At 72.2% G+C, this 111,231-nt stretch carries 108 protein-coding genes and 1 tRNA gene (1 of these 109 only partly in view); 36 read left to right on the forward strand and 73 right to left on the reverse strand.

The genetic code is table 11. The annotated features are described in order from the left end of the window. The first annotated feature begins 37 nt into the window (after window positions 1-37). Entirely contained in the window at window positions 38-970 is a 933-nt protein-coding gene (locus ACGFIQ_RS16465; protein ID WP_393244302.1) for a superoxide dismutase, read from the forward strand. Between the two features lie 56 nt (window positions 971-1,026). Here the strand turns inward: ACGFIQ_RS16465 and ACGFIQ_RS16470 are convergent, their stop codons facing one another. The 9 genes from ACGFIQ_RS16470 to ACGFIQ_RS16510 all read right to left on the reverse strand — a co-directional run bounded on the left by ACGFIQ_RS16470 (window position 1,027) and on the right by ACGFIQ_RS16510 (window position 7,826). After that, entirely contained in the window at window positions 1,027-1,518 is a 492-nt protein-coding gene (locus ACGFIQ_RS16470; protein WP_357068131.1) for a GNAT family N-acetyltransferase, read from the reverse strand. A gap of 132 nt (window positions 1,519-1,650) precedes the next feature. Then, the gene (locus ACGFIQ_RS16475) at window positions 1,651-2,556 is read right to left on the reverse strand and encodes a hypothetical protein (RefSeq protein WP_393244304.1); all 906 of its coding nucleotides are present in this window, start codon (window positions 2,554-2,556) and stop codon (window positions 1,651-1,653) included. Beyond that, window positions 2,525-3,124 (reverse strand): DUF3618 domain-containing protein, encoded by a 600-nt coding sequence (locus ACGFIQ_RS16480; protein WP_393244306.1) that lies wholly within the window; start codon window positions 3,122-3,124, stop codon window positions 2,525-2,527. The genes ACGFIQ_RS16475 and ACGFIQ_RS16480 overlap by 32 nt, the downstream gene beginning before the upstream one ends. A 22-nt stretch (window positions 3,125-3,146) precedes the next feature. After that, complete coding sequence (locus ACGFIQ_RS16485) at window positions 3,147-3,542, reverse strand: phage holin family protein (RefSeq protein WP_393244308.1); 396 nt, start codon at window positions 3,540-3,542, stop codon at window positions 3,147-3,149. Then, window positions 3,539-4,186 (reverse strand): hypothetical protein, encoded by a 648-nt coding sequence (locus ACGFIQ_RS16490; protein WP_393244310.1) that lies wholly within the window; start codon window positions 4,184-4,186, stop codon window positions 3,539-3,541. The genes ACGFIQ_RS16485 and ACGFIQ_RS16490 overlap by 4 nt, the downstream gene beginning before the upstream one ends. Before the next feature lie 161 nt (window positions 4,187-4,347). Next, window positions 4,348-4,752 (reverse strand): DUF3263 domain-containing protein, encoded by a 405-nt coding sequence (locus ACGFIQ_RS16495; RefSeq protein WP_393244312.1) that lies wholly within the window; start codon window positions 4,750-4,752, stop codon window positions 4,348-4,350. Window positions 4,753-4,898: 146 nt separating this feature from the next. Continuing rightward, window positions 4,899-5,912 (reverse strand): ABC transporter permease subunit, encoded by a 1,014-nt coding sequence (locus tag ACGFIQ_RS16500; protein WP_393244314.1) that lies wholly within the window; start codon window positions 5,910-5,912, stop codon window positions 4,899-4,901. After that, window positions 5,909-6,919, reverse strand: coding sequence for an ABC transporter ATP-binding protein (locus ACGFIQ_RS16505; RefSeq protein ID WP_393244316.1), 1,011 nt, complete (start codon window positions 6,917-6,919; stop codon window positions 5,909-5,911). The genes ACGFIQ_RS16500 and ACGFIQ_RS16505 overlap by 4 nt, the downstream gene beginning before the upstream one ends. Window positions 6,920-7,040: 121 nt before the next feature. Beyond that, window positions 7,041-7,826: a DeoR/GlpR family DNA-binding transcription regulator gene (locus tag ACGFIQ_RS16510; protein WP_357068116.1), complete on the reverse strand. Its 786-nt coding sequence runs from the start codon at window positions 7,824-7,826 to the stop codon at window positions 7,041-7,043. 197 nt (window positions 7,827-8,023) lie between these two features. Between ACGFIQ_RS16510 and ACGFIQ_RS16515 the strand changes: the two genes are divergently transcribed. Genes ACGFIQ_RS16515 through nagA form a run of 3 tightly spaced genes read left to right on the forward strand, consistent with a single transcriptional unit; the run spans window position 8,024 to window position 11,063 of the window. After that, complete coding sequence (locus tag ACGFIQ_RS16515) at window positions 8,024-8,953, forward strand: SIS domain-containing protein (protein ID WP_393244319.1); 930 nt, start codon at window positions 8,024-8,026, stop codon at window positions 8,951-8,953. Further along, entirely contained in the window at window positions 8,950-9,957 is a 1,008-nt protein-coding gene (locus ACGFIQ_RS16520; RefSeq protein ID WP_393244321.1) for an ROK family protein, read from the forward strand. The genes ACGFIQ_RS16515 and ACGFIQ_RS16520 overlap by 4 nt, the downstream gene beginning before the upstream one ends. Next, window positions 9,954-11,063, forward strand: coding sequence for an N-acetylglucosamine-6-phosphate deacetylase (gene nagA / locus ACGFIQ_RS16525; RefSeq protein WP_393244323.1), 1,110 nt, complete (start codon window positions 9,954-9,956; stop codon window positions 11,061-11,063). The genes ACGFIQ_RS16520 and nagA overlap by 4 nt, the downstream gene beginning before the upstream one ends. A gap of 90 nt (window positions 11,064-11,153) precedes the next feature. On the opposite strand, the gene ACGFIQ_RS16530 is transcribed toward nagA, so the two are convergent. After that, on the reverse strand, window positions 11,154-12,377 hold the full coding sequence (locus tag ACGFIQ_RS16530) for a DUF4032 domain-containing protein (RefSeq protein ID WP_393244325.1): 1,224 nt from the start codon (window positions 12,375-12,377) through the stop codon (window positions 11,154-11,156). Window positions 12,378-12,467: 90 nt separating this feature from the next. On the opposite strand from ACGFIQ_RS16530, the gene ACGFIQ_RS16535 reads away from it, so the two are divergent. Together ACGFIQ_RS16535 and ACGFIQ_RS16540 are read left to right on the forward strand one after the other, a co-directional pair. Beyond that, on the forward strand, window positions 12,468-13,214 hold the full coding sequence (locus ACGFIQ_RS16535; protein ID WP_393244327.1) for a phosphatase PAP2 family protein: 747 nt from the start codon (window positions 12,468-12,470) through the stop codon (window positions 13,212-13,214). Window positions 13,215-13,225: 11 nt separating this feature from the next. Then, window positions 13,226-14,464, forward strand: coding sequence for an APC family permease (locus ACGFIQ_RS16540; protein ID WP_393244329.1), 1,239 nt, complete (start codon window positions 13,226-13,228; stop codon window positions 14,462-14,464). Between the two features lie 31 nt (window positions 14,465-14,495). On the opposite strand, the gene ACGFIQ_RS16545 is transcribed toward ACGFIQ_RS16540, so the two are convergent. From ACGFIQ_RS16545 to ACGFIQ_RS16570, 6 genes are all read right to left on the reverse strand, one after another. Next, entirely contained in the window at window positions 14,496-15,281 is a 786-nt protein-coding gene (locus ACGFIQ_RS16545) for an ABC transporter permease (RefSeq protein ID WP_393244331.1), read from the reverse strand. Then, a complete protein-coding gene (locus tag ACGFIQ_RS16550; protein WP_393244333.1) occupies window positions 15,278-16,267 on the reverse strand; it encodes an ATP-binding cassette domain-containing protein in 990 nt (329 codons plus the stop codon). Before ACGFIQ_RS16550 ends, ACGFIQ_RS16545 begins: the two co-directional genes overlap by 4 nt. A gap of 30 nt (window positions 16,268-16,297) precedes the next feature. Next, window positions 16,298-19,249, reverse strand: a complete 2,952-nt coding sequence (locus ACGFIQ_RS16555; RefSeq protein ID WP_393244335.1) for a BTAD domain-containing putative transcriptional regulator — start codon at window positions 19,247-19,249, stop codon at window positions 16,298-16,300. 61 nt (window positions 19,250-19,310) lie between these two features. Further along, window positions 19,311-19,841: a GNAT family N-acetyltransferase gene (locus ACGFIQ_RS16560; RefSeq protein ID WP_393244337.1), complete on the reverse strand. Its 531-nt coding sequence runs from the start codon at window positions 19,839-19,841 to the stop codon at window positions 19,311-19,313. Beyond that, the gene (locus ACGFIQ_RS16565; protein ID WP_393244339.1) at window positions 19,838-20,128 is read right to left on the reverse strand and encodes a DUF1778 domain-containing protein; all 291 of its coding nucleotides are present in this window, start codon (window positions 20,126-20,128) and stop codon (window positions 19,838-19,840) included. The genes ACGFIQ_RS16560 and ACGFIQ_RS16565 overlap by 4 nt, the downstream gene beginning before the upstream one ends. Before the next feature lie 38 nt (window positions 20,129-20,166). Beyond that, complete coding sequence (locus tag ACGFIQ_RS16570; RefSeq protein ID WP_393244341.1) at window positions 20,167-22,149, reverse strand: NAD-binding protein; 1,983 nt, start codon at window positions 22,147-22,149, stop codon at window positions 20,167-20,169. 95 nt (window positions 22,150-22,244) lie between these two features. On the opposite strand from ACGFIQ_RS16570, the gene ACGFIQ_RS16575 reads away from it, so the two are divergent. The 4 genes from ACGFIQ_RS16575 (at window position 22,245) to ACGFIQ_RS16590 (ending at window position 26,247) form a co-directional block, all read left to right on the forward strand. Next, window positions 22,245-22,727, forward strand: coding sequence for an MSMEG_6728 family protein (locus ACGFIQ_RS16575; protein ID WP_393244343.1), 483 nt, complete (start codon window positions 22,245-22,247; stop codon window positions 22,725-22,727). A gap of 31 nt (window positions 22,728-22,758) precedes the next feature. Beyond that, complete coding sequence (locus ACGFIQ_RS16580; RefSeq protein ID WP_393244345.1) at window positions 22,759-24,312, forward strand: FAD-dependent oxidoreductase; 1,554 nt, start codon at window positions 22,759-22,761, stop codon at window positions 24,310-24,312. A 67-nt stretch (window positions 24,313-24,379) separates the two neighbouring features. Next, a complete protein-coding gene (locus ACGFIQ_RS16585) occupies window positions 24,380-25,591 on the forward strand; it encodes a hypothetical protein (RefSeq protein ID WP_393244347.1) in 1,212 nt (403 codons plus the stop codon). A gap of 212 nt (window positions 25,592-25,803) precedes the next feature. Then, window positions 25,804-26,247 carry an HNH endonuclease gene (locus ACGFIQ_RS16590; RefSeq protein ID WP_393244349.1) on the forward strand — a complete coding sequence of 148 codons (444 nt, stop codon included), beginning with the start codon at window positions 25,804-25,806 and terminating at the stop codon, window positions 26,245-26,247. A 71-nt stretch (window positions 26,248-26,318) separates the two neighbouring features. Here the strand turns inward: ACGFIQ_RS16590 and ACGFIQ_RS16595 are convergent, their stop codons facing one another. Both ACGFIQ_RS16595 and ACGFIQ_RS16600 read right to left on the reverse strand, forming a co-directional pair. Beyond that, window positions 26,319-27,866: a serine/threonine-protein kinase gene (locus ACGFIQ_RS16595; protein WP_393244351.1), complete on the reverse strand. Its 1,548-nt coding sequence runs from the start codon at window positions 27,864-27,866 to the stop codon at window positions 26,319-26,321. Between the two features lie 88 nt (window positions 27,867-27,954). Next, window positions 27,955-28,722 carry an enoyl-CoA hydratase/isomerase family protein gene (locus ACGFIQ_RS16600; RefSeq protein WP_393244353.1) on the reverse strand — a complete coding sequence of 256 codons (768 nt, stop codon included), beginning with the start codon at window positions 28,720-28,722 and terminating at the stop codon, window positions 27,955-27,957. A gap of 162 nt (window positions 28,723-28,884) precedes the next feature. On the opposite strand from ACGFIQ_RS16600, the gene ACGFIQ_RS16605 reads away from it, so the two are divergent. Continuing rightward, entirely contained in the window at window positions 28,885-29,442 is a 558-nt protein-coding gene (locus tag ACGFIQ_RS16605; protein WP_393244356.1) for a hypothetical protein, read from the forward strand. Here ACGFIQ_RS16605 and ACGFIQ_RS16610 read toward each other — a convergent pair. The 4 genes from ACGFIQ_RS16610 to ACGFIQ_RS16625 are packed head-to-tail and all read right to left on the reverse strand — an operon-like array spanning window position 29,430 to window position 32,252. After that, window positions 29,430-30,074 (reverse strand): histidine phosphatase family protein, encoded by a 645-nt coding sequence (locus ACGFIQ_RS16610; protein ID WP_393244358.1) that lies wholly within the window; start codon window positions 30,072-30,074, stop codon window positions 29,430-29,432. The genes ACGFIQ_RS16605 and ACGFIQ_RS16610 overlap by 13 nt on opposite strands. A 52-nt stretch (window positions 30,075-30,126) precedes the next feature. Continuing rightward, the gene (locus ACGFIQ_RS16615) at window positions 30,127-30,546 is read right to left on the reverse strand and encodes a VOC family protein (RefSeq protein ID WP_357068073.1); all 420 of its coding nucleotides are present in this window, start codon (window positions 30,544-30,546) and stop codon (window positions 30,127-30,129) included. A gap of 35 nt (window positions 30,547-30,581) precedes the next feature. Continuing rightward, a complete protein-coding gene (locus ACGFIQ_RS16620; protein WP_357068071.1) occupies window positions 30,582-30,983 on the reverse strand; it encodes an AraC family transcriptional regulator in 402 nt (133 codons plus the stop codon). 39 nt (window positions 30,984-31,022) lie between these two features. Continuing rightward, complete coding sequence (locus tag ACGFIQ_RS16625) at window positions 31,023-32,252, reverse strand: MFS transporter (RefSeq protein WP_393244360.1); 1,230 nt, start codon at window positions 32,250-32,252, stop codon at window positions 31,023-31,025. 91 nt (window positions 32,253-32,343) lie between these two features. Here ACGFIQ_RS16625 and ACGFIQ_RS16630 point away from each other — a divergent pair, with 91 nt between their 5' ends. Beyond that, window positions 32,344-32,964 (forward strand): CGNR zinc finger domain-containing protein, encoded by a 621-nt coding sequence (locus ACGFIQ_RS16630; protein WP_393244362.1) that lies wholly within the window; start codon window positions 32,344-32,346, stop codon window positions 32,962-32,964. 35 nt (window positions 32,965-32,999) lie between these two features. Here ACGFIQ_RS16630 and ACGFIQ_RS16635 read toward each other — a convergent pair. After that, a tRNA-Thr gene (locus ACGFIQ_RS16635) sits at window positions 33,000-33,076 on the reverse strand. Window positions 33,077-33,416: 340 nt separating this feature from the next. Here ACGFIQ_RS16635 and ACGFIQ_RS16640 point away from each other — a divergent pair. Continuing rightward, window positions 33,417-34,508, forward strand: a complete 1,092-nt coding sequence (locus tag ACGFIQ_RS16640; RefSeq protein ID WP_357068065.1) for a sn-glycerol-3-phosphate ABC transporter ATP-binding protein UgpC — start codon at window positions 33,417-33,419, stop codon at window positions 34,506-34,508. A 130-nt stretch (window positions 34,509-34,638) separates the two neighbouring features. Here the strand turns inward: ACGFIQ_RS16640 and rlmB are convergent, their stop codons facing one another. Both rlmB and cysS read right to left on the reverse strand, forming a co-directional pair. Beyond that, complete coding sequence (rlmB, locus tag ACGFIQ_RS16645; RefSeq protein WP_393244365.1) at window positions 34,639-35,787, reverse strand: 23S rRNA (guanosine(2251)-2'-O)-methyltransferase RlmB; 1,149 nt, start codon at window positions 35,785-35,787, stop codon at window positions 34,639-34,641. Beyond that, window positions 35,787-37,202, reverse strand: coding sequence for a cysteine--tRNA ligase (gene cysS / locus ACGFIQ_RS16650; protein WP_357068059.1), 1,416 nt, complete (start codon window positions 37,200-37,202; stop codon window positions 35,787-35,789). The genes rlmB and cysS overlap by 1 nt, the downstream gene beginning before the upstream one ends. Window positions 37,203-37,265: 63 nt before the next feature. Between cysS and ACGFIQ_RS16655 the strand changes: the two genes are divergently transcribed. Then, window positions 37,266-37,997: an IclR family transcriptional regulator gene (locus tag ACGFIQ_RS16655; RefSeq protein WP_393244367.1), complete on the forward strand. Its 732-nt coding sequence runs from the start codon at window positions 37,266-37,268 to the stop codon at window positions 37,995-37,997. Between the two features lie 1,044 nt (window positions 37,998-39,041). Next, a complete protein-coding gene (locus ACGFIQ_RS16660) occupies window positions 39,042-39,647 on the forward strand; it encodes an endonuclease domain-containing protein (RefSeq protein ID WP_393244369.1) in 606 nt (201 codons plus the stop codon). A 153-nt stretch (window positions 39,648-39,800) separates the two neighbouring features. Here the strand turns inward: ACGFIQ_RS16660 and ACGFIQ_RS16665 are convergent, their stop codons facing one another. Further along, window positions 39,801-40,496: an HAD family hydrolase gene (locus tag ACGFIQ_RS16665; protein ID WP_393244371.1), complete on the reverse strand. Its 696-nt coding sequence runs from the start codon at window positions 40,494-40,496 to the stop codon at window positions 39,801-39,803. Between the two features lie 13 nt (window positions 40,497-40,509). Next, complete coding sequence (locus ACGFIQ_RS16670; RefSeq protein ID WP_393244373.1) at window positions 40,510-41,475, reverse strand: DMT family transporter; 966 nt, start codon at window positions 41,473-41,475, stop codon at window positions 40,510-40,512. Between the two features lie 86 nt (window positions 41,476-41,561). Between ACGFIQ_RS16670 and ACGFIQ_RS16675 the strand changes: the two genes are divergently transcribed. After that, window positions 41,562-42,107: a CGNR zinc finger domain-containing protein gene (locus ACGFIQ_RS16675; RefSeq protein WP_393244375.1), complete on the forward strand. Its 546-nt coding sequence runs from the start codon at window positions 41,562-41,564 to the stop codon at window positions 42,105-42,107. Here ACGFIQ_RS16675 and ACGFIQ_RS16680 read toward each other — a convergent pair. From ACGFIQ_RS16680 to ACGFIQ_RS16690, 3 genes are all read right to left on the reverse strand, one after another. Continuing rightward, window positions 42,074-42,658, reverse strand: a complete 585-nt coding sequence (locus tag ACGFIQ_RS16680) for a GNAT family N-acetyltransferase (protein ID WP_393244377.1) — start codon at window positions 42,656-42,658, stop codon at window positions 42,074-42,076. The two genes, ACGFIQ_RS16675 and ACGFIQ_RS16680, sit on opposite strands and share 34 nt — an antisense overlap. 110 nt (window positions 42,659-42,768) lie before the next feature. After that, the gene (locus ACGFIQ_RS16685) at window positions 42,769-42,951 is read right to left on the reverse strand and encodes a DUF397 domain-containing protein (protein ID WP_393244722.1); all 183 of its coding nucleotides are present in this window, start codon (window positions 42,949-42,951) and stop codon (window positions 42,769-42,771) included. Further along, window positions 42,942-43,754, reverse strand: a complete 813-nt coding sequence (locus tag ACGFIQ_RS16690; RefSeq protein WP_393244379.1) for a Scr1 family TA system antitoxin-like transcriptional regulator — start codon at window positions 43,752-43,754, stop codon at window positions 42,942-42,944. Before ACGFIQ_RS16690 ends, ACGFIQ_RS16685 begins: the two co-directional genes overlap by 10 nt. Window positions 43,755-44,437: 683 nt before the next feature. Here ACGFIQ_RS16690 and ACGFIQ_RS16695 point away from each other — a divergent pair. Beyond that, window positions 44,438-44,731 (forward strand): hypothetical protein, encoded by a 294-nt coding sequence (locus ACGFIQ_RS16695; RefSeq protein WP_393244381.1) that lies wholly within the window; start codon window positions 44,438-44,440, stop codon window positions 44,729-44,731. 14 nt (window positions 44,732-44,745) lie between these two features. Here ACGFIQ_RS16695 and ACGFIQ_RS16700 read toward each other — a convergent pair whose 3' ends face one another. The 5 genes from ACGFIQ_RS16700 to ACGFIQ_RS16720 form a co-directional block, all read right to left on the reverse strand. Then, complete coding sequence (locus ACGFIQ_RS16700) at window positions 44,746-46,155, reverse strand: class II fumarate hydratase (RefSeq protein WP_393244383.1); 1,410 nt, start codon at window positions 46,153-46,155, stop codon at window positions 44,746-44,748. A 35-nt stretch (window positions 46,156-46,190) separates the two neighbouring features. Beyond that, on the reverse strand, window positions 46,191-49,169 hold the full coding sequence (locus ACGFIQ_RS16705; RefSeq protein WP_393244385.1) for a BTAD domain-containing putative transcriptional regulator: 2,979 nt from the start codon (window positions 49,167-49,169) through the stop codon (window positions 46,191-46,193). A 317-nt stretch (window positions 49,170-49,486) separates the two neighbouring features. After that, window positions 49,487-51,154, reverse strand: a complete 1,668-nt coding sequence (locus tag ACGFIQ_RS16710; protein WP_393244387.1) for a fumarate hydratase — start codon at window positions 51,152-51,154, stop codon at window positions 49,487-49,489. Window positions 51,155-51,269: 115 nt separating this feature from the next. Continuing rightward, window positions 51,270-52,706 carry a PQQ-binding-like beta-propeller repeat protein gene (locus ACGFIQ_RS16715; RefSeq protein ID WP_393244389.1) on the reverse strand — a complete coding sequence of 479 codons (1,437 nt, stop codon included), beginning with the start codon at window positions 52,704-52,706 and terminating at the stop codon, window positions 51,270-51,272. Window positions 52,707-52,784: 78 nt separating this feature from the next. Further along, window positions 52,785-53,279, reverse strand: a complete 495-nt coding sequence (locus ACGFIQ_RS16720) for an Lrp/AsnC family transcriptional regulator (RefSeq protein WP_393244391.1) — start codon at window positions 53,277-53,279, stop codon at window positions 52,785-52,787. A gap of 130 nt (window positions 53,280-53,409) precedes the next feature. Between ACGFIQ_RS16720 and hppD the strand changes: the two genes are divergently transcribed. From hppD to ACGFIQ_RS16750, 6 genes are all read left to right on the forward strand, one after another. After that, on the forward strand, window positions 53,410-54,615 hold the full coding sequence (gene hppD, locus ACGFIQ_RS16725; RefSeq protein ID WP_393244393.1) for a 4-hydroxyphenylpyruvate dioxygenase: 1,206 nt from the start codon (window positions 53,410-53,412) through the stop codon (window positions 54,613-54,615). 10 nt (window positions 54,616-54,625) lie between these two features. Continuing rightward, window positions 54,626-55,333, forward strand: coding sequence for an RDD family protein (locus tag ACGFIQ_RS16730; RefSeq protein ID WP_393244395.1), 708 nt, complete (start codon window positions 54,626-54,628; stop codon window positions 55,331-55,333). Window positions 55,334-55,400: 67 nt separating this feature from the next. Then, window positions 55,401-56,447, forward strand: a complete 1,047-nt coding sequence (locus tag ACGFIQ_RS16735) for an RDD family protein (protein WP_393244397.1) — start codon at window positions 55,401-55,403, stop codon at window positions 56,445-56,447. Then, window positions 56,444-57,547 carry a histidinol-phosphate transaminase gene (hisC, locus tag ACGFIQ_RS16740; RefSeq protein ID WP_393244399.1) on the forward strand — a complete coding sequence of 368 codons (1,104 nt, stop codon included), beginning with the start codon at window positions 56,444-56,446 and terminating at the stop codon, window positions 57,545-57,547. The genes ACGFIQ_RS16735 and hisC overlap by 4 nt, the downstream gene beginning before the upstream one ends. A 120-nt stretch (window positions 57,548-57,667) precedes the next feature. Next, window positions 57,668-58,222, forward strand: coding sequence for a hypothetical protein (locus ACGFIQ_RS16745; RefSeq protein ID WP_393244401.1), 555 nt, complete (start codon window positions 57,668-57,670; stop codon window positions 58,220-58,222). 160 nt (window positions 58,223-58,382) lie between these two features. Beyond that, window positions 58,383-59,264, forward strand: a complete 882-nt coding sequence (locus ACGFIQ_RS16750; protein WP_393244403.1) for a hypothetical protein — start codon at window positions 58,383-58,385, stop codon at window positions 59,262-59,264. A 174-nt stretch (window positions 59,265-59,438) separates the two neighbouring features. On the opposite strand, the gene ACGFIQ_RS16755 is transcribed toward ACGFIQ_RS16750, so the two are convergent. The 8 genes from ACGFIQ_RS16755 to ACGFIQ_RS16790 all read right to left on the reverse strand — a co-directional run bounded on the left by ACGFIQ_RS16755 (window position 59,439) and on the right by ACGFIQ_RS16790 (window position 67,378). Continuing rightward, the gene (locus tag ACGFIQ_RS16755) at window positions 59,439-59,834 is read right to left on the reverse strand and encodes an LPXTG cell wall anchor domain-containing protein (RefSeq protein ID WP_393244405.1); all 396 of its coding nucleotides are present in this window, start codon (window positions 59,832-59,834) and stop codon (window positions 59,439-59,441) included. A gap of 101 nt (window positions 59,835-59,935) precedes the next feature. Beyond that, window positions 59,936-61,192, reverse strand: coding sequence for a PQQ-binding-like beta-propeller repeat protein (locus ACGFIQ_RS16760; RefSeq protein WP_393244407.1), 1,257 nt, complete (start codon window positions 61,190-61,192; stop codon window positions 59,936-59,938). Between the two features lie 102 nt (window positions 61,193-61,294). Beyond that, window positions 61,295-61,774, reverse strand: coding sequence for an SRPBCC family protein (locus ACGFIQ_RS16765; RefSeq protein ID WP_393244409.1), 480 nt, complete (start codon window positions 61,772-61,774; stop codon window positions 61,295-61,297). An 89-nt stretch (window positions 61,775-61,863) separates the two neighbouring features. Beyond that, window positions 61,864-63,693: a helix-turn-helix domain-containing protein gene (locus tag ACGFIQ_RS16770; RefSeq protein WP_393244411.1), complete on the reverse strand. Its 1,830-nt coding sequence runs from the start codon at window positions 63,691-63,693 to the stop codon at window positions 61,864-61,866. Window positions 63,694-63,913: 220 nt separating this feature from the next. Further along, window positions 63,914-64,669, reverse strand: coding sequence for a hypothetical protein (locus ACGFIQ_RS16775; protein WP_393244413.1), 756 nt, complete (start codon window positions 64,667-64,669; stop codon window positions 63,914-63,916). A gap of 150 nt (window positions 64,670-64,819) precedes the next feature. Beyond that, window positions 64,820-65,029 carry a DUF397 domain-containing protein gene (locus ACGFIQ_RS16780; RefSeq protein ID WP_393244415.1) on the reverse strand — a complete coding sequence of 70 codons (210 nt, stop codon included), beginning with the start codon at window positions 65,027-65,029 and terminating at the stop codon, window positions 64,820-64,822. A 286-nt stretch (window positions 65,030-65,315) separates the two neighbouring features. After that, window positions 65,316-66,512 (reverse strand): fumarylacetoacetase, encoded by a 1,197-nt coding sequence (fahA, locus tag ACGFIQ_RS16785; protein ID WP_393244417.1) that lies wholly within the window; start codon window positions 66,510-66,512, stop codon window positions 65,316-65,318. Then, window positions 66,509-67,378 carry a hypothetical protein gene (locus ACGFIQ_RS16790; protein ID WP_393244419.1) on the reverse strand — a complete coding sequence of 290 codons (870 nt, stop codon included), beginning with the start codon at window positions 67,376-67,378 and terminating at the stop codon, window positions 66,509-66,511. The genes fahA and ACGFIQ_RS16790 overlap by 4 nt, the downstream gene beginning before the upstream one ends. A gap of 94 nt (window positions 67,379-67,472) precedes the next feature. Between ACGFIQ_RS16790 and ACGFIQ_RS16795 the strand changes: the two genes are divergently transcribed. Beyond that, window positions 67,473-68,639, forward strand: a complete 1,167-nt coding sequence (locus ACGFIQ_RS16795) for a homogentisate 1,2-dioxygenase (protein WP_393244421.1) — start codon at window positions 67,473-67,475, stop codon at window positions 68,637-68,639. Between the two features lie 151 nt (window positions 68,640-68,790). Here the strand turns inward: ACGFIQ_RS16795 and ACGFIQ_RS16800 are convergent, their stop codons facing one another. From ACGFIQ_RS16800 to ACGFIQ_RS16815, 4 genes are read right to left on the reverse strand one after another with little or no spacing between them, the layout of a single operon-like run. Further along, on the reverse strand, window positions 68,791-69,819 hold the full coding sequence (locus tag ACGFIQ_RS16800) for a tetratricopeptide repeat protein (protein WP_393244423.1): 1,029 nt from the start codon (window positions 69,817-69,819) through the stop codon (window positions 68,791-68,793). A gap of 10 nt (window positions 69,820-69,829) precedes the next feature. Further along, a complete protein-coding gene (ispF, locus tag ACGFIQ_RS16805) occupies window positions 69,830-70,312 on the reverse strand; it encodes a 2-C-methyl-D-erythritol 2,4-cyclodiphosphate synthase (RefSeq protein ID WP_393244425.1) in 483 nt (160 codons plus the stop codon). A gap of 16 nt (window positions 70,313-70,328) precedes the next feature. Further along, complete coding sequence (gene ispD / locus ACGFIQ_RS16810) at window positions 70,329-71,024, reverse strand: 2-C-methyl-D-erythritol 4-phosphate cytidylyltransferase (RefSeq protein ID WP_393244427.1); 696 nt, start codon at window positions 71,022-71,024, stop codon at window positions 70,329-70,331. A 55-nt stretch (window positions 71,025-71,079) separates the two neighbouring features. Beyond that, window positions 71,080-71,565: a CarD family transcriptional regulator gene (locus ACGFIQ_RS16815; protein WP_007073334.1), complete on the reverse strand. Its 486-nt coding sequence runs from the start codon at window positions 71,563-71,565 to the stop codon at window positions 71,080-71,082. 327 nt (window positions 71,566-71,892) lie between these two features. Here ACGFIQ_RS16815 and ACGFIQ_RS16820 point away from each other — a divergent pair, with 327 nt between their 5' ends. Then, entirely contained in the window at window positions 71,893-72,579 is a 687-nt protein-coding gene (locus ACGFIQ_RS16820; RefSeq protein ID WP_393244429.1) for a hypothetical protein, read from the forward strand. A gap of 18 nt (window positions 72,580-72,597) precedes the next feature. Here ACGFIQ_RS16820 and ACGFIQ_RS16825 read toward each other — a convergent pair whose 3' ends face one another. From ACGFIQ_RS16825 to ACGFIQ_RS16840, 4 genes are all read right to left on the reverse strand, one after another. Continuing rightward, complete coding sequence (locus ACGFIQ_RS16825) at window positions 72,598-73,227, reverse strand: hypothetical protein (protein ID WP_393244431.1); 630 nt, start codon at window positions 73,225-73,227, stop codon at window positions 72,598-72,600. Window positions 73,228-73,259: 32 nt separating this feature from the next. Next, entirely contained in the window at window positions 73,260-74,309 is a 1,050-nt protein-coding gene (locus ACGFIQ_RS16830) for a type III polyketide synthase (protein ID WP_393244433.1), read from the reverse strand. Between the two features lie 94 nt (window positions 74,310-74,403). After that, the gene (locus ACGFIQ_RS16835; RefSeq protein ID WP_393244435.1) at window positions 74,404-75,570 is read right to left on the reverse strand and encodes an acyl-CoA dehydrogenase family protein; all 1,167 of its coding nucleotides are present in this window, start codon (window positions 75,568-75,570) and stop codon (window positions 74,404-74,406) included. Window positions 75,571-75,612: 42 nt separating this feature from the next. Beyond that, window positions 75,613-76,383 carry a methyltransferase domain-containing protein gene (locus tag ACGFIQ_RS16840; RefSeq protein ID WP_393244437.1) on the reverse strand — a complete coding sequence of 257 codons (771 nt, stop codon included), beginning with the start codon at window positions 76,381-76,383 and terminating at the stop codon, window positions 75,613-75,615. 46 nt (window positions 76,384-76,429) lie between these two features. Here ACGFIQ_RS16840 and ACGFIQ_RS16845 point away from each other — a divergent pair, with 46 nt between their 5' ends. From ACGFIQ_RS16845 to disA, 4 genes are all read left to right on the forward strand, one after another. Further along, window positions 76,430-77,269 (forward strand): UbiA family prenyltransferase, encoded by an 840-nt coding sequence (locus ACGFIQ_RS16845; RefSeq protein ID WP_393244439.1) that lies wholly within the window; start codon window positions 76,430-76,432, stop codon window positions 77,267-77,269. A gap of 140 nt (window positions 77,270-77,409) precedes the next feature. Continuing rightward, window positions 77,410-78,201 (forward strand): hypothetical protein, encoded by a 792-nt coding sequence (locus ACGFIQ_RS16850; protein ID WP_393244441.1) that lies wholly within the window; start codon window positions 77,410-77,412, stop codon window positions 78,199-78,201. Window positions 78,202-78,286: 85 nt separating this feature from the next. Next, window positions 78,287-79,744 carry a DNA repair protein RadA gene (radA, locus tag ACGFIQ_RS16855; RefSeq protein ID WP_357067983.1) on the forward strand — a complete coding sequence of 486 codons (1,458 nt, stop codon included), beginning with the start codon at window positions 78,287-78,289 and terminating at the stop codon, window positions 79,742-79,744. 132 nt (window positions 79,745-79,876) lie between these two features. Further along, on the forward strand, window positions 79,877-81,061 hold the full coding sequence (gene disA, locus ACGFIQ_RS16860; RefSeq protein ID WP_393244443.1) for a DNA integrity scanning diadenylate cyclase DisA: 1,185 nt from the start codon (window positions 79,877-79,879) through the stop codon (window positions 81,059-81,061). A 6-nt stretch (window positions 81,062-81,067) separates the two neighbouring features. Here disA and ACGFIQ_RS16865 read toward each other — a convergent pair whose 3' ends face one another. From ACGFIQ_RS16865 to ACGFIQ_RS16875, 3 genes are all read right to left on the reverse strand, one after another. Next, window positions 81,068-81,787, reverse strand: a complete 720-nt coding sequence (locus ACGFIQ_RS16865) for a hypothetical protein (protein ID WP_393244445.1) — start codon at window positions 81,785-81,787, stop codon at window positions 81,068-81,070. A gap of 118 nt (window positions 81,788-81,905) precedes the next feature. Beyond that, complete coding sequence (locus ACGFIQ_RS16870; protein ID WP_393244447.1) at window positions 81,906-82,490, reverse strand: peptide deformylase; 585 nt, start codon at window positions 82,488-82,490, stop codon at window positions 81,906-81,908. Next, entirely contained in the window at window positions 82,487-82,999 is a 513-nt protein-coding gene (locus tag ACGFIQ_RS16875; protein WP_393244449.1) for a glycine cleavage system protein R, read from the reverse strand. The genes ACGFIQ_RS16870 and ACGFIQ_RS16875 overlap by 4 nt, the downstream gene beginning before the upstream one ends. A gap of 96 nt (window positions 83,000-83,095) precedes the next feature. On the opposite strand from ACGFIQ_RS16875, the gene ACGFIQ_RS16880 reads away from it, so the two are divergent. Next, complete coding sequence (locus tag ACGFIQ_RS16880; protein WP_393244451.1) at window positions 83,096-84,007, forward strand: A/G-specific adenine glycosylase; 912 nt, start codon at window positions 83,096-83,098, stop codon at window positions 84,005-84,007. A gap of 623 nt (window positions 84,008-84,630) precedes the next feature. Here ACGFIQ_RS16880 and ACGFIQ_RS16885 read toward each other — a convergent pair. From ACGFIQ_RS16885 to lysS, 3 genes are all read right to left on the reverse strand, one after another. After that, window positions 84,631-87,174, reverse strand: coding sequence for an ATP-dependent Clp protease ATP-binding subunit (locus tag ACGFIQ_RS16885; protein ID WP_393244453.1), 2,544 nt, complete (start codon window positions 87,172-87,174; stop codon window positions 84,631-84,633). Between the two features lie 579 nt (window positions 87,175-87,753). Next, window positions 87,754-88,098, reverse strand: a complete 345-nt coding sequence (locus tag ACGFIQ_RS16890) for an Lsr2 family protein (RefSeq protein WP_110563841.1) — start codon at window positions 88,096-88,098, stop codon at window positions 87,754-87,756. Between the two features lie 111 nt (window positions 88,099-88,209). Then, complete coding sequence (lysS, locus tag ACGFIQ_RS16895; RefSeq protein ID WP_393244456.1) at window positions 88,210-89,718, reverse strand: lysine--tRNA ligase; 1,509 nt, start codon at window positions 89,716-89,718, stop codon at window positions 88,210-88,212. An 88-nt stretch (window positions 89,719-89,806) separates the two neighbouring features. On the opposite strand from lysS, the gene ACGFIQ_RS16900 reads away from it, so the two are divergent. Further along, on the forward strand, window positions 89,807-90,544 hold the full coding sequence (locus ACGFIQ_RS16900; RefSeq protein ID WP_393244458.1) for a class I SAM-dependent methyltransferase: 738 nt from the start codon (window positions 89,807-89,809) through the stop codon (window positions 90,542-90,544). A 3-nt stretch (window positions 90,545-90,547) separates the two neighbouring features. Here ACGFIQ_RS16900 and ACGFIQ_RS16905 read toward each other — a convergent pair whose 3' ends face one another. Further along, window positions 90,548-91,306: a type III pantothenate kinase gene (locus tag ACGFIQ_RS16905; RefSeq protein WP_357067967.1), complete on the reverse strand. Its 759-nt coding sequence runs from the start codon at window positions 91,304-91,306 to the stop codon at window positions 90,548-90,550. Between the two features lie 118 nt (window positions 91,307-91,424). On the opposite strand from ACGFIQ_RS16905, the gene ACGFIQ_RS16910 reads away from it, so the two are divergent. Next, window positions 91,425-92,516 carry a hypothetical protein gene (locus ACGFIQ_RS16910; protein ID WP_393244460.1) on the forward strand — a complete coding sequence of 364 codons (1,092 nt, stop codon included), beginning with the start codon at window positions 91,425-91,427 and terminating at the stop codon, window positions 92,514-92,516. An 18-nt stretch (window positions 92,517-92,534) separates the two neighbouring features. Here ACGFIQ_RS16910 and nadC read toward each other — a convergent pair whose 3' ends face one another. The 7 genes from nadC to ACGFIQ_RS16945 form a co-directional block, all read right to left on the reverse strand. Further along, window positions 92,535-93,431 (reverse strand): carboxylating nicotinate-nucleotide diphosphorylase, encoded by an 897-nt coding sequence (gene nadC / locus ACGFIQ_RS16915; protein WP_393244462.1) that lies wholly within the window; start codon window positions 93,429-93,431, stop codon window positions 92,535-92,537. Between the two features lie 53 nt (window positions 93,432-93,484). Further along, entirely contained in the window at window positions 93,485-95,182 is a 1,698-nt protein-coding gene (locus ACGFIQ_RS16920) for an L-aspartate oxidase (RefSeq protein WP_393244464.1), read from the reverse strand. Between the two features lie 108 nt (window positions 95,183-95,290). After that, the gene (locus ACGFIQ_RS16925) at window positions 95,291-96,187 is read right to left on the reverse strand and encodes a septum formation family protein (RefSeq protein ID WP_393244466.1); all 897 of its coding nucleotides are present in this window, start codon (window positions 96,185-96,187) and stop codon (window positions 95,291-95,293) included. Window positions 96,188-96,283: 96 nt separating this feature from the next. Beyond that, complete coding sequence (panD, locus tag ACGFIQ_RS16930; protein WP_393244468.1) at window positions 96,284-96,712, reverse strand: aspartate 1-decarboxylase; 429 nt, start codon at window positions 96,710-96,712, stop codon at window positions 96,284-96,286. Between the two features lie 41 nt (window positions 96,713-96,753). Continuing rightward, on the reverse strand, window positions 96,754-97,602 hold the full coding sequence (gene panC, locus ACGFIQ_RS16935; protein WP_393244470.1) for a pantoate--beta-alanine ligase: 849 nt from the start codon (window positions 97,600-97,602) through the stop codon (window positions 96,754-96,756). Further along, window positions 97,599-98,555 (reverse strand): Rossmann-like and DUF2520 domain-containing protein, encoded by a 957-nt coding sequence (locus ACGFIQ_RS16940; RefSeq protein WP_393244472.1) that lies wholly within the window; start codon window positions 98,553-98,555, stop codon window positions 97,599-97,601. Before ACGFIQ_RS16940 ends, panC begins: the two co-directional genes overlap by 4 nt. A gap of 109 nt (window positions 98,556-98,664) precedes the next feature. Then, window positions 98,665-99,237 (reverse strand): TetR family transcriptional regulator, encoded by a 573-nt coding sequence (locus ACGFIQ_RS16945; protein WP_393244474.1) that lies wholly within the window; start codon window positions 99,235-99,237, stop codon window positions 98,665-98,667. 120 nt (window positions 99,238-99,357) lie between these two features. Between ACGFIQ_RS16945 and ACGFIQ_RS16950 the strand changes: the two genes are divergently transcribed. The 3 genes from ACGFIQ_RS16950 to ACGFIQ_RS16960 all read left to right on the forward strand — a co-directional run bounded on the left by ACGFIQ_RS16950 (window position 99,358) and on the right by ACGFIQ_RS16960 (window position 102,911). Continuing rightward, window positions 99,358-100,266 carry an SDR family oxidoreductase gene (locus ACGFIQ_RS16950; RefSeq protein WP_393244476.1) on the forward strand — a complete coding sequence of 303 codons (909 nt, stop codon included), beginning with the start codon at window positions 99,358-99,360 and terminating at the stop codon, window positions 100,264-100,266. Between the two features lie 156 nt (window positions 100,267-100,422). Beyond that, a complete protein-coding gene (locus ACGFIQ_RS16955) occupies window positions 100,423-101,727 on the forward strand; it encodes an SAM-dependent methyltransferase (RefSeq protein ID WP_393244478.1) in 1,305 nt (434 codons plus the stop codon). Then, window positions 101,724-102,911, forward strand: coding sequence for an NADH-quinone oxidoreductase subunit D (locus tag ACGFIQ_RS16960; RefSeq protein WP_393244480.1), 1,188 nt, complete (start codon window positions 101,724-101,726; stop codon window positions 102,909-102,911). The genes ACGFIQ_RS16955 and ACGFIQ_RS16960 overlap by 4 nt, the downstream gene beginning before the upstream one ends. Before the next feature lie 18 nt (window positions 102,912-102,929). Here the strand turns inward: ACGFIQ_RS16960 and ACGFIQ_RS16965 are convergent, their stop codons facing one another. The 4 genes from ACGFIQ_RS16965 to ACGFIQ_RS16980 all read right to left on the reverse strand — a co-directional run bounded on the left by ACGFIQ_RS16965 (window position 102,930) and on the right by ACGFIQ_RS16980 (window position 107,527). Further along, on the reverse strand, window positions 102,930-104,789 hold the full coding sequence (locus ACGFIQ_RS16965) for a hypothetical protein (protein WP_393244482.1): 1,860 nt from the start codon (window positions 104,787-104,789) through the stop codon (window positions 102,930-102,932). A gap of 108 nt (window positions 104,790-104,897) precedes the next feature. Then, the gene (locus ACGFIQ_RS16970) at window positions 104,898-105,902 is read right to left on the reverse strand and encodes a glycine betaine ABC transporter substrate-binding protein (protein ID WP_393244484.1); all 1,005 of its coding nucleotides are present in this window, start codon (window positions 105,900-105,902) and stop codon (window positions 104,898-104,900) included. A 201-nt stretch (window positions 105,903-106,103) separates the two neighbouring features. Next, entirely contained in the window at window positions 106,104-106,844 is a 741-nt protein-coding gene (locus ACGFIQ_RS16975; RefSeq protein WP_393244486.1) for an ABC transporter permease, read from the reverse strand. Beyond that, the gene (locus tag ACGFIQ_RS16980; protein ID WP_357067938.1) at window positions 106,841-107,527 is read right to left on the reverse strand and encodes an ABC transporter permease; all 687 of its coding nucleotides are present in this window, start codon (window positions 107,525-107,527) and stop codon (window positions 106,841-106,843) included. The genes ACGFIQ_RS16975 and ACGFIQ_RS16980 overlap by 4 nt, the downstream gene beginning before the upstream one ends. A 2-nt stretch (window positions 107,528-107,529) precedes the next feature. Here ACGFIQ_RS16980 and ACGFIQ_RS16985 point away from each other — a divergent pair, with 2 nt between their 5' ends. Beyond that, window positions 107,530-108,534 carry an ABC transporter ATP-binding protein gene (locus ACGFIQ_RS16985; RefSeq protein WP_393244489.1) on the forward strand — a complete coding sequence of 335 codons (1,005 nt, stop codon included), beginning with the start codon at window positions 107,530-107,532 and terminating at the stop codon, window positions 108,532-108,534. Window positions 108,535-108,688: 154 nt separating this feature from the next. Here the strand turns inward: ACGFIQ_RS16985 and ACGFIQ_RS16990 are convergent, their stop codons facing one another. From ACGFIQ_RS16990 to ACGFIQ_RS17005, 4 genes are all read right to left on the reverse strand, one after another. Then, window positions 108,689-109,192 (reverse strand): hypothetical protein, encoded by a 504-nt coding sequence (locus ACGFIQ_RS16990; protein WP_393244491.1) that lies wholly within the window; start codon window positions 109,190-109,192, stop codon window positions 108,689-108,691. A 53-nt stretch (window positions 109,193-109,245) separates the two neighbouring features. Beyond that, entirely contained in the window at window positions 109,246-109,554 is a 309-nt protein-coding gene (locus ACGFIQ_RS16995) for a hypothetical protein (RefSeq protein ID WP_030489956.1), read from the reverse strand. 53 nt (window positions 109,555-109,607) lie between these two features. Beyond that, window positions 109,608-110,840, reverse strand: coding sequence for an ABC transporter permease (locus ACGFIQ_RS17000; protein ID WP_393244493.1), 1,233 nt, complete (start codon window positions 110,838-110,840; stop codon window positions 109,608-109,610). A 120-nt stretch (window positions 110,841-110,960) separates the two neighbouring features. After that, a protein-coding gene (locus ACGFIQ_RS17005) for a DUF3180 domain-containing protein (protein ID WP_393244495.1) crosses the window boundary here: on the reverse strand, window positions 110,961-111,231 show its 3' portion. The gene runs 269 nt beyond the window's last position; 271 of the gene's 540 nt are visible here — the last part of the coding sequence; its start codon lies off the right edge, out of view; it ends in the stop codon at window positions 110,961-110,963.

Below are 111,231 nucleotides of genomic sequence, written 5' to 3' on the forward strand. Positions count from 1 at the left end.
CTGTGGAGCAATTCACATGGACGTCAGGCGGTGTTCCTTGCGAAAGCTGCTGTCGCTCTTCTTCGTCCCCGTGCTCGCGGCGGCGACCCTGGTCACGGTCGGTGCACCGGCGACCGCCCATCCGGCGAAGCCGTTCCCGGCCCGGATCGCCCTGCCCGACGGTTTCACCCCGGAAGGGTTGACGATCGGTCGCGGCACCACGGTGTACGTCGGTTCCGTCCTGGACGGTGCGGTGTGGCGGGGTGACCTGCGGACCGGGCGCGGCTCGGTGCTGATCCCGGGCACCCCCGGCGCCGCCAAGGCAGGGCTCAAGATCGATCCGCTGGGCCGGCTCTGGACGGCCGGCTTCACCGGCGGCGGGGCCAGCGTGTACGACCCGGGCAGCGGCACCCGGCTGGCCCACTACCAGTTCACCACCGACCCCAACAGCCTGGTCAACGACATGGTGATCACCAAGCGGGCGGTCTACTTCACCGACTCCACCCGGCCGGTGCTGTACGTGGTGCCGCTGGGCCCGGGCGGCCAACTGCCGGCCCCCACCGCCTTCCGGGTGCTGTCGCTCACCGGTCCGGGCGCGACGCCGGACGCGTTCAACAACGGGATCGTGGCGCTTCCGGACGGTGACCTGCTCGTCGCGCAGATGCTGACCGGCCAACTCGTCCGCGTCGACCCGCGCACCGGAGGCAGCCGCGTCTTCGGTCTCGGCGGCTACTCGGTGGACCGGGCCGACGGGCTGGTGCTGCGCGGTCGCACCCTCTACGTGATCCGGAACCTGAGCAACGTCATCGCGGTGGTCCGGCTGAACACCGGTTACACCGCCGGGGTGGTGCAGCGGGAGATCACCGGTTCGCAGCTACGGTCACCGGCCACCGGTGACCTGCTCGGCTCGGCGCTGTACGTGGTGAACGGCCGGTTCGACGTGGAGCCGACGCCGACCACCGACTTCGACATCGTCCGGGTGCCGGCCTGAGCCAGGCGGTCGGCGGTGGCCCCCGCGGTCGCCGCCGACCGGCCCGCCGGTACGCCTCAGTCCAGGCAGATCTCGGCGCGCACCTTGCCGTCGTCCTCGTGCAGTTTGGCCCCGCACGTGCGCAGCACGGCGACCGCGCCGACGTTGTCCGGGGTCGTCTCGGCGACCACCACCCGCATGCCCGCCCGAGCGGCGGCGTTCAGCAACTCCCGCAGGGCGGCCGCGCCGATCCCCTGCCCGCGAGCCGAGCGCCCGAGCCACATTCCTGTCTCCACCGTGCCGGGCTCGTCACAGCGTGTCATCCGAACCATGCCCAGCACCTCGCCGCCGACGACGATCGCGTACATCTGTGAGCGGGTCGGGCCGTCCAGCCCGCCGAAACTCGCCCGGTGGAACTCCCGGAACGCCTCCCGACGAGCGAGCGACCACCCAGCGGGGGCCTCGACCGGAGGCATCACGTCACTGGGTTCCGCCTCGGCAGCCGCTACGGAGAGCAACGGCTCCAGGTTCTGCTCGTCCACCGGCTCCAGCCGGACCGCACCCGCCACGTGCCGCAGTCTGCCGCCCTCATCGGCCGAAGTCCACCCCATTGCCCATCCACTGGCGGTCCGGACAGCGGTACCGGCCGGTCGGGCGGGCGGGGTGTCCCACATCACGCTCTGTTGTCACCCAACCGGGTGTCAGGGTGTGGAAACCGCCGATCCGAACTCGCAGAACACCACCGACGCGTCGTCGGTCGGCTTGTGCCGACGCAACCGGTCGGGATGCTCGCGCTCGGCGGCCCGGACCCGGTCGAGCAACGCGCCCGGCCCCTCGGCCCCCAACAGGTCCAGCAGACCGGTCCAGTCGGTGAGCGCGAACTGCTCCACCGCGCTGGACGCGCCGTCGCTGAGCAGTGCCGCCCGGCGGATCGCCGCCGGACCTCGCCGGGGCATCGTCCCGGTCACCGCGTGGAAGGCCGCGTCCGGGTCGGCAGCCGCCACCCAGTAGCCGTGGGTGCGGTTCATCCGTTCCCGCTGGACGCTCACGGCGTGCCGGAACCGGGTGACCGGGTCCGCCGCGCCACCCGGCACGGCGGCCACCGTCTCCCGCAGCTCCGCCATCGCCGTGTCCAGCCGGTTGTCGGTGACCACGCTGACCTGACCGCCCGCGTCCAGGACCAGAGGGCTGTCGCAGAGCACCAGGTAGTCCACCTGGTCACCGCAGTCGCGCAGGAGGCAGACCGTGCTGGACGGGGTGCCCGGATGGTCCAGGTCGCACTGCCCGCCGTGGTCGGCGCGGACCGCGAGAATGGCGGCGGCCAGGTTGCTGGTCAGCCGTGCCGCCGGGCGGACCGCCTCGGCGACGCCGATCCGGGCGGCCAGGTGCCGGACGTACCACTCCGGCCCGTGCATGCAGCCGGTGTCGAAGCCCTGCGGCACCGTCGCGCCGTCCAGGACGCCGACCAACGGGCCGACCTGGAAGACCAGGTCCTCGTTGACCGGCCGGCCCGGTGCCGGCGCCGACGCGGAGCGCACCCGCATCACCGGCACCGGCCCCGGCACACCGGGAGGGTCAGCGCTGTCGGAGGTCGTCGACGGCCGCATGCGTCTCTCCCTGCACCTGACCGGCGGCCGAACGGCCCTGGCCGCGTACCGCGGACACGCCCTGCTGGGCGCTGGACCGCACCGACTGTGCCGCCTGTTGTGCGGGCTCGCGCAGGTTGTCCTGCATCTGGTGGCCCACCTGGCTCGCCTGCCCGCGCAACTGATCGGAGTGCTCGCTCACCATGGTCCGCGCCCGTCCGGCGAGTTGCCGCTCGCGGCCGCTCGGCGGAATCAGCGAGGCGGCCAGCAGACCGACACCGAAGGCGACCAGGCCGGCAGCCATCGGGTTGCCCTGCGCCTGCTCGCGGGACTGCTGCCCGAGTGAACGGGTCTCGTCGCGGACCGAGCCGGCCGCGTGCGACATCCGCTGGCCGGTCTCCTGCCCCAGATGGCTTGAGCTGCCCATCATCTTCTCCTTCGCTCGGGTGAACGCGTCGCGGGCCTGCCCGACACGGTCACCGGCGATCCGACGCGGGTTGACCCTGTCGGTCAGCGCGTCGACGTCACTGCTCAACTCGTTGCGGGTGGTCTCGATCTCCCGCCGGATCCGATCCGGATCACTGGACATGATCTGTTCCCTCCCGACTCGTTCACTGACCCCGCAGAGCGCCAGGCATCTCCCGGGCGGTCTGCTTCGTCCGGGGCAGCACCGCACGTGCCCGCTTCAGCTGGGTCCTGGCGTTGATGAAGAGACCGCCGGCCACGGCGGCCCAGAGGACCGCGACGATCAGCGCCGCCCACCCCTGGTCCATCGTGTTGGACAGCCCCCACCACAGGGCGAACGACACGAAGAGCACCGCCAGGAAGCCGGCCACCCCGGCACCGCCGAACATGCCGCCGGCCTTGCCGACCTGGCTGACCTCCTCGCGGAGTTCGGCCTTGGCCAGCTCGACCTCCTTGCGCACCAGGGTGGACATGTCCCGGGTCACGTCGCCCAGCAGTTCGCCGACCGAGGCCTGGGTCCGTTCCTTCTCCGGGGCGCTCACGGGGCCACCCCACCGGGCAGGTCCCGTGCTTGTTGATCGGCGGACGAGACGTTCTGCGCCCGTGCCGTCCCCACGTACGGCTGATCAGGCTCCGCGGGCGTGCCCTGCGGCTGGGACGGCCCGCCGGGTGCGCTCGCACCTCCACCGTTGCCAGACGCCGGTGCGGTCAGGCCACGGGTGAGCCGCCCAACCAGCAGCCCGGCCACCGCCGCGCCCGCGAGGAACGTCCCCGGGTGGCGCCGCGCGTACGTGCGTACCTCGTCGAGCACCTCACCAGGCTCGCGCTCGTCGAGCCACCCGGCGGCTTGCTGGGCGGCGTCGGCCGCCTTGCGTACCACCTGACCGGCCAGCCCGGAATCGCCGCCCCGCTCGGCCATCGAGCCGAGGTTCTGACCCAGGTCGCGCAGGCCCTCGGCGGCCCGCCGCTGCTGCGTCTGCGCCTGGTCCCGAAGCTGCCCGGTGGCCTCGCCGGTCAACTGCCGGGCCTGTTGCCGCACTTCTGCGGCCACCTGCCCGCCCTGCTCGGCGGCGACGTGGGCGACCTGACCACCGGCCTGGGTGGCCTGCTGGCCGACCCGGGATGCCTCCTGCCGGGCCTGCTGCGCTCTATCGCCCGGCGATCCGCTCTGGTTCGTTGCCGTCATCCCCCGCTCCCTTCCTGAGTCCGGGGTCGCCTACCCGCCTGACCAGCCAACATGCGGAGGGCGTGCCGGCAACTGACGACGCGATCTTGCACTTGTTGCCCCGGCAAATGCGTGCAAAGGCCGTGCAGCGGCGACACAAAGTGCAAGATCGCGGGTGTGTTTCAGCGGCGGCGGTTGCGGGCGCGCGACGCGCGCAACCGGCGGAGCCGGCCGATCAGTAGCGGGTCGGCGGCCAGCGCGGCCGGGTTGTCGAGTAACCCGTTGAGCAGCTGGTAATAGCGGGTCGACGAGATCCCGAAGGTGTCTCGGACGGCCTGCTCCTTGGCGCCGGCGTGTCGCCACCACTGCTGTTCGAAGGCGAGGATGGCCCGTTCCCGCTCGGTCAGCCCGGGTGTTGGCACGCTGGGCGCGACGTCGGCCCCGTCGTCCAACTCGGTGTCATCGGTGTTCTCGATGGGCGGCACCGGCCGCGGAGTCGGAACCGCCGGCGCGACGGCACCCGGGAGGTCACCCCGACGAGCGTCAGTGGACGGCTCGGGGGCGGCCGGGGTGGCGTCGGCGGACATGGCACTCAGCCTAGCCAGGGACGACCTGGGTCGCACCAGCCGGCGCGGTTGGCACGCCAGCCTCGCGGCAGGTGGTCGCACCCACGAACACACGAAGGCCCCCGGCATCTTTCGCGCACCGGGGACCTTCGTGTCGAATGTGGGAACTACGAGATGTCGCGGCGACGCATCACCCAGAGCGACGCCCCGAGGATCACCACCACAGCGACCGAGAGCAGGATCGAGGACTGCTGCCAGGTGATGTCCATCGTGGCCGGCTTGCACTCCCCGCTGAAGGTCGCGTTGCAGGAGTTCCAGTCCTCCAGCTTCACCGTCTTCGTCATCCAGGCCAGCATGTACGTGGGCAGCAGCCATGCCTCGGCGAACCGCACGCCGGCCATGGAGAGCAGGATGCCCAGGCCGAACTGGCCGACCACCATCACCGCCACCACGCCACCGAGGGCCATCGCGGTGTGCCGCCCCAGGGAGGCGAGGGCGAAGCCGATGGTGGTGACCACCAGCACCAACACCAGCCCCCGCACGCCGGTCAGGACTGACGACTGCCAGGCACCGGAGGTCATCTTCTCGGTGGTCCCCCGGAAGTTGGCGATCGCCCAGAACCCGGCGAACCACAGCACCGCGGCGGGCAGCGTCACCGCCAGCATGCCGGTGAGCAGCGCGGCCAGCTTGGTGAGCAGGACGGTGAGCCGCTTCGGCCGCCAGAGCAGCAGGTTCATCATGCCGCCGGTGCTCCACTCGGCACCGACGAATGACGCGCCGACCACGAACCCGACCAGGGCGAAGATCGCCGCGAACGGAATCAGCGTCTCGTCGAACGTCTCCCGGAAGTCGAACGTCGAGGGCAGATACCATTCCGCCGAGAACTGGTCGCGGGACGGTGGCGTGATCACCGAGCAGTCTTCCGGGTAACGGTTGTTCGTCGTGCCGGCCGTCTTGGCCTGCTCGCACGCGACTCGCTCCTGCTCGCTCCAGTGCACCTGCGCCTGGTACTGCTGGTCGGCCTCCCGCTCGGCCTGCGCGTACTGCGCCGCGCCGATCTTCTGGTTCGTGAAGAACACGCCGACCACCACCGCGGCCAGCACCAGCAGGCCGAGCAGCGTCATGTACCTGGTGAACCGCCGTTTGGTGAGCCGGCGCAACTCCGTACGAAAGAGGCTCACGCGCCCCACCCTCCTCCGGCGGGGCCGGGCTGAGCCGCCCCGCCGACATGCATGGACTCGTCGACCTGCCGGTGCTGACCGGGGACCGGTGCGGTGGCGGTCAGTTCGAGGAAGACGCTCTCCAGATCGACGGCGATCGGCGCCAACTCGCTGACGTAGAGGTGCTGCTCGGCGAGCAGCCGCGTCACCGAGGCCGGCTTGTCGACGCCGGCAAGCATCAGATGGTCGGGGTGCTCGGTGACCTGGATCCCCGCCCGGGTGAGCGCCTCGGTGGCCGCCGGCAGGTCGCTGACCGCCTCCAGCCGGATCCGGACCGCACTTGACGAGTGCTGTGCGAGCACCTCGTCGACCGGGCCGAAGGCGACCCGCCGACCCAGCGAGATGATGGTGACCGAGTCGCAGATCAGCTGGATCTCGCCGAGGATGTGGCTGGACAGCACCACTGTCATCCCGGATTCGGCGAGGGTGCGCATCAGCCCGCGCATCTCCCGGATGCCGCCCGGGTCGAGGCCGTTGGCCGGCTCGTCGAGGATGAGCAGCTTCGGGTTCTTCAGCAGGGCCGACGCGACCGCGAGCCGCTGCTTCATGCCCAACGAGTACGTCTTGACCCGCTCGCCGGCCCGGTCGCGCAGCCCGACGAGCTCCAACACCTCGTCAACGCGGACGGCCGGCACCTCGCCCGCCCCGGCCAGCAGGGACAGCGTGTCCCGGGCCGAGAAGTGCGGGAAGAACTGTGGGCTCTCCACGATCGCGCCGACCTGGCCGGCGACCGTGGGCAGCGCGTCGGGCACCTCGTGCCCGAGCAGTGACATCCGGCCGCCGTCGGGTCGGATCAGGCCGAGCAGGGTACGCAGCGTGGTGGTCTTGCCGGACCCGTTGGGGCCCAGGAAGCCGTGCACCTGCCCTGCGTCGACCCGCATGTCGAAGCCGTCGAGCGCGTTGCGGGTGCCGCGTCGACGACTCTTGTACGTCTTACGTAGACCTTCGATCTCCAGGACAGCTGGCAAGCTGCACCTCCCCCGATGGGTGGGCGTGACAGCCGACACCATACGCGGTATGCAGGCACGCGCAATACGCGGTATGCATCGACGCGCCGAAGGGGCGCATTCATCGACAGAGCGTGACCGCTCAGGCGCAGATCACCTGCACGCCGGCGACGCGGAACGCGTCCACCACCTCCGGGGCGGCACCCGAGTCGGTCACCAGCGTCTCGACCCGCTCGATCGGACAGATCCGGGCGAAGGCGTGACCCCCCAGCTTGGACGAATCCGCGATGATCACCACGCGTTTCGCCCGGGCCACCATCAGGTTGTTCATCGCGGCCTCCCCCTCATGGTGGGCGGCCGCGCCGAGGTGCGGATCGATCGCGTCCACGCCGAGCAACGCGACGTCCAGGGTGACCTCGCGCAGCAGCGCCCCGCCCAGCGGGCCGACCAGCTCGAACGACTTCGGGCGCACCACCCCGCCGGCCACCACGACCTTCATCCGCGACCGGACCAGCAGCTCGTTGGCGATGTTCAGCGCGTTGGTCACCACGGTGAGCTGGGCGCCCTCGGCACTGGTGTTGAGGTCCGGGCGCACGGCGAGTGCCCTGGCCACCTCGGTGCTGGTGGTGCCGCCGTTCAGGCCGACCACGGTGCCCGGCGTGACGAGCGCCGCCGCGGCCGCCCCGATCCGCTGCTTCTCGGCCGAGTGCTTCGCCGTCTTGTAGCGCAGCGGCAGGTCGTACGACACGCCGTTGGCGACCGCGCCGCCCCGGGTCCTGGTGATCATCTGCTGTTGGGCGAGCTGGTCGAAGTCACGCCGGATGGTGGCCTGGGAGACGTCCAGCCGCTCGGCTGCCGCCTCGACGCTGACCCGGCCGTTGTCGGTCAGCATCTCGAGCAGGGCGTTCCATCTGGCGTACCGGTCCACCGCGGGGGCCCTCCAGTGACACGGACGGTGATTGATTGCGTGCACACTAGTGCGCAAAACTAGGCTGGCGCAAAAGACTGACCTGCGCGATCGGGTGGCCGGTTGCCACGGCCACCGGCGTTCGCGCAGAATGACGCGCGAAATACGTGCCTAACGAGCCATATTGCGCACCGGTCGCCCCTGCGAGGAGTTTTCCCATGGCGTACGTGCACGCGGAGATCGCGAGCCAGCCCGACTGCTGGCGGGAGGCCGCCGAACTGGCCGAGGTCGTCCACGGTGACCTGCCGCGCCCCGGCGAGCGGGTCGCCGTCGTCGGTTGCGGCACGTCGTGGTTCATGGCGATGGCGTACGCGGGCCGCCGCGAGCAGGCCGGCCAGGGCGAGACCGACGCGTTCCAGGCATCCGAGTTCCCGGCCGGCCGCCACTACGACCGGTTGATCGCGATCACCCGCTCCGGCACCACCACGGAGGTGCTGGAACTGCTCGCCGCGCTGCGCGGGACCACCCCCACCACGGTCATCGTCGGTGACCCGGCGTCACCGGCCGTCGACCTGGCCAGCGCCGTGGTGGCCATGCCCTTCGCCGACGAGCGGTCGGTGGTGCAGACCCGCTTCGCGACCACCGCACTGGCCCTGCTCCGGGCGCACCTCGGCGACCCGGTGACCGCGCTCGCCGCGGACGCCGAAGTCGCGGTGCGATCCCCGCTGCCGATCGACCCGACCACCATCGGGCAGGTCACCTTCCTCGGTCGGGGGTGGACGGTCGGGCTGGCCCAGGAGGCAGCGCTGAAGTGCCGTGAGGCGGCGACCTTCTGGGCCGAGGCGTACCCGGCGATGGACTACCGGCACGGGCCCATCTCGGTCGCCGCACCGGGCCGGCTGGTGTGGGCGTTCGGCGAGCTACCTGACGGGCTTCCTGAGGACGTGGCCGCCACCGGCGCGGCCTTCGTGCACAGTCGCACGCACGGTTGGCGCACGGTGCTGGGCAGTTGGTCCGCCGGTCGTACACCTGTCGACCCGATGGCCGACCTGATCCTGGCGCAACGCTTCGCGGTCGCGCTGGCGACCAGCCGGGGCCTCGACCCGGACGCGCCCCGACACCTCTCCCGGTCGGTGGTGCTGGCGTGACCGGCGGCGACGCCGGGCCCGCCGACCAGGTCGTCGTCGCGCTGGATGTGGGCGGCACCGGCATGAAGTGCGCCCTGGTCAGACCGGACGGCGTCGCGGTACGCACCGAGCGGCACCCCACACACGCCGGACGCGGCCCGACAGCCGTGGTCGACACGATCCTGGACGTGGCCGACGGGCTGGCCGCCAAGGCCCGCGCCGACGGGCTCACCCCGATCGCCGTCGGCATCGCCGTACCCGGGGTGGTGGACGAGGCGCGCGGCGTGGCGGTCTGGTCGGCGAACGTGGGCTTTCGGGACGTACCCCTGCGGGACCTGGCGGTGGCGCGGCTCGGTCTGCCCACGGCGCTCGGCCACGACGTGCGCGTCGGTGGTCTCGCCGAGGCCCGCCTCGGTGCTGGACGCGGCACCGGGCAGGTGCTGTTCGTGGCGATCGGCACCGGCATCGCGGCCGCGCACGTGGTCGACGGCTCGGCCTCGACGGGCGCGCACGGCGCCGCCGGGGAGATCGGCCACATCCTGGTCCGGCCCGACGGCCCCCGCTGCGGTTGCGGTCGACCCGGCTGCCTGGAGGCGGTCTCCTCCGCCGCGGCGATCGGCCGCCGCTACGCGGAGCTGGCTGGTGCGGCGGCCACGGCCGCCGAGGTGGCCGAGCGTGCCGCGGCCGGGGAACCGTTCGCCGGCCAGGTCTGGCAGGAGGCGGTCGAGGCGCTCGCCGACGGCCTCGCCACCGGGCAGGCGTTGTTCGACGTGGCGACGATCGTGCTCGGCGGCGGCCTGGCCCAGGCCGGGGACCGGCTGCTGATCCCGCTACGCGCGGCGCTGCACGAGCGGATGACCTTCCACCGGGAGCCGCGGCTGGTCGCGGCGGCCCTCGGCGACGAGGCTGGCTGCCTCGGCGCCGCCCTACTCGCCCTGGACGCGGTAAGCGTCCGAGACCAAGACGCGGTCCGCGTCGGAGACCAAGACGCGGTCCGCGTCGGAGACCATCTGGAGGAGCGATGACCGTGCGGGTGGACGGCCGAGTGGTGACCCCGACCGGTGTCATCCGACAGGGCTGCGTCGAGTGGGACGGGGATCGGATCACCGCGGTGGCCGAATATCCGTCGGTCCGGGACGGACACTGGATCCTGCCCGGCTTCGTCGACATGCACACACACGGCGGTGGTGGGCACACCTTCACCACCGGGGACGCCGACAAGGCCCGGGCGGCGGCCGACTTCCACCTCGCGCACGGCACGACCACCCTGTTGGCCAGCCTGGTCAGCGCGCCCTTCCCGCTGATGCGCGCGGCCACCGAGGCGTACGCACCACTTGTCGACGAGGGCGTGCTTGCGGGAGTCCACTTCGAAGGGCCCTACCTCTCCGCGGCCCGTTGCGGCGCGCAGAACCCCGAGTACCTGCGCGACCCGTCGACCGACGAGCTGGCCGAGCTGATCGAGCTGGGCCGGGGAGCGGTCCGGATGGTCACCCTCGCTCCGGAACGCGACGGCGCGTTGGAGGCGATCAAGCTGCTCACCGCGCAGCGGGTGGTGGCGGCGGTCGGCCACACCGACGCGACGTACGAGCAGACCCGCGCCGCGATCGCCGCTGGTGCGAGTGTCGGCACCCACCTGTTCAACGGCATGCGTCCCGTGCACCACCGCGAGCCGGGCCCGGTGGTGGCCCTGCTCGACGCGCCCACCGTCATCTGCGAGCTGGTCGCCGACGGGGTGCACCTGCACGACGGCATGCTGACCTTCGCCACCGCGACCGCGGGCCCGGACCGCGCGGCGCTGATCACCGACGCGATGGCCGCCGCCGGAATGGCCGACGGCGACTACGAGCTGGGCGGCCAGGCGGTCACCGTGACCGACGGGGTGGCCCGACTCGCCCGCGACGGGGCGATCGCCGGCAGCACACTGACCATGGACGCCGCGCTGCGGCACGCCGTGGATGCCGGAATCCCGATCGCCGACGCGGCGCGGATGGTGGCCACCACCCCGGCACGCGCCATCGGCCTGGGCAACCGGGTGGGCTCCCTGCAGGTCGGCCTCCGCGCCGACCTGGTGGTGCTGGACGCCGACCTGAACGTGGTCCGGGTTCTTCGCGGCGGCACCTGGGTGAAGTGAGCGCGAGCCCTCCTGCGGCGCTTGCCCCCGTCGGATGCGTGACCGCGCTCGACGGCAGTCTGCGTCGCTGGCGGAGGGCCAGCCGGGGGGTCAGCTGAAGGTCGGGACGTCGACGCCGAGCACGGCCTGCTCGTCGGGGCGGTGCACCAGCACGTCGGCCAGGTACGACTGGACCGCGTGGCGCATGCCGACATCTCGGCCGGCCCGCTCGGAGAGCAGCCACTTGTGCTCGATGATCTGCGCGAACAGCTCCTGCGGCTCCAGCTTCTGCCGCAGGTGCGCGGGAACGGCCCGGACCACCGGCTCGAAGACCTCGGTGAGCCAGCGGTGCGCGGCCTGCTGTTCGTCGATCAGGTCGCTCTCCGCCCGATAGGCGTCCAGGTCGTTGAGCAGCTTGCGTGCCTGGTTCTCCTCGGCGTCCAGACCGGTCAGCCGCAGCAGCCGCCGGGTGTGGTAGCCGGCGTCGACGACCTTCGGCCGGACCAGGTAACGGCCGTCCTCGATGGACGACATGGCCACCTCGGCCACGTCGAAGCCCAACTCGTTGAGGCGGCGGATCCGGCCCTCGATGTCGTGCCGGGCCTCCCGCTCGACGGCCTGCTCGTAGGTGATCTCGTGCCAGAGCCGCTCGTAGCGCTGCACGACCTCCTCGCAGACCACCTCCGGGTCGATGGACTCGTGCAGCAGGCCGGCGGCCTGCAGGTCCAACGCCTCGCCGAAGATGTTCACCCGGGCGATCTCCAGGTCCTCACCGCGCTGACCGTTGGAGAGCGAGTTGTGCAACGCGCCCGTCTCCGCGTCCACCAGGTAGGCGGCGAACGCGCCCGCGTCCCTGCGGAACAGCGTGTTCGACAGCGAGCAGTCGCCCCAGAAGAAGCCGGTGAGGTGCATCCGCACGATCAGGGCGGCGAGCGCGTCGAGCAGCCGGCTCATCGTCTCCGGCCGCAGGGTGTGCGAGAACAGCGCCCGGTACGGCAGGGAGAACTGCAGGTGCCGCGTGATCAGCACCGATTCGAGGGGTTCCCCGTCGTCGGTCTGTCGGTCGGCGACGACCGCCACCGCCTCGACCGACGGGAAGTCGATCCGCTCCAGGGCCCGGAGCAGGTCGTACTCCCGCTCGGCGATCCGCTCGCGGGTCTCCTTGAACGCGTACACGTAGTCGCCCAACCGGACGAACCGGACGATGTGTCGGGAGATGCCCTGCGGCAGCGCCACCAGGTGTTGGGCAGGCCACTCCTCCAGCGGTGTCGACCAGGGCAGGTCGAGCAGCGCCGGGTCCACGAGGGCAGACGTGATCCGCACGGGCACAAGCATGACCTGTCACCCCCCGCATCCGCCTCTGATCGTGGTTGGGCCCACAGCGCCGCGCACCCCGACCTCGCACCGGGCCGGTAGCGTGGTCGCGTGCTCAAACCCACGGCGGTACGACGTGACCTGCGGCTACGGCCCGTCCGCCCGGCCGGCTGGTGGTTCGACGCCCTGCTGCTGGTCGGGTTCGGTGCGATGACCGTGGCCCTCGCCACAGGCGCGTTGCTCGGGCTGGATCTGGCGGTCCGGGAATGGGCGTATGCCCACCACCCGGCACCGATCTACTGGACGGCACGGGCGTTCAACCTCATCGGCCAGGGGGGTTGGCTGTTGACGCCCCTCGCCGGGGCGCTCGCCGTGACGGTGGCCTGGCGAGGCCGAACCGTCCGGCCGCTGCTGCTGGTGGCGGGGGCGTTCGTGCTCCTGTACCTGACGGTCGGGCCGCTCAAGGTCCTGACCGACCGGGCCGCGCCCAGCTCCGATCTGCCGCCGACCCAGTCGGTTCGGATCTTCAATGACCTGCCGCCCACCGAGTACGACCTGTCCTACCCGTCTGGGCACGTCGTCAACGCGATCCTCTGGTACGGGGTGATAGCCGTACTGCTGACCGCGCTGACGGCTGGGCGACTGCACCCGACCGTGCACCGGCTGATCCGTTTCGCCCCGCCGGCCATCCTGCTGGTCACCACGACATACCTGAACTTCCACTGGCTCACCGACGGCGTGGCAGCCCTGCTGATCGGGCTCTTCCTGGACCGGCTGCTGCACCGGGTGCCGTGGGACGACCTGCCGCTCCCCGGCCGGTTAACCGCCTGGGACCGGCCGTTCACCTCGTACCCCTAGGGTTCTGGTTCGTGGATCAACTGTCGCGGCGGCTCGGCGTACCCGATGCGGTTGTCATCGGTCTGGGCTCGATGCTCGGTGCGGGCATCTTCGTGGTGTTCGGCCCGGCCGCGGCGGAGGCCGGCGGTGCCGGCCTGCTGCCCGCGCTGGTGCTGGCCGGCTTCATCGCCTTCTGCAACGCGACAAGCTCGGCGCGGCTGGCGGCTCGTTATCCGGAGTCCGGCGGCACCTACGTCTACGGCCGGGAGCGCCTCGGGCCGTTCGCTGGTTTCCTGGCCGGCTGGGGTTTCGTGGTCGGCAAGACGGCCAGTTGCGCGGCGATGGCGTTGACCATCGGGGCGTACCTGTGGCCGGGGCAGGCCCGGCTGGTCGCGGTCAGTGCGGTGCTCGCGGTGACCGCGGTGAACCTGCGCGGCATCGGCAAGACGGCCACCGTGACGAAAGCTCTGGTCGCGTTGGTGCTCGCGGTGTTGGCCCTGGTCGCGGTCGTCGGCCTGGTGGGCGGGCCGGTGCACCTGGATCGGCTCGGTGAGCCCGGCGGCTCGGCCCGGGGCGTGCTCGCCGCCGCCGGGCTGCTGTTCTTCGCGTTCGCCGGGTACGCCCGGATCGCCACGCTCGGCGAGGAGGTCCGCGACCCGCAGCGGACCATTCCCCGCGCGGTGCCGCTGGCGCTCGGGGTGGTGCTCGCGATCTACCTGGTGCTGGCCGTGATCACGCTCGGCGTGCTCGGCGCCGACCGGCTGGCCGACTCCGCCGCGCCCCTGGTCGACGTGGTGACCGCCGCCGGGCTGCCCGGCCTGGCCTGGGTGGTTCGCGCCGGGGCCACCATCGCGGTCGTCGGGGTGCTGTTGTCCCTGGTCGCCGGGGTCGGCCGGACCACACTGGCGATGGCTCGCCGCCACGACCTGCCCGGTGCGCTGGCCGCCGTGCACCCCGTACGCCAGGTGCCGCAGCGCGCCGAACTGGCCGTGGCCGCCGTGGTGATCGTGGTGGTGCTGCTCGGCGACGTGCGTGACGCCATCGGCTTCTCCAGTTGCACGGTGCTGGTCTACTACGCGATCACGAACGCGGCGGCGCTGACGCTGGGCCGGGAGCCGGGCCGGCGGCTGCCGGTGCGGGTGCTCGCCGGCCTGGGGCTGCTCGGCTGTCTGCTGCTCGCGATCAACCTGCCGACCGGCAGCGTCCTCGCCGGCTTCGGTGTGCTGGCCGTCGGCGCCGCCTGGTACGCGCTGCGCCCCGCCCGCCGGTGACCTCAGCAGGCAGGCCACCGGCGGGCAGGGGTCAGCGGCTCAGCCGCCGGTATCGGCGCACCGCGAGCGGCGCGAACGTCGCGATCAGCAGCACCGGCCACACCACCGCCAACAGCATGGCGTGCTCCGCCGGCCAGGAGTCGCCACCCAGACCCGGATTGCCGAACAGTTCGCGGATCGCCGCGACGGTGGCCGACAACGGGTTCCACTGCGAGATCGTCCCGATGACCGACGGCATCAGCTCGGGCGACACGAAGACGTTGGAGATCGCGGTGAACGGAAACGCCGCCGGGAAGACGATCACACCGACCGTGTCCGGGTTGCGGACCAGCAGCGCCAGGTAGATCCCGACCCAGGTGATCGCGACCCGGAGCAACAGGAGGAGCCCGACGGCGAGCAACGCCTTACCGACACCCTGTCGCCACTGCCACCCGACGAGCAGACCACAGACCAGCAGGGTGGACATCTCCAGCAGGGCGCGGAGCAGGTCGGCGGCGCTGCGGCCGGTCATCAGGGCCGACCGGGCCATCGGCATCGACCGGAACCGGTCGACGACACCCCGGCTGAGGTCCAGTGCCACGCCGCTCGCGGTGGCGCCGAGCCCGTACAGCATCGTCATCACGAACACCCCGGGCAGCAGGAACTCCCGATAGTTGCCGCCACCGGACACCTGCATGCCGCTGCCGAACACGTACCCGAAGACCAGCACGAACATGATCGGCAGCGAGAAGTAGAGGATCAGCTCCTCGGGAGCGCGGACCACGTGGATCATGTTCCGCCTGGTCATCGTCCAGCCGTCGACCACCGCCGCCGTCATGCCACGTCCGCCTTTCCGCCGACCCCGACGGGCTCGCGGGCCTCGTCCGGCCGGTGCCCGGTCAGATACAGAAACGCCTCGTCCAGCGTGGCCCGCCGCAGGCCGATGTCCTCGACCGCGATCCCGGCGTCGTCCAACGCCCGCACCACGTCGACCAACCCGGCGACCCGGTCGACCACCGGGACGCTGAGCCGCCGCACCTCACGATCGTGCTCCGGCTCCGCGCCACAGATCGGCGCGACGATGCGGGCAGCCCGGGTCAGGTCGTCGGCGTCGCGCACCACCACCTCGATCCGGTCCCCGCCGGTCATCGACTTCAGCTCGTTCGGCGACCCCTCGGCCACCACCCGACCGGCGTCGATCACCGAGATCCGGTGGGCCAACTGGTCGGCCTCCTCCAGGTACTGCGTGGTGAGCAGAACCGTGGTCCCTTCCGCCACGAGACCGCGGACCAGGTCCCACACCTGGTTGCGGCTACGCGGGTCCAGACCGGTGGTCGGCTCGTCGAGAAAGAGCACCCGCGGTGTACGGATCAGGCTGGCCGCGAGGTCCAACCGGCGGCGCATCCCACCCGAATACTCACCGGCGGACCGTCCCGCCGCCTCGTCCAGCCCGAACCGTTCCAGCAGTTCGTCGGCGCGCTGGCGGGCCGCCCGCCGGCCCAGCCGGAACAGCCGGCCGAACAACTCCAGGTTCTGCCGGCCACTCAGGGTCTCGTCGACCGCCGCGTACTGCCCGGTCAACGCGATCCGGGCCCGCACCTCGTCCGGCTGACGTCGCACGTCGAACCCGGCCACAGTGGCCCTGCCGGCGTCGAACCGCAGCAGCGTGGTGAGGATCCGTACGGCAGTCGTCTTGCCGGCACCGTTCGGTCCCAGCAGCCCGTACACCGTGCCGGCCGGTACGGTCAGGTCGAACGCGTCCAGCGCGCGGGTCGGGCCGTACCGCTTACCCAGCCCCTCGGCCACCACGTCGTATGTCGTCATGCCGCCAGGGTGCGGTCGGGCGCTGACGGGTCACGCACCGTCCGCTGACGGCGGCGCACCGGGCCCGCTCACGGCCCCGGCCTTCTCCTCCTCGGTGATCTGCTGGAGAAGGAGGATGATCTCCGAGCGCGTCGCCTCGCCGACGTACCAGCCGGTGAGCCCGCCGGCCAACGCCGCTTCGCAGAGCCGCCTCGTCTCGGCGAGATCACCGCGCAGCCGTGCCACCTGGGCGAGGCCGAGCCGGGCGGCGGACACAAACTCGGGTGCCCCACTGCCCTGCGCGAGGAGCAGCGCACCGGCGAAGTCGTCCCGGGCCGCCGCGAGGTCACCGGCACGCAGCCTTGTCTCGCCCCGCGTACGCAGCATGTCGGCCTGGTCGACGGCCGAGCCGAGTTCCTCGGCCAACCCCATGGCCTGGTTCATGTGCTCGCCCGCGGCCTCCGGGTCACCCCGCCAGGCGGCCAGCTCGCCGAGCGCGCCAAGTGTGATCATGGAACCCCACCGGTCGCCGGTGCTCCGGAAGCCGTCGAGCGCGGCGGACAGCGCGGCCCCGGCCCGGTCCGACTGGCCACCCCACATCTGCGCCGAGCCGTGTCCCATCGCGCCGAGCGCGTTGATCCAGGTGTCCGGGCCGACCAGTCGCCGCAGCTCCCGCATCAGCTCTTCGACGTCGTCGGGCCCGCCGGGCGGGGGTCCGGTCGAGATCCCCGACAGGTACAGCAGGAACGGTTGTCGAGGGGGCCGGTCGAGGCTGCGGATCACCGACCCCTGCGTGCCGAGCGACGGCAGGTGACCGGAACCGGCGAGCGAGGCGTTGTAGACGCAGAGGGCGAACTCCTCGCCCAACCCGGGCGGCGCCTCGGCACCGAGCACGTCGAGGACGTCGGCGGCCAGCCGGGCCCCTTCCCCACGCATGCCGCGTAACCACCAGTAGAACGACAGGGCGGCGACCAAGCCGGCGGCCTCGGACGCGTCACCCGCCGCGGTGGCACGACGCAACGCCGCGTGCAGGTTGTCCCGCTCGGCGTCGAGCCGTCGCAACCAGTGCAGTTGCTCCACTCGGCGCAGGTGGTCGCTGGCGGTCCAGGCGAGTTCCAGGAAGTACGCGGTGTGCGCGCGGCGCAGCCGCTCGGCCTCGCCGGCTTCGGCGAGGCGTTCGGCGCAGAAGGCCCGCACGGTTTCGAGCATCCGGTAACGGCCTCCGGCCAACTCCACGAAGGACTTGTCGACCAGACCGGTCAGCGCGTCGACGAACTCGGCCGAGGGCATCTCGGAGACGCGCCCGGCCGCCTCCAGCGTGGCACCGCCGGCGAAGACGGTCAGCCGTCGGGCCAGTGTCCGCTCGGCATCGTCGAGCAGGTCCCAACTCCACTCGACCACCGCCCGGAGCGTCCGGTGCCGGGGTGACGCGGCCCGGCTGCTCATCGACAGCAGCCGGAACCGGTCGTCGAGGTGGGCGGCCACCTCGGCGACCGACAGCGCCCGCAGTCGCGCGGCGGCCAGCTCGATCGCCAGCGGCAGACCATCGAGGGTGCGGCAGATTCGCAGTACCAGCTCGGCGTTGGCCGGTGTGACGGTGAAGTCGGGCGCGACGTCGGCGGCCCGCTGGGCGAACAGGCTGACCGCCGCGTAGTCGTCGGCGTCCAGCGCTGTCGCGTCGGGCGGTGGCAGGGTGAGCCCGGACATCTGGCACAACGCCTCGCCGGCCAGCCCGAGCGGCTCACGACTGGTGGCCAGGACTCGCAGCGCCGGGCACGCGCCGAGCAGCCGTGCGGCCAGCCGGGCCGCGTCGGTGACCACGTGCTCGCAGTTGTCGAGCACGAGCAGCAGCGGCCGCTCGGCGAGCGCCTCGACCAGCCGGTCGGTGGGTTGCCGGCCCGGCTCGGCCGGGGCCCGCAGGCCCGCGTCGCGCGGGCCCCCTCCCCGCAGGCCCGCGTCGCGCAGGCCCCCTCCCCGCAGGCCCGCGTCGCGCAGGCCGAGGGCGCTCAGCACCGCCTGCGGTACGTCCGAACCGTGGGCCAGCCCGGCCAGCTCGACGAAGCGGACCTCGCCGTGCGAACGGCCCGCCGCCTCGATCGCCAACCGGGTCTTCCCCGCTCCGCCGGGGCCGGTGAGGGTGACAAGTCTGCGCTCGCCGAGCAGCTCCCCGACGCGTTTGAGTTCCTCCTCCCGCCCGACGAACGTGGTGAGTTGGCTCGGCAGCGCCGGTCCGGCCGCCGCGCGTTCGGCCGGGCGGTCCGCACGGTCCGCACCACGCAGCACCGCCAGGTGGACCGCGGCCAACTGCGGCGACGGGCCGACGCCGAGTTCCTCGGCCAGCGTGCGGCGGGCCGCCTCGAATTCGGCAAGCGCCTCGGCCGGCCGGCCCAGTGCGGACAGCGCACGCATGAGCTGGCCCCGCGACCGCTCCCGCAACGGGTGCGCGACGACCAACTCCCGCAACTCCGGGACCAATGCGGCGGACGCACCCAACGCCAGGTCCGCCTCGATCCGATCGTCGGTGGCTGCCAACCGCAGCTCGTCCAGCCGGGCCGCCTGCGCGGGTGCGCCGGCCACGTCGACGACGTCGGCCAGGGCGGGACCCCGCCACAGCTCCAACGCCGCCCGCAACTCGGCCGCCGCGCGGGCCCAGTCACCGTCAGCGAGCGCCCGGCGCCCCGCCTCGGCGAGCCGTTCGAACCGGTACGCGTCGACGTCTGCGGGATCCACGGCGAGCCGATAGCCGGTCGGATGGAACTCGACCGGGGTGTGCTCGGCGGGCAGGGCCTGACGCAGGCGCGACACCTGGGACTGGAGTGCGTTGGCGGCACCCCGGGGCGGGTGCTCGCCGTACAGGTTGTCGATCAGCCGCTCGGCGGAGACCACCCGGCCCGCGTCGAGCAGGAGCAGCGCCAGTAGTGCGCGCAGCCGCGGACCGCCGACGGGAATCTCGCGCCCGTCGGCCAGCACCACCTGGGTCGGCCCCAGGATGCGGAAACGCATGGCACCGATTGTCGCGCAGTGCCGGCCGGGTTCCCGCCGACCGATCCGCCGATCCTGCTGATCAGGAGGATCGGCCGCTGAGCGCGCGGCGGAGATCCTTCATCAGCAGCAGCAGGTGCATGGGGTCGGTGGGGCTGGCCTCGAACTTCGCCAGTCGCTGGTAGAAGTCCCGGGCGGCTTCGGTTTCGCAGTGGATGAGCACCGCCCGCACGCCGATGACCTCGCCGGCGGCCGCGATCCGTCGCAGGGCATCGACCACGAGCGCCCGACCCAACCCGACGCCCTGGGCACTGCGATCGACCCCGAGCCGGGTCAGGATCACCACCGGTTGGTGGTAACGGCCGGCACCCTGCCGCAGCTGGGGCGACGCGTCGGCGGGGGCGACGCTCCCGGCAGCCAGGGCGTAGTAGCCGGCCACTCGCTGGTCGGGGTGCTCGTTGTCCCGCACCACGTACACCCGCGACAGGCCCGCGCGATGGGCCTGCAGGGCATGCTCGACCAGCCACACCGACTGGGCCCGGGAGCCGCAGTCGAACCCCGTCACCGCGAACTCGGCCGACAGCGGCTCGACCGCCGAGAAGCGGGAACTCACCGGGGCGCACCCTCAGTCGGCGGGTCGAGCACCGTCGGACCGGTCAGCAGCTCCCGCAACCCGGCGACGTCCTGCGCCGGCCCCTGCAACGCCTCGTCGAAGACCCGCCAGGCGTCCTCGTCCAGCAGGAACGCCCGTCGGTCGGCGAGCACATCCGCCGCGGCTTCGGTCGCCGCCTTCAACACGAACGTCGAGACGCTGTCCCCGGCGGCTTGACTCGCCGCCTCCAACAACGCCTTCTGCTGCTCATCCACCCGTAGGTGTAGCCGTTCCGCCTTCGCACTCACACCCCGAGTGTACGCACAACGTACGCCAGCACAAACCGTTAGCTCACCTCGCCGGTCCCGTCATGCCGGCGGGTCAGCTCGAATTCGTCAGGTGGGCCGCCGTTGGTTGTCGAAGAAACGCCCTCGGCGGGGGGAACGGGATGAGCCGCGCCGGGCGCGGACGCGGCGACCCCGGAGTCCGTCGGGCCGGGCACCGGAGGAGACGCCGCCACCGGGGTTTTCAACCCCCCGGGAACCCCGCCCGGCCGAGGAATCCGGACCGGGTGAGCCGGCGGGGCGCACTGCCGCGTCAGCCAGTCCAACCCGCGCCGACGGGCGACCACCGTCAACCGGTCGCCCGCGAAGATCACCTGCCGGGGGTCGAGGTCCTTCCACCAGATCGTCCTGGCACCGCCCGCCGGGGTCCGGGCGATGAGCCGGACCTGCCCGTCCCGGTTGACCACGTCCAACGGTCGGCCGTCCAGCTCGGAGCCTGCGGCGACCGGCACCTCGGCGACCGGCAGCGCATGCCTGTCGACCGGGATCGTGGTGATCACCGCGCGTTCGGTGAGCGCCCCGGTGAAGGCCGGGGCGGCCAGGTAGGAGACCGACCGGGACACCCCGAGGGCGAAGGTCTCCTCCACCCGTTCGGCGAAGTCACCGTCGAAGAGTCGGAGCACCACCCGCAGGTCGTCGCGGAGTTCCCGGGCGGCGAGCGCCGCCTCCAGGTTCGCCACGTCGTCGGTGGACGCCACCACCAGCGCCTGACAGTCGGCCACCGACGCGGCGACGAGCGTCTCCGGCAGCGCGGCGTCACCGACGATGAGCGGCACCTCCAGCTGACGGGCCAGGGCACCGCCGCGTGGATCCGGCTCCTTGTCGATCGCCACCACCTCGACGTCGTACTCACGGAGTTGCGCCATCACGCGGGTGCCGACGTTGCCCAGGCCGATCAGCACGACGTGCCCGGCCCGCGCGGGCTGCACCCGGCCGGTGTGCAGGGCCAGTCGGGCGTTGACGATGCCGTCCACCACGACCGCGGTGATCAGCGGGATCAGCGCCAAGCCGGCCAGGTTGAGCACCACCTGCATGATCTGCGCGCCGGCCGGCTTGGTGGTGTCCGGGTCGGCGCCGCTGAGCGTGGTGACCAGGGTCAGGTACAGCGCTTCCAGCGGGGAGGCGTCCTCGGTGCGGGAGATCAGCGCCCCCAGCACCGCGATCACCGCGAGCACCAGCATCACCGCGACGCCGATCTTGCGGGTCGCGAAGCCGCGTACCGCTTTCAGCAGCACCGTGACCGGGCGACGTCGCCGGCGGGCCCGGACCAGCCGACGGGCGGCGACCTCGGTGCCCGGCGGCTGCCCGGTCGCCTCGGCGAGCACCAGGTCGGCGCCAGCCTGGTCGGCCGGCAGCAGCTCCACCCCCTGCGCCTCGGTGAGGTGGGCCAGGGCGCAGACCACGTCCTGCGGGCGGACGTCGGCCCGCCGCGCCACCCGGAGCGTCTTGTCCCGGTGTTGGAAGGAGCTGGGGTCGACCTCGCCGAGGGCTGCGGCCACGAAGGCCGGCGCGGCCATCTCGGCATCGGAGAGCACCTCGACCGGCGCCTTGATCAGTTTGCGTACGCCGTCGGCGAGGGTGCCGTTGAACATCCGCAGCACCTGGCGGACCTGCTGGTCGACGGCCTGCGCGCAGAGCGCCGCGTGCAGGTTGCCGACGTCGTCCTGGTGCAGCAGGGCCAGCCCGGTCGCCCCGGACAGGCCGGCGGCCTCGAAGGTGGACACGTCGAGCCGATCCGAGCGGATCACCCGGACCCCGCGCAGCCCCGCCACGTCCGGGCCGTTGCTGCGGTAGCGCCTCGGCACCACGACTGTCACCCGGGCCCCACCCGCCGGCAGCTCGGATTCGAGCAGCGCCCGGGCCACGTAGTAGGCGAGCGCGTCCTTGCCGCAGATCACGTAGTGCGGGCGCGGATCACCGGCGGAGCGCAGCCGCCAGTTCCACTCGACCGCTCGTCGCGCCCGGTCCCGCCACGGCTCCGCCATGCCCGGATCGTAATCAGCACGGTCACGGTGGGCGACCCCGTCCGGATCATCCCCCGACCGGGCATGCCCGCTCCGGCGACGGGTAGTGCAGCCGCATGCAGACGTTCCTCCCGTACCCGGACTTCCTGGCCAGCGCCCGGACGCTGGACCAGAAGCGGCTGGGCAAGCAGCGGGTGGAGGCCATCCAGGTGCTGCGCGGGCTCACCCGACCCGGGTACGGGTGGCGCAACCACCCGGCGGTGAAGATGTGGGCCGGGTACGAGGAGGCGTTGACCCGCTACGGGCTGGACATGTGCGCGGTGTGGACCGAGCCGGGGCGGGCCGACACCTGCGCCACCACGATGACCGTCGACCTGGCCGCCGCCTGCGGGGCCGGCGTCGTACGGACCCAGGACGAGCTGGCCCGGGTTGGCGAGCTGCCACCGTGGCTGGGCCGCGACGACCTGCACCTGAGCCACCGCTCGTCGCTGGTCCGCAAGGACCCCGAGCACTACCGGCCCCTCTTCGGCGACGACGTCCCAGCGGATCTGGAGTACGTCTGGCCCGCCTCCGACCGCGCGCGCCGCTGCCTTCCGTAGGGGAGACTGGGCCGCAGAGAGGTAGGTGTCCATGGCGCTGTCGCAGGTGGTGGGCCGGCTCGTCGGCGTACGGCAGCACCTGGTGGACCCGGGCGGCGGTGGCGCGGAGCGGGTGCCGCGACCGACCTCGGCGCTTGTGGTGGGTGGCGGCATCGCCGGCGTGTCGGCGGCGGTGGTGTTGGCCGAGCGGGGTGTCGCGGTCACCGTGCTGGAGGCCGCGCCGACGCTCGGCGGCCGACTGGGCGCCTGGCCGGAGGCGCTTGCCGACGGCACCCAGCAGATCGAGCATGGTTTCCACGCGTTCTTCCGGCAGTACTACAACTGGCGGTCGATCCTCCGCCGCATCGATCCCGACCTGGGCTTCCTCAAGCCCATTGCGGGTTATCCGATCCTCAGTGCCCAGTGGCCGACCGAGGAGTTCGGCAGGCTGCCACCCGCGCCACCGGCGAACCTGCTCGCGCTGCTGTTGCGCAGCCCCAGCCTGCGCCTGGCCGACCTGCGGGTGATGGACCGGGACGCCGCGCTGCCGCTGCTCAGCTACGACCCGGTCCGCACCTACGCCGAGTTGGACGACACCACCGCCGACGAGCTGTTGGCGTCGCTGGGGTTGCCGGACCGGGCGCGGGCGATGCTGTTCGAGGTCTTCTCGCACTCGTTCTTCAACCACGAGGCGGAGATGTCGGCCGCCGAGATGGTCGCCCAGTTCCACTTCTACCTGCTCGGCAACCCGGAGGGGCTGGCGTTCGACTGCCCGGACGAGGACTACGCCACGGCGATCTGGGAGCCGCTGACCCGGCACGTGGAGAAGCACGGCGGCCGGGTGCTCACCGGCTGCGCCGCGACCGGGGTGCACTCCGACGCCGACGGCTGGCGGGTGACGACCACCGACGGCGGCAGCCACCCGGCGGCCCACGTGGTGCTGGCCGTCGACCCGCCGGCACTCGCCGCGCTCGTCGCGGCCTCCCCCGACCTGGTCGAGCGGGCACCGGAGCTGGCGGCACGGATGCCCGCCTTCGGCCGGCCCGGCCCGCCGTACGCGGTGGCCCGGTACTGGTGTGCCGGGGACGTGGCCGCCGAGCGGGCGGTGTTCAGCGGCGTGTCCCGCCAGCCCACGCTGGACTCGGTGACGCTCTACCACCGGTTGGAGAACGAGTCTCGGCGGTGGGCGCGGCAGACCGGCGGGTCGGTCATCGAGCTGCACGCGTACGCCTGCGAGCCGGGGGTGCCGGCCGAGGAGTTGGCCGAGCGGATGCGCCGCGAGCTTGTCGCGCTCTGGCCGGAGGCCGGTGACCTGCGGGTTCGCGAGCTGCGGGCCCGGGTGGAGGCGCAGGCGCCGGCGTTCACGCCGGGCAGCCACGCCTGGCGACCGGGGGTACGCACCGACGCGTCCGGCCTCTACCTGGCCGGCGACGGTATCGCCACGGACTTCCCGAGCGCGCTGATGGAACGCTCCGCGGCGACGGGCATCATCGCCGCGAACCACATCCTGCGCGCCGAGGGCGGCGTGGCGGAGCCGGTGCGCTCGGTCCGGCCCCGGGGGCTGCTGGCCGGTCGCCGCACCCCAAAGCGACAAAACACAACATAAGCATGGGTACGCTGCCGTACGCTTGGTTGATCAACCGTCGATCGGCCGGGCGGGAGGGCAGCGGGGGATGTCACCACTGCACCGCGCCGGCGCGGAGAACCGCCCACCGATCGGCGAGATCGGCCACGACGACGCGTCCCCACTGATCCGCGACGAACGGGCCTGCATCGTCACCGCACTGCGCCTGGGCTGGTGGATGGCGGACGCCTACCACCACGGGCAGCACGCGGAACTCGGCGTACCCGCCAAGGCCCGTCCATCCGTACCGCCGGCCAAGCTCTCCAACCTCACCGAGATGTCCCCCCACCGGCGCATGCGCATGTACCTCGACGGGGTGGACGTCGCGCTGGCCCAGATCGCCGAACTCACCCGGCACACCGGGCCGGTGCCCGACACGTCGGCCGCCCGGGCCCTGCTGCCCGCCCTGGGCCCGCCCGACCCCGCCGATCCGGTGCCGCTGCTGCTCGCCCTGGACGACCTCAACGTCGAGGTGCTGCGCTGGGCGATGGCCACCAACCACCGGGTCGGGCTGGCCTACCGGTTGGGTCGATCAGTGGCCGACACCGTCCGAGCCGGCGACGCCGCCCAGTTGCTGCGGCAGTTCGGTGGGCGGCAGATCCAGATCAGCCGCTGGCTGGACGAGCTGGCCAGCGTGCTGCCGCCGTACTCGGCCGCGGTGGTGCGCCGGTCGCTGGCCGCCTGGGCGACGGCTGTGGACCGGGCCGGCCACGGGGACCCGGCCGAGCCGGCGCCCGCCGAGCTGAGCCGGGCCCTGCGAGGCCAGGGTGACCTCTGGCGGGACGTGCTCACCGGCGGCCTGCACCCCCGCGACCTGCTCGACGAGGAGGACTACGCGGTGATCGCCCGCAACCTGATCATCCGGGATCGGCGGTTGGTGGCGCAGGCGGCGCGGGGCATCTTCTGGCCCGTCCTCGTACCCCTGCTGTTGGTGCTCTTCGCGGTGGTCGGCGTGAGCGCCGCCGCGGCAGCCGGCTCACCGACCACCCGGGCCACCGTCGCCCTGGTGGGCCTCGGCGCCGGGCTGGCCGCGATCTGGCGGTCGGTCTCCGGGCCGGCACTGGCCGTCGCCAGCGAGGTCAACCGGCCCCTGCTGGACAGCGAACTCACCGCGCGAATGGCCCTGCGGCTGAACCGGCCGCTGACCACCGCCCGGCGCTCGGTGGTCGTCGCCCCCCGGACCCGCCGTCAGCGCCGTCCGGAGGAGCCGGGCGACCGATCGAAATACGTTGCCCGTCTGTCCCGCCCCGACCTACCGTGAGCGGGCAAGGTCAACCACCGCCACGGGAGCAGAGCATGACGATGTCGCACGTCACCACCGTGCCGTCGACGCTGCCCGGCGACGGTTGCCGAGCGGAAGGTCCCCGGGCGGGCCGGCCCGACTGACGCGTCCCCGTACGCGCCGAGCCGCCCCGTCCACCAGCCGGACCGGGCGGCTCTTCGCTGTCCGTCACCATCGTGAAAGGAGTCCCGGTGGACGCCGTCCTCGTCGTCAACGCCGACCTCGGCCCGCTGCACCGGGTCACCGTTCAACACGCCGTGCGGATGCTCTGCCGCCGGGTCGCCGAGATCCACGAGGCCGAGCCGGACCAGGTGATCGGGGTCTTCCCGATGCCGCGGGTGGTGCGGCTGGTCCGCTACGTGGTCACCCGGTGGAGGTTCAACTCCGGGCCGGCCTGGTCCCGCTCCGGGGTGCTGCGCCGCGACGACAGGTGCTGCGCGTACTGCGGTGGCCCGGCCTCCACCATCGACCACATCCTGCCCCGCTCGCGCGGCGGCCGGAACACCTGGCGGAACACCACCGCCGCCTGCTACGGCTGCAACCAGCGCAAGGGTGACCGGACGCCGGCGGAGGCGGGCATGCCGCTGCGCCGGGAGCCGGTGACCCCCGGCTGGGGGGCGCTGGACGGGCGGTGACCGACCGGCCGGCGGGAACGGGGGGCCGCGTTCCGGGCACGCCCCGGGGCGCGGCACCCGTCGGCCCCCGGTCAGACGGCGCGTTCCTTCACCTGCGGGGTCGGACGGCCGTTGGGGCAGTTCACCCGGATCTCGCTGCGGTGCTCGGTGGACGTCAACTCGACCCGGATCTGTTTCGCCGGGCCCGGGTCGTACGCCTCCGCCCGGAACCCGGGCGCGGGTGCCACCGCGAGCACCTCGGCCGACTTTCCTACGCAACGGACGGTGATCGTCCCTCCGCGCGCCTGCACGGGCACGTCCGCGGAAAGGGTGGGCGTCGGCGCGGCCTGGCCGGGCGTGGTCGACGTCGGGCCGGGCGCGGTGGCGGTCGGGGCCGCTGTCGGGGCGGGGGTCGCCGTCGGGTCCGGACCGGTCGGGGGGCCGGTCCGGCCACCAGGCGCGGTCTCCTGGGCCGACGGGACGGCGGACGGCCCGGTCGTGATCTCGTCGGCCGGCTCCACGGCGCCCGGCATCCCCACGGCGGTGGTGCCCGGGCCCTGGCCGGTCGACGGAGCACCCTGCCCCGGTCGACGATTGTCGAAGTCGCCGAGCGACCCGGCCATCGTGATCGCGGTGAGCACCGCGCCGCCAATCGCCAGGATGGTCAGCCGCCGACGCCGACGCCACGACGGATGTCTCGTCGGCCCGGCCGAGTCGACGGTCCCGGTGCCGGTCGGCTCGGCTGAGCCGGCCTCCGGTGCCGCGGTGACGCCCGTTTTCTCTGCGCCTGCTCCCGGTGCCGGGCTGACGCCCGTTTCCTCGGCCGTTGCTCCGCTCATGGCGGTGAGCAGGATGCGGGCCGCCTCGGCGGCCGGTGGCCGGTCGGCGGGGTCGCGGGCCAGACACCAGCGGTAGAGCCGGTGGACCTCGGGCGGCACGCCGTCGATCTCCGGCAGCGGGCCCGGCTCGACGTGCGTGTGCGCGCGGAGCATCCCGGTCTGCGTCTCGGCCGACCACGGCAGCCGGCCGGTGAGCACCCGGTGCAGCAGCAGGCCCAGGGCGTACACGTCGCAGGCCGGCAGCACCTCGCCGGCCTCCAGTCGCTCCGGCGCGAGGTAGGCCGGAGTGCCCAGCAGCCGCCCCTCGAAGTCGATCTCCGACTCGCCGGCGACGGCCGCGATGCCGAAGTCGAGCACCTTGGCGCCGGTCGGCGTGAGCATCACGTTGCTCGGCTTGATGTCGCGGTGCACCAACCCCTGTGCGTGCGCGGCCGTGAGAGCGGAGGCCACCTCGGCGCAGACCCGTAAGCCGGCACGCGGCGGCAACGGCCCGGTCGCCAGCCGTTGTTCGAGAGTGAGACCGCCGAGCAACTCCATCACCACGAACGGGACCGGGGAACCGTCCAGCGGCGACTCGCCATAGTCGTACACGCCTGTGACGTGTGGATGCGACAGGCGGGCAGCCGCCTTGGCCTCGGCGCGAATCCGCTGCCGAGCGAAGGTGTCCGAGGCGACGAGCACCTTCACCGCGACATCCCGTTCGAGCACCTCGTCGTAAGCCCGGTGCACCACCGACATGCCGCCACTGCCGAGGCGCTCCAAGAGCCGATAGCGGCCCGCAAGCAACTGATCACGCTGCACGACGGACAGCCTGCCGTACCGGCCGGCAGCGGACCACCCCGGATCGAGGTGTCGCGATGAGTGGGATCGAAGTGCGACCACCGTCCCGTCAGTCGCCGGTCGGTGGCCGCCAGGCGAAGCGGGGCGTACGCCGCTCGGCCATCGCCGCGACGCCTTCCCGGGCCTCGCCGGTGGTCGACACCTTCCGGTGCCACCAGGCGATCCGCGCCGGCCCGGCCCGGTCGTCGACGATCTCCTTCGCGGCGGCGACGCTCAGCGGTGACCGCTGGGCGATCGTCGCGGTCAGTTCGTCCACCCGCGCGGCGAGCCGGTCGGCCGGCAACACCTCGTCGACCAGGCCGATCCGCAGGGCGCGCTCGGTGTCGATCAGCTCGGCGGTGAACAGCAGGTGCTTGGCCGCGGACGGGCCGACCAGCCCGGCCAGCCGGCGGGTGGTCGGCGCCGGATAGACCAGCCCGAGCCGGGCCGGCGGTACGCCGAAACGGGCGTCGTCCCCGGCGATCCGCAGGTCGCAGGCGACCGCGAGCTGGGCGCCGCCGCCGACGCAGGCACCCCTGATGGCAGCGATCGTCGGCTTGGCGAAGTTGGCCAGCCGTTCCTCGGCGGCCACCGCGATGCTTGTGTCACCGGCGTCCAACAGCTCGGCCAGATCACCCAGGTCCGCACCAGCGCAGAACGCGTCGCCCGCGCCGGTGAGCACCAACGCCCGGACGTCGGGGTCGGGTTCCAGCCGGTCGAGCAGCTCGGGGAGTTGACGCCACATGGTGGCGGTCATGGCGTTGCGCCGGGCCGGATTGTGGATCACCACGGTCGCGACCGGTCCGGTCACCTCGACTGTCAACTCCGCGTCCGACACGTCCACCCCTCCCCCGTCCCCGCCGCCACGATTCTGAAGCAATCTTGGACAGTTTCCGTTAGCTCGTAACGGAAACTGTCCAAGATTGCCAGAAACGGCTTCCACCGCTTCCGTCCGGGGTGGGGTGGGGAACCGTTGCTTGGGGTGGTGCGTCCGACGGAGATGAGACAGGTATCGGCGACCGCCGTCGCGATCGCGCTCCTGACCGCCGTCCTGACCGGTTGCACCGGCGTCGACCGAGCCCCCACCCCGCTCCCGCCCCCGGTCACCGCCGCTGCCGGCCCGACAGTCATCGCCACCCCGCCGAACGGCACCGTCACCCCGCCGACCGTCGTCGCCACCGTCGGCCCCGGGACCGGTGGCGCGCCGACCCGGGTGATCCTGCGCACCTCCGGCGGCTTCGCCGGTCGTGGTGACTCCGTGACCGTCGAGCCGGACGGTCAGTGGACCGCGGTGGACCGGGCCGGCAGTCGGCGTACCGGCCGGCTCACCCCCGCCGACCTGGGCCGCCTGACCGGGCTCGCCGCCGACCCCCGGCTGGCCGCCGAGGCGCGGCAACCGACCCGCGCGACAGTCTGCTCGGACGCGCTCAGCTACCTGCTCACGGTGGGCGGCACCGAGACCGGGTACGTCGACTGTCCGGCCGACGCTCCCCCGCCGCCGGCCACCCAGGCGCTGGTCAAGCTGCTGCTGCGCACCACCGGCACTCAGACCAGGTAGTCCGCGGGCAGGCCGGTGCCCCGCAACTCGGGCGGAAGGTGCGCCACGTCGTTGACGGCGACCAGATTCGGCGGGCCGGCCTGGCTGTACCGAATCACGGTCAACCCCGCGTTGTGCAGGTTCAGGCCCAGCCAGCGCCGCTCCGGCGCGTCGAGGGCGTGCCGCACCAGCCAGGCGATCAGGAAGGTGTGCGTCACGACCAACTCGCGCACCGGCTCGTCGTCGGCGGCTGCCTCGCCGACCGGCCCGGCGAACCGGCGCACCGCAGCCGCCGTCACCCGCGGCCCGTCGACCCGCTCGGCCGCCGTGAACTGGGCCAGGAACTTCGCGTACGCCGGGGGCAGGTCGGCTGGGTCCGTGTCGTGTGGGAGGTGGTCACCGGCCAACTCCGTCGCGTACACCGGAACGTCGGGCAGCGACGTGGCGACCAGCTCGGCGGTCTGCGCGGCCCGGCGCAGCGGCCCGTGGTGGACGGCGGCGAACCGACGGCCCCGCAGACGTTCGCCGAGCAGGATGGCCTGCCGCCGACCGCGCTCGGTGAGGCCGGTGTCCGGTTCCCCGGCATCCGGCTCCCCCGGCTCGGTCAGATCCTGCTCGGCGTGGCGGGTCAGGTACAGCACGCGGGTCACCATGCCGCCCATCGCAACACAGCAAACGAGATGGTCTCGACCCGCGTCGGTTCCGCTAGTGCCGCGGGAACATCTGGCCGATACGGATCCGGTTACCGAACGGGTCCCGGATGCCGAAGTCGATCCCGTACGGGCGCTCGGTCGGCTCGTCGGTGATCTCGACGCCCTTCGCCACCAGGTCCTCGTGCGTCTTGCGGGCGTCGTCGGTGGTCATGAATAGGTACCCACCGAGCGCACCCTTGGTGAGCAGCTCGCGGACCTGCTCGGCGGTGGCCGGGTCCAGTGCCGGCGGGCCCGGCTTCTCCAGCAGGATCTCCCGCTCCGGGTCGCCGGGCAGGTTCACCGTCAGCCACCGCATGAAGCCGAGATCCTGGTCGGTGTTGACCTCCATGCCGAGCTTGTGCACGTAGAAGTCGAGCGCTTCGTCCTGGTCGAGGACGTAGATCTGGGAGCGGCTGATCGCGTTCATCGTCATGCCCATGACGTTAGAGGCCGACCGTGACCTGCTGCTTATCCAAAACTGCTGGGTCGGGTCCAGGCTTTGGCGAAGCACGACGGCACGTCGACAGGTGCGACGCGTTGACGCCGGAAGTCCGAGGGTGACGTGCCGACGATCTGCCGGAACGTCCGGCTGAACGTACCCAGGCTGCTGAACCCGACGGCGTAGCAGATGTCGGTGACGTCCCGGTCGGTCTCCACCAGCAACGCCATCGCCCGCTCCACCCGGCGACGTTGCAGGTAGCGGTGCGGGGTCTCGCCGAACGTGGCCCGGAAGGTACGGATGAAGTGCGCCTCGGAGACGTGCGCGATCCGGGCCAGCGCGGGGATGTCCAGAGCCTCGGCGTACGCCCGGTCCATCGCGTCCCGTGCACGCAGCATCGCCCGGTTCGACTCCTCCACCGCGCGACTCATCGGCCCCCGTCCCGCCCCCGCTCGCTGCCCGGCCCCAGGCTACGCCGGGTACTTCGCCGTCCGGTCGTGTGGCGCGTGCGCGCCGTGGGTCGCCGGAGCGTTCGCACGCGTGCCGGCTGTGCGCCGCCCACCCGCGGTAGCCGTGGCGGCGACCAGCAGCAGAGCGACGACGCCGAGCAGGGCACCGAGCAGCACCGTGCTGTGCACGCCGTGGCCCGGTAGCGCGAGGCCGGCGACCAGGGCACCACCGGTGATGCCGACGTTGACGGCGGCGGAGACGGTGGCGGCGGCGAGGTCGGAACGGCCGGGCGCCACCTGCAGCACGACGCCACCGAGCACCGCGGTGAACGCCGCGAACGCCAGCCCGGCCAGCGCGAGCAGGACCACGGCGGCCGCCGGCCGGTGGCCGATCGCGTACAGCCCGAGCAGTGCCACCGACTGCAGCGCGATGGTCGCGACCAGGGCGAGCCACGGGCTGCGGTCCACCACCGCTCCGACGGCGAGGATGCCGAGCACGCTGGCGACGCCGCGCGCCAGCAGGATGGCACCGACCGACGAGGCGGCGAACCCGCTGACCTCGGTGACGAAGAGCGCGACATAGGTGTACGCGGCGATGGCACCGGCGGTCGTCAGGATGGCCACCGCGACCAGCAGCCAGAAGCGGTGGGCGTCGGGTGTCGCGCCCCGGGCGGCGTGTCCCTCGTCGGGCGGCGTCGACGGCAGGAGCGCGGCCACCGCGACGAGCACGATCGCGCCGAGCCCGGCCACCGCCAGGAACGAGATCCGCCAGCCGGCGCGTTCGCCCAGCCAGGTGCCCGCCGGCACCCCCAGGACCAGGGCGACGCTGCCGCCGGCGAAGACGACCGCGACCACCCGCCCACGGAGCCCGGGTCGGAACAGCTCGGCCGCGGCCGGCACCACCACCGCCCAGAACAGGGCGTGCGTCGCCGCGGTTGCCATCCTGGCCGCCAGCAGCAGCGCGAATGTGCTCGCGAACACCGTGATCGCGGTGCTGACGACGAAGCCGGCCAGGAGCGCCGACAGGAGTCGCCGGCGCGGGATCCTCCTGGCCAGCGCCGTCAACGGGATCGACGCGACGACGACCACCGCGCCGTACGCGGTGACGAGCATGCCCACCTGCGACGGCGAGACGGCGAGGTCCGCGGCCATCGGGAGCAGCAGGCCGATCGGCAGCGCCTCGGCGGTGGTGTAGAGGAAGGTCCCGCCGGACAGGCCGAGCAAAGCTCCCACTGCTCGTCGGTGGCTCATCCGCTCTCCCAACTGTTACCAGCTAAACCGTGTACGCCAGCAACAGGCTAGTGATGCCCACCACCAGGGTCAACTGGTAAAGTGCGTTTTGATGGAAACAGTCGAGGACGTCACGCGGATGCACCTGGTGGGCGGCAACCTCGCCCTGGACTTCGTCAACACCCGCACCGGTCCACCCAGCGGGCCCTCGGACGACGACGTGCTCACCGGCTATCCGGAGCTGGTCGCCTGGGGCGTGCACGCGGGCGCCCTCACCGAAACAGAGGCGACCGCGTTACGCCGGCTGTCCCGCAACGATCCGGACGGCGCCCGCGCTGCCTTCTCCCGAGCACTGGGCACCCGCGACTGCCTCGACGAGGTGTTCCGGTCGCTGGCCGCCGGCCGGTCTCCGAACACGCCCGCACTGGCGCGACTGCGCGACGACGAAGCCGACGCGCTCGGCCACGCACAGCTCGCGGGCGGGAGCACGTTCGCGTGGGTGTGGCGGGACGACCGGACGCTCGCCCGACCACTACGGCCGGTGGTGCACGCGGCGGTCCAACTGCTCACCACGGGTGCACTGGACCGGATCAAGGGCTGCGGGGGCTGCCGCTTCGTCTTCTACGACGAGAGCAAGAACCGCAGTCGCCGCTGGTGCAGCATGGACGACTGCGGCACCGCCGAGAAGATGCGCCGCTACGTCGCCGCGCGGCGCACCCGAGCGCCGCGGTGAGCGCGCTCTGCGGAGCCGGGAAAGCCTTGTGGATATGGAGCCCCCGGCCGGGATCGAACCGGCGACATCTCGCTTACAAGGCGAGTGCTCTGGCCAGCTGAGCTACAGGGGCGCGTGCGTCGGGGTCAGCATAGCGAGTGACGTCCGGACATCCCGCTCGCGATGCCTCCCCAGCACGGGAAACGTCAACAACCCGACGCACAAGGGTTCACCGACGCGTCGATTGATGGCTGAGCGTGCCCGAGTGACCGGAATGCGTACCCCGTCGGCGAGGTTGGAAGCTGCCCCGCCTTGGCAGCAAGATGAAAGCCGTTTACGGTTCACTCACACGGACGACAGCCCGGCGCCCCCGCGACCGAGCCGCCGTCCGCTGACCGGCACGGATACGTGCCTGTCGCTCCTTCACTCGGATCGTCCGGCACGTTCCTGCCGGTGAAAGGAAGCGCTTCACCATGGCTACGGTCACCTACTCCAAGGCGTCCCGGGTCTACCCGGGCCAGGAGCGTCCCGCCGTCAACGAGCTCAACCTCGAGATCGGCGACGGCGAGTTCCTCGTCCTGGTCGGCCCCTCCGGTTGCGGCAAGTCCACGAGCCTGCGGATGCTCGCCGGCCTGGAGGACGTCGACGCCGGGTCGATCTACATCGACCAGCGTGACGTCACCCACCTTCCTCCGAAGGCCCGCGACATCGCGATGGTCTTCCAGAACTACGCGCTCTACCCGCACATGACGGTGTACGAGAACATGGCGTTCGCCCTGAAGCTGCGCAAGACCTCCAAGTCGGAGATCGACCGGCGGGTCAAGGAGGCGGCAGCCCTGCTCCAGCTGGAGGAGTACCTCAGCCGCAAGCCGAAGGCGCTCTCCGGTGGTCAGCGTCAGCGTGTCGCGATGGGCCGGGCGATCGTCCGCGAGCCGCAGGTCTTCCTCATGGACGAGCCGCTGTCGAACCTCGACGCCAAGCTGCGTGTGCAGACCCGTACCCAGATCGCGTCCCTGCAGGCCAAGCTGGGCGTCACCACCGTCTACGTCACGCACGACCAGGTCGAGGCCATGACCATGGGTCACCGGGTCGCGGTGCTGCTCGACGGTGTCCTCCAGCAGGTGGACACTCCCCGCGCGCTCTACGACACCCCGGCGAACGTGTTCGTCGCCGGCTTCATGGGTTCGCCGGCCATGAACATCAAGACCGTTGCGCTCAACGAGCGGGGCGCCGAGTTCGCCGAGCTGAGCATCCCGCTGACCCGGGAGCAGGTCGCGGCGGCCCGCGCCGAGGGTGGCGACGGCAAGGTGACCGTGGGCTTCCGCCCGGAGGACTGCGACCTGGTCAGCCCGACCGAGGGCGGCATGCCGGTCGTGGTCGAGCTGGTCGAGGACCTCGGCTCGGACGCCAACGTCTACGGCCACGCCGCCCTGGGCGGCAGCTCGGAGCGCTTCGTCGTGCGCACCGACCGGCGCACCATGCCGAACATGGGTGACACCGTGTTCGTCAAGCCGCGTACCGGTCGCAGCCACGTCTTCCACGCCGCCACCGGCAGCCGGATCTGACGTAACGCCAACCGACAGGGGCGGTCCGCTTCGGCGGGTCGCCCCTGTCGTCGTACCCAGGGTGGCTTTACGGCAGATCTGACGACGAGGCCCCCTCCCGCGCGGGCGGGAAGGGGCCTCGTCGGCGTCGTTACAGCTCGACGGCCCGCCGGCGGGCGACCTCGGCCAGGGTGACCGCGGCGGCCACGCTGGCGTTGAGCGACTCCACCTCGGAGATCATCGGAATGCTGACGGTGAGGTCGCAGGTCTCCCCGACCAGGCGGGACAGGCCCCGCCCCTCGGAACCAACCACCACCACCAGCGGACCGACCGCGGCTTCCAGGTCGTACAGGTCGGTGTCGCCGTCGGCGTCCAGGCCGACCACCATGAAGCCGGCGTCCCGGCACGCCTTCAGCGACCGGGTCAGGTTCGTCACCTGCGCCACGGGCACCCGCGCGGCCGCGCCGGCGCTGGTCCGCCAGGCGGTCGCGGTGATCCCGGCAGCACGTCGCTCGGGTACGAAGACACCCTGCGCGCCGAACGCGGCGGCCGACCGGATCACGGCACCCAGGTTGCGCGGGTCGGTGACACCGTCCAGCGCGACGAGCAGCGGGGCCTGCTGCTCCAGGGCGGCGGCGACCATGTCGTCGAACGGCTGGTACGCGAATGGCGGCACCTGCAACCCGACGCCCTGGTGCAGCACGCCGCCGGTCATCCGGTCCAGCTCGGCCCGGCTGATCTCCAGGTTGGCGATGCCCCGGTCGGCGGCCGTCCGGATGATCTCGTTGATCCGGTCGTCCATGTCGATGCCCTGGGCGACGTAGAGCGCCGTCGCCGGCACCTGGGCGCGCAGCGCCTCCAGCACCGGGTTACGCCCGACCAGCAGCTCCGGCGTGTCCTTGGACGGGTTGGACTTGCGCCCCGGCGCGACCCGGGGACCGCCCCGTCCGCCGGCCGCGCCCCGCCCGCCGGCAGCGCCTCGGCCGCCGGTGGCAGCACCCCGACCCCCCGGTACGCCCCGACCGCCACCCCTGCCCCAGGTGGTGTCCTTGCTGCCCGGCTGACCGATCTTGGGGGCGCGCCCCTCCTCGGCCGCCGCGCGGCGCTCCTTGTCCTGCTTCCAGGCGGTGCGCTGGGGCAGCTTCTCGGTGCCCGAGTAGCCCTTGTGCCACGGCCGCTCGTCGGCGGGCAGGGTGCGCCCCCGCCCGGCCAACGAGTCCTTGTTCTTGCCGCCGGTGCCCTTGGGGGCGCCTGCCTTCGACGTCAGTCGCCGGCCACGGCGCTGCGAGTTGCCGGCCATCAGTCCTGCTCTCCAATAGTCCAACGGGGGCCCTGGGGGGTGTCCTCGACCACCACACCGGCCAGCTTGAGCTGGTCGCGTACCGCGTCGGCGGCGGCCCAGTCCTTGCGGCCCCGGGCCTGCGCGCGTTGCTCCAGGGCCAACGCGATCAGGGAGTCCACCACGGCGCGTAGATCATCCGTGCGGCCACCGCCGGTCCACGCCGGGTCGAGGGGGTCGACCCCGAGGATATCCAGCATCGCGCGTACCACGGCCAGGGTGGTGCGGACGGTCACATCGTCGCCGGCGCTCAGCGCGGTGTTGCCGTCCCGAATGTGCTGTTGCAGCACGGCCAGCGCGGCGGACGTGTTGAGGTCGTCGTCCATCGCCGCGACGAAGCCGCCCGGCAGGTCACCGAGCTGCCCGGCACCGACCCGCTCGGTCGCCCGCTGCACGAAACCCTCGATCCGGCGGTACGCGGTCGCCGCGTCGCGCAGCGAATCCTCCGAGTAGTCGATCACCGAGCGGTAGTGCGCGGCGGCGTAGTAGTAGCGCAGCTCCACCGGCCGCACGCCGAGCGAGTCCACGTACGCCAGGTCGAGCGCGTTGCCTGCGGACTTGCCCATCTTGGCCCCGCCGATGTTGAGCAGCCCGTGGTGCACCCAGAAACGGGCGAACGGCAGCCCGGCCGCCTGGGACTGGGCGATCTCGTTCTCGTGGTGCGGGAACGTCAGATCCAGACCGCCGCCGTGGATGTCGAACTCCGGGCCGAGGTAGCGCCAGCACATCGCCGAGCACTCGATGTGCCAACCCGGGCGCCCCAGACCCCACGGTGACGGCCAGTAGGCGTCCGCCGGCTCCTCCGGTTTGGCGCCCTTCCACAGGGCGAAGTCGCGCGGGTCCCGTTTGCCCCGGTCGGGAGCGTCCCCGGCCGACTGCATCGCGTCCGGAGACTGACCCGACAACGACCCGTAGGCCGGCCAGGACGCCACGTCGAAGTAGACGTCGCCGGAGCCGTCGGTCGCCGGGTACGCGTGCCCGTCGGCGATCAACTTCGTGATCAGCTCGTGCATCTCCGGGATGTGCCCGGTGGCGCGCGGCTCGTAGGTGGGCGGCAGCACGTTCAGCGCCCGGTAGGACTCGGCGAGGAGCAGCTCGTTCGCGTACGCGATCGACCAGAACGGTCGCCCCTGCTCGCCCGCCTTGACCAGGATCTTGTCGTCGATGTCTGTCACGTTGCGGATGAAGGTGACCTCGTAGCCGGCGGCCAACAGCCAGCGACGCAGGACGTCGTAGTTGACGCCGGAGCGAAGGTGACCGATGTGCGGCGGAGCCTGGAGGGTGAGACCACACAGGTAGACCCCCACCTTGCCGGCTTCCCGCGGGACGAAGTCCCGCACCGATCGGGTGGCAGTGTCATACAGGCGTAGCGTCACCGTACAAGGGTAGCTGTCCGTGCCTGTCCGGGTCGGCCGGTGCCGGGTCGTACGCTGCCAGGCGTGGATGCGACCGCACGCGCCGGTGAGCCGCCGACCAGCCCCAGCGCTGCTTCGGGGCAGGCTGACGCCGTCCTCAGGCAGGGTGACGACGGCACGGGGCGTGCCGGCGAGACGTCGCAGACCCTCGACCGTGGGTTACGGCTGCTGCACCTCGTCGCCGACGCCCCGGGCGGCCTGACCGTCACCGAGGCCGCGAACCGGCTCGGCATCGGCCGGGCCGCCGTCTACCGGCTGGTCGGCCCACTGACCGGGCACGGCATGCTGCGCCGCGACAGCGACGGCCGGCTACGCCTCGGCGCCGGGTTGCTACACCTGGCCCGACGGGCTCAACCGTTGCTCGCCGAGGGGGCACTGCCCGCCCTTCGCCGCCTCGCCGAGAAGGCCGGCGCGACCGCCCACCTGACCGTCGTCGAGGGTGGCGAGGGGGTCGCCCTGGCCGTGGTCGAGCCGAGCTGGACGTCGTTCCACGTCGCGTACCGCACCGGGGCACGGCATCCGCTGGACCGGGGGGCGGCGGGCCGAGCGATCCTGGCCGGTCGAGCCGGGATGACGGACCCGATCAGCAGCAGCGGAGAGTTGCAGGCCGGGGCGTACGGGGTGGCCGCGCCGGTGCTCGGCGTACCCGGCCTGGAGGCCAGCGTCGGCGTGGTCGCGCTCGCCCCGCTGGACGTCGACACCATCGGCCCCCAGGTGCTGGCCGCCGCGACGGCCATCACCACCGCCCTCAGCTGATCCCGGCCCGCGCCCGCGCCCGCGTGATCAACTCGGGTTCACGGAAGTCGCGGTGTCCCAAGGCCAACGACCGCCCGACTTTCAGAAACGCGAGTGGATCATCGCCGGCGGGACCGAGCGCGGTCGGGCCGGCCGGCGCCGTAGCACAATCGGCAGGCGGATTGGTGGTTGTCCACAGGTCCGGCGGCACGCGCGGGCGGGGTTGTCCACAGGGGTTTCGGTGGCCAGTCGGTGGTCGGCACGCTGCTTGGCATGCCGCCACGTCCGCATCGCCCCGATGCCCTGACCTGGCAGGTCTTCCGCGGCTCCGACGCTGTCCGGGACGGCCTGCTCACCGAACACCAGCTGCGCAACTCCGCCTGGGTGCGGCTGCGCCACGACATCTACGCCGACGCGCGGCTGGAGCGGGACCACGCCCTCGCGTGTCGCGCCGCGCTCCTCCGACTACCGCCCGGCGTGGTCGTCGGCGGCCCGTCGGCCGCCTACCTGCACGGCGTCCAACACGCCGCGAGTTTCACCGACGACGTGCACGTCCTCGTGCCCCGATCATTGCGGGTCGGCCCCCAGCGTGGTCTCAGCGTGCACGTCAACGCCATCACCCCGCTCTTGGCGGGCGAAACCCCAGAGCCGGCCACGCCCGCACCACCGAGACGGCGACTGCCAGGCATCAGCCGACCACCAGCCGCAGGCCAACGGAGGGAGGCGAGCCGACCATCAGCCGCAGGCCAACCGCCGGACGCAAGCCAACCGCCCGACGCAAGCCGACCGCCGGACGCAAGCCAACCGCCCGACGCAAGCCGACCGCCCGACGCAAGCCGACCGCCCGACGCAGGACGCCCACCGGACAAGAGCCGACCGCCCGACGCAGGACGCCCACCGGACAAGAGCCGACCGCCCGACGCAGGACGCCCGTCGGACACGGGACGCCCACGTGATGCAGCGCGACCTACGGGAGTTGGGCGCCCGCCTGCCGGCGGCACGTCACCAGGCCCAGCACGACAACTGTCCCGTCCGGCGGCAGCGTCCGTCAGAGTAGGGGCGATCGTGACGGCCGGCCCGGGCGTTGGGTGGGCGGCGACCAGCACACTCGGGTCCAGAGAGCGAGATGTTCCGATCCCCCGGTCCGATCCTGGGCAGGCCGCCTGGGAAACGGCTGTCTGGCTCGATCCGGTTCGGGCCGTCGCCATCGTCGACTCGCTGCTCGGGCAGGGGTTGGCCGATCGCGACACCCTGGCCGCCCTGGCTGCTCGCAACGCCAACCGTGCCGGTGGACGACGCGCCCGCTGGGTCTTCGACCTGGCCGACGGCGGAGCCGAGTCTCCGCCGGAGTCGCACCTGCGCGTGCGGTTGGTGCTGGGTGGGCTGCCGCGCCCCGCGGTTCAACATCCGGTACGCCTGCCCATCGGCGTTGTCCTGCACCCCGACCTGGCTTGGCCCCGATATCGGGTAGCGGTGGAGTACGACGGGAAGTGGCACTCCGATGCGGAGCAACTGCACCGCGACCGCCGCCGGCTGAACCTGCTGGTCAACGCGGGCTGGCTGGTCCTGCACGTGACGAGCCGACGGTTGAACGGTGAGTTCCCGGCAGTGCTTCGGGAGGTGCGGGACGCGCTGGTCAGCCGCGGATGGCGCCGGGGATCGTCCACGTGACCATGATCATCTCGCGTTCATGAAAACCGCGGTGTCCCGCGGGCGCTATCACCGCGCCTTCCTGAAAACCGAGTCGATCATGAGGAAACCTGAGTCGATCATGAGCGCCGACACGCGCCGACACGCGCCGACACGCGCCGACCGGCTCTCGACTCACACACCGACCGCGTCGACGCGCAGATCTGCCAGCGCGGCTGGCAGGTCGGCCAGGCTGGAGACTTCGGCATCGGGCAGGAGATCGCCCGGACGAGGCAGCCCATGCCGGTTCAGCCACACCGATCGCAGGCCCGCCCGCCGAGGTGCCACCACGTCGTGCTCCCACGAGTCACCGACGTACACGATCTGCTCGGCCGGCACCCCGGCTGCGGCGACCACCGCCGCGTAGAACTCCGGGGCCGGTTTCTTGGGCAGGCCGTTGTCGTGGGCGTACACCTCGAAGGCGAACTCGCCGGCGAGCCCGCAGCGTTCGGTGCGGCTGTTGCCGTTGGTCGCGAAGCCGAGCGTGTACCGGGAGCGCAACGCCGCCAGCGCCGCTGGCACGTCCGGAAAGGGTCTGGTGAGGGCGAACCGGCGAGCGAAGAAGAGGGCGACGACCTCGTCCAGGTGGTCGTTCAGCCCGGCGCGGGCCAGCGACCGGGCCAGCGCGGCGCGGCGGATCTCCGCCACCGGGGCGGCGCTCAGGTCACCGAAGACCGCGTCCCAGTCCGAGACCAGCTCGGCGAGCGTCACCGCACTCGCCGCCGGGGCACGCCGCCGCATCTCGTCGAGGACGGCCACCAGTCCACCGGTCACCGCCGGGCGCAGGTCGAGCAGGGTTTCGTCGGCGTCGAACACCACAGTGGTCAGCACGGTCCCCACTGTGTCACCGACCGTCCAGTGCCAGCGCCGGCTCGGGCGGGGCGGGCGCGACTGCCGACGGCGTCCCGCGCAGCTCGTCGAGTCGGACCAGCGCGACCCCGGCGACGATCAACGCGCCGCCGAACAGCTGCCAGCCGGTGGGCAGTTCGTCCAGGAACAGCCAGGCGATCAGCACCGCGAAGAGCACCTCGGTCAGCCCGACGAACGACGACAGCCGGGGGCCGAGGATCCGGGTGCCGGCGATGCCGGCCAGGTACGCGATGACGGCCGCCACCAGCGAGAGCCCGGCGATGGGCAGCAGCCAACTGGTGGCCTGTCCGGCGAAGACGACCTCACCGAAGGTGGCGTGCAGCGGCAGCAGACCGGTCAGCCCGACAAGGAGGAGCACGGCGGCGCCGACTGCCATTCCGCCGCTGGCCATGGCGACCGAGGGCAGCCGGGGGTCGACCCGCCCGGCGAGCACGAAGTAGCCGGCCAGGCCGAATGCCGCTCCCAGACCCCAGAGCACGCCTACCGGGTGGAAGTCGGCGGTGCCGGCGAGGTCGAGCACGAAGGCCAGCCCGGCCAGCGCGGCCACCGACCCGGCCACGGTGAGTCGGCGGGGGCGCTGCCCGTGCCGCAGCCACATCCAGCCGACGACGAGGATGATGCCGAGGTATTCCAACAGCAGCGCGACACCGACCGGCAGGTAGCGCACGGCGTTGAAGAAGCACACCTGGGCCAGGGCCACCCCGAGCAACCCGAACAGCCCGATGGCCGAGGCGTTGCTGCGCAGCACGGCCCACCTGCCCCGCAGCGACAGCAGGGCGGGGATCGCCAACACCAGGGCCGCGATGCCGACCCGGGCGATCACCGCGGACTCGGCGGACCAGCCGGCCTCGATGAGCGAACGGGCGAAGGTGCCGGAGGTGGCGAAGGTGACCGCGGAGAGCACCGCCAACGCGGCCCCGGCAGCAGGTCGTGAGTGCATGTCGCGCTCCTCGGGGTCGGCACGGTGTCATGAGCAAACTATCCTTGTGCTGATGACGCTAGGCGGAAGCTATGACAGGAGTCAAGATGCTATTTGCTCATGACACCGAGTGTTCGCTGATCGCCGCCACCGCGCTGGTCAACACCACGGGTCGGGACGGCGAGTTGCTGCCCGACGTCGCCGCGCTGGACGCGTTCTTCGTCCGCTACTCCTACAGCGGCCGACACGAGCACACCGACGCCGAGCTGCGCGCCGTCCGGGAGTTGCGGCCCGAGCTGCGCCGCATCTGGCACGCCGAGCCGCCCGAGATCGTCGCCATCGTCAACAGCCTGCTGCTGGAACACCGGGCGCTGCCCCAACTGATCGAGCACGACGACGAGCCGTACCACCTGCACGCCGTGCCCCGCGACGCGCCGCTGGCCACCCGGATCGCGGTGGAGGCTGCGATGGCCATAGCCGACCTGGTCCGCACCGGCGAGCTGAGCCGGCTGCGGATCTGCGAATACCCGGACTGCGACAACGTGGTCATCGACCTGTCCCGCAACCGGTCGCGGCGGTTCTGCGAGGCCGGCTGTGGCAACCGCGCCGCCGTGACCGCCTACCGCGCCCGCCGGGCCGCCGGCCGCTCCTGACCGGCTGTCGCCCACTCCTCGGCCCGCACCTCGTACTCCACCTCACCCTGCTCGGTCCCCGGAATCGGGTCGTCCCACTCAAGGTGGAAGGTCCGCACGTAGCGCAGCCCGGCCTTCACCATCACCCGCCGCGACCGTTCGTTGACAGTCATCGTCTCGGCCCAGACCCGACGCACCCCGACAATCTCGAAGGCGTACCAAACCAACGCCCGCGACCCCTCGGTGGCCAGCCCACGCCCCCACGTCGAGCGGCGCAGCCGGTAGCCCAACTCGGCCTCGGTGCCATCCGCCGACGGGTCGAGCGCGAACCACCCCAGAAACTCACCCGACGCCCGATCCAGCGCCGCCCACCGCCCCAGCCCGGGATACCGCTCGTACTGGGCCAGCAGCCTCGGCAACTGCTCATCCCGGACCGTCGCCAGCGGCGTGGCCGCACCACCGCTGAGAAACCGCATCACCTCGGGGTCGCTGTCCAGCTCGACAAGCGCGTCCACGTCGGCCACGGTCAGGCGCCGAAACCGCAACCGCTCGGTGCTGGGCAGGTCACTCATCACGGGATCATCCCGCCGCCGCACACCACCGTCGAGCCGTTTACCCGCGCAACATCGGCGAAGTTGCGGCTACCAACCCCGCGACCACCGTCGCGGGCGAGGCGGTCGCGTCAGCGCGGGGGCGCGACCACGAAGAGCCGCCAGGAGTACGCGTCGACAACCAACACGGGCCCGTCCGAGTCCTTACTGTCTCGCACCCCGACCACGTCCCCCAGATTCGTCGCCACCTCGACGCAAAAGTTGTCCTGATTGCTGCGGCTGCTCTTGCGCCAACGAGCGCCGGTCAGCTCCACCACTCGGCTACCTCGTTCAGCAACTCGATGGACGCCTGCGGGGGCAGGGCCTCGCCCAGGGTAGCCTCCCAGACCCGCTGCAACCGCAACAGATCCCGGGGCTGGTCCAGCTCCTGGCCGCGAACCTGGCCCTCCAGATAGGCCAGCTCGGTGCCGTCGGGCAGGGCAGCAAGCGCAAACGGACCGCCGAGCCCCGGATATTCATCGGCGGATCGCGGCACCACGTGCAGCCGGACCCGAGGGTGCCCGGTGGCAATGCCCACCAGGTGCAGCGTCTGGTCGCGCATCACCTTTCGCCCGCCCACCCGTCGCCGCAGCACCGCCTCGTCCAGCACCGCCACGATCTGCGGCGCACGCCCGCTGTGCAGCACCTCCTGACGCTCCATCCGCAGGGTCAGTCGCCGGTCGACCTCGTCGGGAGCAAGCAGGCCACCCGCCTCGAAGACCGCACGCGCGTAAGCCTCCGTCTGGAAGAGCCCCGGCACGTAGCAGTGCTCGTACAACCGGACCGCCCGCGCCTGCTCGAAGATCGCCTGCCAACCGCGTAGCCAGGGCTGCGCCCGATCCAGGCTGACCAGCTTGGCGGCCATTCGACCGAACAGGCCGCCGGTGTCCAGGGCATTGTCGACGAGTTCCAGGTACTTGGTGGTGGGCTGTTGCTGGCCCAGCTCGATGGCGCTGACCATCGACGCCGAGTAGTTGACCGCCTTGGCCAGCTCCTCCTGACTCCAACCCCGCCGCGCCCGCGCCCACCGTAGCTCCGCGACCAGGAACGCCGCTGCCGTCATCTGCCCATCGGCCATGCCTGCCGCCCTCCACCCCGCTGACGATCAACTCCAGTCGGCCGCCAGCGGCGACGCCACCCGACGCAGGGCGGCTATGACGACGCGGCCAAACCCTTCCGACCGTAGTCGTCTGATCACCAGACTGTGAAGCGCGACGCCGCTCCCCGTCCCCCGGGTCTGTCGACATCGCACGGGACCGCCCGCTCCCCCGTGCCGGGCGGTCCCATCGAACAGTGCGCCACGTCCGCAGCGCGCCCGCCAGGATGCCCACGCCACCACCCCGACCCCGCCCACCACCCCGACCCCGCCCACCACCCCGACCCCGCCCACCACCCCGACCCCGCCCACGCCCACGCCCACAGCCCCGACCAACTGCGCAAGATCGTGCTCGATCGTGGAAATAGTGGGCTCCTGGCGTGCGGAAGCCACTACATCCTGGATCGAGCGCGATCTTGGCGCAGCGCAGCCCGGCCCGGCACGGCACGCGCAGCCCGGCACGCGCGCCCGGCACGCGCAGCACGGCACGGCACGCGCAGCACGGCACGGCACGGCACGGCACGGCACGCGCAGCACGGCACGGCACGGCACGCGCAGCCCGGCACGCGCAGCCCGGCACGCGCAGCCCGGCACGCGCAGCCCGGCACGCGCAGGTAGCGCGGCGTGACGCCACAGACGATTCAGCTCGACAGGAAGGCCGCCGCATGCCCCGGACCGCCCCGGACGACCGCGCCACGACTCCACCTCGACCGCACCTGGCCCTGCGACCGCTCTGGCTGTGCCGGGTCTGCGCCGCACCCTGGCCCTGCCCGGTCGCGCGGCTCACCCTGCGTCAGGAGTACGCCCACGACCGGGTCGGGTTGAGCGTCTACCTGTGCGCGGTCCTGCACGAGGCGGCCGCCGATCTGTACCGACTCAACCCCCACGACGGCCCGGACCCGGCGGTGCTCTTCACCCGCTTCCTCGGCTGGGCCAGACCACGCGACGACGCGCGCTGAGCGGGCACCCCAGCTCAGGGGTGGGTCATCCGGAGTAGGTCCAGGGTCTCGTCGAGCTGGGTCTCGGTGAGCTTGCCGGAGTCGACGTGCCCCCGGGAGATCACCACCTCGCGGATGGAGGTCTGCTTGGCCAGAGCCTCCTTCGCGATCGAGGCGGCCTCGTCGTACCCCAGGTAGCGGTTGAGCGGGGTGACGATCGACGGCGACCCTTCGGCGTACGCCAGACAGACCTCGGCGTCCGCGACCAGGCCGGCCACCAGCCGGTCGGCGAACAAGCGGCTCACCGCGGAGAGCAGCCGGATCGACTCCAGCAGGTTGCGGCCCATCACGGGGAGCATGACGTTCAGCTCGAAGTCGCCCTGGGAGCCGGCGAAGCCGACTGTCGCGTCGTTGCCGATCACCTGTGCGCAGACCTGCCGCATCGCCTCGGCGACCACCGGGTTGACCTTGCCGGGCATGATCGACGAGCCGGGCTGGAGGTCGGGGATCCGCAGTTCGCGGAGGCCGGCACGCGGGCCGGAGCCCATCCACCGGATGTCGTTCGCGATCTTGTAGAGGCCGATCGCCACGGTACGGAGCTGCCCCGAGGTCTCCACCAGCGCATCCCGGGCACCCTGCGCCTCGAAGTGGTTGCGCGCCTCGGACAACGGCAGCCCGGTCGACTCGCGCAGCCTGGCGATCACGGCGGCGGCGAAGCCGAGCGGGGTGTTGATCCCGGTGCCGACGGCGGTGCCACCCAGTGGCAGCTCGGCCAGCCGGGGCAACGCGCCTTCCAGCCGGTCGATGCCGTAGCGGACCTGGGCGGCGTACCCGCCGAACTCCTGACCCAGGGTGACCGGGGTGGCGTCCATCAGGTGGGTGCGACCGGCCTTGACCACCGTCTCGAACTCGGCGGCCTTGGCTTCCAGCGCCGCCGCCAGGTGGGCCAGCGACGGCAGCAGATCCTCCCCGATGAACTGGGTGGCGGCCAGGTGGATCGAGGACGGGAAGACGTCGTTGCTGGACTGGGAGGCGTTGACGTGGTCGTTCGGGTGCACCGGCGAACCCAGCTCGCGGCTCGCCAGGGTGGCGATCACCTCGTTGGTGTTCATGTTCGACGAGGTGCCCGAACCGGTCTGGAACACGTCCACCGGAAACTGGTCGTCGTAACCACCGTCGGCCACGTGCGCGGCGGCGGCGGCGATCGCGGCGGCCACGTTCGCGTCGATCACGCCCAACTCGCCGTTGACCTCGGCCGCCGCGCCCTTGATCTGGGCGAGCGCCTTGATCTGGGCCGGTTCGATGCCCCGGCCGGAGATCGGGAAATTCTGCACCGCACGCTGGGTCTGTGCCCGCCACAGCGCCTCGGCGGGCACCTCCACCTCGCCCATCGAGTCGCGTTCGATCCGGTAACCGGTCGCCTCTGGAGTCGTCACACGTACCATCCTGCCGCGCCCACCGCCGACTCGCAGATGATCCGTCAGCCCAACTCGGCGAGCAGGCGCTCCACCTCGTGCTGGCCGGGTGACTCGATCTGGCGGAACAGGACCAGCGCCCGGCTCAGGTGTGCGCGCGCCGCGGCCGGGTCGGTCGTCCGCAGGCAGCGGGCGATGCCCTCCAGTGCCCGACCCTGCTCGTGTCGGGAACCCAGCCCGGTGGCGTCGACGAGCACGCGACGATGCAGGTCGAGCGCGCTCGTCACGTCGCCCTGATCCAGGATGGCGCGGGCCAGCAGGTTGCGTGAGCCGCACTGGGCGACGCGGTCCCCCACCTCGGTCATCGCGACGAGTGCCGCCCGGTGCAGGTCGGCGGCCTGTTCCGGGCGCCCGGCCTCCCGTTCCATCATCCCGATCTCGTTCAACACCTCGCCCTCACCGAACCGGCTGCCGGCCTGTCGCTTGAGACGCAGCGCCACCCGCAGCATCCGGGCGGCCGGCACCACGTCACCCATCCGATGCCGGATCATTCCGATATGTCCGAAGGCGTTGCCCATCCGGCGAGGGTCGCCGACCTCGCGAGCGATGCCCAGGTGTCGTCGGGCAATGCGCAGTGCCTCGTCGTGCCGTCCCCACAGCAGCAGGGTCATCGACAGGTTGTTGAGTTCGTTCGTCAGCGCCGCCGTGTCGCGCATCCGCGTGGCCACCGCGCGGGCCTCGTCGAAGCACTCCTGGGCTCGGCGGAACTCGAAGTTTGCGGCGTACGCGCTGCCCAGGTTGCCGAGCGTGTTGCGGAACCCGCTGCGCAGACCCAGCCCACGGAAGATTTCCAGTGACCTTTCCATGACCCGGATCGACTCGGGAAAATCACCAAGCCGGTAGTGGGCCGAGGCCAGATAGTTGAGCATCGTCGCCACGGCCCGGTCGTCGCCCAACACCTCGGCGGCGCGCAGGCCGATGGTGTGCGTCTCGATCAACTCGTCCAGCCGACCGCCCTCGAACTGGGCGTACCAGCAGGCCCTCGCCAACTGCCAGCAGTACTGGAGGAACGCCTCGGTTTCCGCCAACCGGACCAGGGCGGTCCACCCGGCCAGGTTCTCGTCGAGCCAGGCCTGACCCTGCTCGGCGACGACCGCGACCAGGTCGGGGCGGAGCGGCCCCGCCACCACGATCAGCGAGTGCAGCGAGTAGAGCTCCGTCTTACGCGCGATCGCCGTGGCGACGTGCAGATGGTGGTCGAGCAGGCGCTCGATCCCGGCCCGCCGCTCGACTGCCCGCTCCGGCTCGGCCACCAGGGTCCGCGCGTACTCGCGGACCAGGTCGTGCAGCCGGTACCGGCCCGGCTCCGTCTCCTCCACCAGGTGCGCGTCGACCAACTCGTCGAGCAGGTCCTGCGCCTCGGGCAGGGGCAGCTCGGCGAGGACTGCCGCGACCGAGTTGTCGAACCGTACCCCCGGGTGCAGGCCGAGCAGCCGGAACGCACGCTGCGCCGCCGGCGGCACCTGGGCGTACGACAGGGCGAAGGCGCGGGCGACGGACCGGTCACCCGCTTCGAACTCGGCCAACGGATCGGACCGTCTCGTCAGCCGCTCGGCCAGGTCGGCGATGCGCCAGTGCGGCCGGTGCGCGAGTCGGGCACCGGCCAGCCGGATGGCGAGTGGCAGGTGCCCGCAGCGGCGGACGACCTCGGTGGCCGCCTCCGGCTCGGCCGCCACCCGGTCGACGCCTACCACGTGCCCGAGCAGCTCGATCGCCTCGTCCGTGTCGAGCACGGGCAGTGACGACGGTCGCCCCTCGTCCACCCCGACCAGCCGGCGCCGGCTGGTGATCAGGACGAGGCAGTGCGAGCCGTTGGGCAGCAAAGGTGTCACCTGGTCGGCGGTGGCGGCGTTGTCCAGCACCAGCAGGGCCCGCCGGCCGGCCAACTCGCTGCGCCAGAGCGCCAACCGGTCGTCCTGGTTCGTCGGCACCCGTTCGGCGGGCACACCGAGCTGCCGCAGCAGCGTGGCCACCGCCGCGGCCGGTGTCAGCGGGGTGCGCTCGCTGTGCCCGTGCAGGTCGATGTAGAGCTGGGCGTCCGGGTAGTCGTCCGCGAGGGCGGTGGCGACGTGCACCGCGAGGGTGGTCTTGCCGCTGCCGGCCATCCCGTCGATGAGCTGGATGCGCGCCCCGGCCTCCACGTCCTTCACCAGACGGGCCAGCGTCTGCTGCCGACCGATGAAGTCACCGATCGCCCGGGGCAGCGAGCGGACCGGAACGCTCGGCGACGACGCCCGACCGGCCAGGACGAGATCGCCGGCGAGCACACGCTGATGCAGTTCCTGAAGCTCGGCGCCGGGCTCGATGCCCAGTTCGTCGGCGTAGAGCCGCCGACCCTCCCGGTAGACCGCGAGCGCCTCGGCCTGCCGACCGACCGAGGAGAGGGCGAGCATCAGTTGGCCGCGTAGTCGCTCCCGCAGCGGGTGCTGGTCGACGCTCTCGGCCAACTCGTCGATCAGCTCGACGCCTCGACCGAGACGCATCTCGACGTCGACGCACTCCTCCAGCGCGGTCAGGCGCTGCTCGTCGAGGGCCTGGGCGCGGCGGCGGATGCTCGCACTCGGGATACCGCTGAGCGCAGGCCCTCGCCAGAGCGCCAGGGCAGCGCGGAATCCGGTACGCGCGTCGTCCAGCCGACCGGCCGCGGCGGCGGCACGGGCCGCTTCCACACCCCGGACGAACACCTCGACGTCCAGGTCGTTCGGTGCGGTACGGATGCCGTACCCCGCCGGGTCGGTGACGATCGCCTCCGGCGACAGCCCGAGTTCGGCGAACCGGCGGCGCAACCGCGACACACAGGTCTGCAACTGGGCTCGGACGGTGGCCGGTGGCTGCTCCTCCCACACCGCGTCGACCAGTTCGTCGACGGGCACGAGCCGGCCGGCCCGCAACAGCAGCATGGCGAGGACGATCCGGTCACGACCAGCGGTGACAGTGGACTCACCACCGCCGACCCGCAGGGGCCCCAGGATCCCGAACCGCATCTGCTCCCCCGCCTTACTGGCCCGACCTCCAGCAGAGTAGTCCGACGGTCACTGATCGGCCCAGTCAGGCGATAGGGATGTGAGAGCGGATCGGCAGCGGTGTATCGGACACTCATCCCAGGTCGTCGGTGACGGCATCCGACGGGGGGGTGCGCCCGTCCCAGGGGCCTTGGCGGGCCGAGCGCACCGATGTCGGTACAGCACGGGCGACAAGGGGGGCGTCGAGCGAATTCGCTCGACGCCCCTTCGCGTGCGCGACGGTCGGCGGCGGCCGACGGTGCCGGTCGGGTCAGCGGCGGCCGACGGTGCCGGTTGGGTCAGCGGCGGCCGACGGTGAGCACCGGCTTGGTGACCTCGGCGAAGAAGTCGTTGCCCTTGTCGTCGACGACGATGAAGGCCGGGAAGTCCTCCACCTCGATCTTCCAGACCGCCTCCATGCCCAGCTCCGCGTATTCGAGGACCTCGACGTGCTTGATGCAGTCCTGGGCGAGGCGGGCCGCGGGGCCGCCGATCGAGCCGAGGTAGAAGCCACCGTGCCGCTGACAGGAGCGGGTCACCTGGCCGGAGCGGTTGCCCTTGGCGAGCATCACCTGCGAGCCACCCGCGGCCTGGAACTTCTCCACGTAGGCGTCCATCCGACCGGCCGTGGTGGGGCCGAAGGAGCCGGACGCGTAGCCCTCGGGGGTCTTCGCCGGGCCGGCGTAGTAGACGGCGTGGTCGCGCAGGTACCGCGGCATGGGCTCGCCGGCGTCCAGCCGCTCAGCGATCTTGGCGTGCGCGATGTCCCGGGCCACCACGAGCGGGCCGGACAGCGAGAGCCGGGTCTTGACCGGGTACTTGGACAGCTCGGCGCGGATCTCGTCCATCGGCCGGTTGAGGTCGACCCGGACCACCAGCTCGGCGTCGAGCGCGTCGTCGGTGACGTCGGGCAGGAAGCGCGCCGGGTCGGTTTCCAGTCGCTCCAGCCACACACCCGACGGGGTGATCTTGGCGACCGCCTGCCGGTCGGCCGAGCAGGAGACGGCGATCGCCACCGGGCAGGACGCGCCGTGCCGGGGCAGCCGGACCACCCGTACGTCGTGGCAGAAGTACCGGCCACCGAATTGCGCCCCGATGCCGAAGTTGCGGGTCAGCTCCAGCACCTCGGCCTCCAACTCCAGGTCGCGGAAGCCGTGGGCGCTCATCGAGCCGGAGGTGGGCAGCGCGTCGAGATACTTCGCGCTGGCGTACTTCGCGGTCTTCAGGGCGTACTCGGCGGAGGTGCCGCCGATGACGATGGCCAGGTGGTACGGCGGGCAGGCGGCGGTGCCGATCAGTCGCAGCTTCTCCTCCAGGAACTGCATCATCCGCGTCGGGTTGAGCAGCGCCTTGGTCTCCTGGTAGAGGTACGACTTGTTGGCCGAGCCGCCACCCTTGGCCATGAACAGGAACTTGTACGCGTCGGGGTGCCCGTCCGGGTCCTCGGCGTACAGGTCGACCTGGGCCGGCAGGTTGCTGCCGGTGTTCCGCTCGTCCCACATGGTCAGCGGGGCGAGCTGCGAGTAGCGCAGGTTGAGCTTGGTGTAGGCCTGGTAGACGCCCCGGGAGATGGCCTCGGCGTCCGCGCCGTCGGTGAGCACGTGCCGGCCGCGCTTGCCCATGACGATCGCGGTGCCGGTGTCCTGGCACATCGGCAGCACTCCACCGGCGGCGATGTTGGCGTTGCGCAGCAGGTCCAGTGCGACGAACCGATCGTTCGGCGAGGCGGCCGGATCATCGATGATCGCCCGGAGCTGGGCCAGGTGCGCGGGGCGCAGGTAGTGCGCGATGTCGTGCATCGCCTCGGCGGTCAGCGCGGTGAGCGCGGCCGGCTCCACAGTGAGGAACCGGCGGCCTCCCGGGCCGTGTACGACGTCGACGCCCTCGTCGGTGACCAGGCGGTAATCCGTCTGGTCGGGGCCGGTCGGCAGCAGGGGGGCGTACGAGAATGCGGCGGCACTGCTCATGAGCGGCAAGCCTAGGGCAGACCGGTCGATCACTCCCACCCGCCGGGCGGGTCCTGGGACGCCGCTCTCATCCCGCGGACCCGCCGCCCGCTCACCCACCCGGTGAGCAGGCCGCTCAGCCGTCCTTGCCGCCGTCCGGCTCGGGGCAGAGTTCCCCCTTCGGGCCGCAGTCGCCGTTGTTCTGCCCACCGGGGCCGGTGCCACCCGGCCCGGGATTCCCACCGTTGCCGGGAGGGCGGGCGGGCGAGCCTCCGGCAGCGCCGAAGCGGACGTATCCGATCTCGCGCCCCTCACCGATGATCATGCCCTGCGAGCCGACCGCGAGGGCCTTCGCCGAGGTGCGCAGGACGGCCAGCTCCCGGCCGGTGCGCGGGTCCACCGCGACCAGCCGGGACGGCTTCTCGTCCGCGACCACGGCCGCGTACGGGGTCAGCGCGGCACCGGCCTTGCCGCTGGCGGGCCGCGTCCACAGCACCCGGTCGGTGCCGAGCTGACGGGCGACCACCGAACGCTTGTCGGCTGCCCGGAACACGGCGTAGCGGTCGTCGACCGCGATCAACTTGGTGCCCGATTCGCCGACCCAGAGCAGCCGGCCGTCGTACCCGTCGATGACCGCCTCGCGGCCGTCCGGGCCGACACCGATCAGCACGTTCCGCGCACCCTGCGGGTCCTCGCGCTGCACGCAGCCGGCGCTGTCGGCGGTCCGCAGGTTGATCCCGGCCCGCTGCCAGGCCTCCTGCCCGGTCGCCGGGTCCCGGGCCGAGATGGCGAAGTAGCAGGCACCGTCCTGGGAGCGGGCGGCGATCCGCAGCATCCGGCCGCCCACCACGGACAGCCGCTCGTCCCGGCCGGGTTCGACGTTCTGCAACACCCGACCGGTGGCAGTGTCCACCACGTGCACCCGGCCGTCCACCGGGAAGCCGAGCAGCGGTGGCGCGGGTTCCGCGCCAGCCACCCCGTCGTCGATCCGGGTGGCGGTGAGCCGGCGGGTGCCGCGCAGGCCCGGGTTGTCGGCGAGCAGGCCGCTGTGCACCCCGGGCAGGAAGGCCGTCCAGATCGGCGCGGTGCCGCGCGGGTCCCAGGCGCTGAGGGTGCAGTCGGTGGCATCCGTGCAGCGGGCGTCGAGGAGCAGGTTGCGGTAGGTCCACACCGCCACCGCGTCGCCGTCGCGTCGCCGGGTCGCCCCGGTGGCCGGGTCGAGCAGCTCGTACCCCTTGACCAGGAGCTTGCCCACGGCGACGACCGGGTCCCGGTCACCGCCGGCGACCGCCGCCCAGTCGGCCTTGCGCTCCCAGAGCTGCGCGCCGGTGGCCAGGCTGCGCGCCTCCACCCGGGTGCGCTGCTCGACCACGACGGCGTCGCCGGCGATCGTCACACTGCGCGGGGTGCCGCCGATGCGTTGCTGCCAGACCACGTCGGGCTCGGAGATGGGCTCGCTGCGATCCACCCAGTCCCACACGCCGGGGAAGGGATTCCACACGCCGGTCGCGGCGAGGGCCACGACCACGGCGAGGCCGAGCAGCAGCCCGCCGCGCACCCTCCCCTTCGCCACCCGCACACCGTAGCCACGATCGCGGATCTTCCGTGCCCTCGCGCCGCCGTGTCGCCGCGCTTTCTGCGCCCGGAGGTGTTACGAGGCCCCCCGCACGGCGCTGCGCACCAGCGGCAGCGTGCGGTACGGGATCTGCTGGGCCAGCGCGATGATCGTCGACGCCCGGGTGATGCCGGCGGAGGAGACGATCTGGTCGATGACCCGCTGCAGGTCGGTGTTGGAGCGGGCCACGATCCGGCAGAGCAGGTCACTGGAGCCGGTGATGGTGTGCGCCTCCAGCACCTCGGGAATGGCGGCGAGGTGCGCGGTGACCGGGTCGTGGCCGTGCCGCTGGCTGATCTCCAGGGTGACGAAGCTGGTCACCCCGAACCCGATCGCGGCCGGTGCGATCTCCGGGCCGAAGCCACCGATGACCCCCCGGTCGATCAGCTTGTCCAGCCGGGCCTGCACGGTGCCCCGGGCCACCCCGAGCCGACGGGAGCACTCCAGCACCCCGATCCGCGGCTCCTCGGCGAGCAGTTCGATCAAGCGCACGTCCAGCGCGTCGAGCTGTACATTCTGCTCACCATTCATGAGTGTTGACCATACCGAATGCGCAACCTGACCAGCATTCTCCCGGACAGTTGCCCAGTCGATGCCCGCACCGCGATCCTTCGGTCAACAACCGGCCCACGAGGCCGGCCGGTACGCGAGGGAGGCCATCATGACCCAGGCGATCGACCGACCCCAGTCGACCGAGGACGTCGACGTCGACCGGCTCGTCGGCGCTGTCGACCACGACATCAGCCACGACCCGTTCCCGGTCCGGGGCCTCGACCACGTGCACTTCCTGGTCGGCAACGCCAAGCAGGCCGCGCACTACTACTCCACCGCGTTCGGCATGACCTGCGTGGCGTACCGCGGCCCCGAGCAGGGCTACCGCGACCACGCCCAGTACGTGCTGACCAGCGGCTCGGCCCGGTTCGTGCTGACCGGCGCGGTGCGCCCGGACGCCGACGGCGCCGAGCACGTGGCGAAGCACAACGACGGGATCAGCGACATCGCGCTGGAGGTCCCGGACGTCGACGCCGCGTACGCGCACGCCATCGCGCAGGGCGCCGCCAGCGTCGTCGAGCCGCACGAGGTGACCGACGAGCACGGCACGGTCCGGATGGCCGCCATCGCCGCGTACGGCGACACCCGGCACACCCTCGTCGACAGGTCCCGCTACACCGGCCCGTTCCTGCCCGGCTTCGCCGCCCGCGGCCCGATCGTGGACCGGCAGCCGATGATCGCTGCCGGCATCCAGCCGAAGCGCTTCTTCCAGGCCGTCGACCACGTGGTCGGCAACGTGGAGCTGGGCCGGATGGACGAGTGGGTCGAGTTCTACAAGCGGGTGATGGGCTTCTCCAACATGGCGGAGTTCGTCGGCGACGACATCGCCACCGACTACTCGGCGCTGATGAGCAAGGTCGTGGCGAACGGCACCCGGAAGGTGAAGTTCCCGCTCAACGAGCCGGCGATCGCCCGCAAGAAGTCCCAGATCGACGAGTACCTGGAGTTCTACCAGGGCCCCGGTGCGCAGCACATCGCCGTCGCCACCAACGACATCCTGGCCAGCGTCGACGCGATGCGGGCCGCCGGGGTGGAGTTCCTGGACACCCCGGACTCGTACTACGAGGACCCCGAGCTGCGGGCCCGCATCGGCAAGGTGCGGGTGCCGATCGAGGAGCTGAAGGCCCGCAAGATCCTCGTCGACCGGGACGAGGACGGCTACCTGCTGCAGATCTTCACCAAGCCGGTGCAGGACCGCCCGACCGTGTTCTTCGAGCTGATCGAGCGGCACGGCTCGCTGGGCTTCGGCAAGGGCAACTTCAAGGCGCTCTTCCAGGCGATCGAGCGGGAGCAGGAAGCACGCGGCAACCTGTAACACTTGCGACGTGACGCAGCCTCCGTCGTACCCGACGCCGCCGGTCGGTGGGCCTCAGCCCACCGCCGGCGGCTTCGCGCCGCCGCCCGGACCACACCCCCAGGGGTACGCCGCGCCGCCGCAGTACGCCCCACCCGGGTACGCCCCGCCGCCGTGGCCCGCCGGACCACCCGGCCCGCCGCCGCCGACGCTGAGCCCGGGTGGTCAGCCGCTGGCGAGCTTCGGCGACCGACTGCTCGCCTGGCTGATCGACACGGCGTTGGCCAGTGCCGTGTCGCTGGTGCTGTTCCTGCCGTTCTTTCTCGTCCTGTGGTGGCGGATGGTCACCGAGATGACCCGGACCAACCCGGACGGCACGCTTGTGGAGCCCGACATGGCGACCTTCTTCGTCGAGTTCCTCCTGCCGATCATGCTGCTACAGCTCGGGCTCTTCGTCGTGACGCTCGGGCTCTACTGGCTCTACCACGTGGAATACCTCAAGCGCGGCGGTCAGACGCTCGGCAAGAAGGTGCTGAAGCTGCGCGTGGTGCCGATCGACCCGACCCGCACGCTGGACCGGCGGATGGCCGGCCGGCGCTGGCTCGTGCAGTTCCTGGGGGGCTCGTTGGTTCCGGGCGGCACCTACGTCGACGGCCTGTGGCAACTCTGGGACAAGCCGTGGCAGCAGTGCCTCCATGACAAGTTCGCCGATACCGTCGTCGTTAAGGTGTCCACGTGAGCGAGCGAACCAGCAGGCACAGGAGCGTGGCGCCGCGCGCCGTCGCGCAGCGAAGCGGAGCGACGGCGTGAGCGTTCAGCCCGGCTGGTATGTCGACCCGGCCGACAGGGAGACCCAGCGTTACTGGGACGGCGAGGGTTGGCTCGGTGCGCCCATCCCCGCCGACGCCACCCCGCCGGACGGTCCTCCGCCGGTCGAGCCGCCGCCCGCGCCGGTCACCTCGGCCGCGCCCGCCGCGGCGGGCACCTCGGGCCCGGGAACCGTCGCGCCTGGCGGGCCGCCGCAGCAGGGCCCACCACCGGGGTACGGCCCGCCGCCCGGACAGGGCCCAGGCTGGGGTCCGCAGGGCGGTCCGCCGGCCTGGGGTCCGCAGGGTGGTCCGCCGGCCTGGGCGCCTCCGGGTGGCCAACCGGGCTCGGCACCCCTGCCCGGGCAACCGGGTTGGGTGCCCCCGCCCGGGCAACCAGGTTGGGCACCGCCGCCCGGTCACCCGGGTTGGTCGATGCGGCTGCCCGAGCCACGACCGCACGGCCTCCGGCTGGCCGGTTACGGCCGCCGGTTCGTTGCTCGGCTCATCGACTTCGGCCTGCTCTTCGCACTGAACATCGTGGCGAACGGCTGGTTCGTCTGGCGCTGGGTGCAGGAGTGGACCCCGTACTGGCAGGAGATCTTCCGGCGGGCGGCCCGGGGTGACACCTCCGCCGAGGGCCTGCCGTTGCCCGACCAGCAGGCCAACTCGCTCCTGGTGGTGATCCTGCTGGTCGCCACCGCGCTCTGGCTGGCGTACGAGGTGCCCGCCATGGCCGCTGGTGGGCAGACGGTCGGCAAGCGGGTGATGCGGATCCGGGCGGTGCCGACCGCCGCCGACCAGCCGCTGGGCATGGGCCGGGCACTGGGCCGGTGGAGCCTGCTGGGCCTGCCGACTCTGTTGTGGTACTGCGCCGGGATCGGCCTGGTGGTGCAACTTGTCGACGCCCTCTCGCCACTCTTCGACCACCCGCTGCGCCAGGCGCTGCACGACAAGCGCGCGCAGACGGTGGTCGTCGAGGTTCCCCACCCCACCGGACCCGCCCCCTCGAACGACCGCAACCACCCCCCGGGAGACACCCCATGACCGACTCCGGACGTCACCAGCCGGCGCTGCGGCTGACCCGCGCCGACCTGGACACGCTGCCCAACTACGTGCCGGGGCGCAGTCCCGCCGACCTGGCTCGGGAGTTGGGCCTGCCGGAGGCCATCAAGCTGGCCAGCAACGAGGTGCCGTACGGGCCGCTACCCGGCGTGGTGGAGGCGGTCACCGAGGCGATCAGCACCTCGCACCGCTACCCGGACATGGGCGTGGTGGCGCTGCGGGACGCGCTGGCCGAGCGGTACGGGGTGGACGCCGACCGGATCGCCACCGGCTGCGGGTCGGTGGCGCTGGCCGAGCACCTGGTGCGGGCCACCTGCCTGCCCGGCGACGAGGTGCTCTACTCGTGGCGGTCCTTCGAGGCGTACCCGATCATCGTGGCGACCAGCGGCGCGACGAGCGTGCGGCTGCCCAACGACGCCGGGCACGGGCACGACCTGGCGGCGATGGCCGCGGCGGTGACCGACCGGACCCGGGTGATCTTCGTCTGCAACCCGAACAACCCCACCGGCACCGCGGTACGCCGGGCCGACCTGGACCGGTTCCTCGACGCGGTGCCGGACGACGTGCTGGTGGTGATCGACGAGGCGTACCGGGAGTTCGTCACCGACGCGGAGGTGCCGGACGGGCTGGACTACCTGGACCGGCCCAACGTCGCGGTGCTGCGCACCCTGTCCAAGGCGTGGGGGCTCGCCGGGCTGCGGATGGGCTGGCTGGTCGCCCAGCCGGTGGTGGCCGCGGCCATCCGCAAGGTGGCGACCCCGTTCTCCAGCAGCACGGCGGCCCAGGCCGGGGCGCTCGCCGCGCTGGCACAGGCGACGGAGATGGAGCGTCGCTGCGCCCTTGTCGTCGCCGAGCGGGACCGGGTCACCGAGGCGCTGCGCAAGTTCGTGCCCGAGGTGCCGACGAGCCAGGCCAACTTCGTCTGGCTGCCGCTGGGCGAGCGGGCGGTGGCGTTCGGCAAGGCGTGCGAGGCGCGCGGGGTGATCGTGCGGCCGTTTGCCGGGGACGGGGTTCGGGTCACCATCGGCACCCCGGCCGAGAACGACGCGTTCCTAGCCGCGGCGGAGTCCGCACTGAAGTGACCCGGATCGGGCCATAAGTTCCGTTTGTCCAGTTCCATCCCGCTAACTGCCCTATCTTCCGAAGTAGCCGGCTGTGTCGGGGAATCACGCCGGCTCACTTCGAGAACGGGGTAACAAACAGTGCGTACTGCCAAGATCTGCCTCACCGGAGCGGCCGCCGCCGCGATGGTCGGCTTCCTCGCCGCACCGGCCGTCGCCGCGCCGACCGACACCACCACCGTCACCTTCGAGGTGGCGGCGGGCACCCTCGACATCGACGCGCCGGCCACCGCCGACCTGGGCAGCGGTGCGCCCGGCAGCACCATCACCGGCCAGCTCGGCCCGGTCACGGTCGACGACTCCCGGGGTGCGGCGGACGCCTCCTGGGTGGCCACGGTGACGGCCTCCGTCTTCCAGACCGGCGGCGGCACTCCCGCCGAGACGGTCCTGCCGGGGGAGATCGACTACTGGTCGGGCCCCGCCACCGCGACCACCGGCACCGGCACCTTCACACCCGGGCAGGCGAACGCCGGCGCAGCGGAGCCGCTGGACAGCGTCACGCCGGTGACGGCGTTCACCCACGCCGGTGGCACCGGTGGTAACACCGCGACCTGGAACCCGACGCTGATCGTCAACGTGCCGCTGGACAGCATCGCGGGCGTCTACACCGGGACGGTGACGCATTCGGTGGCCTAGCCGCCACGGCCGGTCGACCGTCGCGGTCGCGCTGGCGCTGCTCAGCCTCGCCGGTCCGGGTCTGTCGACCCGGGCCGGCGCGGTCGAGCCGGACGCCGACGACCGCCTCGGAATCCGGCTGCTGGAGGCACCCACCAACCGGCGCGACGACCCCCGGGCGTTGCGCTACATCGTCGATCACCTCCCGCCGGGCACCACCATCAAGCGGAAACTGCTGATCAGCAACCGCACCGACGAGACTCGCCGCATCGACGTGTATCCGGCGGCGGCGACCGTGGAAGGGTCCGAGTTCAAGTTCGGCGAGGGCCGCGCGGCCAACGAGCTGACCTCGTGGATCACCCTCGACAAGTCCGTCGTGGAGGTGGATCCGTGGGGCGAGGCCCGGGTCCTGGCCACCATCGTGGTGCCGCGGGCCGCATCCCGCGGCGAGCGGTACGGGGTGATCTGGGCGTCCGCCACCTCGGCGCCCCGCTCCGACGGGGAGGTCACCCAGATCCACCGGGTCGGCGTCCGGATGTATCTCGACATCGGGCCCGGGGGCGAGCCGGTCTCCGACTTCTCGATCGGTGAGCTTCGACCGGCCCGCAGCGCCGAGGGCGTGCCCTCGGTGACCGCCCAGGTCACCAACACCGGCGGTCGGGCCATCGACCTGACCGGCTCGGTCGCCCTCAGCGACGGGCCGGCCGGCAGCCGAGCCGGCCCATTCGACGTCGGGCAGGGCGTCACGCTGCCGCCGGGCGGCTCGGGGCAGGTCATCGCCCGGCTACCGGCCGAGCTGCCGAACGGGCCCTGGAAGATCGAGGTGAACCTGCAGAGCGGGATGGTCAAGCGCAGCATCACCGCGCAGATCGAGTTTCCCGACGCGGGTCAGGTCGGCAAGCGGGGCAGCGTCATCTCCCGGATGACGTCCGCCTGGACCGTGGCGGCGGCCGTCGCGGGCCTCCTGCTCATCGCCGGCCTCGTGATGCTGGCCCGTCGATCCCGGCGGTCCACCCAGCCCCCCACCGGCCGTCCACGGGAGCGGGTCTCGGCCGGACACTGACGCCACGCCGGCGGCCGCGCGACGAATCGGCCGCCGGCGGCGGGCTTGCGTCAGCCGCCGACGGGCCTCCGCAAGCCGTCGGGGCCGTAGCCTCCGTAAGCTGTCGGCGGGACGCACCCGACAGGCCCGCCCCCCGGCGGCGGGCTTGCGTCAGTCGCCGACGGCCGGCGTACGTCACACGCGCCGCCAACGACGGGCGGCGAGCCCACCGACGATCAGCAGGAGCACGCCCAGCCCGACGAGCAGCAACGTCGACCCGCCGGAACCGGTGACCGGCAGTTGACCGTGGCTGGGCGTGGGCTGGGGTGGTGCCGGCGTGGGTTGCGTCGGCGTGGGCGCGGGCTGCGTGGGAGTGGGCGTGGGCGGCGCGGGTTGTGTGGGCGTGGGCGTCGGCGACGCCGGCAGGATCTCGAAGGTGACGCCGGTGCCCGCCGACGGCGCCGCCCGGACGGCAGCGAACCCGCGCGCCGAGGCGGGATCCGCGCCCAGCACCGGCGGAACCGCCAGCGCGAGGCTCGCGGCGGCGGCCAGTGCGCCGCCCACGAGGTAGTTGGCTGCTGTCCTGCCCATGCGCCGACCCCTTTCCGAGGAAACCTGAACCGTGAAAAACATACCCTTTACCGACAAAAGGTATGGACGGTTCGCTTCCTCGGGCGCCGAAGACGCCACGATCAGGTGGCGGCCAGGATCACCGCTTCCGACGTCAGGTAATAGCGCTTGTCGTCGCCGTCGGGGTCCACCGGCCTGCGGAGCCGTTCCACCGCGACGAAGCCGCCCCCGACCCCCACCGCCCCGGGCGCCCAGCCCGTCCCGTCCCGTCCGACGTTGAGCGAGAAGCGGGACAGTTGCCCACCGGTCGCCGGGTCCAGCGTCACCAGGTCGTTGGCTTCGGTCAGCAGGTGCACCCGGCCGGGCTGCGCGGCCAGCACCCGTACCGCACCGAGATCGGCCGACCGCCACAGCTCCGCGCCCGTACGCGCCGACCGACCCACCGCCACGCCGTCGAGCACCACGACTGCCTGTTCACCCACCACCGCGGCCCCGGCCGGATCGAGTGCGGGGGCGGCGACCGGCTCGCCGACGCCCAGCAGCCATCCCCGGCCGGCCGCGTCGCCCGGTCCAGCGGTGCGCAGGGCCGGGCAGTCCGACCGGCCGGTACGACAACCGAGCGGAGTCACCACCAACTCGTCCGCCCCACCCGGCGGTCGCCACCGTTCGCGTACCGCACCCGTCGCCGCGTCCCGGAACTCGACAGTGGCCGGGCCGGCGCACCGGTCCAGGCCGATCAGCTGCCCGGCGGCGGTGGTGCCGACGTCACCGCGGCAACCGCCGGGCAGGTCGACCCGCCACAGCTGCCGACCGCCGCGCATCTCGACCCCGCGCGCCTCGGCGTCTCCGCTGGCCACCACCACCGTGCGACCGTCCGGAAGGTCGGTGAGGTGCAGCCCGCTCGGGTCCCAGACGGTGGCCGCACCGGTACGCCGTACCACCGCAGCGCTCTTCACGGGCTCCGGGCCGTCGGCCCTCCAGAGCACCCGACCGGTCGGCGCGTCGAGCGCGACAAGTCGACCGTCGGACCAACGGCTCACCACCGTGCTGCCGCTGGCCACCACCCCGGTCAACTCCGCCGGCCAGCGCCGGTACGACCAGTACGGGGTGGTCCGGTACCGCCAGTCCACCGGCCGGTCGGCGTAGACCTGGCGGTGCGCGGCGTACACCCGCAGTCTGCCGTCCACGATCAACGGGGCGACCGGCAGTCGACCGACCACGCCGGCGGCCGGCTGGGCCGCGGGCGGATAGTCGGCTCGGGCCACCGTGCTCACCTCGGCCGGCGCGAGCACCCGGTAACCGATGACCACGACGGCCACTGTCGCGAGCAGCGCCACGACCGCCATCGCGAGCCGTCGTCGGCCCCTCGGGATCCCCATGCCGCACCTCCGTCCGGCACCCTACCCAGGGGAACCGGCCGGACCCCGCGCAGGTCACGGCGACCACGTGCGCAGGTGCGGGCGGAAGGTGGCCGGCCGCGCTCAGGCGGCTTCGACGGAGCCGGCACCGGCCGCGACGGCCAGGTCGGCGAGGTCGCGCCGGAGTGCCACCTCGACCGCCCGCGCGGCGAGGTGGCCGAGCAACAGCGCCACCACCCGGCCGTACGGAGCGGTCGGCACTGCCTCGTGGGTGACGGTGACCGCCGTACAACCTCGACGGCGACGCCTGACCTGTCGCAAACTCCAGGTGATCCGGTAATCCACGCCGGCACCGGAGGAGCAGAGCACCAGCCGGTGTGGGGCCTGTGTCTCCACCACCAGGAACTCTTCGGTCAACGTGCCGCCGTCGGGCTGGGCGCGCTCCTCACGCCAGGCGGTGCCCGGCCCGAACGGACCCGGGGTGAGCACCTCGATCGGGCCGGCGGCGGTCAGCCGGACCGCGCGGCCGGGCAGGTCGGTCAGCAGACACCAGACATCGACAGCGTCCGCCTCGATGAACCTGGTAACCGCCACCGTCGACATGCCAGCCTCCCGTGTCCCAGACGGTACGCGGAGTAAGCGCCAGCCGTGGCCCCCGGAACGAATTTTCCACAGGTGCGGACCGGCGGGCGCTACGGCTTGAAGAGAAACACCTGCACGTTGTCGTTGAAACAGGACACCTGGGCGACGGCGGTGCCCACCGTTCGGCCACCGTCGAGCGGGCCGATGCACATCTTCGGTGCGGTCGCGGCGTGCAGCCGGTAACCCTGGCCCGCGTTCGTCTGAACCGGTTCGAGGATGAACCGCTGATCCGGACGATCGCAGTAGCCGCGCGGTGCCAGCAACTGCCCGTGGGCGGTCGATGGTTCGCCGTTCGGGTCGGGGTCGACCTGCAGGCATCCGCCACCGCCGGACGGGCGCGCCCAGTAGATCTGGTACGTGTTCGCCGCCACCTTCCGCAGCTCGCTGGCGGCGGGCTCGGCCCCGGCACACGAGACGATCACGGCCACCTCCGGCCGGTCGTTCCCCGGTTCCGGGCCCACGCCCACGCAGTTCGACCCACCGTCGGTGGCCGCCGGCATCATGCGGTACGTCCCGGCCGCCGGCAGCGCGGCGGCGGCCGGCTTCGTCGGCGACGCCTTGGGTGACCTCGGCGCCCTGGTCGTGGGCGCCGGGACGACGATGATCGACGGAGCGCTGGGGCTGGCTGTCCTCCCGCCGCGATCCTTCGACTGCAGTTGCCCCCCGTCGTCCTGGGCGACTGTCGGCCCCGCCCGCACACCTGCCGGACCGTCACCCCGGTTGGCATCGCGGAGCGCCCGGACCGCCACGCCGACGGCTACCAGTACCAGCAGGACGACCATCGCGCCGAGGAGCACACGCGTCGACCAGCCGGCCCGAAAGGCCAGCGGCGGCACGAAGTCGCGCAGCCGCAGCGGTGCGACGGCCACCCCGTCGGCCTCCGCGACCCGCTTGCGGTGCAGCCCCGACCAGGCGCCGTCGCGCCGGTTCCGCACCGCCGTGGCCAGCGGTCCCTCGGCGTACGCGTGGACACGCGACGGCCGATCCTCGGTCGGGACGGACTCGCCCGGGGCCGGCTCGGGCGGCGCGCCAGCCAGGTCGGATCGTGCGTCAGCCGGCTCGGGCCGCGCGTCAGCGGGCTCGGACCGCGCCTCAGCCGACTCGGACCGCATCGCAACCGAGTCGGGCCGCGCGGCGGCCAGTTCGGGCCCTCGGGGCGATGCGGCGGGTTGGGGCGGGGCGGCGGCCAGTTCGGGCGGCGCGGCGGCCAGTTCGGACCGCGTTGCGGCCGGCTCGGGCCCTCGGGGCGACGCGGCGGGTTGGGGCGGGGCGGACGAATCCGGCGCGGCCCCGTATCGGTGCGGCTTGTCGACGGCGGCGGCCGGCTCGTCGCTTGTCGACCCGGCGACAGCCGACCCGCTGGTCACCGTTTCGCCGTTGTTCGGCTCGTCGCCGGTCGTCGTCTCCCACGGCTGCTCGCCGCCGCGTTCCCAGTCGGTCACCTGGGACAGTTCGGCCGGCAGGGGCGGTACCGCGTCGAGCAACCCCCACGGCGGGCGGACCCTCGGCTCGTCGGCGATCGAGCTGGCACCGGCCCTCCCCGCGGCGGCGACGGTGGCGACCGGCTCGGGCTGACCTGCTGCGGCCGCGGCGAGTCCCTTGCGCACCGTGATCCAGGCGTCCACCGTGTCCTGATCGCCGCCGCACGCCCGGACGAAGGCCGCGACCAGTTCCTCCCTCGGCAGGGTGGCCCGGCCCAACGCCGTGTTCAGCGTGCTGTGCGGCAGCACGTCGCCGGCCTCCTGCGCCTTCCTCGTCACCTGCCGAATCGTCAGTCCGGACCACTGACGGAGCGCGCGCAGCTGGGCCACGAACTCGGCCGCCGAGCCGGCGGCCTGTGGGTCAGGCGCCCCACCGGCGGTGGACTGCTCGTTCGCCATCGACAGTTCCTCCCCCGCGTTGCGGCAGCCCGACACGCCTGCTGGGCATTCGTGCGCCGACTCCGCTCGATGCCGACCGGGCCAGGTCGACAGTGGACGACCCACCGCCCGGCCGGTTGAGCATGGCCGGGCGGTGGGAACGTTTCAAGTCGGTACGGCTGATGATCAGGCCGGAGAGTCGGCGCGGGTCACCTGAGCGAAGCCCTCGGCGGTGCGCCGACTAGTAGGTGAAGCACTTGTTGTGCCCGGGGTCGTACGCGAGGATCTTGTTGTAGACCTTTGAGCAACTGCCCTTCTTCGTGATGGTCTGCCAGGACGAGAAGGTGCACGCACGCAGGTCACCGCAGTGCTTGTAGCGGTAGGAGCTGGCCCCGGCCAGCCAACCGCGGACGTTGCTGCAGTTCGTCAACTGCTTGTAGACGTACTCGCCGCCCCCGGAACGGAACTGCACGTACGTGTCGCCCGGCTTCGAGTTGCGGGTCGCCCACAGCCAGCCCGACGTCTTCTGCCACTGGAACGTGCGGCGCGGGTTGTACCGCTTGTATCCGTGCCCTTCGCACGGCCGGGCCTTCGCGCCGGCGGCGGCCCGATCGGCGGTGACCTCGTTGCCCTGGGCCAGTTCGCCACTGTCCTCGGCGGCCTGGTCGGAGTCGGCGGCGGCGTCGCTGCCCTCGGCCAGTTCGCTGCCGTCGGCGCCGGCCTGGTCGGCGGTGACCTCGTCGCCCTCGGTCAGTTCGCCGCTGGATCGTTCGCCACTTGACCGTTCGGCGATGGCCCGTTCGGCGGTGCCGTCGTTGCCCTGGTCCGACGTGTCACTGGAGCCTTCGGCTGCCGGCTGGATGACCTGCACGCGACTCTTGGCGGCGTTGGCGTTGTCACCCGAGCCGGTCACCAGGGCGAGGATCACGCTGAGCGCGGCGAGCAGGGAGATGATGCCGAGGATTGCGTTTCGTGTGTTGGGGCGAATTCCGCCCACAACCGAATGGGTTCTCATGTCCTCCAGACCAGCTGTACGAACTGGTCTCGGCAAGCGATCCGCCGTCTGGGACAGTCCCGGACCACCACCGGGACAGGCCCTGGACGACAGTTCGGCACCGGTCGTCGCCGACCGGTGCCGAAACGCCTGTCAGCGCTCGAAACGACCGACTCGAATCGCGCCGATGAACGCCGTCCACCCAGGCGGGCTGACCGCGAGTGTGGGGCCGGCCTGGTCCTTGGAGTCGCGGATAGCGACCAGACCATGGACGTCGACCAGGTTGTCTGCCACTTCCACGCAGAGCCCTTGGTCGTTGGAGCGGCTGCTGGTACGCCAGACCGCGCCCGTGAGTTCGTGCATCGTCCTTACCTCCGTCTGCGATGGGCCCCACCGCCGCTGGCAACCAGGAGGGTGGCCCGGACCGTGCGGCGAGGCGACGTATCCGGACGATCAACGGATCAACCAGGGCCGGCGGTCGCACAGTCGGTGCGACCACGGGTCCCATGCACGAGACGGGCGGAACGAGCCCGTTCAACGGGCCGATCGGAACGAGCCCGCTCAGCGGGCCGGACGGAAGCGGGCCGGACGGTAGCGGGCCGAACGGAAGCGGGCCGGACGGTAGCGGGCCGAACGGAAGCGGGCCTACTCAGCGGGCCGGATGGACCGTGCCGGTGACCTCGCCCAGGGCGATGGTGGTGCCGTCCGGGCCGGGAGCGGTGGCGGTGATGGTCACCGTGTCGCCGTCGGCGAGGAAGGTGCGGCTCTCGTCGCCCACCGCGACCGGCTCCGCTCCACCCCAGGTCAGCTCCAGGAACGAGCCGACCTGCGACCGGTCCGGGCCGGACACGGTGCCGGAGGCGTACAGGTCGCCGGTGCGCAGTGCCGCGCCGTTGACGGTGAGGTGGGCCAACTGCTGTGCCGGCGTCCAGTACATGGTGGCGAACGGCGGCTCGCTGACCAGTGCGCCGTTCCACTCCACCGCCAGCCGGAGGTCCAGGCCCAGGTGCGGCACGTCGCGCAGGTAGTCGACCACCGGCGGGTCCTGGTCGGGGGCCGGTACGAAGGCGTCGCCGAGCGCGTCCAGCGGCGTGACCCAGGCCGAGACCGAGGTGGCGAACGACTTGCCGAGGAACGGGCCGAGCGGCTGGTACTCCCATGCCTGGATGTCCCGAGCGGACCAGTCGTTGACGAGCACCACCCCGAAGACGTGGTCGGCGAAGTCGTCGACGGACACCCGGTTGCCCAGCTCGCTCGGTACGCCCACCACGAAGCCGACCTCGGCCTCGATGTCGAGGCGTACCGACGGGCCGGTGACCGGGCCCTCGGCGGCGGCCCGCTGGCCGGTCGGCCGGGTCACCGGCGTGCCGGAGACGACCACCGTGCCGGCCCGCCCGTGGTAGCCGATCGGCAGGTGCTTCCAGTTGGGCAGCAGCGCCGGCTGACCGGGACGGAAGATCTGCCCGACGTTCGACGCGTGGTGCTCGGAGGAGTAGAAGTCGACGTAGTCGGCCACCTCGATCGGGAGCAACAGCTCCACGTCGTCGAGGGGCACCAGCATCGGCTCCACGTCGGCCCGGTGCGTCGGGTCGGTCAACAGCTCGGTGATCCGCTGCCGCACCGCGACCCACTGCGGACGGCCCAACGCCATGAACTCGTTCAGGGTGGGCCGGCACAACGCACCGGCGGCCAGCACCAGCTCCGCGGCCTCCGCCGCGGCCAGGTCGAACACCCACGACCCGATCCGTACGCCGATCCGAGGCCCGCCCCCGTCGCGCCGGAAGACCCCGTACGGCAGGTTCGTCACCCCGTACGGCGAACCGTCAACGCCGGTCACCCAGGTCATGCGTCGTAGCCCCCGTTCACCAGCCCCAGCCGGATCAGATCGGTAAGTGGTTCCAGGATGCTGCACGAGCCGAAGCCGACCCAGAGCGGGCGGGGTTCGTGCAGCCGTGCGGTGGCGCGTTCCAACAGGGGGCGCGGGTCGAGCGCGGTCAGCAGCTCGGCGACCCGGCTCACGCCCGCGCCGTCGGCGGCGGCCAGCGTCGCGGCCAGCACGTTGGCGTACCCGTGGTGGGTGAACCCGGTCTCCGGGTCGAGGTGCCGGACGGCCTGGTGCAGCCCGGCGGTGAGCTTGAACGGCAGGTCCCGGTCCCGGCAGGCGCAGATCACCGTGGCCAACTCGGTCGGGGTGGGGAAGAGCTCGGCGGCCAGGCCGCCGGTGCGGAACTTGGCGGCGATCGGCACGCCGTCGGCGCGGGCGGCGGTGAGCGCGTCCAGAGCGCCCATCAGGCCGAAGGTCAACGGAAGCTCGGCGTACACGGTCTCCACGCCCGGCATGGTGTCGATCAGCCGCAGCAGCTCGGCGACGCCGGGCAGCGGGTCCGCACCGCGCTTGGCGACCGCCACCTCGACCTGACGCGCGGTCACACTGTCCGGTGCCAGGACCGAGAGCGCGAACGGCAGGTTTCCGATCCCGGTGTCACCGATCAGCCCGATCACCAGGCCCGCACCCGGGTCGACCAGAGCACTCAGCTCGCCGGCCGCGACTGTCGAGGCGGGGATCAGCAGCGGGCCGACCAGGTCCGCGTACCAGGCGGCGCGGTGCTGCCGGTGGGCAGCCAGGGCGTCGGGCAGCGCGGCGCTGCCCGGAGGGAAGACGGCAGCGTCGTCCACCAGGCCATCGAGGAGTACGGGCAGCTGCGTTGACACGGAACAAGAATGTACGGGACGCTACGAGGAACGGACAACAGCGTCCGATTATCGGACGCCTCCGGCCGGTGAACGGGACATATCGGGAGGCGAGATGCCGTATTACCGCAGCGTCGGCGAGGTGCCGCGCAAGCGCCACACCCAGTTCCGGCAGCCCGACGGCAGCCTCTACGCCGAGGAGTTGATGGGCCAGGAGGGCTTCTCCTCCGACTCGTCCCTGCTCTACCACCGGCACGCGCCCACCGCGATCCTGGCCGCCGACGAGTTCACCCCGCCCGCGTTCACCCGGGCACCGAACCTGCCGCTCAAGCCCCGCCACCTGCGCACCCACAAGCTGGACACCGGCGGCGCCGACCCGATCCTCGGCCGGCAGTACCTGCTCGCCAACGACGACGTCCGAATCGGGTACGTGCTCGCCGACCGGCCCTCGCCGCTGTTCCGCGACGCCACCGGCGACCACTGCCTCTACGTCGAGTCGGGCACCCTGCGGGTCGAGTCCCCGTTCGGGGCGCTGGACGCGGTCACCGGCGACTACGTCGTCATCCCCACCTCGACCATCCACCGGCTGGTGCCCACCGGTGACGAGCCGGTCCGGCTGCTCGCCGTCGAGGCGACCGGGCACATCGGCCCACCCAAGCGCTACCTCTCCGTCCGCGGCCAGTTCCTGGAGCACTCGCCCTACTGCGAGCGCGACGTCCGCGGCCCCGATGCCCCGCTGCTCGTCGACGGCGAGGAGGTCGAGGTGCTGGTCCGGCACCGGCGCGGGTGGACCCGCTACGTCTACGCCAACCACCCGTTCGACGTGGTCGGCTGGGACGGGCACCTCTACCCGTGGGCCTTCTCCATCCACGACTTCGAGCCGATCACCGGCCGCATCCACCAGCCCCCGCCGGTGCACCAGACCTTCCAGGGCCCCAACTTCGTCATCTGCTCGTTCGTGCCCCGCAAGGTCGACTACCACCCGGACTCGATCCCGGTGCCGTACAACCACCACAACGTCGACTCCGACGAGATGCTCTTCTACACCGGCGGCAACTACGAGGCCCGCCGCGGCTCCGGCATCGAACAGGGCTCGATCTCGCTGCACCCGTCCGGGTTCACCCACGGACCGCAGCCTGGTGCCGCCGAGCGTTCCATCGGGGCCGACTACTTCGACGAACTGGCCGTCATGGTCGACACGTTCCGCCCGTTGGACCTCTGCGACGCCGCCAACACCTGCGAAGACGAGGCCTACGCCTGGACCTGGGCGCGTTCTGTGTAGTCGCCCTTTGGGGTTTCGCCGGAGCCCACCCGCTCTGGGCGGTCAGGCTTGATCCCGACGCGGGCGGGCTCCGGCGAAACCCCTGACCTGGTCGAGCTACGCGACGCTGGTGATCTTTTGGGTTACGCCGGAGGTTGGGGCCGGAGGTGGGTTAGCGGATTGCGGTTCTGGTGAAGATGGCGAACTCGGCTACCGCCGTGGCGACGATGGTCAGCACCAGGGGCCACGGGGAGCCGACCACCGCGTAGACCAGCAGCAGCAGCGGCGCGGCGGCCACGGCGTAGATCGCCAGGGCCATCGCCCGGTCCGAGTGCAGCAGGGCGGGCAGGACTGTCCGGGTCAGTCCCGGCAGCCGGGCCGCGAGCTGCCAGACGACGATTCCGCCGGTAAGCGCGGCGAGGACCGCCAGGACGCGGGAGAACCCGTCGTTCCCCGCCGTCGTGAACGCGACGAGCACCGCCGCCACCAGCGACCAGCCCGCGCCGTAGAGCACCAGGCGGTGCAACCCGTACGCGAGGGTCCGTGGCGAGTCGATCCGGCTCGGGCTGATCGTCACCGCCTCGGCCACGTGTGCCAACGCCTCCGACCAACGGCGCTGCTCCAGCCGCAGGACACCCACGTCGTGGGCGGCATCGGTGAGACGTGGGTCGAGCCGCAGCGCCTCCCGGTAGGCCCGCTCGGCCAGGTCGAACAGGTCCAGGCGGGCGGCGACCAGACTGAGCACGAGGTGCGCCTGCGGCTCCTCCGGGGCCAGTTCGACGCCACGCCAGGCCGCGTTCAACGCCGGTTGGCCGTTACGGGCGTCCGCCAGGATCGCCGCCGCGCTCCGCTGGGCGTACGCGTCGGCCGGGCCGAGGGCGAGGATCCGATCCGCGGTGGCCGCCGACTCGGAATACCGGTCCAGGTCGGCCAGCGCCATGGCCCTGGCGACCAGCGGCGGGAGGGACTCCGGTGCGGCTGCTACGGCCCGGTCCGCGGCGGTGAGTGCCTCGGCTGGGCGGCCGGCGGCCAGGTGCACCCGGGCCAGCATGGTGAGGGCGTCCACGTCGTCCGGCTGGAGGGCCAGCCCGTAGGTCAGCTCCCCGGCCGCCTCGTCGTGGCGGCCGAGTTCGGCGAGAAGTTGGGCCCGCTGGACGTAGCCGTCGGCGGCGGACTGGTCGGGGGCCGGGTCGCTGGACATCGCGGCGAGCTTAGGCGGCCGGCGCGTCGTACACCAGGGCCACCGCGATGCCGGTGAGCCCTTCCTCGCGGCCGGTGAAGCCAAGCCCGTCGGTGGTCGCGGCGGAGAGGGTGACCGGAGCACCGACGGCGGTGGACAGCACCTCCTGTGCCTCCGCACGACGCTTGCCGATCTTGGGGCGGTTGCCGACGACCTGCACCGACACGTTGCCGATCTCCAGGCCGGTGGCCCGCACCCGGCGGGCCGTCTCGGTGAGCAGGGCCACCCCGGACGCGCCGGCCCACTCCGGCTGGTCCACCCCGAAGGCGGAGCCGAGATCACCGAGACCGGCGGCGGAGAGCAGCGCGTTGCAGGCGGCGTGCGCGGCCACATCGGCGTCCGAGTGCCCGGCGAGGCCGTCCTGGTCGGGCCAGAACAGGCCCGCGACCCAGCAGGGCCGGCCAGGCTCGAACGCGTGCACGTCGGTGCCGATGGCCACCCGGGGAACGATCACGAGCAGAGAGTACGCGTCAGGCGGAGGCGGCAAGCAGGTGCTCGGCCAGCGCCAGGTCGAACGGCCGGGTGATTTTCAGGGCGTACTCCGAACCCGGCACGCAGCTCACCGCGACGCCCTGCTTCTCGACAAGCCCGGCGTCGTCGGTGAGGGGGTCGCCGGCCGCGGCGTGCGCGGCACTGAGCACGGACCGGCGGAAACCCTGCGGGGTCTGCACCGCGCGCAGGGCGGAACGGTCGACGGTGCCGAGCACCACCTCGTCGGCACCGACCTCCTTGATCGTGTCGACGACCGGCAGCACCGGGATCACCGCGGCCCGTCCGTCGCGGACCGCCGCCGCGACAGACTCGACGAGCTCGGGTGGGGTGAGCGCGCGGGCGGCGTCATGCACCAGGACGATCGTCGGGCCGGCAGGCACCGCGGCCAGCGCGGCGGCAACCGACGCCTGTCGTTCCGCACCGCCCGCGACGACGATCACCGGCGCGACCGGGGCCAGCAACTCGCGGACGGCCTGCACCTCGGCGACCGGTGCGGCCACCACGATCGTGTGCACCGACGGTGCGGCGGCCAGTCGACGCACGGCGTGCACCAACAGCGGCTCGCCGGCGAGCAGGCGCAGCGCCTTGGGTCGGCCGGGGCCGAGGCGTACACCGGCACCCGCCGCAGGCACGAGGACCGCGACGTCACCGCGCGGGTTGAGCTGCGCGGTCACGTCGCGGTCCTCGGTGGTTTCTTCGCTCGGTAGTGGGAAGACGATGCTGTGCGGACTAGGCCTCGGTCAGGACCTTGTCGAGCAGCGTCTCCGCCTCATCCTTGGTGCTCTTCTCGGCCAGCGCGACCTCGCCGACGAGAATGTCGCGGGCCTTGGCAAGCATCCGCTTCTCGCCCGCGGAGAGGCCCCGCTCCCGCTCCCGGCGCCACAGGTCACGCACGACCTCGGCGACCTTCAGCGGATTGCCGGAGGCCAGCTTTTCCAAGTTGGCCTTGTAACGCCGCGACCAGTTGGTCGGCTCCTCGGTGTGCGGAGCCCGCAGAACGTCGAAGACCTTGCCGAGGCCCTCTTCGCCGACAACCTCACGAACGCCCACGATCTCGGCGTTCTCGGCCGGCACCCGGACCGTCAGGTCACCCTGCGCGACCCTCAGGACGAGGTATTGCTTAGGCTCGCCCTTGATGACCCGAGTCTCGATTGCCTCGATGAGTGCGGCCCCGTGGTGGGGGTAAACAACGGTCTCGCCGACACTGAAAACCATAGGTTCGAAACCCCTTTCGCTGTGTCTAGGGTAACACGCTCAGGCACCGATGTCTCACCGATGTCCTGACCGTTGGCGCAGCTCAGGGGCCCTGTGAGAGGTCTTGCTTCAGCTTGACAGGCGGTCAAACCGATGGTTCAAACACGCTCCGTAACGTGCGGATGACTGCCCGGCACGGATTAACAGAACGTCGAGATCAAGGGCAATGCGCTCCTCCCATGGTATCCCGGCCAGCGGGAATGCGCCCAGGTGTAGCGGGAGGTGCCCCTGGTGCGCGACCCTGGAGGCCGAGCCGCACTCCGCTCTCGAGACCCTCCAGGAGGTCCGATGGGCAAGCCGGATGCCGAGGGCCACGGGCCGACCGAGGGCCTGCCCGGCCTGCCGCCCGAGTGGGGCCGCGTCGTGGTCCCCGACGACGCCTCGGCGCTCGCCGGCGAGGCCGCCCAGGTGCGTCGCGAGCTGCGCCGCGCCGCCGGCCACCGCCCCGGGCACCTCGCCCTGCCACTGCTGGTGCTGGTGGTCGCGGTGCTCACCACGATGGCCGGCCTCCTCGCCGTCGCCTGGCCACGCGCCAGCCGGGGCACCGACCGCCCGACCCCGGCCCCATACTCGCCTCCCGCGACCGTCGCCGGCCGCGCACTGCCCGCGCTGGACCTGGTCGACGCCGCCCAGGAACCGGTGCCGCTCCGCGGCCTGCTGCCCGCCATGATCATCCTGGTGGACGGTTGCCCCTGTCCCGAGCGGATCGGCGAGGCCGTGACGGCAGCGCCGGCCGGAGTCGTGGTGATCACCGTGGCCGGCGGGCGGACGGTCGCGACCCCGCCACCCGACGGCAGGGGCGTCCGGGCACTGGCCGACCCCGCCGGCGGGCTGCGGTCGTTCCTGGGCCAACCGGCCCGCCCCGGCACCCTGACCGCGCTGCTCGTCGACCGCGACGGTGTGGTGACCCGGGTGTTGCCCGACCTGGGGACCGTCGACTCCTACCGCAGCGACCTGAGCACCCTCGCCGGCTGACGCGGCACGCCCCACCGGTTAACGGGGCAGGCCGACGAGTTGCGCCTCGACATCGATCTCGCGCACCCCGACCGTCGACAGCGACACCCGGAACGGCCTGCCGTGCGGGAGCACCTCGGTGGTGGTGATGGTGCCGTCGCAGTCGATCTCGGACGGCCCCGCCAACTCGCCGCCGAAGACCGTCACCGACAGGTTGCCCGGCCTGGTGCACCGGTACTGCAGCAGGTAGCGGGAGTCACCGCCGCCCGCCTGCCGGACGACGCGCTGCCCCGGCACGAGCACCGTCCGCTCCCGCCAGATCGTCTCGCGGAACGAGGGCAGCTCACCCCGGAAGAAGAGCCAGCTCGGATCGCCCTCGATGTCGATGATCTTGCCGTTGGCCGGGTCGACCACCGCCCGCGGGGCATCCACCGCCCGGACGACCGCCTCTCCATCGACCCGCGCGGTCAGCTCACCACCCCGGACCAGGGCGCGATCCAACGGCGTGCTGACGCTGGGGCCCACGGCAGGTGCGGTCGTCGCACCAGCCGGCTCGGCCACCGGGGAGGGCGCGGCCGAACGCCACCACCAGCCACCGGCGACCAGGACGGCCACCGTCGCACCGAACAGCACCGCCGAGCGCAGCCGCTCCTCCGCCGTCACATCCACCCGTCCAGCGTAACGCCGCAGGTGGCGGAGATTCAGTCCTGTCGATCGAGCAGGGCAGCGTACAGGGTGAGGCCGGGGCCGAAGGCCAGCATGACGACCCGCCGAGCCGGCGGCGTCGAACGGCCCAACCGGTCCAGGATCAGCAACACGGTCGGCGACGAACAGTTGCCGTGCTCGTCGAGCGTCGCCCGGGACGCCGCCAACCCCTCCGGAGGAAGGGCCAACTCCCGCTCCACCACGTTGAGGATCCGCGGACCGCCCGGGTGCACCGCCCAACCGTCCACGTCGGAGCTGGTGACACCGTGCCGGGCCAGCAACTCGTCGACCAACCCACGGACGTGCCTCGAGAGCACCTGCGGCACCTTCGGCGACAATCCCATCCGGAAGCCGGCATCGGTGACGTCCCAGGTCATGTGGTCGGCGGTCGAGGTGTCGGTGACCGAGGTGACCTCGCGTAACGCGTACCCCCGGCCACCGGGGACGACCACGGCGGCGACCGCGGCGTCCGAGAAGAGCGCGTGGGAGACGATCTGCTGGGTGTCCACCCGGGCGCTGGACGGCTGGATGTGCAGGCTGGTCAACTCCGCGCACAGCAGCAGTGCCGGCCGCCCCCGCGCGGTGACGAAGTCGCTCGCCGCACCGAGCCCCGGCAGGGCGGCGTAACAGCCCATGTGGCCGATGAACATCCGCTGGGTGTCCGCAGCCATGCCGAGGTCCCGGGCGAGCAGGATGTCCAACCCGGGCGTGGCGTAGCCGGTGCAGGAGCAGACGATGAACAGACCAATGTCACAGGCGCCCAGCCCGGCGGCGGTCAGCGCACGACCCACCGCCTCCTTGCCCAACGGCAGCGCCTCCACCTGGTAGCGGCGCATCCGGCGCTCGGTCGGCCAGTCCGAGACGTCCTCCAACAGCGGGTTGACCGCCGCCTGGCGCCGGGTCACCCCGGAGTTCGCGAAGATCCGCTCGGCCAACGACCGGGTGGTGCCGGTGAAGTGCCGGGAGAAGAAGCCCTCCCACAACTCGTCCTGCGAAGCGGACGGCGGCTGCGCAGCCCCGAGCCCCGCGATCACTGGTACGGACACGATCCCCACCTCTCGTCAGATGCTGTCCTCCCCCTGGCCGTCCCACCAGCCACCTCGGCTGGCCGTTCTTTCCTGCGAGCCTCGTGCGGTCGGCTCACCAACGCGGCGCCGATCCGTCACGATCCGGGTCGCCGCCCAACGCGGCGATGCCGAGCCAGTCGGCGCAGACGTCCGACGTGGCGGGGTGCAGTGAGCCGCAGCGGGCATCCCGGTAGAGCCGCTCCAACGGGTGACCACGGCGGGTAGCCGAGGTGCCCGCCGCCTCCAGCACCGACGCGGCCACCTCCGCAGCCGTGGTGCCAGCGAGTAACTTCGCCCGCCACACCCAGCGGTTGGTCTCCTCGTCGCCCGGTGCCTCGTCCACCCGACGGGCCGCCTCGGCGACCACCAGTTGGGCGGCAGCGGTCGTGGCGTCCGCTCGCCCCAGTCGGGCCCGCACCGCCGGCAGACCGGCCAGCCGGCGCTCGTTGAGATGCTCGACCGCCGCGTCGATCGCCGCCCGGGCGACCCCCACGTAGACAGCCGCGTAACTGGCCACCAGCCAGTGCGGCATCAGCTGGGCCACCACCAACGCCAGACCCTCGACCCCGCCGAGCAGCCGGTCCGTGGGCACCGTGACGTCCAGGTGCAGATCGTGTGAGGAGGTGGCCCGCATGCCGAGGGCGTCCCAGGTCGACTCGACGGTCAGCCCGTCGCCGGCCGGCACCAGGAACTGCGAGACCACCGACTGGTCGGCCGCGCTGCGCGCCGCCACCAGGTAGCCGTCGGCGTGCCCGGCACCGGAACAGAAGGTCTTGCTGCCCTTGAGATGCCAGCCCTCGTCGGTCGCCTCGTAGACCGTGCTCAGTTGGGACAGCCGGGCGCCGGCGCCACGCTCGCTCATCGCGACCGCGTACCAGGAGCCACCCGCGGCGGCGGTGAGCAGCCGGTCCCGGGCGGCCAGCGCCTCGTCCGGCACGCCCAACGCCTCGGCCAACTCCTCGGTGACCGCACCCAGCGCGCCGGTCACCGAGGCGTGCATGTTGAACACCAGGGCGGTCGCCCCGTTGCCCCGGGCAAGCTCAGTGGCCACTGCGGTGTACTCGGCGAAGGTCGCTCCCATGCCTCCCAGCGCGCGAGGCACCAGCAATCCGAACAGGCCGGCCTCCCGCAGATCACGGAAGTCGTCCACCGGAAAGGAACCGTCCCGGTCGTGCTGGGCCGCCCGCGCGGCGAACCGGGGCGCCAACCGGCGGGCCGCCTCAAGCGCGTGCACCGTCATCTCGTCTCCTCCACTCCAGTGCCGTACCCCGCCACGGCCCGACTATCCGTTTCGGACCCCCCAGCCCTGGTAGAGCACGGCAGTGGACCGGGTGGGCACGATGCGCGGAACGGGACCGGTCGGCGTCGCACCCGACCGGCTCGCGCGGGCGCGCCGCAGCAGCCAGGCGACCAGGCCGCCCGCCTGCGGGCGGACGCCGCGCACCCGCAGGTCGACGCCGTGTCGAGCACACTCGGCGACCAACGCCCCGGCATCCACGAACAACCGTGGATCGTGGATGCCGCGCGGCACCGTCGGCATCCGCTCGGCGATCCGGACCGCGACGAGCCGGGCCAGCGCCGTGTCGTTCAGCGTGTCCAGCACCAGCAGGCCGCCCGGGCGCAGCAGCCGGCACGCCTCGGCGACCACGCGCGGCCAGGCCGGCACGTGCTCCAGCAACTCGCCAGCGGAGACCACGTCGGCGCAGCCGGCCGGGAGCGGCACGGCTGTCGCGTCACCCTGGACGACGCGCACCCCGTGCTCGGCCGCCTGGACCAGCGCCGAGTGGGTCAGATCCACACCGACGTGGCGGTAACCCTTGCCGGTCAGGTGCGGCGCGAGCAGGCCGGCACCGCAGCCCAGGTCCACGAGCAACGCGTCGGGGCGGGTCGCCGGTGGCACCAGCGCCGCGCGGGCCTCGGCAAGCCAGTGCAGCATCGCGAACGCGCCATCCGGCCGCCACCACTCACCGGCCAGGTCGTCGTACTGGCGCGGGTCGTTACGCGGCAACACCCTCGGGCCGGCGGGCGCCGCGGCCGCAGCCACGTCTCGCATGGCACCGAGCGTGGCACGACTGCTCGGTAACGACCAGACTTCCCTTATGTCGTCGAGGGTGTTAGGGCTGGTCAGAGCGAGCCATCCAGAACCGGCCGCGGCGGTGACCACGGTCGCCGGTCTGTTGGCGTGGGGAGTGGGCCACCGGGCGTCCGGAATCATCTCGGTGGTGCTCGCCGTGCTGGCCAGTCAGCTCGCCGTCGGGTGGACCAACGACGCACTGGACGCCGAGCGGGACGCCACTGTGGGGCGTACCGACAAACCGGTCGCCGCCGGCGCGGTCGGCCGGCGCGCCACGGCCTGGGCGGCGGGGGCGGCCGCGGTCGCCTGCCCGCTGCTGGCGCTGACCACGAACCCGACGGCGGCGTTCTGGCTGACCGTCGCCCTGGTCTCCGCGCTGCTCTACGACTGGCCGCTCAAGGCCACCGCCTTCTCGGTGCTGCCGTACGCCGTCTCGTTCGGCGCCCTGCCCGCCTTCGTGGTGCTGGCGCTGCCCGGCCAGCCGGCCCCACCGCTCTGGTTGGTGACGGCGGCGGCCTGTCTGGGAGCCGGGGCGCACTTCGCCAACGTGCTGCCCGACCTGGCCGACGACGCCCGGACCGGGGTGCGCGGCCTGCCCCACCGGCTGGGCGCCGCCGGCAGCCGGGCGGCGGCGGCCGGCCTGCTGCTCGCGGCGACCGCGACCCTGGTCCTCGGACCACCCGGGCCGCCGTCGGCCATCGGGCTGGCGGCGGTCGGCACGGCCGCCGTGGTGCCGGCACTGAGCTGGTACGCCGGACGCTCGGCGGTCCGGGCAGGCCGGCGGCCGGTGGCGGCCTTCCGCGCGGTGATGCTGGTGGCCCTGATCGACGTGGTCCTGCTGGTGGCGAGCGGTCGGGTGGTGTGAGCGGCACCCGGCCAGGTGGCATTGCCGGGTCCGCGTGCGGGCCTCGATCAGCCCCAACTACCCTGGAGCGCGGTCTGCGCGGGTATGGCCACCGTGCCCGGCATGCGGTCCGGGTGGGGATTGTGACGAGGAGGACCGACGTGACGCGCTCGATCAGGGGATCCCGGCGGGCGGCCCTGTTGCTGTCCGGGATTGCGGCAACCGGCCTGCTGGCGTCCGGATGCGGCACCGGTCAGATCGCCGAGACCGCGTTGAAGGAGCCGTCGGTCCAGGGCGTCAACCTCACGACCAACGATGGTTCCCTCTCCGTCCGGGGCCTGCTGGTGCACTACCCGGGCACCGAGGGCTACAAGGCCGGCCAGGACGCTCCGCTGGACGCCGTGATCTACAACGACTCCAAGGAGACGGTCACGGTCACCATCACCACCGAGGGCGCTCGCGAGGTGCGGATCAGCGGCGGCTCAGCGTCCGCGTCGGCCAGCGCGTCCGCCTCGGCCAGCGAGTCGCCGTCCGGCAGCGCGTCGCCGTCCGGTTCACAGAGCCCGTCGGTGTCCACGTCCCGCCCGGCCAGCCCGTCGGCCACCCCGTCCGAGACCGGGTCGTCCTCGGCCACGCCGTCCGCTCCGGAGTCGGCGCGGGCGTCGGGCTCGGCCAGCCCCGCGGCCCCCGGGGAGCTGGCCCGCATCGAGCTGGCTCCGCTGAGCTACCTCCAGCTCAACTCCGAGGCCACCTCGCAGCTCCGGCTGATCGGTCTGACCGAGGCGTTGCGCTCCGGTCAGAACGTCTCGGTGACCTTCGACTTCGGCAACGGCAACAAGTTGACCGGCCAGGCGCCGATCGCGGTGCCGCTCACCCCGGCCGCACCCCCCTCGCCGATCATCGAGCGCGAGGGCGGCTACGAGGGCGACGAGGGCGGCACGACCCACGAGTGACACGACCTCCGCATCGACAGACGCCCCGGCGTGGTGACCACCACGCCGGGGTGTTTTCGTCGTACGCGAGGGCTAGCGTCCTGATGTGACCACCTCCCGATCGACCCCTCCGCGTGGCGGCACGACAAATGCCGCCCGTGGTCGGTCCACCGCCCGCGAGCCTCGGCCGGCCTACCAGTGCGACGCCTGTGGGCACCAGCCGCCCAAGTGGGTGGGGCGCTGCCCGGAGTGTGGCGAGTGGGGCGCGGTGGTCGAGAGCACGGTGACCGGCCCGACCGTCTCCGGTCGGGTGGTCAGCTCCCGGGTGCCGTCCGAGCCGGCCCGGCCGATCGCCACCATCAGCGCCGCCCCGGCCCGCGCCGTGCCCACCGGGGTGAGCGAGCTCGACCGGGTGCTCGGCGGCGGCCTGGTGCCCGGCGCCGTTGTGCTGCTCGCCGGCGAGCCCGGCGTGGGCAAGTCGACCCTGCTGCTGGATGTGGCCCAGCAGTGGGCGGTCAATGCCGGCAGTCCCTCGCTGGTGGTCAGTGGCGAGGAGTCGGTCAGTCAGGTGCGGTTGCGCGCCGAGCGGATGGGCACCCTGCACGACCGGCTCTACCTGGCGGCAGAGAGCGACCTGGCGTCGGTGCTCGGCCACCTCGACGCGGTCAAGCCGGGCCTGCTGGTGCTCGACTCGGTGCAGACCATCTCCACCACCGGCACCGAGGGGGTGCCCGGTGGGGTGACCCAGGTCCGCGCGGTCACCGCCGCGCTGGTCTCGGTCGCCAAGGAGCGCGGCATCGCCACCGTGCTGGTCGGGCACGTCACCAAGGACGGCCAGGTGGCCGGGCCGCGGGTGCTGGAGCACCTGGTCGACGTGGTGTTGCACTTCGAGGGTGACAAGCACTCCTCGCTGCGCCTGGTGCGCGGCGTGAAGAACCGGTTCGGCGCAGCCGACGAGGTCGGCTGTTTCGAGATGCACGAGGGTGGCATCAGCAGCCTGGCCGACCCGTCCGGGCTGTTCCTGACCCGCTACGCGGAGCCGGTTCCGGGCACCTGCGTGACGGTGGCCATGGAGGGGCGACGGGCTCTGGTCACCGAGGTGCAGGCGCTGATCGGCGCGACGGTGGCCGGCTCTCCCCGGCGCACCGTCTCCGGCCTCGACTCGGCGCGCCTGGCGATGGTGCTCGCGGTGCTGCAACGGCGCACCGAGCGGTTGACCCTGCACGATCGGGAGGTCTTCGCCGCCACGGTGGGCGGCATCCGGGTGGTGGAGCCGGCCGCCGACCTGGCGGTCGCGTTGGCGGTCGCCTCCGGCGGGCTCAACCTGGCCATCGCGCCGCACCTGGTGGCGATCGGCGAGGTGGGTCTGACCGGCGAGGTGCGTCGGGTGGGTGCGGTGCCTCGCCGACTGGCCGAGGCGGCCCGGCTCGGGTTCAAGGTGGCTCTGGTGCCGCCCGGCTGCGGCCCGACCAGCGCGGGCGCCGGCCCCGAGCAGATGCGCGTGACAGAGGTCACGGATGTCCGTTCTGCACTGCACCATGCGGCTCGCGCGTCCGCTGAGTGACCCACCGTGCCGACCTAGACGGCGAAACCGGACACCACGTCGCAACCAGGAAACGGGTTGGAAGGGCCGCATCGTGACACATCACAGTAACCACGACAGCACCCACCGCACGGCAGTCCGTAGACTGTCCCCGTGCCGATCGACCGCGATACCACCAAGCCAGCCGGCGCGCCGCCCCAGGCCCGCACCGGCGCCGTGGGCTCGCCCGCCCGCACGATCAGCGTGAGCGTGACCACGGGAGCCACCGGGAGCGCCGGGGACCCACTGCGCGCCAACCTCGCCCTGATGGCCCCGGGCACCGCCCTGCGCGACGGTTTGGAGCGCATCCTGCGCGGCCGCACCGGCGCGCTGATCGTGCTCGGCTACGACAAGGTCGTCGAGGGCCTGTGCACCGGCGGCTTTCCACTGGACGTGGAGTTCTCCGCGACGCGGGTCCGGGAGTTGTGCAAGATGGACGGCGCCGTCGTGCTCTCCAGCGACGGCACCAGGATCGTCCGGGCGGCCGTGCACCTGATGCCCGACCCGTCCATCCCGACCGAAGAGTCCGGCACCCGGCATCGCACCGCCGAGCGGGTGGCCCGGCAGACCGGCTACCCGGTCATTTCGGTCAGCCAGTCGATGCGGATCATCAGCCTCTACGTCAACGGCCAGCGGCACGTGCTGGACGACTCGGCGGCGATCCTCTCCCGGGCCAACCAGGCGCTCGCCACCCTTGAGCGATACAAGCTCCGGCTGGACGAGGTCTCCGGCACGCTCTCCGCACTGGAGATCGAGGATCTCGTCACCGTCCGGGACGCGGTGGCCGTGGTGCAGCGCCTGGAGATGGTTCGCCGGATCGCCGACGAGATCGCCGGCTACGTGGTGGAGCTGGGCACCGACGGCCGCCTGCTGGCCCTGCAGCTCGACGAGCTGATGGCCGGCGTGGACGCCGACCGGACGCTTGTCATCCGGGACTACCTCCCGGTCGGCCGCAAGTCGCGCACCCTGGACGAGGCACTTGTCGAGCTGGACCTGCTCGGCGCCACCGAGCTGATCGACCTGGTGTCGGTGGCCAAGGCCATCGGCTACCCGGCCGCGTCCGACGCACTGGACGCCGCGGTCAGCCCGCGCGGCTTCCGACTGCTGGCCAAGGTGCCGCGACTGCCGGTGGCGGTGGTCGACCGCCTGGTGTTGCACTTCGGCAGCCTCCAACGGCTGCTCGGCGCGACAGTCGAGGATCTGCAGGCCGTCGAAGGGGTCGGCGACGCCCGGGCGCGCGGCGTCCGTGAAGGGCTGTCCCGGCTCGCCGAGGCATCGATCCTGGAACGGTACGTCTGATCCGGCTCAGCCGGTGACGGTGAGCTTCACCGGCGCGCTGAGCTTCGTGCCGACCCGGGCGAACACCTCGTACGCGCCGGTCGGCGGGAACGGCCCGGCGGCCAGCCCGCTGCCGTCGCACCGGCTGGTGTCGCGCCCGTTCCACGCCACGGTGTAGGAACGCTCCAGGTTCGGTGTGAAGGACTGCACGTCCGAGCCCTGGACCTTGCCGCAGGTGTCCGAGGACCAGATCTTCTCGGCACCGGACTTGATGAAGATCTCCTGCGCCTCGGCGCCGACGTTCCGGCTGCACGTCCGGTCCGACGTGTTTTTGATCTTGAGGTGCAGGTCGACGAGCGCCCCACGCTGGACCGACGTCGGACTCGCCACCGAGACCACCCGGATCTCCGCGTCGGTGCAGGTGCCGTCGTCCTCCCCACCGGCGGCCGCACCCGGTGGAGGCGTGTTGCTGGTGATCGCGGGGCTCGGGGTCGTCGCACCGGCATCGGCATCGGCGGATGCGGACGGCGGCGGAGCCCCGGTCTGTGGCGTCAGCAGCGGCCCGGCAGGGCCGGCCGTCCCGGTGGGCGTGGCCGTGGACGACGCCCCCGCCTTCGGGTCGTCGGAGCGACCCGAGCCGGTGCAGGAGTAGAGCAGGACAATCAGGAAGAGAAGCCCCGCTCCGAGTACGACGACGCGACGCCGCCAGTACACGGCGGGTGGCAGGGGGCCGACCGTCAGACGCATGATGCCCCCCACCGTAGCCGCGCTGCGCCCGCCAGTGGAGCGCGACGCGCCGGAGCCCTTCCGGGACACCCGCTCCACCCTCCACTCAGGACGGACAGGACGATCCCCGGGCACCCGATCAGAGGTAGACCTTGCGCTGATAGACGGCGTGCGCACCCGCCACCCGATCCAGAAAGAGCAACCCCGCGCAGTGGTCGATCTCGTGCTGCAACGCCCGCGCCTCGAAGCCGTCGGTCACCAACCGGACCGGCGTGCCGGTGCCCGGCAGGTCACCCTCCACCACCAGCCGGCTGGCTCGCTTCACGTCCCCGGTCAGGTCCGGCACCGACATGCAACCCTCCCGGCCCGGTTTCCACCGGGTCGCCTCGACCACGCGCGCATTGCACAACACGAAGGTCCCATGCACCGTGACCGCCTTCGGATGCCCCGTCACGTCCACGGCGAAGACACGAGCACCCACCCCCACCTGCGGTGCCGCCAGCCCGACACAGCCCGGCGACACCCGCATCGTCGCCACCAGGTCGGCCGCGAGCTGGACTGTCTCGTCTGCCGTGGGATCGACCTCTCCGGCGGCCCGACTCAGCACCGGGTGCGGAGCGGACAACACCGCCCGCACCACACCCGGCAGGGCCAGCGCCTCCGGTGTCCAGCCGCCCAGACCGGCGTACGCCTCGGCGTCCGGCACGCTCTCCGCGCCGGTCACAGCAGATCCGGGTCCGCCGGACGGAGCGTGACCTCCACGCCCAGCTCGGCAGCCGTCCGATGCAGCCGGTCGACGAGTGCGTCGGCCACGCCGGCCGGCAACTCGACCTCGGCCAACACCACGTAGAGCGAACCCGCCAACCGGGTGCTCAGGTCTGTGACATTCCCGCCCGCGTCGACAAGCACCCGCGTCATCGCCGCCACGATGCCCATCCGGTCCGAACCGTGCACCGCCATCACGTACGGCTCACCCACCGCGGGCACCTCGCCGTCGGGAGTCACCGCGCGTACCGTCGCCAGCAGTTGACCCTCGGCGGCCAGCGGCGCCAGCGCGGCCTCGACCTCGGCGCCGGCCGGCCCGGTGCAGATCAGGGTCATCGCGAAATGCCCCCGCAGCCGTGTCATCGTGCTGTCGGTGAGGTTCGCTCCCAGTCGGGCGAGCACCTCGGCGACGTCGGCCACGATGCCCGGCCGGTCCCGACCGATGACGGTGATCGCGAGCTCGTTCATCCGCGCATTCTCGCCGATCCACCCGGCGCCGTCCGGACACCCCGCCCGAGCCGCCCATCCAGCGGGACCGCACCACGTGACATCATCGACGGCGCCATGACTCAACCCGATTTCGCCACAGTGGTCAGCCGATGGTTCCAGCAGCACGCCCGCGACCTCCCGTGGCGTGCGCCGGGCACCAGCCCGTGGGCCATCCTGGTCAGCGAGGTCATGCTCCAGCAGACACCCGTGGTCCGCGTGGTGCCGGCCTGGCAGGCATGGCTGGCCCGCTGGCCGGAGCCGGCGGCGCTGGCCGCGGACACCCCCGCCGAGGCGATCCGGATGTGGGGACGCCTCGGTTACCCCCGTCGGGCGCTGCGGCTGCGGGAATGCGCGGTCGCTATCGTCGACCGGCACGGCGGCCAGGTGCCGGACCGCCTGGAGCAACTGCTGGCCCTGCCCGGGGTCGGCACGTACACGGCACGGGCGGTGGCAGCCTTCGCGTACGGGCAGCGGCACCCGGTGGTCGACACCAACGTGCGTCGGGTGGTCTGCCGGGCCGTGGCCGGCGAGCCGGACGCCGGACCGGTCACCCGACCAGCCGACCTGGTCGCCACCGAGGAGCTACTCCCGGCACTACCGGCCGCGGCCGCGCTGGCCAGCGCCGCGTTCATGGAGCTGGGCGCGGTCATCTGCACCGCCCGGTCACCGCGCTGCACGGCCTGCCCGGTCGAGTCGATCTGCGCGTGGCGGGCCTCCGGCCAGGAGGCCCCCACCGGGCCAACCCGCCGACCCCAGCGGTACGCGGGCACCGACCGACAGGTACGCGGCCTGCTGCTCGGGGTGCTCCGGGAGACCACCGGACCGGTGCCGCACGAACGGCTGGACCAGGTCTGGACCGATGACGTGCAGCGCGCCCGAGCCCTGGCCGGCCTGGTGCAGGACGGGCTTGTCGAACCCGCGGGCACCGACTCCTTCCGCCTCGTCGGCGACGGCCCATCCCTCCCCACCGCCGACCTGACCACCTGACCCACCATAGTTGCGTTAACGGTCAGCTGAGTCGCGCGAAACTCGCGCCTCCTCACGTTCGTCCCGCCAGGAACGCCCCACCCTCGCCGATCTTGCACTTTCGGTCGCCGTTATGCCCTGAACACCCCCTTATGCCGCGACAGCAAGTGCAAGATCGCGGAGAAGGAGTAGTTCAGTCTCGCCGATCATGGGGTCGTGGTGCCTGGTTTGACGCCATTAGGGCGGTTTGTTGCCCACCACAACTCCATGATCGACGAGGAGTGCAGGTTGACGAGCAGCCCGCCGACCCGGATCAGCCCCGCCGCCCCGATCAGGCCACAACATCAGGGAAGTGTTGCCTCCGGATGCTTTGAGGCAGCACTTTCCCTGATGTTGTGGGGATCTTGTGCCAGCCGGGCGCAGGCGCGAGCATCGCGGCACACGGGGCGAGCATCGCGGCGCAGCGCGCAGGCGCAGGACACGGGCGCGGACGCGGGGCACGGGACACGGGCGCGGACGCACCCGACTGGCGCGGCCGACGCGGGGTGGCTCGGTGAGCGGGTGTGGCCTGTGGGCGTAGCGCAAAAGGCGGGGCCCCGATGGCTTTCGCCACCGGGGCCCCGCCCCTTGCTGTGCTGGTTGTGCTACTCGTCCGCGCCCGCGGCGGCGGTGCCAGCGGCAGTGCCACCCAGGTCGGCCGGGACGGCGTCCGGAACTTCGACCGGCTTGTCCGCGCCGTGGAAGACCAGCTTGGACTTGTCGATGTCGTTCGGGTCGCCCTCGCAGTCCACCACGACGATCTGACCCGGGGTCAGCTCGTTGAACAGGATCCGCTCGGAGAGGTTGTCCTCGATGTCGCGCTGGATCGTGCGACGAAGCGGACGGGCACCGAGCACCGGGTCGAAGCCCTTCGCCGCCAGGTACTTCTTGGCGTTGTCGGTCAACTCCAGACCCATGTCCTTGTTGCGCAGCTGGCCCTCGATCCGCTGGATCATGATGTCCACGATCGAGAGGATCTCGCTCTGGCGCAGCTGGTGGAAGACGATGGTGTCGTCGATCCGGTTGAGGAACTCAGGCCGGAAGTGCTGCTTGAGCTCGTCGTTGACCTTCTGCTTCATCCGGTCGTAGTTGGACTCGGAGTCCTCCGACTGCTGGAAGCCCAGCGACACGGCCTTGGCGACGTCGCGGGTGCCCAGGTTGGTGGTCAGGATGATGACCGTGTTCTTGAAGTCCACGATCCGGCCCTGACCGTCGGTGAGCCGACCGTCCTCCAGGATCTGCAGGAGCGTGTTGAACACGTCCGGGTGGGCCTTCTCGATCTCGTCGAAGAGGACCACCGAGAACGGCCGACGCCGCACCTTCTCGGTCAGCTGCCCGCCCTCGTCGTAACCGACGTAGCCGGGAGGGGCACCCACGAGCCGGGAAACCGTGTAGCGGTCGTGGAACTCGGACATGTCCAGCTGGATGAGGGCATCCTCGCTGCCGAAGAGGAACTCGGCGAGCGCCTTGGACAGCTCGGTCTTACCGACACCGGACGGGCCGGCGAAGATGAACGAGCCCGACGGGCGCTTCGGGTCCTTCAGGCCGGCCCGGGTACGCCGGATCGCCTTCGAGACCGCCTTGACCGCGTCCTCCTGGCCGATGACGCGCTTGTGCAGCTCGTCCTCCATGCGCAGCAGGCGCGAGGTCTCCTCCTCGGTCAGCTTGTAGACCGGGATGCCGGTCCAGTTGCCGAGCACCTCGGCGATCTGCTCGTCGTCAACCTCGCTGACGACGTCCAGGTCACCGGCCTTCCACTCCTTCTCCCGCTGAGCCTTCTGGCCGAGCAGCTGCTTCTCCTTGTCGCGCAGCTGGGCGGCACGCTCGAAGTCCTGCGCGTCGATCGCCGACTCCTTGTCGCGACGCACCTGGGCGATGCGCTCGTCGAAGTCACGCAGGTCTGGCGGCGCGGTCATCCGACGGATCCGCATCCGGGCGCCAGCCTCGTCGATCAGGTCGATCGCCTTGTCCGGCAGGAAGCGGTCGGAGATGTACCGGTCGGCCAGCGTCGCCGCAGCCACGAGAGCGGCGTCGGTGATGCTCACCCGGTGGTGCGCCTCGTAACGGTCACGCAGGCCCTTGAGGATCTCGATGGTGTGCGCCAGTGACGGCTCACCCACCTGGATCGGCTGGAACCGACGCTCGAGAGCGGCATCCTTTTCCAGGTGCTTGCGGTATTCGTCGAGCGTGGTGGCGCCGATGGTCTGCAGCTCACCACGGGCCAGCATCGGCTTGAGGATGCTCGCGGCGTCGATCGCGCCCTCGGCGGCACCCGCACCCACCAGGGTGTGGATCTCGTCGATGAACAGGATGATGTCGCCGCGGGTGCGGATCTCCTTGAGCACCTTCTTGAGACGCTCCTCGAAGTCACCGCGGTAACGGGAACCGGCGACCAGCGCACCCAGGTCGAGCGTGTAGAGCTGCTTGTCCTTCAGAGTCTCGGGCACCTCGCCCTTGATGATCTTCTGGGAAAGCCCCTCCACCACGGCGGTCTTACCGACGCCGGGTTCACCGATCAGGACCGGGTTGTTCTTGGTACGGCGGGAGAGCACCTGCATGACCCGCTCGATTTCCTTCTCGCGCCCGATGACCGGGTCGAGCTTGCCCTCGCGGGCGGCCTGGGTCAGGTTGCGGCCGAACTGGTCCAGCACCAGGCTGGTCGACGGCGCGGCCTCACCCGGCGCGGCGCCCGCCGCGGCAGGCTCCTTGCCCTGGTAGCCGGAGAGCAGCTGGATCACCTGCTGGCGGACCCGGTTGAGGTCGGCGCCGAGCTTGACCAGCACCTGGGCGGCGACGCCCTCGCCCTCGCGGATCAGCCCGAGCAGGATGTGCTCGGTGCCGATGTAGTTGTGGCCGAGCTGCAGCGCCTCGCGCAGCGACAGCTCCAGCACCTTCTTGGCCCGCGGCGTGAACGGGATGTGCCCGCTCGGCGCCTGCTGACCCTGGCCGATGATCTCCTCGACCTGCTGGCGGACGCCCTCCAGGGAGATGCCGAGGCTCTCCAGGGCCTTTGCCGCGACGCCTTCACCTTCGTGGATCAGGCCCAGCAGGATGTGTTCCGTACCGATGTAGTTGTGGTTGAGCATCCGGGCCTCTTCTTGGGCCAGGACGACAACCCGTCGCGCTCGGTCGGTGAACCGCTCGAACATGCCCTCGTGCTCCTCACGTGCCGTGCGCCTTGATGGTCAAGATCTTGGCGGGGCCGGTGCACGAACGTCCGGGACGGGCGTCCGTGCCTCCTTACTCTATCGTCGCTGACCGACTCAGCTGAGGTCGTGTGTCTCCGGTCTGGGTCGGTTGCACGTCGTTTTGGACAACCGTCCGCGCTCAGGAGGTGTTCCGGTAGTCCTGTCGCTACGCGCAGAGCGAAATCCGACTGGGGCGACCGACGCCCGATCCGGGCTTCGGAGGCGTTCCGGAAGCCCTCGGGAGGGCGGACCGCCGGTCGCGGCAACGCCGCGCACCGAGCCTGGGGAAGGTTGTCCACAGGCTGTGGATAGTTGCTCCACTGGTTGTGGACAACGTCGGTGGACGCGGAATGCTTCCCGGCCCACAGACACGGCGACGCCGGCCCGCAGACACGGCGACGCCGGCCCGCAGACACGGCGACGCCGGCCCGCAGACACGGCGACGCCGGCCCGCAGACACGGCGACGCCGGCCCGGAGAACTACTCCGGCCCGGCGTCGGTGTCGCCTGCGGTGGCGACTGGCCACCAACTGGTGCTGGATCAGCGCTTCGCGTGGTACTCGTCGACGATCTCCTGCGGGATACGACCCCGGTCCGAGATGTCCTTGCCGGCCTTCTTGGCCCACTCCCGGATCGCCTTGTTCTGTTCGCGATCGGCCGTCGCGCCGCCCCGACCGCGGGCAGCCCGTCCACCGATCACCACGCCGCCCCGGCCGACCTTGGTGCCGGCGCCCACGTACGAGGCAAAAGCGTCGCGCAATTTAGCCGCGTTGGCACTCGACAGGTCGATCTCGTACTGAACGCCGTCGAGGGCGAACTTGACGGTCTCGTCCGCGTCCCCGCCGTCCAGGTCATCGACCAGCTTGTGAATGATCTGCTTGGCCACGTCCCACATTCCTTTCGAGCAGGGCACTCCTGCTAACGAGAGCACAATAACCCGCGCAGTGCTTGCCGCGTCAATAGGATGCCGTTACGGCTCGGCGCGTGGCGGGCGAGACTACTCCGGGCGGACCAACGGGAAGAGGATCGTTTCCCGAATTCCGAGGCCGGTCAGGGCCATCAACAGCCGGTCGATTCCCATTCCCATACCGCCGGCCGGCGGCATTCCGTACTCCATCGCCCGGAGAAAGTCCTCGTCGAGGCGCATCGCCTCGTCGTCGCCACGGGCCGCGAGCTGCGCCTGGGCCACCAGCCGCTCCCGCTGCACGACCGGGTCGACCAGCTCGGAGTACCCGGTGCCCAGCTCGAAACCGAGCACGTAGAGGTCCCACTTCTCGGCCAGCCCCGGCTCGCTGCGGTGGGCCCGGGTGAGCGGGCTGGTCTCCTCCGGGTAGTCCCGCACGAAGGTGGGCGCCTCCAGGCTGGGGACGACCAGTTCCTCGAACAGTTCCTCGGCCAGCTTGCCCGGCCCCCACTTCGGGTCCACCGCCAATCCCACCTTGTCCGCGTACTCGACCAGGCGGGCTCGCTCGGTGCGGACCGTGACCTCCTCGCCGAGCGCCTCGGAAAGCACGCCGAACAGCGTGACCGACCGCCACTCGCCACCCAGGTCGAACTCCCGCCCGTCGGCGTGGGTCACCACCGTCGAACCGCTGACCGCGATCGCCGCCTGTTGCACGAGATTACGGGTCAGCTCGGCGATCGTGCCGTAGTCGCCGTACGCCTGGTACGTCTCCAGCATCGCGAACTCGGGCGAGTGCGAAGAGTCGACACCCTCATTACGGAAGTTGCGGTTGATCTCGAAGACTCGGTCGACACCGCCGACCACGGCGCGCTTGAGAAACAGTTCCGGAGCGATTCGCAGATACAGATCAGTGCTCAACGCATTGCTGTGGGTCACGAACGGCCGGGCCGTCGCCCCGCCGTGCAGCAGTTGCAACATCGGTGTTTCCACCTCGATGAAGCCCTGTGCGTGGAGTGAATCGCGCAGACTGCGTACGGCGGCGGCTCGGGTACGGACCATCTCCCGTGCCTGCGGCCGGACGATCAGGTCGACGTAACGCTGCCGGACGCGGGCCTCCTCGGAAAGCGGCTTGTGGGCCACCGGCAACGGTCGCAGCGCCTTGGCTGTCATCTCCCACTGCTGCGCCAACACCGACAGCTCGCCCCGGCGGCTGGTGATCACCTCACCGGTGACGCCGACGTGGTCGCCGAGGTCGACCAGGCGCTTCCACGCCTCCAGCCGCTCCGGCCCGACCCGGTCCAGGGAGAGCATCGCCTGCAACTCGGTGCCGTCGCCGTCGCGCAGGGTCGCGAAGCACAGCTTGCCGGTGTTGCGTACGAAGATCACCCGACCGGTGACCGCGACCTGGTCGCCGGTCGCGGTGTCGGTCGGCAGGTCGGCGTAGCGCTCCCTGACCTGCGCCAGGGTGGTCGTCCGGGGAAAGCCGACCGGGTAGGGCTGGACGCCCTCGGCGAGCATCCGGTCCCGCTTCTCCCGGCGGACCTTCATCTGCTCGGGAAGGTCGTCGGCGGGGTCCACTGGCACGGCGTTCTGCTCGCTCACGGCACGCTTCCTCGTCACGAAGATTCAGGGGGTCAGGGCCGAGCGTACTCAAGCCGTCCGGGGGCTGTTACCGGATAACCTGCCCGTCATGGTCGATCACACTCACGCCCTCTCCTTCGGTGCCGCGGCGAGTAGTTACGACCGGTTTCGCCCGCACTATCCGGCAACTGCCCTCCGGTGGGCACTCGACGGGTTGCGCCGCGCCCGGATCGTCGATCTCGGCGCGGGCACCGGCATCCTGACCCGCGACGTGCAGGCACTGGGCCACGAGGTCGTACCCGTCGAACCCGATCCGGGGATGCGGGCGCAGCTCGCCGAGAGCACCCCGGGCACGACGGCGCTGGCGGGCAGCGCCGAGGAGGTGCCGCTGCCCGACACGGTGGCGGACGCGGTGCTGGTCGGGACGGCGTACCACTGGTTCGACCGGGAGCCGGCGCACGCCGAGATCGCCCGGGTGCTCCGCCCCGGCGGCACCTTCGCCCCCATCTGGAACATCCGGGACGACAGTGTCGACTGGGTGGCGGAGCTGGGCCGGATCGCCCACCTCGACGACAAATCCGCCGGCCTGATCGAGAAGAACACGGACTTCGGCCCCGCGTTCGGCGCGATCGAGGCGCGCGAGTTCGTACACCGCACGACCCTCACCCCGGACGAGGTGCTCGGCATGGTCCGTACCCGCTCGTACTGGCTCACCGCCTCCAGCGAGGATCAGCAACGGGTGGAGCGGGAGCTGACCGAACTCCTCGACACCCACCCCGACCTGGCCGGTCGGGAGACCGTCGAGCTGCCGTACCGGACGTTGGTGCTGCGCGCCCGGCGGCACTGACGGTCACAGGTTGCGTTCGTAGACCATCCGGAGGCCGATCAGCGTGATCATCGGCTCGTGGTGGGTGATGGTGCGGCACTCGTTGATCACCAGGGAGGCCAGGCCGCCGGTGGCGATCACCGCCTTCACCTCGCCCAACTCCTCGGTCATCCGCTCGACGATGCGGTCCACCTGCCCGGCGAACCCGAAGTAGAGGCCGGCCTGGAGGCACTCCACGGTGTTCTTGCCGATCACCGAACGGGGCTTGGTGGCCTCGACCTTGCGCAGTTGGGCGGCGCGGGCGGCCAACGCGTCGAAGGAGATCTCGATGCCCGGGGCGAACGCCCCGCCGAGGAACTCGCCCCGACCGCTGATCACGTCGAAGTTGGTGGTGGTGCCGAAGTCCACCACGATCGACGGCCCGCCATAGAGGGAGTACGCGGCAAGCGTGTTCACCACCCGGTCGGCACCCACCTCCTTCGGATTGTCGATCGCCAACTGCACCCCGGTCCGCACGCCCGGCTCGACGATCACGCTCGGCAGGTCCGCGTAGTAGCGGCCGAGCATGGTGCGCAGCGATCGCAACGCGGCAGGCACCGTCGAGCAGGCGGCCACGCCGGTGATCTCGACGTTGTCCCCGGCGAGCAGCCCCCGGAACATGAGGCCCAACTCGTCCGCCGTCGAGCGGGCATCGGTCTTGATCCGCCAGGAGTGCACCAGCTTGTCGCCGTCGAAGGTCGCCAGCACGGTGTTGGTGTTTCCGATGTCGATGCAGAGCAGCACGCACGCAGCCTAGACAACGACCGTACGGGCGGGTGCGGACCGGGCGACGGACCGTATCCTTGTCGTATCGCGACATGAGCATGGATCAATCCACGGCGCGGCCGGACGGGGAGCGGACATGTCGGGGACGTGGTGGATGCGGGGCCGCAACACCCTGCGCCGGCGTCGACGACACGTGTTCGTGCTGATCGCGTTGGCCGGCGGCGCCATCTGGATGATCGTGCAGGCCTGGCGGGCGTCCGTTCGGGAGAGCGGCAGCTTCACCGGCGACCTCTACCTCAACATCGGCGCCGCGCTGATCATGACGCTGCTGACGTACGTGGTGCTCAATCCGCTCTTCCGCGAACTCCAGACGGTGAGCATCATCGAGCACCCCCGCCTGGACCGGGACGCCCTGATCGAACGGGTCGCCCAGTCCCGGGAGATCGTGGCCATCCTGGAGACCTGGACCAGCATGCTGGAAGGCCCGTACGCTGCCCGGTTCGTAGCCGCGTTGCGCTCCGCGCTCGCCAACGGCGCCGTCGTCAAGGTGCTGCTGCTCGACCCGGACTCGCCGGCGGTCCGGCTGCGCGGCGAGGAGTTGCGCCGGCGGGACGCCTCGGTCGCCATCCTCAACAACCTGTGGCATCTCGCGCGGCTCAGCGAGGAGCTGCCCGAGTCGGCCCGCGCCCGGCTTCAGGTCCGGGTCTACAGCGCCGCCCCCTCCGTGCAGATGTACCGCTGGGACGGAAAGGCCTTCATCTCGTTCTTCCCGGTGCAGGGCAGCACCTTCGACACCCAGCAGATCGAGGCGTTCGTCTCGACCCCGTTGGGCGAGTTCGTCGACGACCGGTTCGCCGAGTTGTGGGACACCGCTCCGCTGGAGGACCTGGCGGCCTGTCTCACGCTGCGGCTCTGCCTGCGCCAGGCCGGTCGGGACCTGGAAACCTGCGACGCGCTATACGTACGCTCCGACGGCGACTGGTACATCGCCGGCACCGACCTGGTGCGCAACGTGGCCCGGCACGGCCTGGCCGGGCTCACCGTCGTACTGGACCGGCCCGAGGCGGCCGGCGAGATCTTCGCCATCGGCGAGGCCGACGAGCTGCCGCCGGAGATCTACAACCGGGTGCTGGAGCTCTTCCGCGCCAAGTACGGGCTGGACGGCCGGCAGGACACCGAGAACCGGGTGATCTTCAACCTGGCCGCCAGCTCGCTCACCACCGTCTGAGACGCCGACCTCGGTCCGCTACCCGGTGCGCAGGTCCAGCGCGATGTCCAGGATCGGCGACGAGTGGGTCAGCGCGCCCACCGAGAGGAAGTCGACGCCGGTGGCCGCGTACCGCCCCGCCACCTCCAGGGTCAGCCCGCCGGTCGCCTCCAGCTCCGCCCGGTCACCCACCGCGGCCACCGCCTCGGCCAGCACCTCCGGCGTCATGTTGTCGCAGAGCAGGAAGTCCGCACCGGCCTCCACCGCCTCCACCGCCTCGTCGACGGTTGTCACCTCGACCTGCACCGACACCTCCGGGAACGCCTCCCGGACCCGTCGGTAGGCCGGTGTGATCCCGCCGGCCGCCAGCTTGTGGTTGTCCTTGATCATGGCCACGTCGTAGAGGCCCATCCGCTTGTTGGTGCCCCCGCCCGCGCGCACCGCGTACTTCTCCAGCGCCCGCAGGCCCGGCGTCGTCTTGCGGGTGTCCAGCACCATCGCCTTCGTGCCGGCCAGGGCGTCGGCCCAGGCCCGGGTGTGGGTGGCCACCCCGGACATCCGGCAGAGCAGGTTGAGCGCCGTCCGCTCGGCCGTCAGCAGCAGCCGGGTCGGGCCGGCCACCGTCGCCAGCACGTCGCCGCGGGCCACCCGCTCACCGTCGCGGGCCGACACCGACACCTCGACGGTACGACCGAAGCCGGTCACCTCCCCCACCAGCTCGAACACGGCGGCGGCCACGGCCATCCCGGCCAGCACACCATCCGCTCGGGCCACCAGGTCGGCGGTGTCGGTCTGCTCCGCCGGAATGGTGGCCACACTCGTGACGTCCAGGAAGTCCGGGCCCAGGTCCTCGACCAGCGCGGTCTCGATCACCTGCCGCACCTGCACCGGATCCAGCCCGGCCGCCCGCAACGCCGCCTCTGTCGACCCCGTCAATGCCGTCTCCGTTCGCGACTGCGGGGCTCGCAAAACCGGCTCACTCCTCGCGCTCACTGTGAGTTCCCCTCCCACTGTTGGCCCACCCGACCTCCTGCCCCGACCGACCCGACCAGGTGGCCCAGCCACCGCTCGTCGGCCGTCGGGAAGTCCTCCCGCCAGTGGCAACCCCGGGTCTCACCCCGCGCGTACGCGGCGGCGACAAGCGTCGACGCCACGGTGAGCAGGTTCGTCGCCTCCCAGTCGGCGGTCCGGGACCGCCCCCGGGCGGCGCCCAACTCCCGCAGTGTCCCGGCCGTCTCGGCCAGCGTCGCCGCGGATCGGAGCACCCCGGCGCCCCGGCTCATCGCCCGTTGCAGGGTCGGCGTCGCCTCCGCGGGCAGCACCCAGCCCGCGCCCCCGCGCCAGGCACCGGTGTCCGCCGGCTGCGCCTGCTCGGGCAGGCCGGCCGCGATGTCCTCGGCGATCCGCCGGGAGAAGACCAGGCCCTCCAGCAGCGAGTTGCTGGCCAGTCGGTTCGCACCGTGCACACCCGTGCAGGCCACCTCGCCGCAGGCGTACAGGCCGGGGATCGAGGTGCGGCCGCGCAGATCGGTGCGGACGCCGCCGGAGGCGTAGTGGGCGGCCGGTGCCACCGGGATCAGGTCGGTCGCCGGGTCCACGCCGATCGCCAGGCAGGACGCCACGATGGTGGGGAACCGGCCGGCCAGGAAATCCCCGCCCAGGTGCCGTGCGTCGAGGAAGACGTGGTCCGCGCCGGTGGCCAGCAACACCCGGTGGATGCCCTTGGCCACCACGTCCCGGGGTGCCAGCTCGGCCAGCTCGTGCTGGCCCACCATGAACCGCTTGCCGTCGGCGTCCACCAGGTGGGCGCCCTCGCCGCGCAGCGCCTCGGAGACCAGCGGCTGCTGCGCGTGCCCGGCGCCGGGCACTCCCGCGCCGGGCGGGGTGATCAGGGCTGTCGGATGGAACTGGACGAACTCCACGTCGGTGACCGCCGCGCCGGCCCGCAGCGCCAACGCCACGCCGTCGCCGGTGGAGACCGCCGGGTTGGTGGTGGCCGCGAAGATCTGCCCCATCCCGCCGGTGGCGAGCACCACCGCACGGGCCAGCAGTGCGCCGACGCCGTCCTCGCTGCCCTCGCCGAGCACGTGCAGGGTGATCCCGCAGGCCGGGCCGAGCCCGTCCGGGCCGTCGCCGGGCGCGCGCAGCAGGTCCAGGACCAGGGCGTGCTCGACGAGGCGGATCCACGGGTCGCGTTGCACCGCGGCGTGCAGGGCCCGCTGCACCTCCGCGCCGGTGGCGTCACCGCCCGCGTGCACGATCCGGTCCGCCCGGTGGCCGCCCTCGCGGGTCAGCATCAGGGAGCCGTCCGGGTGGCGATCGAACTCGGCACCGACGCGCATCAACTCCCGCAGCCGGGTCGGGCCCTCCTCGACAAGCACCCGGACCGCCGCCGGGTCACAGAGCCCGACTCCGGCGATCTCGGTGTCGCGGGCATGTGCCGCCGGGGTGTCGGTGGGGTCGAGCACGGCGGCGATGCCGCCCTGCGCCCAGCGCGTCGAGCCGTCGTCGATGTTGACCTTGGTGACCACCGTGACGTGCAGGCCCGCCTCACGCAGGTGCAGTGCGGCGGTCAACCCGGCCACCCCGGAACCCACCACGATCACGTCGGTGGTCTCCACCCAGCCGGGCGCGGGCGCGGCCAACAACGCGGGCAGGGCCGGCAGGTCGACGGTCGGAACGTCCATCCCCCCAGTCAACCCGAACCATCCTCGCTCGGGGCGGCGGGGGCGGGACGAGTGTTTTGGGCTACCCCGTCCGGCGCCGCCCGTGCCGTGCCGGCCGGCCGGCCGTGGTCACTTCGTCCGGACCGGAAGACCAGCCGGGCCCGCGCCCTTCAGCGAGGCGGTCACCGTACGGTCGCTGAGCCAGAGGTAGCAGCGGACACCCCGGTCGCCGACCCGCCAACGCCCCGCACCCGGCGGGCGGGCCACCACACCGCTGCGCAGACGCAGCTTGGCGTCGTCCGGTACGCCCACGTACCGGCCGAGGATGCTGCGACAGCCGGTGTAGAGCCGCGCCCAGTCGGCGCCCCTGGTCGGGTACGCCATGTCCGGCGCACGCCACACCCCGACGAACTCGGCGTCGTGCTGTTTCGCGCACTCCACCGGGACCAGTGTCTGCACGCCCGCACCGGCCCCCGTGCGGGTCTGCTGGCAACCGAGCCGCAGCCCGGCGGCCCCCTTCAACGCGTCCCGCAGGCTGCCCGACCGGACCACCACGGTGGCCGCGGACTCGACGGTGGTCAGCTCGGTGAGGTCGCACCGGAACCAACGGGCACCGGCCGTCCAGCCCGGCCCGGAGGGCAGCGCCACCGACAACCGCAGTCGGCCGGCCCGCCAGTCGTCGCCCACGTACCCCGTCGCCCGGGTGTCGCACTCGGTGAACGCGCCCCGCAGCTCCGCCGAGCCACCCGCCGGGGCGCTCGCCCGCTCGGCCGGAAACGCCCCCACGTGCACGGTCTCCACCCGGTGCGGGCCGGCGCAGTCCACCGGCTCGTAGGCGGCCAGGGTGACCACATCGGTGAAGTCGGCGGCCTGGCAGACACCGGCGGCCGGGGTGAACGCCGACGCCTGCGGCAGCGCCGCCCAGTCGTCGGTCAGGTCACCGTCCAGGCCGCCGGACCCGGCACAGCCCACCAGCAGCACTGCCGTCACGGCAGCGGCGAACACGGTCGTCCTGGCAACGCGCATAGCGGCCTCCCCCAGCCACCGACCGGCTTCCGCCAGCGCGCCAAGGGTAACCGGTAATGACCTTCCGGTGACAGACCGGAATTGCGTCGCGCGGGATCAGACTCCGGACACGGCGAACGGACTGGGCACCGGGTCACCGGCCATGCCGGGTGCCACACCGGCCGGGTCCCCGCCCAACTCGATCACGCGGTTGTCGGCGTCCACGTGCACCACCAGTGGCCGGTACGACCGGGCCTCGGCGTCGTTCATCTGGGCGTACGAGATCAGGATGACCAGGTCACCGGGGTGCACCAGGTGCGCGGCGGCACCGTTGATGCCGATCACGCCGCTGCCCCGCACGCCGGGGATCACGTACGTCTCCAGCCGGGCACCGTTGGTGATGTCCACGATCGCCACCTGCTCGCCGGGGAGCAGGTCGGCGGCGTCGAGCAGATCCTCGTCCACAGTCACCGAACCGACGTAGTGCAGGTCGGCCTGGGTCACGGTGGCTCGGTGGATCTTCGACTTGAGCATGGTCCGGAACATCGGGGTGGCCTTTCGCGGATTGGTGGAGGGTGGCGGCCCGGTCAGGCGCGCGGGGCGAGGTGGACGGCCGCATTGTCGATCAGGCGGGTGGCGCCCACCCAGGCGGCGATCACCAGCCGCGCCGGCCCGCTGACCGGCCCCGGCTCCAGCTCGGGATCGGTGAGCACCAGGTAGTCGAGGCGTGCTCCCGGCGTACCGGCGCCGAACGCGGTGTGCGCGGCGGTCAGCACCGCGCCCGCGTCCAGGCCGTCCTCGGCGGCCCGGGCACCGGCCCGCAACGCGGCGGACAGGCTCAGCGCGGCGGCCCGCTCCGACTCGCTCAGGTAGCGGTTACGGCTGGACAGCGCCAACCCGTCCGGCTCCCGGACGGTCGGCACGCCGACCACCTCGACCGGTACGTCCAGGTCCCGGGTCATCCGCCGGACCAGGGTGAGCTGCTGGTAGTCCTTCTCGCCGAAGAACGTCAGGTCCGGTCGGGTGAGCTGGAGCAGCTTCAGCACCACGGTGAGCACCCCGTGGAAGAAGCCGGGGCGGCTCGCGCCCTCCAACTCCGCGCCGAGCGGGCCCGGGTCGAGGCGTACGCGGGGCTGACCGTCCGGGTACATGTCCGCCACCGACGGGGCGAAGACGAGGTCCGCCCCCGCCCGCCGGCACACCTCCAGGTCGGCGTCGAGGGTGCGCGGGTAACGGTCGAAGTCCTCGTTCGGCCCGAACTGCAACGGGTTCACGAAGATCGTCACCAGCACGTGGTCGGCCCGTTCCCGGGCCGCGCGCAGCAACGTCTCGTGCCCGGAGTGCAGCGCGCCCATGGTCATCACCACGCCGACCGTGCCCTTCAGCCCGGCCCGGGTCTCGGCCAACTCGGCGCGCGAGTGTACGAGCTGTGTCATGCGGCCACCTCCCGGGCGGTGTCGGCGAGCACGCCGAGCAGCGACTGCGCGTCCACCGGCCGCAGTCGGCCGGCGGCGATCGCCCGGTCGGCGGTACGCCGGGCCAACGCGAGATAGGCGGGAACGGACTCCGGCGCGGTGGCGGCCAACCGGGCCAGGTGCCGCTGGACGGTGCCCGCGTCGCCCCGGGAGACCGGGCCGGTCAACGCGTCGTCACCGAGCCGCAGCGCATTCTCCAGGGCGGCCCGCAGCAGCGGGGCCAGCACCTTCTCCGGTCGGGCCACCCCGGCGTCGCGCAGCCGGTCGGTCGCCTCGTTCACCAGGGTCACCAGGTGGTTCGCGCCGTGGGCCAGCGCGGCGTGGTACAGCGGGCGGTCCGACTCGGCCACCCATTCGGGCACGCCACCCAGGTCGGCGACCAGCCGGGCGGCGAGGGGGCGCAGCTCCGCCGGGGCGGTCACCCCGTACGAGATGCCGTCCAGCCGGGCCAGGTCGTCCGGCGTACCGGTGAAGGTCATGGCGGGGTGCAGGGCGAGCGGGCGGGCGCCGACCGCGGCGGCCGGCGACAGCACGGCCAGGCCGTGCGCGCCCGAGGTGTGCGCGACGATCTGGCCCGGACGCAGCGCGCCCCGCTCGGCGAGGTCGGCCACCACACCGGCCAACGTGTCGTCCGGTACCGCGACCAGCAGCAGGTCGGCGGCGGCGTGGGCGACGGCGGCAGCCGGGCGGCGGGGCACCTCGGGCAGCAGCAGGGCGAGGCGGGCTCGGCTGGCCCCGGAGTCGCCGGTGACGGCGACCACCCGGTGCCCGGCGGCGACGAGTGCGGCACCCAGGACGGCTCCGACCCGACCGGCGCCGACGACACCGACGGTGAGCAGACGGGCGGTGGGAGGGACGCCGGGAGCGGCGGGCCCGGACAGGGCGGCCGGACGCGGGCGCAGCGGTGCGCTCATGAACGATCCAGTCCTCGAGAAGGGGTACCGGTCGATCGCAAGTATGCGCCCGGCCCGCCGAACCAGGACAAGCATGTGTGAAAACCTTCACCACTGACGGAGGCCCCCGTCAACGCCGCCCCGGGGCGGACGTGATCGCGCGCAGCTCGCTGGCCACCTCGGCGATCAGGTCGCTGAGCGAGGCGTCGCTGTCGGGCGCGATCCAACGCGCGTACGCGACGCGGAAGACCGTGACACCGGACTCGGTGGCCAGGGTGGCCGTGCTCTCGTCGAGGCCCTTGGCGCGCAGGGCGACGGTGACCGCGGCCACCAGCGCGCCCGTCTTGCGCAGCTCGCGCTCCTGCAGCTCGGGGCTGCCCTGAATGATGGATTGACGCATCCGGACCACCTCGAGGCGATCGGCGAAGATGTCCTCCGCCACCCGGCGGAAGGCGGCGACGACCGCCTCGAAGGGGGCGGCGTCCGTCTCAGTCACCGCCTTGACCAGGATCTCCTCCAGCTGCCCGCTGCCGCTGAAGAGCGCCTCGCGCTTGTCGCCGAAGAGCCGGTAGAAGGTGCGTTTGTCGAGGCCGGCTCGGGTGGCGATGTCGGCGACGGTGGTCTCCTCGAAGCCGCGCTCACGGAACAGCTCGAAGGCGGCCGCCTCCAGGCGGCCGCGCGCGTCCGGTTGCCAGCGGGCCATTCGGCAATGGTATCTGATGTCACACTGCGACATTCTTTTCGTTCGAGCCATGTCATCTTGCGACATCGCGAGATACGGTCATGTCGCAAGGTGACATCACCCTCCCACGAAGGAATGACCATGCGCGTATTCGTCACAGGCGCCTCCGGCCACCTCGGCTCCGCGGTCGTGCCGGCACTGCTCTCCGCCGGACACGACGTCGTCGGTCTGGCCCGCTCCGACACATCCGCCGCCGCGATCGAGAAGCTCGACGCGGGCGTACGCCGCGGCGACCTGTCCGACCTCGACGTCCTTCGCGCCGAGGCGGCCGCCTCCGACGGGGTCATCCACCTGGCGTTCCGCCACGACCTCATGCTCAACGGCGACCTGGCCGGCGCGGCCGAGGCCGACCTGGACGCCCTCGAAGCACTCGCCGACGGCCTGGACGGCTCCGGCAAACCCCTGGTCAGCACGAGCGGAACGGCCATGCTCGCGCGTGGCGGCGTCGCCGGCCGCCCCGGCACCGAACGAGACACCTTCCCGAGCGGCTACCGGATCGACGCGGAGAACCTCGTCACCGGCCTCACCTCACGCGGTGTGCGCGGCTCCGTCGTCCGGCTCGCGCCCACCGTGCACAGCTCGCTCGACCACTACGGCTTCATCACCGTCATCATCGCCGCCGCTCGGCGGCACGGGTACGCCGCGTACGTCGGCGAGGGCGCCAACCGGTGGCCGGCGGTGCACACGCTCGACGCGGCCGAGCTCTACCGACTCGCGCTCGAAAAGGCCCCGGCCGGTGCGCGCCTGCACGGAGCCGCCGACGAAGGAGTCCCCTTCCAGCACATCGCCGCTGCCGTCGGCCGCAACCTCGACGTCCCGGTCCGAAGCATCAGCGCCGACGAGGCGAACGACTACTTCGGGTTCCTCGGCTCGTTCGCCCAACTCGACAACCCGACGTCGTCCGCGATCACACGCGAACTGCTGGGCTGGGCCCCCACCCACCCCGGCCTGATCGCCGACCTGGACGCAGGGCACTACTTCCAGGCCTGAACAGATCTCCGGGGAGCCCACCCTGATCAAATGATGAAAGGGAGGTGCCGGGAGCCTTCCTGACCTACCTTTCAGCAACTGAGCACCGCGCGCCCCTCCGCTGCCGAGCGGGACAGCGCGAATGATCGTGACGTGGGCCGGAATCGGAGTGGATGGATGTCGATCGCCTGGCGGGACGCCATGAGCAGAGCCCTCTACGGGCCGGGCGGCTTCTTCGTCGCCGGCACCGGGCCCGCCAACCACTTCCGCACCAGCGTGCACGCCTCACCGGCATTCACGAACGCCCTGCTGCGCCTGATCTCGGAGGTGGACTCGGCACTCGGCCATCCGCCACGGTTCGACGTGGTCGACGTGGGTGCCGGGGGTGGGGAGCTGCTGCACGGCCTGCTCAGGCTCGTCGCGTCCGCACCCGCCGTCGGGGGCGCGGTGGGGGTTTCCGGGGAGCCCACCCGCTCCGGGCGGTCAGGCTTGATCCCTGCGCGGGCGGGCTCCCCGGAAACCCTGACTCCCACGGCCGCCACCCGTTCCTTACGGAACGAGCCGCCGTCCGGCACCGTCCGTCCGCCGCTTGCGGAGCGGGTCCGCTTCACCGCAGTCGAGTACGCCGACCGCCCGGAGAACCTGCCTGAAGAGATCAACTGGACAGCCGAGATCCCAACCAAGATCACCGGAGTACTGCTGGCCACCGAGTGGTTGGACAACGTCCCGCTGGACATAGCGGCACACACCGAGGACGGCTGGCGATACGTGCTGGTCGACCCCGAGAGCGGCATCGAGACGATAGGTGATCCGCTCAGCCCTGATGATCTTGGTTGGCTCACGGAGTGGTGGCCCAGCCCCACGAGCCCGCTCAGTACGGACAGTGACCCGAGTCCGGGGGTGGCCGGGACAGACCCGACCAGCGAAAGCGAGTCGGGTTTCCGGGCAGCCCGGCCGGCGCAGGGATCAAGCCTGACCGCCCGGAGCCGGCCGGGCTGCCCGGAAACCCCCCACAGCGACCAGCGCGCAGAGATCGGTCGGACCAGGGACGAAGCCTGGGCCGACGCGGTAGACAAGATCGAACGCGGGCTGGCGGTCGCCGTCGACTACGGGCACCTGCGGGAGAACAGACCGGTGTACGGGACGTTGACCGGTTACCGGGCTGGGCGGCAGGTGCCTCCGGTGCCGGACGGGTCGAGTGACGTGACCGCGCACGTCGCCATGGACTCGGTCGCCTCCGCCGGTGCGGCGGTCGCCCGGTGTGCGTACTCCCTGGTCTCGCAGGCCGAGGCGCTGCGGACGCTCGGGGCCGACGGCGGCCGACCGCCGCTGAGCATGGCCGGCACCGACCCGGCGGGGTACGTGCGGGCGTTGGCCGCCGCGTCGGCGGTGGCCGAGCTGACCGACCCGGCCGGGCTCGGCGGGCACCTGTGGCTGCGCCAACCGGTCGGCATCCCGCTCGGCCCGGTCGTGGCACGATGACGGGCATGACCACCGACGCCGGGGACCTTCGTGAACTGACCGTCGGCACCGGGGCCGGGCTGGTCGCCGGCACCGGCGATCAGCAGCTCGGCACCGACATGGTGCTGAACATCGGCCCGCAACACCCCTCCACGCACGGCGTGCTGCGATTGAAGCTGGTGCTCGACGGTGAGCGGGTGGTCGCCTGCGAACCGATCGTCGGTTACATGCACCGGGGCGCGGAGAAGCTCTTCGAGGTACGCGACTACCGGCAGATCATCGTGCTGGCCAACCGGCACGACTGGCTCTCGGCGTTCTCCAACGAGCTGGGTGTGGTGCTCGCGGTGGAACGCCTGATGGGCATGGAGGTGCCGGAGCGGGCCACCTGGCTGCGGATGGCCCTCGCGGAGCTGAACCGGGTGCTCAACCACCTGATGTTCCTCGGCTCCTACCCGTTGGAGATCGGGGCGATCACACCGATCTTCTACGCCTTCCGGGAACGAGAGACGATCCAGGCGGTGATGGAGGAGGTCTCCGGCGGCCGGATCCACTACATGTTCAACCGGGTGGGCGGCCTCAAGGAGGAGGTGCCGTACGGGTGGACCGGCCGGGCCCGCGCGGCGATCGGCGAGGTACGCCGGCGGTTGCCCGACCTGGACCACCTGATCCGGCGCAACGAGATCTTCCTGGCCCGGACGGTGGGCGTGGGCGTGCTGACCGCCGCCGACGCCGCCGCGTTCGGCGCGTCCGGGCCGGTGGCCCGCGCCTCCGGGCTCGACCTGGACCTGCGCCGCGACGACCCCTACCTGGCCTACGACGAGTTGGAAGTGCCGGTGGTCACCAAGACCGCCGGCGACTGTCACGCGCGTTTCGAGGTGCTGCTGGACCAGGTGTACGCGTCGCTGGACCTCGCCGAGCAGTGCCTGGACCGGGTGGACCGGCTGACCGGGCCGATCAACACCCGGCTGCCGAAGGTGCTCAAGGCGCCGGAGGGGCACACGTACGCCTGGACGGAGAACCCGCTCGGCATCAACGGCTACTACCTGGTGTCGCGGGGTGAGAAGACGCCGTGGCGGTTGAAGTTGCGCACCGCCTCGTACGCGAACGTGCAGGCGTTGGCCACCCTGCTTCCCGGCTGCCTGGTGCCGGATCTGATCGCGATCCTCGGTTCGATGTTCTTCGTGGTCGGCGACATCGACAAGTGAGCCGGGCCACCTGAGGTGTCAGCGCCAGTGCTCCGCGGGCGGGGTGCCGCCGGCACGCGGCACGTCGTCCTGCGGCGGGTAGCCGTAGCGCTCGTCGACCCGGCGCCGGCCGGTCCGCTCGGGTGCGGGTTCCGCCTGGTGGCCGCGCTGGCGCGCAGGACGCCACTCGTCCGGCACCGGCACCCCGCCCACCGGTAGCGCCGGGCGGCCCGCCGGCTCGGCCCGCCGGCCACCGTCGCGATCGTGCCGGCGCGCCGGCTCGTCCCGCTGGTACGACTCGCGCTGCTCGTGCCGGCGCGGCTCCTCGTGCCCGCGGGGCTGCTCGTGCCGACGCGGCTCCTCGTGCCCGCGGGGCTGCTCGTGCCGACGCGGCTCCTCGTGCCGGACGGCGGCCCAGCGGTCGGCCATCCGGTACTCGGTGCCGGTGGCGTCGGTGCGCACCTCGGCCCGGCGTTCACCGACCCGCAGCTCGTGGCCGTCCTCGTCGTCACGGACGGCGGCCCACCGGTCACCGGCCCGCAGCTGCGACCAGTACTCGCCCGTGTCGTCGGCCCGCAGGGCCGGGCCGGGCTGCGGAGCGGCAGCGCTCGCCCGGTCGCGCCGCTCCGACCAACCGCGCTCGTCCGGGTTGTCCCAGGAGCCGGAGGCCGGCCTCTGCGGCGCCTGGTGCGGCCTGGCGGCCGGGCCGGGCTCGTCGTACGTGTCGCGCGGGTCGGTCCACTCCGGCTCGTCGCGGCGACCCGTCCAGCCCGGCTCGTGCCCGTCCGGGTCCGACTCGTTCCGGTCGGGGCCCCAACCCGACGCTTCCCGCGCACCGCTCCACTCGGGCTCGCCACCGGCCGGGGGCTGCGGCCCCCGCACCCGGTTGTCACCGGGGCGAGCCCGGTCGTCGCCGTACCCGCCTCGGGGGCGCTCCCCCGGCTCGCCCGCCGACCGGCCGGCCGCGCGGGCACGCTCGTCCACGCCGCCACCCCGGGTCCACTCCTGCGCCGGCGGCGTCCACCGACCCGGGTGTTCGCCGCCGTAGTGCCCACCCGGCTCGGCGCCGTAGCGCCCACCCGGCTCGGCGCCGTAGTGCCCACCCGGCTCGGCGGGCCCGCCGTCCACCACCGTGTGCCGGGTGGTGACGTGCACGGTTTCGGTGTGCCGGACCACGCCGAGGGGTCGGTGCGCCGGTTCGGGGCGGTCGTGCTCCTGGCGGCGGGCTGAGCCGTACGTGGCGTCGGCCGGCCGTTGTGCGCCGTACGTCCCCGCCGTCGCCCGCGGCTCGGCGGCCTCCCGTGGGCGGGCCGGCACGTCGTCCGGATGTGCGGACTGACCCCACCGGGACGCGTCGTCCGGGCCGGACACCCGGGCGCGGCCCGGCGGTGCGTCACCCGGCACCGAAACGCGGCTACGGGCCACCGGGGCGTTGTCCCCCGGTGGCTCGACGCTCGGCACCCGCGCCCGGCCGGCACCCGCCGGCTCCGCCACCGGAGCGGCGGCGGCAGCGACGGGTGCGGCACCGGCGAGAGCGGCACCGCTGGCGTCGAGACGGCGGCGGACCGCGGCGATCCCCTCCTGTGCCCGGTGCGCCTGGTCGAGGGCCTGGCTACCGCGCTGCGCGGCGGTCGCGATCTGGGTACGCAGCTCCTCGATCTCATCCTGCAGCTCGTCGGCCCGGGCCGAGGCACCGGCATCGTCGGCCCGCAGCGCGATGGAGAGGCCGATCAGCACCACGGAGACGATGGCGAGCACCGCGGCGAAACGCAGCGGGCCGTTACCGTCGGCGACCAGCAGGATCAGCGCCGCCACCGGCGCGAGAGCCACCCCCGCCCAGAAGAGCACGGTCAGCAGCGATGGTCGACGCCGGGTGTCAGAGGTGACCGGGGCTGGCATGGATGTGCAGCCTACCGACGAGGTTCGCCGGAGGGAACGGGGTCCCCGGACGCGTGGACGCCCCCGCCCGGTCGGGGCGGGGGCGTCCGCGGCACGCCCGGTGAGGGCTCAGCTGGTGGCGAACGCGCCGTCCGACGAGAAGATCAGGCCCACGCTGATCGAGCCGTCCCGCAGACCACTCTTGGTCAGCGGTCCGCCCTGGTCCAGTGAGGAGAACGAGCCGACCTTCAGCCCGTACGTCTTCTCCAGACCCGGCTTGCAGAACGGACGCTGCTCGCACTCCGGCGGGCCACCCAACTTCGTCGCGCTGCCCGAGCACTTCGCGGCGAACTCGGAGAGGGTCCGCACGCCGTACTTGTCGGCGAACGCCTGGGTGACGGCGAAGGCGTTCTGGTCCTGTGCGGCGGCGGGGGTGCCGAAGGTGATGCCCACCTTGTCGCCCTCGGCCTTGAGCGCGGTCACCGTGGTGTTGATGTCGGGCGAGGAGATCGGCGGAGGGGTGCCGCCCTTGGCCTTGGTGTTGAGGAACTCGGCCATCGTCGCCGCGTACTCCGGGACGACCTGGATCTCGCCCTTCACCAGCGCCGGCTCGTACAGCTCGCGGTTGCCGATCTGCTGCACCTTGACCTGGTAGCCGGCGGCGGTGAGCGCGATCCGGTACAGCTCGCCCAGGATCTGACTCTCGGCGAAGTTGGCGGCGCCCACCACGATGTCGCCGCCCGACCCCTTGGCGATGCCCGCGGTGACGTTGTTGGCGCTGGCGAACTCCTCGGCCGCCACCTTGGCGGTCTTGCGGTCCTCGTTGACGGCCTTGTTGAGCTGGATCAGCTTCGGGGTGTCGAGGGCCGCGGAGACCTTGTCCAGTGCGGCGATCAGCTGCGGGTTGGCCGCCTTGCTGTTGACCGCGGGAATGACGTTGTCGGAGTTCTGGAGCTTCTTGTCGTCCTGCAGAGCGATGAGCTGCTTGCCGGCGACCGGGGCGCACCCGGCGCCGGAGGCGCTCTGCTGGGGTGCGTCGGTGCCGGACGAGCCGGCGTCACCGCAACCGGTGAGAAGTGCTGCCCCTGCGACGGCGCCGATGGCGCCGATCGCCAGACGTGTACGTGCGCGCATGTGCCCGCCTTCCGTGTCCCGGCGCGGCCCGTCCCGGGCCGGCCGCGTGTCCGACGGGCGATCCTGACTGTCGGTCGCCCGCGAATGTCCACCCAACATGCTCCGCAACCGACCGACAACCTGGGATGGACTTCGTCACCTCATCGTCACCGATCGGCCCAGCGTCGGTGGCCGGCGCGACGTGGGGCTCACCCGGACGGGTCAGGCGCGCCCGGTGGCGTCCGCGGCTCGGGGCCGACCCAGCCGCTGTCGCCCGCGCCGCAGCGGGCGGGGGGTGACCAGGCGTTCGACACCGCCGAGGACCACCTCGGCCAGCAGCGCCAGACCGGCCACCAGCACACCGCCGGCGACGATCTGCCCACCGCCGGCCGCGATGCCGATGCCGAAGCCGGTCCGGATGATCTGGCCCAGGCCGCCGCCGTTGACGAACGAGGCAAGCGCGGCGGTCGCGATCACCTGGACCGCGGCGGTCCGGAAGCCGGCGGCCAGGTAGGGCACCGCGAGCGGCAACTCGACGCGGCGCAGCAACTGCCCGCCGGACAGGCCCATCCCCCGGGCCGCGTCGCGGGCCTCCGGGTCCACCTGCCGCACCCCGGTGTAGGCGTTGGCCAGCAGCGGCGGCACCGCGAAGACGGCAAGCGCCACCACGACCGGCGTCCGCCCGAAGCCGCTGGCGAAGGCCACCGGCAGGATGGTGAGCAGCGCCAGGGTGGGGATGGCCAGGGTGGCGTTGGACACCAGCACCACCAGGCCGCCGCCCCGGCCGAGGTGCCCCAGCCAGAGCCCCAGCGGCCAGGCCACCAGGCAGCCGAGTGCCACCGCCAGGGCCGAGATGGTCAGGTGCTCACCGAGCCGGTCCAGCATGCCGCCGGGGTTGGTCCAGTTGAGGGGGTCGTTGATCCAGGTGATCGCCTGGCCGATCGGGTTTGCCGCGACGGTCACCGTGCCCTCCGGGCGGACCACGGGGTCACCAGCCGGGCGACCAGGACGAGCAGGAGGTCGAGCACGAGCGCGAGCGCCACGCAGAGCAGGGCGGCGGTCATGATCTCGGCCTTGTAGAGGTTGTTCTGGAAGCCCGCGAAGATCAACTGCCCGAGGCCACCGTGCCCGACCAGGACGCCGACTGTGACCAACGCCACCGTCGAGACGGTCGCCAGGCGTACGCCGGTCACGATGCCCGGAAGCGCCAACGGCAGGTCGATCCGGAACAGCCGACCCCACCGGCCGTAACCCATGCCCTCGGCTGCCTCGCCGACCTCCGGGGGCACCTGGTTGAGCCCGGCCACCACGTTGCGCACGATCAGCAGCAGCGCGTAGAGGACCAACCCGACCAGCACGGTGGTCGTCCCGGTGCCCAGGTAGGGGGCGATGAACGCGAAGAGCGCCAACGACGGGATGGTGTAGACGATCCCGCTGACCGCGAGGATCGGCCCGGCGAGCGGCCGGAACCAGTACGCCAGCACGGACAACGGCAGCGCGATCAACACGGCGAGCAGCACCGCCCGCCCGGTGAGGGTGGCGTGTTCACGCACGGCGGCAAGGATCGTGTCAGAGTTGTCCCGCACGTACTGCCAGGAGAACCAGGGGTTACCCGGGTCGGCCCGGTAGCTCAGGCGGAAGGACATACGTGGACGTTACCCCGGAGGCTCCCGACGTGGCCTCATCCCCTCGCGCGGCGTCGATCTCCCTACAGGGCATCCAGAAGCGCTACCCGAACGGCACCGAGGCGGTCCGGGACCTCAGCCTGGACGTCCGGGCGGGCGAGCTGGTGGTGCTGATCGGCCCGTCCGGCTGCGGCAAGTCGACGGTGCTGCGCATGATCAATCGTCTGATCGAGCCGACCGCCGGCCGGATCACGCTCGGCGACGAGGACGTGACGGACGCCGACCCGGTGCGACTGCGCCGCCGCATCGGGTACGTGATCCAGAACGTCGGCCTGTTTCCACACCAGACGGTCCGGGCCAACGTGGCCACCGTGCCGGGCCTGCTCCGGTGGCCCAAGCGCCAGACCCGGGCCCGGGTCGACGAGTTGCTCGACCTGGTCGGCCTGGACCCGGCCCAGTTCGGCGGCCGTTATCCGCACGAGCTGTCCGGTGGCCAGCGGCAGCGGGTCGGGGTGGCCCGCGCGCTCGCCGCCGACCCGGTGGTGCTGCTGATGGACGAGCCGTTCTCGGCCGTCGACCCGATCGTCCGGACCCGCCTCCAGGAGGAGTTCCTCCGGCTTCAGGCCGAGGTCCGCAAGACGATCGTCCTGGTCACCCACGACCTCGACGAGGCGGTCCGGCTCGGCGACCGGATCGCGGTGCTCTCCGAGGGCGGGCACCTGGAGCAGTACGACACACCGGCCGCGCTGCTCGGCGCCCCCGCCACCCCGTTCGTCCGCGAGTTCGTCGGGGCCGACCGGGGCATCCGCCGGTTGGCGGTGACCCCACTCGACCGGGAGGACCTGGAACCCGTACCCGGCGACGCCGCGGCGGACCTGCCCACCGTGGCACTGGACGGCACCGCGTACGACGCGCTGGCGGTCCTGCTCACCTCGGGACGGGACCAGCTCGTGGTAACCGACGCCGGCCGCCCGGTGGGTGCGCTCAGTCGACACCGCCTGCTCGACCTGGGCCGCGCGCCGAACTGACCGGACGGCGACCGGGCCGCCGCGTCGGCGGCCTGGTCCCGACCACCCCAGCTCAGGCGCGACCGCGCCGGGCCAGCTCAGGCGCGACCGCGCCGGAGGCCAGGTCGAGGCGACCGCGCCGGGGCCAGCTCAGGCGCGACCGCGCCCGACCAGCTCAGGCGCGACCGCCGAGGCTGGCGGTGCCGATGATCCAGCCGGTGAGGAAGCCGTAGCCGGCGCCGGTGCTGGCGTCGCGCAGGGCAACCAGCAGTGACGGATCCGGGCCGAGCAGCGCCGACAACACGGCGGCGAGCCCGCCGGCGAGCACGTACGCGGCCCAGCCGGAGAGGAACTGGCTGACCGAGCCGGGCACCCGGGCCACCTGCGCGGCGGGCAACAGGTAGAGCAGGGCCACCGCGAGGACCACCAGCAGCACGGCCCGCAGGTCGGCTGCGAACAGGCCGCCGGTCTGCCCGTCCGCGTGGAGCCGCCAGGCCGGCCACGCGAGCAGGCGCAGGTAGAAGGCGCCGGCCGAGTCCGGGTCGGTCTGGGTGGCGGCCCAACCGGTGTACGCCGGACTGCCGCAGATCCCGACAAGCAACAACACGGCGAGCGCGCCGGTGCCGGCCGCCGTGCCGTACCGGCTGACCGGGCCGGAGCGGTGGAAGATCGACGCCATCCGCCCAGGCCCCGAACCTGTCGTCCGGGCGGACCTGGGCTGCCCCGAGCGGCTCAGTGCTTCAACAGGTAGTCGATGAAGGCGGCCCGCAGCAGCGGCGCGGACTCCTCGTAACCGTGACCGGTCAGCTCCCGCCACAGCGCGTTGGCCTCGTCGATGGTCGGGCCGATCGAGTTCGGTGCGCCGTCCAGCACCGTGGCCTCGTCCGCGTTCGGCAGGTGCCGCAGCACCGACCAGTAGAACTTGACGTCGCGACGCTCCCGGGCCAGGGCGAACGCCCGCTCCCGCAGCTCCTCGGTGGACAGCGCGTCGAGCTCGGCGAACGAGGTTCCGCCGGGGGCGGCGGCAGGTGTGTCGGTCATGTCGCCGAGCCTAACGGTCGAGATCAGCTCCGGCTCGGCGGACGCCACCGTGGTCACCGCTCGTCGGCGTCCCACCGACGCCGGTTGTCCTCCCAGCGCGGATCCCGCCACGGGTCGACCGGTTGCGGCGCGGCCGGCGTCGGCAGCGTCGGAGGCCAGTTGTCGACCGACTGCGACTGCGGCATGGTCCAACCCGTGCTGATCGTGCCGTCGGCGAGCGGTTCGGGTTTGTCGGTGCTGCCGGGTCGGGGTCGACCGAACGTCTCGACCAGCCGGGTGACCAGCAGCCCGGCACCCAACACGGCGCCGCCGACCGCCCAGGTGCTCAGCGTCCAGCCCCGTTCCGGCGCGTACGCCTGGAAGACGGTGACCAGGCTGACCGCCAGCACAATGCCGAACACACCGCCCCGACGGCCGTACGCGCTGGTGCCGCCGAGCAGGGTCACCCCGATCGCCAGGACCGTCCAGTCCAGCCCCGAGGTGGGCGCGACCGATCCGGGGCCCGCGGCCGACCCAGGGCTGTTGGCGGCGATCAGCACACCGGCGAGGGCGGCAAACACGGTGGAGCCGACAAGCGCGGCCCCGGCGACCACGGCGGCGACCGCGCCCCGCCGGCGGGCCGGATCGGCGACCGGCCGATACCGGCCGACCAGCCGGCGGATCGCCCGGATCGCGCCGAACAGCCCGCCGAGGATGGCCACCGCCGCGAAGCCGGCGAAGAGGTATCCGGCGCTGCGCCCCGGGTCGTAGTCGCCCTGCACCAGCACGGGCGCCGAACGGCGCTCGATGAACACCACCACACCGGCCGCACCGGCCAGGCTGGCGGCCCACGCCGGCACGTGCAGCACCACCACGACCAGCGCCAACGCGAGCCCACCCAGCGCGGCGACCGCCACGGCCGGACCGACCGACGCCGGCAGGCCCCGATCACCCTGCTCGGCGTAGTGCAGGGCGGTGGCGACCGCGACCGGCCCGACGGCCAGGTTCGGTGCCGCGGTACGCAGGCTCAGCCCGGCAGCCAGGGCGAGCAACCCCAACCCGACCGCGTCGACGAGCAACGTGCGCAGGTTGTCGGCGCGCAGGGCGGCCTGGTCCTCCCGCCAGAGCAGCCAGCCCAGGGCCGCCAGCCCAGCCAGCAGCACGAACTCCCAGCCCAGCTGCACGCCGACCCGGTCCCGGCCGGGCTCACCGTGGGTGGGGTCGTCGAAGACGTTCTCCAGAACGGCGGCGGGCACCCCGGACGAGGGCTCGGCCGAGCGGTCCCGGCCCGCTTCTTCGTACCCCATGACGCCGCCTCCCCAGTGGCCCGGCCGTCCCCGGTCCGGCGCGCGGACGGACCGTGGGCGGCCCTTGCTCTCCGATCGCAGGCACCGTACCCGCGCCCGGAGCCGGGCGTAACCCCCTGCTCAGCGCTGGCCGGGACGACTCTCCCGTGGGTCCTGCTCGCGTTCGTCGTCCGGGGGTTCCGGCACCCGGCAGGAGCGCTCCAACCACAGCGCGGCACCCACCAGAGCCAGCGAGGCGAGCAGGCCCCCGCCCGCGGCCGGCCGATCGTCCAGGGCGGCGCGGGTGGTCTCCAGGAAGAGCCAGCCGGCGAGCCCCGCGTAGAAGCCGGCGAAGATGGCCGCGGCCAGCGCCGACGCCTTGGCCAACACCACGAAACGGGCAACCAGCAGT

It is taken from the genome of Micromonospora sp. NPDC048898 (assembly GCF_043198035.1).
Classification (GTDB): Bacteria; Actinomycetota; Actinomycetes; order Mycobacteriales; family Micromonosporaceae; genus Micromonospora.

Excerpts from the sequence above, each read along its gene's own strand:
- ACGFIQ_RS16620 (WP_357068071.1), bottom strand. The coding sequence starts at position 30,983 with ATGAGTCGCGCGGTGGAGGAGTCGAACCGGGCGATGCTGCGTGCACGG.
- ACGFIQ_RS16800 (WP_393244423.1), bottom strand. The coding sequence starts at position 69,819 with ATGTCCAGCGACCCGGCCCCCGACCAGTCCGCCGCCGACGGCTACGTC.
- hppD (WP_393244393.1), top strand. The coding sequence starts at position 53,410 with ATGACCCAGGCGATCGACCGACCCCAGTCGACCGAGGACGTCGACGTC.
- ACGFIQ_RS16690 (WP_393244379.1), bottom strand. The coding sequence starts at position 43,754 with ATGGCCGATGGGCAGATGACGGCAGCGGCGTTCCTGGTCGCGGAGCTA.
- rlmB (WP_393244365.1), bottom strand. The coding sequence starts at position 35,787 with ATGGCCGGCAACTCGCAGCGCCGTGGCCGGCGACTGACGTCGAAGGCA.
- ACGFIQ_RS16545 (WP_393244331.1), bottom strand. The coding sequence starts at position 15,281 with ATGACGGCGGCGGTGGTCGACGGCTGGACGATGACCAGGCGGAACATG.
- ACGFIQ_RS16765 (WP_393244409.1), bottom strand. The coding sequence starts at position 61,774 with ATGTCGACGGTGGCGGTTACCAGGTTCATCGAGGCGGACGCTGTCGAT.
- panC (WP_393244470.1), bottom strand. The coding sequence starts at position 97,602 with ATGACACAGCTCGTACACTCGCGCGCCGAGTTGGCCGAGACCCGGGCC.
- ACGFIQ_RS16940 (WP_393244472.1), bottom strand. The coding sequence starts at position 98,555 with ATGAGCGCACCGCTGCGCCCGCGTCCGGCCGCCCTGTCCGGGCCCGCC.
- ACGFIQ_RS16815 (WP_007073334.1), bottom strand. The coding sequence starts at position 71,565 with ATGGTTTTCAGTGTCGGCGAGACCGTTGTTTACCCCCACCACGGGGCC.
- ACGFIQ_RS16970 (WP_393244484.1), bottom strand. The coding sequence starts at position 105,902 with ATGCGCGCACGTACACGTCTGGCGATCGGCGCCATCGGCGCCGTCGCA.
- ACGFIQ_RS16795 (WP_393244421.1), top strand. The coding sequence starts at position 67,473 with ATGCCGTATTACCGCAGCGTCGGCGAGGTGCCGCGCAAGCGCCACACC.
- ACGFIQ_RS16770 (WP_393244411.1), bottom strand. The coding sequence starts at position 63,693 with ATGGCGAACGAGCAGTCCACCGCCGGTGGGGCGCCTGACCCACAGGCC.
- fahA (WP_393244417.1), bottom strand. The coding sequence starts at position 66,512 with ATGACCTGGGTGACCGGCGTTGACGGTTCGCCGTACGGGGTGACGAAC.
- ACGFIQ_RS16955 (WP_393244478.1), top strand. The coding sequence starts at position 100,423 with ATGTCGATCGCCTGGCGGGACGCCATGAGCAGAGCCCTCTACGGGCCG.
- ACGFIQ_RS16755 (WP_393244405.1), bottom strand. The coding sequence starts at position 59,834 with ATGGGCAGGACAGCAGCCAACTACCTCGTGGGCGGCGCACTGGCCGCC.
- ACGFIQ_RS16980 (WP_357067938.1), bottom strand. The coding sequence starts at position 107,527 with ATGTCCTTCCGCCTGAGCTACCGGGCCGACCCGGGTAACCCCTGGTTC.
- ACGFIQ_RS16675 (WP_393244375.1), top strand. The coding sequence starts at position 41,562 with ATGCTATTTGCTCATGACACCGAGTGTTCGCTGATCGCCGCCACCGCG.
- ACGFIQ_RS16490 (WP_393244310.1), bottom strand. The coding sequence starts at position 4,186 with ATGACGGCAACGAACCAGAGCGGATCGCCGGGCGATAGAGCGCAGCAG.
- ACGFIQ_RS16780 (WP_393244415.1), bottom strand. The coding sequence starts at position 65,029 with ATGCACGAACTCACGGGCGCGGTCTGGCGTACCAGCAGCCGCTCCAAC.
- ACGFIQ_RS16705 (WP_393244385.1), bottom strand. The coding sequence starts at position 49,169 with ATGCGGTTCGGGATCCTGGGGCCCCTGCGGGTCGGCGGTGGTGAGTCC.
- ACGFIQ_RS16995 (WP_030489956.1), bottom strand. The coding sequence starts at position 109,554 with ATGACCGACACACCTGCCGCCGCCCCCGGCGGAACCTCGTTCGCCGAG.
- ACGFIQ_RS16875 (WP_393244449.1), bottom strand. The coding sequence starts at position 82,999 with ATGAACGAGCTCGCGATCACCGTCATCGGTCGGGACCGGCCGGGCATC.
- ACGFIQ_RS16495 (WP_393244312.1), bottom strand. The coding sequence starts at position 4,752 with ATGTCCGCCGACGCCACCCCGGCCGCCCCCGAGCCGTCCACTGACGCT.
- ACGFIQ_RS16640 (WP_357068065.1), top strand. The coding sequence starts at position 33,417 with ATGGCTACGGTCACCTACTCCAAGGCGTCCCGGGTCTACCCGGGCCAG.
- ACGFIQ_RS16760 (WP_393244407.1), bottom strand. The coding sequence starts at position 61,192 with ATGGGGATCCCGAGGGGCCGACGACGGCTCGCGATGGCGGTCGTGGCG.
- ACGFIQ_RS16550 (WP_393244333.1), bottom strand. The coding sequence starts at position 16,267 with ATGACGACATACGACGTGGTGGCCGAGGGGCTGGGTAAGCGGTACGGC.
- ACGFIQ_RS16680 (WP_393244377.1), bottom strand. The coding sequence starts at position 42,658 with ATGAGTGACCTGCCCAGCACCGAGCGGTTGCGGTTTCGGCGCCTGACC.
- ACGFIQ_RS16695 (WP_393244381.1), top strand. The coding sequence starts at position 44,438 with ATGCCCCGGACCGCCCCGGACGACCGCGCCACGACTCCACCTCGACCG.
- ACGFIQ_RS16960 (WP_393244480.1), top strand. The coding sequence starts at position 101,724 with ATGACGGGCATGACCACCGACGCCGGGGACCTTCGTGAACTGACCGTC.
- ACGFIQ_RS16630 (WP_393244362.1), top strand. The coding sequence starts at position 32,344 with ATGGAAACAGTCGAGGACGTCACGCGGATGCACCTGGTGGGCGGCAAC.
- ACGFIQ_RS16910 (WP_393244460.1), top strand. The coding sequence starts at position 91,425 with ATGTCGGGGACGTGGTGGATGCGGGGCCGCAACACCCTGCGCCGGCGT.
- ACGFIQ_RS16585 (WP_393244347.1), top strand. The coding sequence starts at position 24,380 with ATGTCACCACTGCACCGCGCCGGCGCGGAGAACCGCCCACCGATCGGC.
- ACGFIQ_RS16475 (WP_393244304.1), bottom strand. The coding sequence starts at position 2,556 with ATGCGGCCGTCGACGACCTCCGACAGCGCTGACCCTCCCGGTGTGCCG.
- ACGFIQ_RS16900 (WP_393244458.1), top strand. The coding sequence starts at position 89,807 with ATGGTCGATCACACTCACGCCCTCTCCTTCGGTGCCGCGGCGAGTAGT.
- panD (WP_393244468.1), bottom strand. The coding sequence starts at position 96,712 with ATGTTCCGGACCATGCTCAAGTCGAAGATCCACCGAGCCACCGTGACC.
- ACGFIQ_RS16945 (WP_393244474.1), bottom strand. The coding sequence starts at position 99,237 with ATGGCCCGCTGGCAACCGGACGCGCGCGGCCGCCTGGAGGCGGCCGCC.
- nagA (WP_393244323.1), top strand. The coding sequence starts at position 9,954 with ATGACCGTGCGGGTGGACGGCCGAGTGGTGACCCCGACCGGTGTCATC.
- ACGFIQ_RS16605 (WP_393244356.1), top strand. The coding sequence starts at position 28,885 with ATGAGACAGGTATCGGCGACCGCCGTCGCGATCGCGCTCCTGACCGCC.
- ACGFIQ_RS16575 (WP_393244343.1), top strand. The coding sequence starts at position 22,245 with ATGCAGACGTTCCTCCCGTACCCGGACTTCCTGGCCAGCGCCCGGACG.
- ACGFIQ_RS16615 (WP_357068073.1), bottom strand. The coding sequence starts at position 30,546 with ATGACGATGAACGCGATCAGCCGCTCCCAGATCTACGTCCTCGACCAG.
- ACGFIQ_RS16625 (WP_393244360.1), bottom strand. The coding sequence starts at position 32,252 with ATGAGCCACCGACGAGCAGTGGGAGCTTTGCTCGGCCTGTCCGGCGGG.
- ACGFIQ_RS16530 (WP_393244325.1), bottom strand. The coding sequence starts at position 12,377 with ATGCTTGTGCCCGTGCGGATCACGTCTGCCCTCGTGGACCCGGCGCTG.
- ACGFIQ_RS16670 (WP_393244373.1), bottom strand. The coding sequence starts at position 41,475 with ATGCACTCACGACCTGCTGCCGGGGCCGCGTTGGCGGTGCTCTCCGCG.
- ACGFIQ_RS16580 (WP_393244345.1), top strand. The coding sequence starts at position 22,759 with ATGGCGCTGTCGCAGGTGGTGGGCCGGCTCGTCGGCGTACGGCAGCAC.
- ACGFIQ_RS16555 (WP_393244335.1), bottom strand. The coding sequence starts at position 19,249 with ATGCGTTTCCGCATCCTGGGGCCGACCCAGGTGGTGCTGGCCGACGGG.
- ACGFIQ_RS16845 (WP_393244439.1), top strand. The coding sequence starts at position 76,430 with ATGTCGTCGAGGGTGTTAGGGCTGGTCAGAGCGAGCCATCCAGAACCG.
- ACGFIQ_RS16920 (WP_393244464.1), bottom strand. The coding sequence starts at position 95,182 with ATGGACGTTCCGACCGTCGACCTGCCGGCCCTGCCCGCGTTGTTGGCC.
- ACGFIQ_RS16990 (WP_393244491.1), bottom strand. The coding sequence starts at position 109,192 with ATGGCGTCGATCTTCCACCGCTCCGGCCCGGTCAGCCGGTACGGCACG.
- ACGFIQ_RS17000 (WP_393244493.1), bottom strand. The coding sequence starts at position 110,840 with ATGGGGTACGAAGAAGCGGGCCGGGACCGCTCGGCCGAGCCCTCGTCC.
- ACGFIQ_RS16570 (WP_393244341.1), bottom strand. The coding sequence starts at position 22,149 with ATGGCGGAGCCGTGGCGGGACCGGGCGCGACGAGCGGTCGAGTGGAAC.
- hisC (WP_393244399.1), top strand. The coding sequence starts at position 56,444 with ATGACCGACTCCGGACGTCACCAGCCGGCGCTGCGGCTGACCCGCGCC.
- ACGFIQ_RS16865 (WP_393244445.1), bottom strand. The coding sequence starts at position 81,787 with ATGCGTCTGACGGTCGGCCCCCTGCCACCCGCCGTGTACTGGCGGCGT.
- ACGFIQ_RS16700 (WP_393244383.1), bottom strand. The coding sequence starts at position 46,155 with ATGGTACGTGTGACGACTCCAGAGGCGACCGGTTACCGGATCGAACGC.
- ACGFIQ_RS16820 (WP_393244429.1), top strand. The coding sequence starts at position 71,893 with ATGGGCAAGCCGGATGCCGAGGGCCACGGGCCGACCGAGGGCCTGCCC.
- ACGFIQ_RS16515 (WP_393244319.1), top strand. The coding sequence starts at position 8,024 with ATGGCGTACGTGCACGCGGAGATCGCGAGCCAGCCCGACTGCTGGCGG.
- ACGFIQ_RS16840 (WP_393244437.1), bottom strand. The coding sequence starts at position 76,383 with ATGCGAGACGTGGCTGCGGCCGCGGCGCCCGCCGGCCCGAGGGTGTTG.
- ACGFIQ_RS16885 (WP_393244453.1), bottom strand. The coding sequence starts at position 87,174 with ATGTTCGAGCGGTTCACCGACCGAGCGCGACGGGTTGTCGTCCTGGCC.
- ACGFIQ_RS16480 (WP_393244306.1), bottom strand. The coding sequence starts at position 3,124 with ATGTCCAGTGATCCGGATCGGATCCGGCGGGAGATCGAGACCACCCGC.
- ACGFIQ_RS16835 (WP_393244435.1), bottom strand. The coding sequence starts at position 75,570 with ATGACGGTGCACGCGCTTGAGGCGGCCCGCCGGTTGGCGCCCCGGTTC.
- ACGFIQ_RS16950 (WP_393244476.1), top strand. The coding sequence starts at position 99,358 with ATGCGCGTATTCGTCACAGGCGCCTCCGGCCACCTCGGCTCCGCGGTC.
- ACGFIQ_RS16610 (WP_393244358.1), bottom strand. The coding sequence starts at position 30,074 with ATGGTGACCCGCGTGCTGTACCTGACCCGCCACGCCGAGCAGGATCTG.
- ACGFIQ_RS16925 (WP_393244466.1), bottom strand. The coding sequence starts at position 96,187 with ATGCGCGTTGCCAGGACGACCGTGTTCGCCGCTGCCGTGACGGCAGTG.
- ACGFIQ_RS16880 (WP_393244451.1), top strand. The coding sequence starts at position 83,096 with ATGACTCAACCCGATTTCGCCACAGTGGTCAGCCGATGGTTCCAGCAG.
- ACGFIQ_RS16965 (WP_393244482.1), bottom strand. The coding sequence starts at position 104,789 with ATGCCAGCCCCGGTCACCTCTGACACCCGGCGTCGACCATCGCTGCTG.
- ACGFIQ_RS16720 (WP_393244391.1), bottom strand. The coding sequence starts at position 53,279 with ATGAATGGTGAGCAGAATGTACAGCTCGACGCGCTGGACGTGCGCTTG.
- ACGFIQ_RS16710 (WP_393244387.1), bottom strand. The coding sequence starts at position 51,154 with ATGAGCAGTGCCGCCGCATTCTCGTACGCCCCCCTGCTGCCGACCGGC.